At 48.4% G+C, this 85,576-nt stretch carries 71 protein-coding genes, 4 tRNA genes and 1 rRNA gene (1 of these 76 cut by a window edge); 57 read left to right on the top strand and 19 right to left on the bottom strand.

Annotated elements, in window-relative coordinates; translation table 11 throughout:
• Positions 1-341, top strand: a 23S ribosomal RNA gene (locus tag WMO65_RS01870); the annotation flags it as partial.
• Between the two features lie 245 nt (positions 342-586).
• Here the strand turns inward: WMO65_RS01870 and WMO65_RS01865 are convergent.
• The gene (locus WMO65_RS01865; protein WP_148393141.1) at positions 587-1,855 is read right to left on the bottom strand and encodes an MFS transporter; all 1,269 of its coding nucleotides are present in this window, start codon (positions 1,853-1,855) and stop codon (positions 587-589) included.
• 279 nt (positions 1,856-2,134) lie between these two features.
• On the opposite strand from WMO65_RS01865, the gene WMO65_RS01860 reads away from it, so the two are divergent.
• From WMO65_RS01860 to WMO65_RS01835, 6 genes are all read left to right on the top strand, one after another.
• Complete coding sequence (locus WMO65_RS01860; protein ID WP_148393140.1) at positions 2,135-3,535, top strand: ABC transporter substrate-binding protein; 1,401 nt, start codon at positions 2,135-2,137, stop codon at positions 3,533-3,535.
• Between the two features lie 44 nt (positions 3,536-3,579).
• Positions 3,580-4,503 (top strand): carbohydrate ABC transporter permease, encoded by a 924-nt coding sequence (locus WMO65_RS01855; protein WP_033143729.1) that lies wholly within the window; start codon positions 3,580-3,582, stop codon positions 4,501-4,503.
• Position 4,504: 1 nt separating this feature from the next.
• Positions 4,505-5,332, top strand: coding sequence for a carbohydrate ABC transporter permease (locus tag WMO65_RS01850; protein WP_033143728.1), 828 nt, complete (start codon positions 4,505-4,507; stop codon positions 5,330-5,332).
• A gap of 89 nt (positions 5,333-5,421) precedes the next feature.
• Complete coding sequence (locus tag WMO65_RS01845) at positions 5,422-7,026, top strand: extracellular solute-binding protein (protein ID WP_103732639.1); 1,605 nt, start codon at positions 5,422-5,424, stop codon at positions 7,024-7,026.
• A gap of 3 nt (positions 7,027-7,029) precedes the next feature.
• On the top strand, positions 7,030-8,895 hold the full coding sequence (locus WMO65_RS01840; RefSeq protein ID WP_148393139.1) for a sensor histidine kinase: 1,866 nt from the start codon (positions 7,030-7,032) through the stop codon (positions 8,893-8,895).
• Positions 8,867-10,285 carry a response regulator gene (locus tag WMO65_RS01835; protein ID WP_148393138.1) on the top strand — a complete coding sequence of 473 codons (1,419 nt, stop codon included), beginning with the start codon at positions 8,867-8,869 and terminating at the stop codon, positions 10,283-10,285. The genes WMO65_RS01840 and WMO65_RS01835 overlap by 29 nt, the downstream gene beginning before the upstream one ends.
• A 74-nt stretch (positions 10,286-10,359) precedes the next feature.
• Here the strand turns inward: WMO65_RS01835 and WMO65_RS01830 are convergent, their stop codons facing one another.
• Positions 10,360-11,064, bottom strand: coding sequence for a DUF6320 domain-containing protein (locus WMO65_RS01830; RefSeq protein ID WP_349063574.1), 705 nt, complete (start codon positions 11,062-11,064; stop codon positions 10,360-10,362).
• Between the two features lie 21 nt (positions 11,065-11,085).
• On the bottom strand, positions 11,086-12,384 hold the full coding sequence (locus WMO65_RS01825) for an alcohol acetyltransferase (protein ID WP_103732000.1): 1,299 nt from the start codon (positions 12,382-12,384) through the stop codon (positions 11,086-11,088).
• Between the two features lie 164 nt (positions 12,385-12,548).
• Between WMO65_RS01825 and WMO65_RS01820 the strand changes: the two genes are divergently transcribed.
• On the top strand, positions 12,549-13,445 hold the full coding sequence (locus WMO65_RS01820) for an alpha/beta hydrolase (RefSeq protein WP_148393136.1): 897 nt from the start codon (positions 12,549-12,551) through the stop codon (positions 13,443-13,445).
• Between the two features lie 5 nt (positions 13,446-13,450).
• Here the strand turns inward: WMO65_RS01820 and WMO65_RS01815 are convergent, their stop codons facing one another.
• The 5 genes from WMO65_RS01815 to WMO65_RS01795 all read right to left on the bottom strand — a co-directional run bounded on the left by WMO65_RS01815 (position 13,451) and on the right by WMO65_RS01795 (position 22,013).
• Positions 13,451-15,007, bottom strand: coding sequence for a PucR family transcriptional regulator (locus tag WMO65_RS01815; RefSeq protein ID WP_148393135.1), 1,557 nt, complete (start codon positions 15,005-15,007; stop codon positions 13,451-13,453).
• 148 nt (positions 15,008-15,155) lie between these two features.
• A complete protein-coding gene (locus WMO65_RS01810; protein WP_148393134.1) occupies positions 15,156-16,526 on the bottom strand; it encodes an MFS transporter in 1,371 nt (456 codons plus the stop codon).
• 32 nt (positions 16,527-16,558) lie between these two features.
• Positions 16,559-17,548, bottom strand: coding sequence for a uroporphyrinogen decarboxylase family protein (locus WMO65_RS01805; RefSeq protein WP_033143240.1), 990 nt, complete (start codon positions 17,546-17,548; stop codon positions 16,559-16,561).
• Between the two features lie 127 nt (positions 17,549-17,675).
• Positions 17,676-20,276 carry a PAS domain-containing hybrid sensor histidine kinase/response regulator gene (locus WMO65_RS01800; RefSeq protein ID WP_033143241.1) on the bottom strand — a complete coding sequence of 867 codons (2,601 nt, stop codon included), beginning with the start codon at positions 20,274-20,276 and terminating at the stop codon, positions 17,676-17,678.
• A 48-nt stretch (positions 20,277-20,324) separates the two neighbouring features.
• Positions 20,325-22,013 carry a methyl-accepting chemotaxis protein gene (locus WMO65_RS01795; protein WP_148393133.1) on the bottom strand — a complete coding sequence of 563 codons (1,689 nt, stop codon included), beginning with the start codon at positions 22,011-22,013 and terminating at the stop codon, positions 20,325-20,327.
• Positions 22,014-22,215: 202 nt separating this feature from the next.
• On the opposite strand from WMO65_RS01795, the gene WMO65_RS01790 reads away from it, so the two are divergent.
• Positions 22,216-23,649 carry a GntR family transcriptional regulator gene (locus tag WMO65_RS01790; RefSeq protein ID WP_148393132.1) on the top strand — a complete coding sequence of 478 codons (1,434 nt, stop codon included), beginning with the start codon at positions 22,216-22,218 and terminating at the stop codon, positions 23,647-23,649.
• 58 nt (positions 23,650-23,707) lie between these two features.
• Here the strand turns inward: WMO65_RS01790 and WMO65_RS01785 are convergent.
• The 4 genes from WMO65_RS01785 to WMO65_RS01770 all read right to left on the bottom strand — a co-directional run bounded on the left by WMO65_RS01785 (position 23,708) and on the right by WMO65_RS01770 (position 24,095).
• A tRNA-Cys gene (locus WMO65_RS01785) sits at positions 23,708-23,778 on the bottom strand.
• A gap of 77 nt (positions 23,779-23,855) precedes the next feature.
• Positions 23,856-23,927 (bottom strand) — tRNA-Glu (locus WMO65_RS01780).
• A gap of 21 nt (positions 23,928-23,948) precedes the next feature.
• Positions 23,949-24,019 (bottom strand) — tRNA-Cys (locus tag WMO65_RS01775).
• A 4-nt stretch (positions 24,020-24,023) separates the two neighbouring features.
• A tRNA-Glu gene (locus WMO65_RS01770) sits at positions 24,024-24,095 on the bottom strand.
• A gap of 197 nt (positions 24,096-24,292) precedes the next feature.
• On the opposite strand from WMO65_RS01770, the gene WMO65_RS01765 reads away from it, so the two are divergent.
• From WMO65_RS01765 to WMO65_RS01735, 7 genes are all read left to right on the top strand, one after another.
• Positions 24,293-24,688: a PH domain-containing protein gene (locus WMO65_RS01765; protein ID WP_033143244.1), complete on the top strand. Its 396-nt coding sequence runs from the start codon at positions 24,293-24,295 to the stop codon at positions 24,686-24,688.
• A 228-nt stretch (positions 24,689-24,916) separates the two neighbouring features.
• Positions 24,917-25,486 (top strand): RNA polymerase sigma factor, encoded by a 570-nt coding sequence (locus tag WMO65_RS01760; protein ID WP_148393131.1) that lies wholly within the window; start codon positions 24,917-24,919, stop codon positions 25,484-25,486.
• Positions 25,483-26,256 carry a hypothetical protein gene (locus WMO65_RS01755; RefSeq protein WP_148393130.1) on the top strand — a complete coding sequence of 258 codons (774 nt, stop codon included), beginning with the start codon at positions 25,483-25,485 and terminating at the stop codon, positions 26,254-26,256. Before WMO65_RS01760 ends, WMO65_RS01755 begins: the two co-directional genes overlap by 4 nt.
• Positions 26,243-27,097, top strand: coding sequence for an ABC transporter ATP-binding protein (locus WMO65_RS01750; RefSeq protein WP_148393129.1), 855 nt, complete (start codon positions 26,243-26,245; stop codon positions 27,095-27,097). The genes WMO65_RS01755 and WMO65_RS01750 overlap by 14 nt, the downstream gene beginning before the upstream one ends.
• 10 nt (positions 27,098-27,107) lie before the next feature.
• Complete coding sequence (locus WMO65_RS01745) at positions 27,108-28,232, top strand: hypothetical protein (RefSeq protein ID WP_148393128.1); 1,125 nt, start codon at positions 27,108-27,110, stop codon at positions 28,230-28,232.
• A gap of 11 nt (positions 28,233-28,243) precedes the next feature.
• Positions 28,244-29,407, top strand: a complete 1,164-nt coding sequence (locus tag WMO65_RS01740; protein WP_148393127.1) for a hypothetical protein — start codon at positions 28,244-28,246, stop codon at positions 29,405-29,407.
• 108 nt (positions 29,408-29,515) lie between these two features.
• Positions 29,516-30,661 (top strand): class I SAM-dependent methyltransferase, encoded by a 1,146-nt coding sequence (locus tag WMO65_RS01735; RefSeq protein WP_435380242.1) that lies wholly within the window; start codon positions 29,516-29,518, stop codon positions 30,659-30,661.
• A gap of 106 nt (positions 30,662-30,767) precedes the next feature.
• Here the strand turns inward: WMO65_RS01735 and WMO65_RS01730 are convergent, their stop codons facing one another.
• Positions 30,768-31,514, bottom strand: a complete 747-nt coding sequence (locus tag WMO65_RS01730) for a DUF6198 family protein (protein WP_054350819.1) — start codon at positions 31,512-31,514, stop codon at positions 30,768-30,770.
• 142 nt (positions 31,515-31,656) lie between these two features.
• On the opposite strand from WMO65_RS01730, the gene WMO65_RS01725 reads away from it, so the two are divergent.
• From WMO65_RS01725 to WMO65_RS01715, 3 genes are all read left to right on the top strand, one after another.
• Positions 31,657-35,292, top strand: coding sequence for a DUF11 domain-containing protein (locus WMO65_RS01725; protein ID WP_187370638.1), 3,636 nt, complete (start codon positions 31,657-31,659; stop codon positions 35,290-35,292).
• 179 nt (positions 35,293-35,471) lie between these two features.
• Entirely contained in the window at positions 35,472-36,179 is a 708-nt protein-coding gene (locus WMO65_RS01720) for an ABC transporter ATP-binding protein (protein WP_033143248.1), read from the top strand.
• On the top strand, positions 36,172-37,752 hold the full coding sequence (locus WMO65_RS01715; protein ID WP_148393124.1) for a hypothetical protein: 1,581 nt from the start codon (positions 36,172-36,174) through the stop codon (positions 37,750-37,752). The genes WMO65_RS01720 and WMO65_RS01715 overlap by 8 nt, the downstream gene beginning before the upstream one ends.
• Before the next feature lie 5 nt (positions 37,753-37,757).
• Here WMO65_RS01715 and WMO65_RS01710 read toward each other — a convergent pair whose 3' ends face one another.
• Positions 37,758-38,432 carry an alpha-helical endospore appendage domain-containing protein gene (locus WMO65_RS01710; RefSeq protein WP_243128831.1) on the bottom strand — a complete coding sequence of 225 codons (675 nt, stop codon included), beginning with the start codon at positions 38,430-38,432 and terminating at the stop codon, positions 37,758-37,760.
• Positions 38,433-38,755: 323 nt separating this feature from the next.
• Here WMO65_RS01710 and WMO65_RS01705 point away from each other — a divergent pair, with 323 nt between their 5' ends.
• From WMO65_RS01705 to WMO65_RS01670, 8 genes are all read left to right on the top strand, one after another.
• Positions 38,756-39,064, top strand: a complete 309-nt coding sequence (locus WMO65_RS01705) for an alpha-helical endospore appendage domain-containing protein (RefSeq protein WP_103731877.1) — start codon at positions 38,756-38,758, stop codon at positions 39,062-39,064.
• Complete coding sequence (locus WMO65_RS01700) at positions 39,064-41,151, top strand: alpha-helical endospore appendage domain-containing protein (RefSeq protein WP_148393123.1); 2,088 nt, start codon at positions 39,064-39,066, stop codon at positions 41,149-41,151. Before WMO65_RS01705 ends, WMO65_RS01700 begins: the two co-directional genes overlap by 1 nt.
• A gap of 185 nt (positions 41,152-41,336) precedes the next feature.
• Positions 41,337-42,515 (top strand): DUF6070 family protein, encoded by a 1,179-nt coding sequence (locus WMO65_RS01695; protein WP_103731876.1) that lies wholly within the window; start codon positions 41,337-41,339, stop codon positions 42,513-42,515.
• 132 nt (positions 42,516-42,647) lie between these two features.
• The gene (locus WMO65_RS01690) at positions 42,648-43,283 is read left to right on the top strand and encodes a GyrI-like domain-containing protein (protein WP_148393122.1); all 636 of its coding nucleotides are present in this window, start codon (positions 42,648-42,650) and stop codon (positions 43,281-43,283) included.
• A 68-nt stretch (positions 43,284-43,351) separates the two neighbouring features.
• Positions 43,352-43,831, top strand: coding sequence for an MGMT family protein (locus WMO65_RS01685; protein WP_033143254.1), 480 nt, complete (start codon positions 43,352-43,354; stop codon positions 43,829-43,831).
• Positions 43,832-44,139: 308 nt separating this feature from the next.
• The gene (locus WMO65_RS01680; RefSeq protein WP_148393121.1) at positions 44,140-44,676 is read left to right on the top strand and encodes a helix-turn-helix domain-containing protein; all 537 of its coding nucleotides are present in this window, start codon (positions 44,140-44,142) and stop codon (positions 44,674-44,676) included.
• A gap of 26 nt (positions 44,677-44,702) precedes the next feature.
• On the top strand, positions 44,703-45,422 hold the full coding sequence (locus WMO65_RS01675; RefSeq protein WP_033143256.1) for an ABC transporter ATP-binding protein: 720 nt from the start codon (positions 44,703-44,705) through the stop codon (positions 45,420-45,422).
• A complete protein-coding gene (locus tag WMO65_RS01670; protein WP_103732556.1) occupies positions 45,409-46,974 on the top strand; it encodes an ABC transporter permease in 1,566 nt (521 codons plus the stop codon). The genes WMO65_RS01675 and WMO65_RS01670 overlap by 14 nt, the downstream gene beginning before the upstream one ends.
• Before the next feature lie 3 nt (positions 46,975-46,977).
• Here WMO65_RS01670 and WMO65_RS01665 read toward each other — a convergent pair whose 3' ends face one another.
• Genes WMO65_RS01665 through WMO65_RS01655 form a run of 3 tightly spaced genes read right to left on the bottom strand, consistent with a single transcriptional unit; the run spans position 46,978 to position 49,397 of the window.
• Positions 46,978-47,709 carry an ABC transporter permease gene (locus WMO65_RS01665; protein WP_033143258.1) on the bottom strand — a complete coding sequence of 244 codons (732 nt, stop codon included), beginning with the start codon at positions 47,707-47,709 and terminating at the stop codon, positions 46,978-46,980.
• A 3-nt stretch (positions 47,710-47,712) separates the two neighbouring features.
• A complete protein-coding gene (locus tag WMO65_RS01660; protein WP_052099676.1) occupies positions 47,713-48,486 on the bottom strand; it encodes an ABC transporter permease in 774 nt (257 codons plus the stop codon).
• The gene (locus WMO65_RS01655) at positions 48,483-49,397 is read right to left on the bottom strand and encodes an ABC transporter ATP-binding protein (protein ID WP_033143259.1); all 915 of its coding nucleotides are present in this window, start codon (positions 49,395-49,397) and stop codon (positions 48,483-48,485) included. The genes WMO65_RS01660 and WMO65_RS01655 overlap by 4 nt, the downstream gene beginning before the upstream one ends.
• Positions 49,398-49,557: 160 nt before the next feature.
• On the opposite strand from WMO65_RS01655, the gene WMO65_RS01650 reads away from it, so the two are divergent.
• From WMO65_RS01650 to WMO65_RS01605, 10 genes are all read left to right on the top strand, one after another.
• Positions 49,558-50,277 carry a response regulator transcription factor gene (locus WMO65_RS01650; protein ID WP_148393119.1) on the top strand — a complete coding sequence of 240 codons (720 nt, stop codon included), beginning with the start codon at positions 49,558-49,560 and terminating at the stop codon, positions 50,275-50,277.
• Positions 50,274-51,653 (top strand): sensor histidine kinase, encoded by a 1,380-nt coding sequence (locus WMO65_RS01645; RefSeq protein WP_349063566.1) that lies wholly within the window; start codon positions 50,274-50,276, stop codon positions 51,651-51,653. Before WMO65_RS01650 ends, WMO65_RS01645 begins: the two co-directional genes overlap by 4 nt.
• A 1,133-nt stretch (positions 51,654-52,786) precedes the next feature.
• Positions 52,787-53,767: a LacI family DNA-binding transcriptional regulator gene (locus WMO65_RS01640; RefSeq protein ID WP_148393117.1), complete on the top strand. Its 981-nt coding sequence runs from the start codon at positions 52,787-52,789 to the stop codon at positions 53,765-53,767.
• A 324-nt stretch (positions 53,768-54,091) separates the two neighbouring features.
• Positions 54,092-55,981: a PTS sucrose transporter subunit IIABC gene (locus WMO65_RS01635; RefSeq protein ID WP_148393116.1), complete on the top strand. Its 1,890-nt coding sequence runs from the start codon at positions 54,092-54,094 to the stop codon at positions 55,979-55,981.
• 12 nt (positions 55,982-55,993) lie between these two features.
• Entirely contained in the window at positions 55,994-57,457 is a 1,464-nt protein-coding gene (locus WMO65_RS01630; RefSeq protein WP_148393115.1) for a glycoside hydrolase family 32 protein, read from the top strand.
• Between the two features lie 84 nt (positions 57,458-57,541).
• Positions 57,542-57,790, top strand: a complete 249-nt coding sequence (locus tag WMO65_RS01625) for an HPr family phosphocarrier protein (RefSeq protein WP_033142191.1) — start codon at positions 57,542-57,544, stop codon at positions 57,788-57,790.
• A gap of 40 nt (positions 57,791-57,830) precedes the next feature.
• Positions 57,831-59,444 carry a phosphoenolpyruvate--protein phosphotransferase gene (ptsP, locus tag WMO65_RS01620; protein ID WP_148393114.1) on the top strand — a complete coding sequence of 538 codons (1,614 nt, stop codon included), beginning with the start codon at positions 57,831-57,833 and terminating at the stop codon, positions 59,442-59,444.
• A 224-nt stretch (positions 59,445-59,668) separates the two neighbouring features.
• The gene (locus WMO65_RS01615) at positions 59,669-60,457 is read left to right on the top strand and encodes an ABC transporter ATP-binding protein (RefSeq protein ID WP_054350845.1); all 789 of its coding nucleotides are present in this window, start codon (positions 59,669-59,671) and stop codon (positions 60,455-60,457) included.
• A gap of 13 nt (positions 60,458-60,470) precedes the next feature.
• Positions 60,471-61,274 (top strand): ABC transporter permease, encoded by an 804-nt coding sequence (locus WMO65_RS01610; RefSeq protein WP_148393113.1) that lies wholly within the window; start codon positions 60,471-60,473, stop codon positions 61,272-61,274.
• Between the two features lie 4 nt (positions 61,275-61,278).
• Entirely contained in the window at positions 61,279-62,064 is a 786-nt protein-coding gene (locus WMO65_RS01605; RefSeq protein WP_148393112.1) for an ABC transporter permease, read from the top strand.
• A gap of 61 nt (positions 62,065-62,125) precedes the next feature.
• Here the strand turns inward: WMO65_RS01605 and WMO65_RS01600 are convergent, their stop codons facing one another.
• Positions 62,126-63,031, bottom strand: a complete 906-nt coding sequence (locus WMO65_RS01600) for a LysR family transcriptional regulator (protein ID WP_033142186.1) — start codon at positions 63,029-63,031, stop codon at positions 62,126-62,128.
• A gap of 430 nt (positions 63,032-63,461) precedes the next feature.
• Here WMO65_RS01600 and WMO65_RS01595 point away from each other — a divergent pair, with 430 nt between their 5' ends.
• From WMO65_RS01595 to WMO65_RS01560, 8 genes are all read left to right on the top strand, one after another.
• Entirely contained in the window at positions 63,462-65,030 is a 1,569-nt protein-coding gene (locus WMO65_RS01595; RefSeq protein WP_052099565.1) for a BCCT family transporter, read from the top strand.
• 29 nt (positions 65,031-65,059) lie between these two features.
• Positions 65,060-66,352, top strand: a complete 1,293-nt coding sequence (locus WMO65_RS01590; RefSeq protein WP_148393111.1) for an aconitase X — start codon at positions 65,060-65,062, stop codon at positions 66,350-66,352.
• On the top strand, positions 66,352-66,771 hold the full coding sequence (locus WMO65_RS01585) for an aconitase X swivel domain-containing protein (RefSeq protein ID WP_033142184.1): 420 nt from the start codon (positions 66,352-66,354) through the stop codon (positions 66,769-66,771). Before WMO65_RS01590 ends, WMO65_RS01585 begins: the two co-directional genes overlap by 1 nt.
• A gap of 96 nt (positions 66,772-66,867) precedes the next feature.
• Complete coding sequence (locus WMO65_RS01580; RefSeq protein WP_103732496.1) at positions 66,868-67,554, top strand: zinc metallopeptidase; 687 nt, start codon at positions 66,868-66,870, stop codon at positions 67,552-67,554.
• Between the two features lie 125 nt (positions 67,555-67,679).
• Positions 67,680-68,951 (top strand): PocR ligand-binding domain-containing protein, encoded by a 1,272-nt coding sequence (locus tag WMO65_RS01575; protein WP_054350849.1) that lies wholly within the window; start codon positions 67,680-67,682, stop codon positions 68,949-68,951.
• A gap of 10 nt (positions 68,952-68,961) precedes the next feature.
• Complete coding sequence (locus WMO65_RS01570; protein WP_148393110.1) at positions 68,962-69,609, top strand: cobalamin-dependent protein; 648 nt, start codon at positions 68,962-68,964, stop codon at positions 69,607-69,609.
• 122 nt (positions 69,610-69,731) lie between these two features.
• The gene (locus WMO65_RS01565; RefSeq protein WP_148393109.1) at positions 69,732-71,171 is read left to right on the top strand and encodes a trimethylamine methyltransferase family protein; all 1,440 of its coding nucleotides are present in this window, start codon (positions 69,732-69,734) and stop codon (positions 71,169-71,171) included.
• Between the two features lie 16 nt (positions 71,172-71,187).
• Entirely contained in the window at positions 71,188-72,090 is a 903-nt protein-coding gene (locus WMO65_RS01560) for a DMT family transporter (RefSeq protein ID WP_033142179.1), read from the top strand.
• 106 nt (positions 72,091-72,196) lie between these two features.
• Here the strand turns inward: WMO65_RS01560 and WMO65_RS01555 are convergent, their stop codons facing one another.
• Positions 72,197-72,970 carry an IclR family transcriptional regulator gene (locus tag WMO65_RS01555; protein WP_081960433.1) on the bottom strand — a complete coding sequence of 258 codons (774 nt, stop codon included), beginning with the start codon at positions 72,968-72,970 and terminating at the stop codon, positions 72,197-72,199.
• A 305-nt stretch (positions 72,971-73,275) separates the two neighbouring features.
• Here WMO65_RS01555 and WMO65_RS01550 point away from each other — a divergent pair, with 305 nt between their 5' ends.
• From WMO65_RS01550 to WMO65_RS01495, 12 genes are all read left to right on the top strand, one after another.
• Positions 73,276-74,712 (top strand): trimethylamine methyltransferase family protein, encoded by a 1,437-nt coding sequence (locus tag WMO65_RS01550; protein ID WP_033142178.1) that lies wholly within the window; start codon positions 73,276-73,278, stop codon positions 74,710-74,712.
• A 224-nt stretch (positions 74,713-74,936) separates the two neighbouring features.
• On the top strand, positions 74,937-75,140 hold the full coding sequence (locus WMO65_RS01545) for a 4Fe-4S binding protein (protein WP_033142177.1): 204 nt from the start codon (positions 74,937-74,939) through the stop codon (positions 75,138-75,140).
• Between the two features lie 15 nt (positions 75,141-75,155).
• The gene (gene vorB, locus WMO65_RS01540; protein ID WP_148393108.1) at positions 75,156-76,241 is read left to right on the top strand and encodes a 3-methyl-2-oxobutanoate dehydrogenase subunit VorB; all 1,086 of its coding nucleotides are present in this window, start codon (positions 75,156-75,158) and stop codon (positions 76,239-76,241) included.
• A gap of 1 nt (position 76,242) precedes the next feature.
• Positions 76,243-76,986, top strand: a complete 744-nt coding sequence (locus WMO65_RS01535) for a thiamine pyrophosphate-dependent enzyme (RefSeq protein ID WP_148393107.1) — start codon at positions 76,243-76,245, stop codon at positions 76,984-76,986.
• Positions 76,986-77,525 (top strand): 2-oxoacid:ferredoxin oxidoreductase subunit gamma family protein, encoded by a 540-nt coding sequence (locus WMO65_RS01530; protein WP_148393106.1) that lies wholly within the window; start codon positions 76,986-76,988, stop codon positions 77,523-77,525. The genes WMO65_RS01535 and WMO65_RS01530 overlap by 1 nt, the downstream gene beginning before the upstream one ends.
• 10 nt (positions 77,526-77,535) lie before the next feature.
• Positions 77,536-79,617, top strand: coding sequence for an acetate--CoA ligase family protein (locus tag WMO65_RS01525; protein ID WP_148393105.1), 2,082 nt, complete (start codon positions 77,536-77,538; stop codon positions 79,615-79,617).
• A 24-nt stretch (positions 79,618-79,641) separates the two neighbouring features.
• Positions 79,642-80,022: a RidA family protein gene (locus WMO65_RS01520; RefSeq protein WP_148393104.1), complete on the top strand. Its 381-nt coding sequence runs from the start codon at positions 79,642-79,644 to the stop codon at positions 80,020-80,022.
• A gap of 40 nt (positions 80,023-80,062) precedes the next feature.
• A complete protein-coding gene (locus WMO65_RS01515; RefSeq protein WP_148393103.1) occupies positions 80,063-81,310 on the top strand; it encodes a metal-dependent hydrolase family protein in 1,248 nt (415 codons plus the stop codon).
• 209 nt (positions 81,311-81,519) lie between these two features.
• A complete protein-coding gene (locus WMO65_RS01510) occupies positions 81,520-82,878 on the top strand; it encodes a GntP family permease (RefSeq protein ID WP_103731418.1) in 1,359 nt (452 codons plus the stop codon).
• Positions 82,879-82,907: 29 nt separating this feature from the next.
• Positions 82,908-83,963: a mannonate dehydratase gene (uxuA, locus tag WMO65_RS01505; RefSeq protein ID WP_033142169.1), complete on the top strand. Its 1,056-nt coding sequence runs from the start codon at positions 82,908-82,910 to the stop codon at positions 83,961-83,963.
• 112 nt (positions 83,964-84,075) lie between these two features.
• On the top strand, positions 84,076-85,209 hold the full coding sequence (locus WMO65_RS01500) for a sugar ABC transporter substrate-binding protein (RefSeq protein ID WP_148393102.1): 1,134 nt from the start codon (positions 84,076-84,078) through the stop codon (positions 85,207-85,209).
• Positions 85,169-85,576 carry the 5' end (the start) of a sensor histidine kinase gene (locus tag WMO65_RS01495; protein WP_187370637.1) on the top strand. 1,257 nt of this gene lie beyond the right edge of the window, so the window shows 408 of its 1,665 coding nt (coding positions 1-408); the start codon lies at positions 85,169-85,171; its stop codon lies off the right edge, out of view. Before WMO65_RS01500 ends, WMO65_RS01495 begins: the two co-directional genes overlap by 41 nt.

The following is an 85,576-nucleotide window of genomic DNA, read 5'->3' as shown; positions in this document are numbered from 1 at the left end:
CCATTAAAGCGGTACGCGAGCTGGGTTCAGAACGTCGTGAGACAGTTCGGTCCCTATCCGGCGTGGGCGTAGGATATTTGAGAGGAGCTGTCCTTAGTACGAGAGGACCGGGATGGACGGGCCGCTGGTGTACCTGTTGCAGTGCCAACTGCATGGCAGGGTAGCCAAGCCTGGAAGGGATAAACGCTGAAGGCATCTAAGCGTGAAGCCCCCCTCAAGATGAGATATCCCATTCTTTAAAGAAGTAAGACCCCTTGAAGACGACGAGGTAGATAGGGCAGAGGTGGAAGTGCAGCAATGTATGCAGCTGACTGCTACTAATCGGTCGAGGGCTTGACCTGAGCACGGAAGTGCGAACGGCGGAGTTGAAAAAAGGTTTTTGAGTTTTGTATATGCGGTTTTGAAGGTACATAAAAGATATGTACATGATATCCTATGAACATGATTTGATGTTTATAGGATTTTTTATTTTACAGAAATAATGAACAGAAATATATCCGGCAGCAAAGGGCAGAATACGAAAAAATCCACAGTACACCAGTATTACAAGTGTACTGTGGATTTTTTTGTCTGCTCATAAATCAGATCAATGTTTTTCCCGCTTCAGATCTTTGGAGAAGGACAGAAGCGCCAGCCCTAAAAGGAAAATACAGATATTGAAATAGAAGGGATAGGCCGGATTCAGGTCATAGAACCATCCGATCAGGCTGCCGAAGGGAACGGAAAGGGCAATCATCAGCATGTTATAGAGTGCATATATTCTGGAACGTTCCTTTTCATCTACGAACAGTGCCATAAGCGCGTCTTTCCTGGGAATGACAATAGCGTAAGCGGAGGATTCCAGGATTGTGTACAGCATAACCAGCAGGAGGTTTTTCTGCGGACAGAGAATCAGGAGTATATGGCTGGCTATGTAGATAAAAAATCCGATGATCATGGAGTTTCTGATCCTGAGCCGGTGAAACAGATTCTGCAGGAACACCACGAAGAGAATCATGATCATAGTCCTTATGAGCGGAAATACAGCCACCAGTTCTTCTGAAATATGCAGGCTCTCTGTTATGTAGAGTGAAAAAAAGTTAGTAGTCGCAATCAGAAGTATATTGGTTAAAGTCATAATGTAGACCACAAGGCGCATCCTGGATGAGCGCAGGATCTGCATGAAGATTTCCTTATATCCGGTCAGCATGGAAAAATAGGACATATTCTTAGTCTCTTCCATTCGTTGCCGGCCAATCTTGGTTTCACCTCCGAATTTGTAAAGAAGAACAAATTTGGCTGTCATGGATATTCCTGACAGGAAGAAGATTACGCGAAATACAGGTACCAGATCATATATTTTCAGCAGCCAGATGGAAAGTGGTGCGAAGAATACAGAGAGCATACCGCATATCTGTATCAGGGTAAATGCATTGGTAATATGCTCCGGGGGACAGTCCTCAATAAACAGGCAGTTCCAGGAAGTATTGGTGATCTGAAAGGAGGCGTTGATGGCAGCCGCAATCAGAAAATGCCAGAAATTCTGGGAGAAGGCCCATATAAAACAGGGGATACTCCAGGAGATGGTGTCAAAGATCACAGTTGCCCTGCGCCGCCCCATTTTGTCAGTCAGGGCGCCTCCGATAAATGCAAAGAAAACCTGCAGCAGAAAACCAAGTGAGAGGGTAGTCCCGATCTCCAGGCTGGAAAGCCCGATCTTCCGCATATAAAGTGCCTGATACGGGGAAAAGAGAGAATAAGGGATGAACCAAAGAGGCTCTGTGCAGATAGACCATTTAGGGTTCCCTTTCAGCTGGAGGAAGGTCTGTACCAGAACATGGTTTCGGATTCTGTTTCTTAAGGGGTAAGATTTCATAATGAGTAAGCGTTCCTTTTCATCGTAATATTATAGAGAATCTTTTTTCATTATAAGGAAAGGCAGCCTTTAAGTAAAGCAGATAATCTCTTAAAATTCAACAAAATTTCACCATGGAAACAGTCGTTATGCTCAGAAAATCAGGCGTTTCTAAAAAAATGACACCAGATTAAAATTTGGGCCATTATGTGAGGAAAAGGCCGGAGATATAATAAAGCCATCTCAAAAGGAAGCAGCACCATAAAGCGTGCAGAATAAGAAACAGGAGGAATGAAAAGTATGAGAATGAAAAGAGCAGCGGCATTTACACTGGCCGGTCTGATGGCGGTTTCCATGACGGCATGTGGTTCAGGAAACGGGGGAAGTGCAAAGGGCAGTACATCTGACAGCACAGAGGAGACGAAAAATGAGGCGGCGGCTACAGCGGGGAAAAAGGATGCCTCTGAAAAGCTGGTCGTGTGGACACTGGCGGATGACCTGAAACAGTTTGCTGAGCGCTACTGTGAAAAGAACCCGGATGTACAGATAGAAACAGTGACCATCGCACCTGCAGATTATCCCACAAAGATACAGACAGCCATGCGCGGAAAACAGACCACTCCGGATATCATTGTAGGGGAACCGCAGATGCTGGAGGATATGTACGAGGCGGGATATTTCGAGGATTTGGATCAGGAGCCTTACAATGCCCAGGACTATGCAGATAAGATCGTAGACTATGTGTGGGATGTGGGAAAAGACGCAGACGGCGTGCAGAGAGCAATCTCCTATCAGATCACTCCCTGCGGTGTTTTTTACAGAAGGGATATTGCAGAGAAAGTGTTTGGGACGGATGACCCGGAGGAAATCGGTAACCTGCTCCAGGATTATGACACGATTCTCTCAACAGGGGAGACACTCAGGGATGCCGGCTACAAAATATTTGCCTCTGACATGGAGATGACATATTTTTCCGGTGACAGCGCTTGGGTGGAGGACGGAAAGCTGAAGATAGATCAGGCCAGAATGGACTATCTTGACTCCTGCGTGAAGCTCTACCAGAACGATATGACAGCATACGTTGCCCAGTGGTCCACAACCTGGTATCAGGCTATGGGCGGTTCTGTGCCGGTGATCGACAAAGAAACAAACGTATGGGATGAGACCGAGATGGAGGAAGCTGCTGAGAACGGAAAGACAACAGAAATCTTTGCCTACGGCCTTCCCGCCTGGGGTGTGGTGACCATGCGAGACCATGTGGGCGACTTATCCGGAAAATGGGGCGTATGCGCAGGTCCTGCTTACGGATTCAGCGGCGGTACCTACATAGGCATCAGCGCTCTCAGTGAAAAGAAAGAGCTGGCCTGGGATTTCCTGAAATTCTGTACCTTGACGGAAGAGACACTGGACTGGTGGATCGAGGCTTCACAGGGAGACGTGGTATCTTATCTTCCATGTCTGGAAAAGCATAAAGAGGATGAAAATACGGTATACGGCGGTGAGAAATTATACCAGTTCTTCCTGGAACAGGCAGAGGGGATTGACTATTCTAAAGTCACCAAGTACGACAAGAAGATAAATGATGCATGGGCAGCGGCCATCGATTCCATCAAGACAGGAGAAAAGTCAAAAGAGGATGCAGTGGATGAATTTTACGATGTAGTAGCATCCACATATCCGGAGATTGAAATCCAGCGCTGAGTGTAACTGTGCAGACAGTTCTGTGTATAGAAAAGAGGGAAAAAATGGGAGAAAAGGCTGTGCCCGGAAAAAAGAAAAGAAACATTGAGTCAACCGGTTATTTCTTTGTTGCTCCGTTTGTGATTGCATTTATCATTTTCAGCGTCTATCCGGTGCTTCGGACATTTTATCTGAGCTTTACCGATTATAAGGGATTCGGGGATGCGGCGCTGACGGGAGGTGTGAATTATCTGCGTGTTCTTCAGGATAAATTTTTCTGGAGATCCCTGTGGAACACCGCGAAGATCTGGAGCGTAAATATTGTCCTGCAATTGGGACTGGCTTTGGCACTGACGATTGTGTTCAGTGATATCAAATATAAGATAAGAGGACTGGCAGTTTTCAGAGCCTTATATTACCTGCCGAATCTGATCGCGGCAACATCTGTTGCATTTCTCTTCAAAACACTGCTGGACTGGAGATACGGAACCCTGAACCAGATCCTTGTGGGTTCCGGCGCTGTGGGCAGCCCGGTCAACTGGCTTGGCTCCACGGCCACAGCCCCCTATGTGATCTCCGTCATCAGCGCGTGGATGTGGTTTGGCAACTCCTTTATCATGCTGATGGCAGGGGTACAGGGTATTTCCAAAGATTATTTTGAAGCAGCGGCCATCGACGGGGCAGGGAGGATGAAAACTTTTACGAGAATTACACTGCCGCTACTAAAGCCTATTATGTTGTATGTGGGAATCACATCACTGATCGGCGGACTGCAGATGTTTGACCTTCCGTTCCTTATCAGCGGCGGTACGGCGGGAAATCCAAGCGGCAGTACCCAGACAGTTGTTATGTATCTCTACAAATTCGGATTTGAGACAAATCAGGTGGGATATGCATCTGCTATTGCCTATGTATTGTTTATCATCATATTCCTGTTTTCCGCACTGCAGTTTAAAGTGATGTACGGCAGGAAAAAGGGAGGGAACTGATATGGCAGCAAAAGCGAAAAAGAGTATATTGTACATCATTCTGATCCTTCTGGCTGTTATATGCCTGATGCCTTTTGCGCTCATGATGGTAAATGCCACCAGAAGCGGTTCCGAGATCGTACATTCCTTTACACTGATCCCAAGCAATGCTCTGGCGCAGAACTGGGAGACCGTGTCCGGATACTTTGACCTGTTCAAGGGAATCTTAAACAGTCTTATAGTATCTGTTCCGGCCACACTGTTATCTTCTTATTTCTCTGCCATGGCAGCTTACGGGCTTGTGATGTATAAATTTAAGGGAAACAAATTCATCAGCGGCGTCATCATTATTTTCATGATGATACCGGGCCAGCTCAGTATGATAGGATTTTACGACCTGATCACAAAAATGCATATGATCGATACCTACTGGCCGCTCATCCTCCCTGCCATTGCCGCTCCCGGCACCGTGTTTTTCCTGAGGCAGTATTGTGAGGGCGCTCTGCAGCCTGCCCTTATTGAGGCGGCCAGAATGGATGGGGCGAAGGAAATCTATATTTTCCATAAAATTATCCTTCCCCTCATGTCACCCGGCATAGCTACTATGGCGATCGGTGCTTTCATCGGAAGCTGGAACAGTTACCTGATACCCCTTATCTTACTGAACACACCGGAAAAATTCACGCTTCCTGTCATGATCGCATCCCTGAATGCATCCACGGATATCACGGCAAACCAGGGAGCCATTTATCTGGCGGTTGCTATTTCCGTGATCCCGATTCTCATTGTGTTCGCATTCTGTTCCAAATACATTATCGGCAGTATATCAGCCGGAGGTGTCAAAGAGTAGGAACTGTGATATAATAAACAAAAGCTTGCTCATATTTGGAGGCTGCGGTTTCTGCCGCAGCCCCGGTCAAAAGAGAAGGAGCGGATAAAATGAGAAAGAAAAGGTATCTGCCCATGCTTGCGGCTTCCCTGGCCCTTGCAGGTCTTATGGGCGGCTGCGGGGATACCGGCCTTATGCCGGCCGGACGGGAAGAGGAGAAGACAGAGAGCAAAACGGCGGATCTGGACTGGTATATTAATTTTTCCTGGTTTACCACCACCTGGGGGAAAAGTGAGGTTTCCAAAGCTGTCACGGATCTTACAGGGGTCAATGTCCATTTTCTCTCCCCAAAAGGGGACGAGTCTGAAAAATTAAATGCCATGATCGCCGCTGATACCCTGCCGGATCTGGTCACTCTTGAATGGTCAGCAGCGCAGAACAGTGAAATGATAAAAAACGGACAGGTATATGCCCTGAATGAGCTTGCGGATCAATATGACCCGGGCTTTTATGACGTTCTGGATCAGGATGTACTGGATTGGTACAAACAGTCGGACGGAAATCTGTATGCCTATTACAACTCTTTCTATACCCCGCAGGATTATGAGGAGAACGAAGAGATTCCGTCCAATCAGGTATTTCTTGTGAGAAAGGATATCTACGAGGCATTGGGAGAACCGGATATGACAACGCCGGAGGGCTTTTCGGAAGCTGTAAAAAGAGCGGCGGAATTATTTCCGGAAGTAAACGGGGAACCTCTGATTCCCATCGGTGCGGATGAATTTACAGACAGGGGAAACGTTTCTTTTGGTCTGTATCTGCAGTCATTTCTGGCGGTACCTTATGAAAAAGACGGAATATATTATGACAGGAACACTGACCCGGATTATCTGGCATGGCTGAAGACGTTCCGGGAGCTTGCCGGTGAAGGGTATCTAAAGGACGAGATATTTGTGGACAAAAGGCTGCAGCTAAAAGAAAAATTTGAAAAGGGCCAGTATTTCTGTCTGCTTTACCAGTCTACAGATATTATTGACCAGCAGAGGAAGCTGGGAGAGACGAACCCGGACTGTGTGTATATTGCGGTGGAGGGACCGCGCAATCTGGCAGGGGATGATCCGCAGCTTCCGGTGGGCGGGATCTACGGATGGACAGCCACCTATATACCCAAAAACTGCAGTGATCCAAAGAAAGCACTGGAGTTATTAAAATACCTGATCAGCGAGGAAGGCCAGAAAATGACTTTCCTGGGTGTTGAGGGGAGTATGTACGATATGAAGGATGGCGTGCCTGTGGTGAGGCCGGAAGTAAAAGAACTGCTGTCCTCTGACAGGCAGGCCTATGACGAGCGCTACGGGGCAGACAATACCTACTGGATGATGCAGAATAATGTGATGCAGATGAAGTGGAAAAATGAGACAGATCCTGTGATCCGCCAGCTTCAGGAGTGGACCTATCCTTATACGATATATACATCCCAGTACAGTACAAATTTTAACGGGGACGCCGTGTTGGCTGCGCTGGAGGAAAAGCAGCAGAAAATATGGGGAGATACCCTGCCAAAACTGCTTCTTGCGGACAGTGATCAGGAATTTGACAGGATACTGCAGGACTATCTGGAGCTGAGAGCGGAAAACGGATATGACACCTATGCGGAGAACATGACGGAGGCTTACAGACAGAACAAGGAAAAACTGGGATTTTCAGAGGATTAGGCTATGGATAGAGTGGGGAATGTATTTGCGAATCTGAAACTGAATCAAAAGTTTACACTTGCCATCATGCTGATTGTTGTCATGCCCATGGTGGGCTTTTCCATTTTTCTGTATCAGAACATATCCAAGAATACCTTGCAGCAGTCTGCCTCGGAGCTGGGCAATCAGGTGAAAGAGGATTATGGAACCATGCAGAGTATTGTGGAGTTCTCCAATATGTCTGCTCAGTCCTTTTTGGGAAACCAGGCATTAAAGGATATGCTGCTGCGCTTAAAAGACCATGAGGAGATCAGAACAGAAGATTACATAGCATTCAACAGGGATGATATCGCCCTGCTGGAACGCCTGGTGAACAGCAACCCCTATCTGTATCAGGTGCGTGTCTATGCGGACAGCAATACATTTCCGGAGATGATACCCATCCTCTATCACGGGGACAGAGTCTATGATTTTCCCTGGGGAGAGGATTACGAACCCGGCAAATGGCAGATCGACTATGCAGACGATTCCGTCACACATCTGATGGCGCTGATCAATGACGCGGAGGATGATTACGGGAACAAAATAGGGACCATTGAGACAGCGGTTTCCATGGATGAATTTTTTCCTGACATGTACCGGGGCGGTGAGCGCGTCTGGTCTTGTTTTGTGTCTGCGGACGGACAGGTAGCTGCGGATGACAGGGCAGCTTCAGAGAGCCCCTGGAAAGAGGCGGCAGCTAGAATGGCTGCCCGGACAGAGCAGCCCCCAAAGGAGATGGAGATGAAGAACATTACCCTTGAGGGGGAACCCGTCATATGGGTGAGCCAGCCTGTAAAGGAGCTGTCAGGAACCTATATTCGGGTTGCCAGCATTAAAGACCAGATGAATCGGCTTGCAGCTTATAAAAACCAGCTTCTGCTTATTCTGCTGGTTATTTTTCTATGTCTGGCGCTGGTCGTGAACAGCGTTGTGAAGGTACTTCTGCGGAAATTCTATCACATGCTCCTGGTGGTCCGGAAGGTACAGGAGGGGGACCTGGCACAGCGTGTATCCAACCCCGGCAGTGATGAGATGGGGGAGATGAGCACCCAGTTCAATAAGATGCTGGACCACATCCAGATTCTGATGAAGGAGAACATAAACAGGGAGGTCCTGATCAAGAACACAGAGATCAAGGCACTTCAAAACCAGATCAATGCGCATTTTATCTACAATGTTCTGGAGGCTGTCAAAATGATGGCTGAGATCAACGAGGAATATGAGATCTCGGACTCTGTGACAGCACTGGGCGAACTGCTCCGGTACGGTATGAAATGGACATCCAGCGATGTGACGATCCGCCAGGAGGTGGAGTATATAAAGAACTATATACAGCTTATGAACCTCCGTTATGACTACACCATCGGACTTTCCATCAATATACCGGATCATATCTATGAGCAGCAAATACCGAAGATGTCCCTGCAGCCCATTGTGGAAAATGCCATCTGCCATGGAATTGAGGAGACGGAAGAGGACTCTGTTATCTATATCAAAGCAGTCTGTCATGAGAAGGACTATGATATAGAGATCACGGATTCCGGAAAGGGAATGGATGAGCAGCAGATCGCGCTGCTGAAACGTAAGGTGAGTGGGGAGATTGAAGTGAGCGGCGGCTCAGGAAACGGAATCGGGCTTAAAAATGTACAGGACAGAATCCATATCCGTTTCGGGGAAAGCTATGGCCTGCATTTTGCGTCCAGGGAGGGGTGCTATACAAAGGTGAGTGTGCGCCTGCCGTATTCAGCGGCTCACATTCCGGAGGACAGCGGTACGTTTGGCGGTACAGAGAAAGAAAAGGGGATTGAGGAAAAAAGAGATGAAGACGCTGTTGATTGTGGAAGATGAAAAAATGATCCGCCAGGGAATCGCTGTTATGTCAAAGCGCAGCAAGGTGGAGATTCAGGAGATCCTTGAGTGCAGAAACGGCCTGGAGGCAATGAAGCTTCTGGAGGAGCGGGACATAGATGTAATGTTCACAGATATCCGCATGCCGAAGATGGATGGGATCGACCTGGTAAAGGAGACGGAGAAATTAAGCCGCAGGCCAAAAATAGTGGTCATCAGCGGATATGATGATTTTAATTATGCGGTGGAAATGCTGAAGCACGGTGTCCAGGACTATATCCTGAAACCTGTGAAAAGAGATAAAATAGAGGAGCTGCTGCAGAAGCTGGACGCGCAGATCATGGAGGAAAAGAAATGTGCGGGATTTGACAGACAGGCGTTTTCCAGGCAGATGATGTACTATCTGGAAAATCCCCAGGTTTCAGAGGAGGACCTGGCAGCGCTTAAGTGGAAATTTGAGCAGTATATGGGGCAGGAGTCCTATTACGCGGTGGCAGCGGGCAGAACCGGCGGGGGAAGACCCACCGGTGCTCTGTGTATGGAAAACGAGGGGCAGTGTATATTCTTCTGCCCCGGCAGTGCTGTCTATGAGGAGGAGCCGGATATGTGCGTGGGGATAAGCGGCCCGCATATCTCCTTTGAGGAGGTTGCAGATGCTTACAGGGAAGCCATGGAGGCCAGAATACAGGCCTTTTTGTACGGCAGCTCCCGGCGCTGCCGGTGCGGGGAGGAGAGCAGGAAAATCCCCGGTGATTTTGTGGAACGTTTTGTTCAGCAGTTTCCGACAGAACATTTAGACCAGGCATTGATTTCCTTTCAGAATTATTTTTTTGAGGCAGAGCATGGGAAGATAGACGGGAGAGATATGACAGACACTGCCCGGAACCTGCAGAGAGCGCTGGAGGAGACCTATAAAAAGCTGCTCCCGGAAGAAGAACAGGATATTTTTCAAAGGGAACACCCCCTGGCATGGAGATGTGCAGAGGAATACCTGGAGGATTTTGTATCCTGGGTCAGACAGGCAGGGAGCTGCCTTGACCGGGTCTGTGACAGCAACCTGAACCACAGCAGAATCAGGGCAGCAGTGCGCTTTGTGGAGGAGAATTTCAGGAAGGATGTGAATATGGCTATGGTTTCCAATCACGTCTCCATGAACTATTCCCTGTTCTCCATTGCTTTCAAAGAATATACAGGCGTGAATTTTGTCAGCTATCTGAAAAAACTGAGGATTGAGGAGGCGAAACGTCTTCTGGAGACTACAGAGGAAAAGGTCCAGGATATCGGCCGGATGGCCGGATTTGAGAATGATAAGAATTTCCTGAAGTGTTTCAAGGCAGCCTGTGGGGTCTCACCTTCAGAATACAGGAAAAATACGGCAATGAGAAAGTAAAAGTCAAAAGTCCGGGGACATAAAAAGCCGCACGTTCGATCATAAGATCGTCTGTGCGGCTTTTTCTATTGCTCTTAGATATGCATCCTTTTTCTGACCTCATTTCTCAGGCCGCTTCTTCTCAGGATGGTGATCAGTGCCCCGTCAATTATAACAGAACAGGTTAGCACTACAGCAGACCAGGACAGGGCCAGGGGTTCCTGATAGTAGTGCTGGATCAGCAGCTCAATACAGATTGTCAGAACCGCGATCTCCGCCAGAACCACTGCAGCCAGGGACAATATGGAGCGGTGCCTGTACCTGAGGCAGAAAGCAAAGATGAGGAAGAGCACTGTGATAATACCGATTATGGGAACGGCAAGCTGCACGTACCATCCTCTGCCCGGATGCAGCCAGGCAATGATGCCGAAATACATGGCAATGCTCAGACCGTCCAGAAAAAGGCTCACATAAGGATTTAATTTCGCCGAAAAAAACAGGGGCAGGAAAAAAATCCACAGAACTACACAGATCCCGATCACATAGAGGGACCAGCTTCCGAACTGAAAGAAAAACAAATTTAACAGACCGCAGACCACCGCAGTGGTGGCCAGTATAACGGTCATGAGAATGGTGATATCACGCCGCGGCATCTGCTCGGCATGGCCTTCTAAGGAGGGGAAGGGTTTAGGCGCGGAAGTATCCGGCGGCTGTTTTGGATTGATGACTTTTGTATTGCACAGGGGACAGACTTTACAGGTCTTGTCAAGTTCCACCCCGCAGTTCACACAGTATGACATAAAGGATTCCTCCGAATTTATTTAATCCTCGGTTTCTCGGTTGCTCTCTATTTTGACCGAAATTCCGTCTGATACCAGTTTGCGGAAGAATATGCGTTCCACATCGGCTTCCACAATACTGCTGGCAAAACTTATGGTCAGGGTATTCTCGTAGCTGACTACCGCACAGTTGGTCCTGGCTGAAAACGGCTGGCCCATGAGAACATCAAAGCGCTCCACATAGGGTTTCATCTCCTCCGGGACCTGTACAATGCCAAGGTTGGTAAGCCCTGCCGTGGACTGCCGGTCCTGTACCCGGATGTAGAACTGTCTGACCACAAAATCCTTTAAAAAAAGAGGGACAATGCGGATGAAAGGGCTTTGCTGGGTGGCGGCATTGGTGGTGATGTCAGCATTTAAGAATTTGTTGTTGATATAATACCGCATATAGTGGTGTACCTGCACCAGGATTTCCTCAAAGGTGTATTCCCCCATTCTGGGATCAATGGAAGGATAGACCATGGTGATAAAATTCCGCAGCGTGATGGATGGAAAGAATTTGCGCAGGTTCACAGGCAGCGCAAGCTTCACGGGTTTTTCGCGGAATACGTGGTCAGCCTTTTGTTTTTCCAGAAGGGAGTAGAGAAGCACGGCATTTAAATATTCGGTTATGGATGCCTTATAGCTTCTGGCAACCTTAAGGATTTTATCCACGGGCATGATGCCGCTGATAATATTCAGGGTATAGAAGGGTTCCTTGGTTCCCCTGACCCGGTAGGCACTGCCCTGTGTGCGGGCCGGCTTTACCCTTGAGGAGGCATAGCGGATATAGGCGTCTTCCAGTTCCTCGGGGTCCGGCTCCTCATGGATATCCAGAACGCCGTCCCGGTTTGGTATCTCATGGCCCTGCAGGCGCAGATATACGGCTGTGATGGTCCGCAGCAGGTACAGGGCGCCGTTACCGTCGGAAAGGGAATGGAACATTTCCAGGGATATCTTGTTATGGTAATAGTATATCCGGATCAGATACCGGTTATTGGCCTTAAAGGACATAGGCATACAGGGATTCACAATGTCAGGCTGGACGAAGGGCCCGGGTCTGTCATTGGGCTCCAGATATCTCCAAAACAGCCCTTTTCTCAGTGCCACCTTGAAGGCAGGGAAACGGGGCAGTGCCAGGTCCACGGCTTTCTGCAGAAGGGGAGGGTCCACCTCCTCTTTCATGATAATGGTGATCCGATACACGCTGGAAAAGTTTTTTCGCTGCAGCGTGGGATATACATTTGCGGATAGATCTAATTTGTACCATGTAGCACGGTTTTTGTTTGTTTTTTTCTCCATAGGTTTATTATAAGGGGATGCGGGAAAATTATCAATAAAAACAGAAAAGAAACCGGAATGTTACTGTTCACGCAGTGAACAGTAACACCGGAATAGACGGATGGGAGGGACTGTGTTAGAATGAAACTATATTGCCAGGCCACTAAAAGCAGAAGGAGAATCCTATGGAAATAAATCTAAAGAGCAGCCAGAGCCTCATGAAAGCCATCAAAAAGATGCATACACTGGTAGAAAGCCCCGATGTGGAGAAGCAGAGGGCATCACAGGAAAATATAAGCGGCATTTTCTCAAAGAGCAAAGACATGAAATATGAAAATTTTGAGATAGAGGGAATTCCCGCCGAATGGGTCAGTGTGGACCGAAGGCATATGAAAAAATATGTGATCCTCTACTGCCACGGCGGCGGCTACAACACGGGGAGCTTCCGCTATGCCAGAAGTGTTACCAACAAGCTGGCCAGCACCACATCCATGGATGTACTCAGCTTTGATTACCGCCTTGCGCCGGAGTGTCCTTATCCGGCGGCTTTGGAGGACGCGGTCAAGGTCTGGGATCACCTCATGCATGTAGGTTATGGGGCCAGGGACGTGATCGTGGCAGGTGACTCCGCCGGGGGGAATCTGGCGCTTACTCTTGTGCAGAAATTAAAGGAACAGGGCCGTATTCTTCCAAGGGGCATCATCCTCTTCTCTCCCTGGACGGACCTTACAAAGAGCGGAAGATCCCATGAATTGAAAGCGGAGATCGACCCGATCCTTTCCGAGGAATATATCGATAAGGCAATCCGTGACTATGCGGACGGAGAGGATCTGAGAAATCCCTTTATCTCCCCGCTTTTTGCGGATTTCACGGGATTTCCGCCCACCTATATCCAGGTGGGTGAGAATGAGATCCTGCTCTCCGATTCCCTGAATCTGCAGAAACGGCTGAGAAAGTTTCATGTGCAGGTACAGCTTGATTATTACAGCGGCATGTGGCATGTGTTTCAGATGTCACCTTTTAAGGCTGCTTATGATGCCATGGACCAGATGGCAGAATTTATCTTTGACATCTGCAGATAGTGTGGTCAGATGTAGTCCAGGATATAGAAGCCCATCATCAGGTAAAGCCGGGTCATAAAATCATCCAGGTTTGCCCCTGTAAGCTGGGTGATGCGGTTCAGCCGGTGGGGTAGGGTGCTTCTGTTTATTTTGAGGAGCTGAGCGGTGAGTGTGCTGTTCCGCTCATTCATGAGATAAGTCTTCAGGGTCTCGTACAGCTCCGTGCCGTGCTCTTTGTCGTAGTGGAGAAGCTGGTGCAGGGTATCCGGGGCAATGCTCTCCTTTGTGAACTCGCCTGTGCCCTCCAGCAGCCAGTATTTCAGCACATAGTCCTGGAATTCATTATACCAGTGGGGGACACGCTCCATCTGGCTGTAGCTCAGGGCGATCTGGGACTGTTTTAAGTGGATGGGCAGTGTTGAGAAGCCGTGGAAGGGAAAGGATACGCCCATGCGCAGAAGCCCCTCCCTTATGATATAGGACATCTTCATGCGCAGGTCCTGAGGGGTGACCCGGCTTTTGCTGAGGTTGACCAGCAGATAAATATGGCCTTTATAGTAGCATGCATGGCATGCCTGGATGCGCTCCTCGATCTCATTGCAGATGCTGTACACGGACAGCTTCGTCACGTCTGTGCTCTCAAAGGAGATGATACCGCACAGGTACCGGTCTTCCTCCTCCCAACCCAGAATCTCCAGTTTGCGGCTGATATCAAGCCGGTCGGTCTCTGTGCCGCTTATAGTGTCTATGATTAGCTTTTCCAGCGGATGACGCTCGTCGTCCCCGGTATCGTTGCGCCGCAGAAGCGCCAGCTTAATGATCTCCGCAAAATAGGAAGCTATATAGAGCTGGCCGCGTGTCAGCGGTGTCTCCATCTCTGAGATGATAAATCTTCCCCTGTAACTCCCGTTCATCCACAGATTCACATAGATACAGCGGTCATTGTTGAAGTCGCTGTCCCAGAACTGTCCCCCAATGGTACTCAGTGTCTTTTTGTACGCCGGACTTGTCCGGAAGAAATTGATGGTGTTCAGATCCTGCATATACCGTTTGGTCTGTTCATTATAGGTAAAATTAAGTGCTCCCTCAAAATGGCGGGGACAGGCGAGAATATGGAAATACTCGTCGTGGATAAACACCGGATTGTGAAAATGCTCCAGCGCGGCAACGGTTATATCATACAGGCTTCCGTCCCGGTTCAAAATGTCGTTTAATTTTCGCTCAAGAAGGGCAAAGCACGCAAATATCTGCTGCAGAGTATTGAAGATTTCCGGCAGGGACATGGCATCGGGAAATATAAGGAGGCTGCAGGATGCGTGGAAGGTTCCTTTTTCGGGTTCCCCGGCCACGGCCAGAAAACCGTCAGGCAGCAAAAAAGGATGGGAGGACAGGGTTTTACAGTCAGCAAGATAAAGAAAGGCCCGGGACAGATCCTGCTGTCCGGTATAGAACTGTATGCCGGTCAGGCATGGTTCCTCGTTTGGCGGCAGCAGGGAAACCGGTATTTCACGTTCCTTCAGTTTTTCATATAAGATCTGCATGCTCAGCAGAAGGCCTGCGGACGCGTTGTAGTTTTCACTCATGGTATTCCCTCCAAATCTCAGATAACATGGCAAAATCCATCCGGATTCCGGCAAAGGCTGCGCAGCCCGCCGGAAAATGGACGGATTTTGAAAATCTTTACTTGATTCTTATTTTATCGTATGGGAGGGCATTTTACCAGTGCTGATTTCACGTATCCTGGTCTAATTTGTAGCCAAACGCCAGAATTACGGCGCCCAGCAGGATCACAACAGCCGGAATGATCATAAATCCCATGCTGATACCTCTCTGAAGCTGCAAAGAAGCCATGGAGGGGTCTGTCTCTGAACTGAACTGCGCGAGCGCCAGACAGGCAGAAATCAAAATGCCTCTTGACACAATACCGATTTTGATCGGTACCGTTAAAAGTCCCATGACCGTTCCGGTCACATCGTAGCCCAGTTTTTTTCCGCTGTAGGCCGCGCAGTTGGAGAAGAGCTCCGGGTCACAGGCATTGGTCAGTACAAGTATGAACATGACTGCACACATGGCGGCCATAACCACCCAGGTCTGACTGTAAGCAAAGAACGCGCCTGTGGCGATAACTGCCATCAGAAAGTAGGAACAGACCACGGTCTTCTTCGCGGTGAATCTGCCAACGATGAATTTTGATATGTAGGAAGCCACAACGCCAAGCAGGTTGGCGGCAAATACAAAGGTGGTCAGCAGCGCGGCATTCTGGCCCACATATGTAAAATAGTAGATAGCCAGCCCGTTCACCAGGAAGAGCACAATGTATTTTGTGATGCAGGACAGGAACAGCCACAGCAGGTGCGGATTACACCGGATGGCATCCAGCGCCCGGACTTTCTGGGCATTTGGTGCCGTTTGGGCAGAACGGGCCTGTCCGGCCATCCTCTGCAGTTCTTCCTCTTTGGTCATCTCATAGCCCTTGAACATGTTGAAATGGGCGTAAAATCCCGCTGCCATCAATGCGGAAAAAGCAAATGCAGTGGCAGCATAGGCATTCTTCTCCCCAAGCCACGCGGCAAAGACAGAGACAGCGGCAGGCCCGGCGTAGGAATATACCACAGAGGCCAGGGATGTCCACACCATCCTGGTAGAGGACAGGGTCATTCTCTCTTTTGGAGTCTTACCTGCAATGTTGATCATGGAAACATTGGCAATGAATGGAATGTTCCAGGCAATTCGGCTGGTGATCATAGCCACCGTGACGAAGATGGCGGCAGCCAGCCCGTTGCCTATTTTTATAAACTGCATGGCATACAGGAAGGGGACCATCCAGGGCGTCAGGATCAGCCAGGAGCGGTAGCGCCCCCATCTCTTGGGTTTTATCTTGTTCAGAAATGGACCATACAAGCAGGAGAGGATAGCATCCACCACTGCGGAGATGGTCGTCATCACAGTGATGACACCCAGGGAAAACTTTGCAATATTCGTAAAGAAGTAGGTTGCGTAAAACGTATCAATATTGGACATCAGCGTAAAGCCGAAATCGCCCACGCCGAAGAACCGTTTTAAGGGGGTACTCAGACCGTTTCGCTCTTTTTTATCCGGCATAAATCTGTCTCCTTTTCGGGGGTGTATTTATGTCAGAAGAGTTTAGCGCTGACTTTGGCGATCTCTTCCGTGATCGTGTCATATACGCCCGGGAAGATAGATTCCGGGCCGCCCATGGTATTGCAGGGGATAAAGAATTTTGTGCCGTTTTCTCTGCAGACACGTTCTACTTCCTGAGCAATGTGTTCTCTGCTCCAGTCTTCCCTGTCCACTTCGCCGCTGTCAATGCCGCCCATGAATGTGATCTGTCCGCCGTATTTTTCAATCAGCTCGGGGATATTGTTTGTACTCATAACGCCCTGCCAGATATCTATGCCCATCTCGATCATAGAAGGAACCAGATTGGCTGCATAGGAATCGGAGTGATGGATCACAACCTCAACACCGTGCTCCTTGTAATATCCGTAAACCTTCTTATAAGCCGGCTCATAGAATTCCTTGAACATCTGCGGGGAGATGAAGGAGCTGCTCCTGGAACCCCAGTCATCGTGATGGAAGAGGGCATTCGGTTTTAAGTATTTGCAGATCTCTTCCGCATATGCCAGCTCCCAGTCTGTGATGTAGTCGATCAGCTCATGCATATATTCCGGTTCTTCATAGAACTGGATCAGACAGTTCTGGATTTCCAGAAGATAATGGCACTGCTCAAAGATACCCGGTGCTACAAAGGGAGCTACAAAATATTCGTCACGGTCAATTTTCTCAGCCTCTGCGACAAAAGGAGCCCATTCTTCTGCGGAGAATTTTACGTTAGGTGCTTTCACATAATCTCTCCAGTGTGTGATGTCCTTGCAGACAATATGCTCCTCATCGTGAACCGGGAAAGGCCCCGGCATTCCTTCCGGGAAGGAAATGGTGACACCCCATGCGTTTTTAACATTGGGGCCGCCCTTTGTGGGCATGGCATTCCTTACGGAGTAAGGGGTACCGAAAAGAAGGGCAATGGCTTCGTACTGATTCACATATCTGTCAGGATGGCCTCCGCGGATGGTTTCTAATAAATTCTGTCTTTTTGATAACATAGTATAAACTCCTTTCTCTATTTTGTATGTCCGTTGGTTTATACTAATATTATAGGGGATGGGGCTTATGTGCACAATTAATCAAATATGGGAAATTATGAGGCAAATATTAGACATAATGGTGGTTTTACTTTATAAGAAGTTTCTCCTTTATTGTCTGATATAACTGATCAAAGTCAACTGGTTTTGCCAGATGACCGTTCATTCCGGCTTCATAAGATTTCACCACATCTTCGTGGAAGGCATTGGCTGTCATTGCTATGATGGGTATGGTTTTTGCCATGGGGTGACCTGATTTTCTTATAATTTCAGTGGCCTGATAACCATTCAATACAGGCATCTGTACATCCATTAGAATAATATCGAAGGCATCGGGAGCAGACAGGAAATTGTCTACAGCCTCCTGTCCGTTGCAGGCACAGGTGACATCCAGCTTCATTATGTTTAACAGTTCCACTGCGATCTCCCTGTTGAGCTCATTATCTTCTGCCAGCAGCACGCGGCGGCCTTCTGTTTCAGGATTTTTGAAATCATGTTTCTTATGGCAGGGAGCTTTGCCGGCGCCTGTGACAGACAGCAGTGTATTGTAGAGTGTGGAGGAGAAAATTGGTTTGGAAAGGAAGGCATTGGCACCGGCCTCACGTGCACTTTTCTCAATGGAGCTCCAGTCATAGGCTGTGATTATGATGATCGTGGTTTCCGGGCCTACATATTCCCTTACCCGGCGTGTTACTTCTATGCCGTCCATATCAGGCATTCTCCAGTCAATGAGACATACATCATAATCATCACCAATTTTATGGGCAGCGATCACCTTGTCCACACACTCTGTGCCGCTCAGTACCCAGCAGGATGATATACCCAGATTTTTCAGCGTCAGTGAGGTATGAAGACAGCTGTCCTGGTCATCGTCTGCAATGAGGACATGCAGAGATTGAATGGCCTGGGGAGAGTGGCTGACCCGGTTCGTTTCCGCGGGAGTATCAAAATCCAGTTCCACCCGAAAGGTGCTTCCTTTACCCGGTTCACTTTCTACGGCAATCGTGCCTCCCATTAATGTGATCAGATTTTTGGTGATAGACATGCCCAGGCCTGTACCTTTGTATGTCTGTCCTGCAGATACATTTTCCTGTTCAAATGGCAGAAACAGACGGTCCAGGAATTCTCTGTTCATGCCAATACCTGTATCACGCACAGTGAAACGGAGACGGACCCGGCCTTTCTTTTTCTGAAGCTGCCGGATCTCCAGGGTAATGGTCCCGCCTTCCGGTGTGAACTTAAGTGAATTGGAAAGGAGGTTGATCAGTATTTGATTTAACCGCAGAGAATCACCAATCAGATCCGTGTCAGAGAGATCTGCCAGAGGGATACTGAAATTCAGGTGTTTTTCCACAGCCTGGGGATATATGATGGAAGTAATGGATTCCACCACGCTTTCCAGATTAAAGGGTTCCTTTGTCAGGGTCATTTTACCCTCGTCGATCTTGGACATGTCCAGAATATCATTGATGAGGGTCATCAGATGTTTGGAAGCGTAGCCTATTTTTTCAAGGCAGCTCTCCACACGGCTGCGGTCTGTTATATAGGTGGCGGCAATGGTGGTCATGCCGATAATAGCGTTCATTGGAGTACGGATCTCATGGCTCATTCTGGAAAGAAAATTCTGTTTGGCAGCATTGGCATTCTGGGCATTTACCAGGGCATCGTTTAAGGTCTGCCTGATACGCATATCTTCAGAACGGTCGAAAACAGTTACAATGCAGCGGATGGTCTTGCCATGAACTGTCTCCGGGAATATCTGAAGGCGCATCCAGTGTATTTCTCCGTTAGGAAACTGCATCCTAAAGTCTATACTCCTTCCGTCTGCATGTTCCTTCAGATGTACAAATTCATCGAATGAGACCTTATCTTCCTCCAGGACCCGTTCACGAAGCGCATCCAGTTCTTTTGTAAATGCATCTTCTTTTATTCCCAGTACACGCTCACAATTTGTACTGATATACTCCAGTGAATCATTGTTCAGATTGTGAATCAGAAAGACTTCATCTACGTTTGCTGAAAGTATATTAAACAGATGTTCCCGGTAATGAATCTCCCTTACATTTTTCTTCTCACGCCAGAATGCAATTAAAAAATAGGAAGGAAGAAATACAGTGAGGAGAACTGATGAAACCGTTGCTTTGACAGCCATAATCCTTGAGTTTTTTTCCAGACTCTGTACCTTCTGGTCCGCAAAGGCAATGACTGCGGTAAGGGCGTCATTCACGGCATCGTATTTGGGATACAGAATTTTTTCCACATATTCTGAAATGGCGGCATTGTCTAATGTGATAACAATGGGCAGTGCTTCGTTCTGTGTCGTTTCCAGATCCTGCATAGCTTTCAGGAGATTTTCACTGTCTTCTTTCGGTCCAAGGTATTGTCTGGTGATCACCTGAATGGCATCATACTGCATAGTATAACGTTCCTGCAGCGTCTGCTGCAGATCATCCATATCCAGGTCATCCTGCGAAAACATGCTCATGATAAAGAAACGCATATCCAAAAGACGTGAACGTGTGGCTCTTGCTTCGTTGGAGACTGAGTAGGGATGTTCGTATATCTCAGACGCCATTTTCTGCATATGAAGGGTCGTAAATATGCTGGAACCAGATACAATGACAGCCAGTATACAAACTACAAGTATCCCTATCTCGGAAAGTGCAGGGCGTTTTTTTCCTGTTTTCATTGGTTCTTTCTCCTTTTGACATGAATGATACGGAAACGGAAAGGTCTTCTATTCTGCAGGGCTTCTTAATCTGAAATGAGCAACAAGCTGGCTCAGGAGTTGTGCCTGAGAGGAAAGTTCCTCACTGGCAGCAGCGCTTTCTTCAGCAGTAGCGGAATTTGACTGCACCACATCTGAAATCTGATTCATTTCCTGGGTGATCTGATGGACGGATTCTTCCTGTTTGACAGAAGCTTCTGTTATGTAATTGATAGATTCTGTTATACTCCCAACACCCCTTACGACTTCCTGCAGAGAATCCGCGGTAAGGTCAGCGCTCTTTATTCCCCGCTCGATGTTTTCCAGAGATTTTTTGATCAGCACTGCTGTATTTTTGGAAGCATCAGCGGAATTGTTTGCCAGATTACGAATCTCTTTGGCGACAACAGCAAACCCTTTTCCATGTTCGCCTGCCCGTGCGGCTTCGACTCCGGCGTTCAATGCAAGGATGTTTGTTTGAAAGGCAATGTCTTCAATGGTCTTGATGATCATCTCAATGGCTTTTGAACTTTCACCAATATCCGCCATGACAGAAAGCATATCCTGCATTTGCTGTTGGCTTGCCTCAGCGCTTTTCCTCACTGTTTTTATATTTTCATGGACAGCTTTTGCACTTTTAACATTATTTTCAACCTGATCATATATGTCATGGATCGCAGATACAAGAGTATCTATAGAGGCTGTTTGTTCGGCGGCTCCCTGTGCCTGTATCTGTGCCCCGGATGATACCTGCTCAGAACCGGCGGCAACCTGCTCTGCAGACTGATTGATCTGCAGTAAGGTCTCACTCAGACTGGTGTTGATCTTAAGCAAAGAGGAGAGTACCGAATCTAATTCCCCCACATAGCTGTCCCCTGCCCGGCTGCTGACGTCAAAATTCCCCTCTGCCATTTCATTCAGCAGATAGGTTTCGTCCCGGATCACCGCTGTCAGCGTCATCACCATGCTGCGCATATCTTCTGCAAGGCATCCCATCTCATCTTTGGAATAGTAATTGATCCTGGTGGATGAAAGCTTTCCTTGTGCAATGTTTCTGGCTGCCTGTTCCAGCTCGCGGATGCCGGAGGATATCCCTTTTGAAATGTAAATACCAAAAAGAACGCTGATCACTAAGCTTGCAGCCCCTAAAAATACCAGCATCTCAATGGCAAATCTCTGTTTTTCCTGTAAATCGTTTATCAGTTGCTTTCCTGTGGAATTACCGCTTTCTATCAGTTTGTCCAGCTCTTTCTGGGCTTCTTTGATCACAAGAATATTATTATTTTCCATGTAAGTGGCGGCTTCTTCCGTTTTGTTTTCTGCAGCCAGGGACAGAACGTGTTCCCGCATGGGCGTAAGTCTTGTGAGGCAATCTTCCAATCGTTCTATGATCTGGCTGTCCCCCTGAAAGTGTTCTTTGATAACAGGAAGCTCGTTCTGGATGAGGTTTGCGGAATCCAGAGAATTGGCAGTAGCTTCGCGGGTGATCTTGGTGTCTGAATTTGCTATAGAACGATAGGTAGCTTTCTGCATTCTCTCGAAATTAGCGTTGATCAGACTGGCACTGTCGTTAACAATAAACGGTCCATTGTAAAAAACTTTGACCTTAGAGTTCAGATTAACCAGATTTACAATGCTGACAGAAAATCCTATGACCATAAAAATTAAAATTACCGCATAGGAAATTAATAATTTTTTCCTTATTTTGATATTTTTCATCCCCCAACCTCCATTGTTTTATGTTTTTGTTTTTTTCCCCTGTAATGTGTGAATTTAACTCTGCTCACATACTTATTGTATTTTACCATACCCTTAATTTATAAGCAATTGATTTATTCAGTCTTATGCGGGAAAGCCAAAATCAGTAGCAGGTATACACAAAATGTGGTAGAATAAATTGATAAAATTAAGAGGTGAATGAATGAAAACCCAAAGTGAACTGAACTGTCTTGTTTATGATTTCTATGTAACCAGAATTCTCTTTGGTTATTATTCTTACGGGGATAGCCTTCCGCCTATGCAGAAGATCAGTGAGTATTTTCGGCTGGCTGTGCCAACTGTCAGGACTGCGCTGAAGCTTCTGGAGAAAGAAGGATATATTGAGATTTCCGCTCCGAAAGCGGCCAGAGTGATTTATAAGGCTTCCAGAAAGGACTATCTCAGGAATATCGCACGCTATCGGTCTGCCCGCAAGGAAGGACTCCTGGATATGCGGCAGGTGAACCGGCTGCTGCTTGCTCCATTGTTAAATGCGGGAATATCAGCAGGAGACGAGTCTTCCCTGAAGGACCGCTGGAAGAAAATGAAAGATAATGAATTTGACGGAATGTCCGTCTCCATAGGGTTATATACGTCTGCACTTGCCAATCTGGATAATAATATGGTCATGAATTTTTACTGGGAAATGAACCGCTATACTCGTATGCCATATATGTTAGGTAAACTTGAGGCATTGGAAGAGATTATTGAAAAGTTAGATACACTGCCAAAGGAGGAGATGGGAGCATTTCTCACAGAGGAATTAGAGTCTGTTTATGTGAATGTAGATAAGATATTGAATAAGAAGATTCAGAGCGAATATCCCAAACTCCTGGACGGCCAGTATCCGGGGATTCCCTTTGAATGGAATTTTTATTATAAGCGTTCCCAGATTCGCTATACACTTGGGGCTAAAATGATACAGGAAATATTGTATGGATATTATCCCATCGGAAGTTATCTGCCGTCTCTTCCGAAACTGGCAGAACATTATGGAGTATCGGTTGCCACTATCCGTCGTACAATTGACTTTGTGGCAGGTTACAATATAGTGAAAAGTTTCCAGGGAAAGGGCACACAGGTTTGTCTGGGAAAAGAGGATGTAACGGCATCACAGGAGGTGGTCCGGCTTGCACTGAAATATTTTCTGGACGGTATGCAGTTTGTGGCGCTGACGGTTCGTCCGGTCTGCCGGTATACATTAAATCGTATTTCCGCTGAGGAGTTAGATAAGCTGGGACAGTTTCTTTTGACGATCTGTGAAAGGAAAAAGGAGTATCTGCTTTTGGATATCTTTTTAACATTCATTGCGGAGCGCTGTCCATCCCCCGCTGTCGGACATTGTTATCTCAAGATATTGAAATGCCTGGTCATGGCGTATCCGTTTACACTGTTTCAAATGGAACAGGCAGAATTTGACAGGATCTATGGTGAGATGATCCGGCAGACCATTCATAATATAGAAGGAAGAGAGATTGATAAGATCACAGATGGATGGGGTGTTTTTTTTGAGGAGCAGGAGCGGTATTTCAGGGAGGCTGCCCGTAATCTAACATATGACAGATATAACTGGAAAGTAAAGCTGCCAATCCATTGATCCTCAGGTATATGACAAGAAAAAAAGTCCTGGAAAATGAATTTCCAGGACTTTTCAGAGGCGCCAACCAGATTTGAACTGGTGATAGAGGTGTTGCAGACCTTTGCCTTACCACTTGGCTATGGCGCCATATCTATATTATTCTGTTTGAAGAAGTGTTACACTATATTATATTACCACATTTTCAAAAATATGCAAGTAAAAAATGACTCCAAGGGGATTTGAACCCCTGTTACCGCCGTGAAAGGGCGGTGTCTTAACCGCTTGACCATGGAGCCGTTAAGATAAATAGATAAAAGAGGCGCCAACCAGATTTGAACTGGTGATAGAGGTGTTGCAGACCTTTGCCTTACCACTTGGCTATGGCGCCTAAGTGACTCCAAGGGGATTTGAACCCCTGTTACCGCCGTGAAAGGGCGGTGTCTTAACCGCTTGACCATGGAGCCGTGTTTTATCGGAGCGACCATGGACTATAATAGCATAAGGAAATACAAATTGCAAGCATTTTTTTCAAAAATTTACACTACTTACATTGTTTCCATGGGTTGTATGGTGTATACTGAAATTGACTGTAGTACACTGCATAGGAAAAGCACTTTTTATGGCACATGTTGACGGGAATGCATGAGAAAGGTGGTTTTATATGAAATTTAAGGGGAAAATAGCAGTATGGTTCTGGATGATACTTCTGGCGGGAAATGCTGCGATGGCTTACGGACTGCTGGTATCCAGCGATGTATCCGCTGAGATCGTGGCTGCCCTGGTCGTCTACAATGCCATATTCATTCCCATTGTTGTGAGGAATTATGTAGTGGTTGACGGAGACAGGATGGCAATTTACTTTGGGATCATGAAGGATTCCATGGAAATTTCAGAGATCAGGGAGATACGCAGGACCTGTAACCCCATTTCTGCCACAGCGGCGTCACTGGACAGGATTGAGATCAGGGGCAGAAGGCAGGAAATGATATGTGCGGTCCGGGACAGGGAGCGGCTGATCGAGGAGCTGGTAAAGTGCAATCCGCAGATAAAGGTGTGAAAAGTGATTGGCAGAAAAAGTTCTGAATCTGAAAATTCAGAGCTTTTTTTCTGTCTGCACCATAAAAATAATAAATTTGTATTTTTCTGCAAACCAGTGTAACTTTTGGATAATACATTCGATTAATAATCAGAAAGTAAACGATTCCGTAACTGTGTTGAGACTGCACGGTTACAGATTTTTGTGCACACTTCGTTTCTTTACTTTCAGAAACAGAGAGGAAACCATATGACCCGGGAAGAACTCAGCGGTATGACAGATGACCAGCTTATGGAAATGGTCAGGGAGAAAAATTTAAGACAGGCATATGATGTGCTGGTCCTCAGGCATTACCGGGAGGCTATGCGCTTCTGTATGAAAATGCTGAAAGATGAGCAGTCCGCCCTGGATATTGTGCAGGACAGTTTTGCTGACATCTATGTGCAGAGAGCACGCGTTACCGTGTCCTGCGCATTCAGAACGTATCTGTTTGCAGTGGTGAAGCACAAGGCACTGGATGAGATCAGAAAAAATGCCAGGCATAAGACAGAGGAGCTGGACGCGTCAAGGACAGAGGTGCCGGGGCAGTCACCGCCCTCACCGGAGGAACTTTATGTGAAAAAGGAAGAATACGCAGAACTTCTGCAGTGGATCGAAGAGCTGCCGGAGGATTACAGACAGGCGCTCATATTATTCTGTGTGGACGGAATGTCTTATGAGGAAATAGCGGCAGCCATGGGGAAAAACCTTGCCCAGGTCAGGATACTGCTGCACAGGGCGCGGAAAAAATTACAGAGACAGAGGAGGGAACAGGGATGATGCAGCCGGAAAATGAATTTTTAGAAACCATGTGGGAAAAAGCAGAGCGAAAAGAAGAGAATCTGAAACTGGCCGGGGAGCTGAGCCGGATGCCCGTGCAGGAGGGACTGGATTCCTTTTTATGGGATATGTTCTGTGGAATCGGCATCCGGCAGTTATATGCGCATATGACGGATATTCTGCTGCTGTCCTTCAGCCTTACGGTGCTCTTATTCTATATCGGGCTGAAGGTGGTTGGGGTTGGCTCTGTCACTGCTTCCGGCGCTGTTTTTGCCGCGGCTCCGGTTCTCTACGCAGCTATTTTTTACCTCTCACTGGTGAAAGAGAAGCAGAACCGGACTTACGAACAGCTTATGAGCTGCAAATACACTTTTTTCCATCTGATGACAGCGCGTATGTTTTTCAACAGCCTGATCGGGCTTGGGTTTAATCTGGGGTATGCAGTCATTCTGGCAGTCAGATTTCGCGCGGATATTCCCAGGCTTCTGGCAACGGCCTTTGCGTCCCTGATGATCTTCTCCCTTCTTCTTGTTCTGGGAATTGAGAGAGGAAAGAAAATAGCCTGGGGGGCAGCGTTGAGCAGTGTCTGGATCATCGGGAACCTTCTTCTCATGGAGATAACAGCAGGCTGGTATCCTGCGCTGCTGGAACAGATTCCGGTGGTCCTGTTGGCAGCGGCAGGCATGGCAGCCGCGTTCATTTATATCCGTCATCTGCCCCTGTTATGCGGGCAGACATTTAGAAAGGAGTATACAAATGCTGCAAATTAATCATGTGACAAAGAAATACCAGAATTTTACCGCATTAAAGGATATAGATCTGGAATTGGAGTATGGGATATACGGCCTCCTTGCGCCAAACGGAGCGGGAAAGACCACACTTATGAAACTGCTGGCAACACTCCTCTATCCCACAGAGGGCAGTATCCTGTGGGAGGGGAGGGAGATTCAGAAGCTGGATGAACGGTACAGGGAGAAACTGGGATTTCTCCCGCAGGATTTCGGCTACTACCGGGATTATACACCGGAGCGGTATCTGCGCTATATCGGTATTTTGAAAGGGCTTAAGAAGGAACAGCTTAAAAAGGAGGTTCCGCAGCTCATTGACCGGGTGGGGCTTTCAGAGGCAGCGAAAAAGAAGATGAAGAAGTTTTCCGGCGGCATGATACAGCGGGTGGGAATCGCCCAGGCTCTGCTTGGAAACCCGGAGATACTGATTCTGGATGAACCCACAGCAGGGCTGGACCCGAAGGAGAGGGTGCGGTTCAGGAAAATCCTGACTTCTCTTTCCAGGGATAAGATTGTGATCATCTCCACCCATATTGTCTCGGATGTGGAATTTATCGCAAACCATATTATCATGCTGAAGGATAAGCAGGTATACGCCAATGACAGTGTGGAAAATCTGTGCAGGTCACTGGAAGGGAAAATCTTCAGTACAGCAGTCAGAACAGAGGAGCTGCCGGAGTTTGAGCGGAAATATCAGGTGGTATCCCAAAGGCAGGAAGGGCCGAACTGTGAGCTGCGTTTTATCGCAGAGAAGAAAAAAGAGGGGTGGAACCTCTGTGCAGCCAGTCTGGAGGATGTATTTTTATACACCTATCAGGAATGAGGTGAAAAGGATGAGAGAAGAATGGAAGCACCAGATATGCAGCCCCCTGTTCTGGGGGATTCTCATAGGAAGTATTCTGGTGAACACGTGGATCCTGGCGAATTTCAGAGGACAGAGGGATCTTGTAAAGAGAAGTCGGGAAGTCTGGGAACAGGTGCAGCTTCCGGTCAGTGAGGAAACTGCCCGAATATATCTGGATATGCTGGAACCCACAGAAAAAAAAGAGACAGGGGTACCCACGTTTCGGCAGATGATGGAGGGAACGCTGTATATGCTGCGGGAATTGGACGGAGAGAGTCTGGCAGATGCATTTTCCTCTTCTTTGATGCTGGACGGCAGAGCTGAGGACTATGTTAGGGAGGAGTATGGAAAATTGGAGACAGTTCTGGAAAAGAACCGGGAGAACGGGACGGCTGCCGGCTTTTTTGTACCCTGCAGCCGGAGCTTTTTTGAACTGTTTTCCAGATGGATTCCCCTGTCTTGTACACTGGAGAGTATACTTGCGGGGATTCTGCTCATGATGCACAGTGTCAGTGAAACCTTTACGACTGGGACAGCGGCGGTGGTGTACGCCACAAAGGCGGGAAGGAGAATCCAGGACAGCAGGAGAAGGGCTGCCGCTGCTTTGGGGATACTGTTTACCGTATGCATCTGGAGTGTGACATTACTGGGGGCATGTGCCGTATTTCCTCTGGGGAGTCTTTGGAAAACGCTGGTAGGAAGTATGATGCTGCTGGATTCCTTTTTCCCCATGATAAGCAGAATCCCACTGACTGCGGCCGGGTACTTGGGAGCGGAATTTCTGATTTCCCTGTTTACGGCACTGCTGTTTTCCTATATGAGTTTCAGTCCGGTGACCAGGAATAAGAACAGTTTTGCGTCCTTTGTACAGTTGGGAATGGGGTGCGCAGTTGTCTACACCGTGACCTCGTTGTTTCCAAAAGACAGCAGGTTTTATTTTACCATGCAGTATAATCCCGTGGATCTGGCAGGAAAGGCAGGCCACTGGATGGTAAGCGGCGGGACCTTTTTTTCACCGCAGCATTATGAAGTGCTTGTGCTTCTTCTGTGGGGAGTTGTGGCGGGGGCGGCCGCGTACGCTGCCAGAAGAAAATTTTTAGCGGAGGATTTGTAGGAGGTGAAGTTATGTTATTGGAAGAGATCAAAAAGATGTGGAGTCTGAAAAAATGTCTGTGTCTGCTGGTATTTGGAATCCTGTATTTTCTTCTCTTTATCAGGCCGTATGTGTCTGTACATGAGGGCAGTTACCAGCAGGCCGCGGATATGGCGGTTTCCATGGCTGAAAAATACGGGGATTCTATATCAGAGGATGCATACAGGAAGATGAAGGCAGATGCACCGGCAAAAGGTGTCAGCAGGATAGATAAGATAATAGCAGAAAATGCCATGTTTCAGAGCTATGGCTTTCACACATTCCAGGAGTTCAACAACAAAGAGGAGAGTTTAACAGAGGCGGAGGACACTGCGCTTTGGATGGAGATTTACGATGTGTGCAGTGATAAGGAGGTAAGCGAAGAATTCACCCGGTCCATAGAACTGAATCTGTACGACATGTATCTGGAACGGTATCAGGCCGAGGCACAGAGCGGGGCGGATGCCACGTCATATTATGAGAATCTGAATGAGGAGCAGAGGCAGCGGGTCATAAGCAGGAACGAGAGAGAAGTCTTCGGTGTCCTGCCGCCTCTGGTGACTGCCGATAACTTTGAAGTGCTGCAGTTCTGGGCGGCCTTTGTGATCATCAGTGCAGCCTTCATGATCCTGCCGTATATGGTGCAGGAAAACAGGAACCGGATGCCCCTGCTGCAGTACAGCACCAGAAAGGGAAGAAAATACTATCTGTATAAACTGGGGGCCTGTCTCCTGTCTGTATTTCTCCTGATCGCAGCGGAGTTTTTGTTTTACATGCTGACAGCAAAGATAAACCGTGTGACGGATTTCTGGAATGCGCCGGCAGCTTCTTTTTCCAGCGGTTATATCGGATGGTTCCCCTGGTCTCTGGGCACCATGACGCTGATGAATGTACTGTTCTGCGCCATGACGGCAGTGGGGGCGGGGCTGGTGGTTTTCGCGGTCACAAGGTACTGCAGAAATTATATCACGGCAATTGCCTGGGCGCTTCCGCTGGTCGTTCTGGCAGGGTGTTACGGCTCGTTTCTTGCCCGTGATTTTATGGAGATCACAAGGTGGAAATATCTGGTGCCGACAGCGGCCTTGATCGTTCTGGGAAGCGGAATTCTGGCTGTGGGCCTGCAGTTTGCTGCGGAGAGAAGGCGAAATATCGATTAGAAGGGCCTTAAAATGTATGAATTGTATCAATTATGTTAAAAATGCTTTTATAGAGCAAGCGCGTGTACGCGGCAGCAAGGAGGAACAAAAGTGCTGGAAGAAAACATGATGATACAGTTCTTGAAAAAATTTGATGAATATCCGTTTCTGGTGAAGGCATCGGGAAAAGAGTACCTGATTGGGGAGGGGAATCCCCTGTTTACAGTCAACTGCCGTAAAATGATCCCCATGAAGGAGCTGGTCACCAGTACCTCCCTGGCATTGGGGGAGGCATACATGAATGATGACCTGGAAATAGAGGGAGATTTATATGAGGCGCTGGACCATTTTCTGGGGCGGATGGATAAGTTTTCCATGGACCGGAAGGCGCTGAAAAAGCTTATCTTCTCCTCCACGGCAAAAAAGAACCAGCAGAGAGAAGTCAGAAGCCATTATGATATCGGAAATGATTTTTATAAGCTCTGGCTGGATGAGACGATGAGCTATTCCTGCGGATATTTTCTTCACGAGGATGACACGCTGTACCAGGCCCAGGTCAATAAGGTGGATTATATTTTGCAGAAGCTGTATCTGAAAGAGGGGATGAGCCTGCTGGACATTGGATGCGGCTGGGGATTTCTTCTCATAGAGGCAGCGAAAAAGTACAAGATCAGAGGAACGGGAATCACGCTGAGCGAAGAACAGCACAGGGAATTCCGGAAACGCATCAAAAAAGAAGGGCTGGAGGACCTGCTCACAGTGGAGCTGATGGATTACAGGGAGCTTGAGAAAAGCGGGCTTAAGTTTGACCGTGTTGTGAGTGTGGGCATGGCGGAACATGTGGGGCGTGAGAATTACCAGATGTTCATTGACTGCATCAGCAGCGTTCTGCAGCCGGGAGGCCTGCTTTTACTGCATTTTATCAGTGAATTAAAAGAGCATCCCGGTGACCCCTGGATCAAGAAGTATATCTTTCCCGGCGGTGTTGTGCCGAGCCTCAGGGAAATGGTCTCCTGTCTGGCGGAGGACGGCTTTCATGTGATGGATGTGGAGAATCTGCGGAATCACTATAACCGCACACTTCTGTGCTGGGAGAAGAATTTTAAAGAACACGCAGATGAAGTGAGAGAAATGTTTGATGAGAAATTTGTCCGCATGTGGGAATTATATCTTGCATCCTGCGCGGCTACTTTTCACAATGGTGTGATAGATATCCATCAGATACTGGCATCAAAGGGAATCAATAATGAACTGCCGATGGTACGGTGGTACTGAGAAGAAGAGAAAAAGCCCTCCGGGCAGGATGCGCACTTCACGCAAGAGGAAAATGGCCGCAAATGGCCGCGCTTCGGCGCGAGAGTCCGGTAAGCCGGGCTCTTTCTTACATACATGTCTCTGCCATCCCTGCCAGTGACAGCATCTTTTCCTGAGTAAGGTGATTGAAAACAGCGATTACCCGCCCCACACCGATCACAGCGATCACGGTGCCGAGACCAATGCCTGTGAGATGTCCGGCAAACAGCAGGCTGACCGCAATGGTGAAGGAGATATTCAGAAGGTCAAAACAGTTTTTGGTAAATCCCACTTTCCAGCCGGTGCAGTCCGCGATCGCCTGGACAATACCGTCTCCCGGGTTGGGGATCACGCGCATGTTCAGGGACATAGCAGCCCCGGCTCCGGTCAGCGCTATGGCAAAGAGTAAAATAAGGATCCTTCCGGCAAAACTGCCCAAAAAGCTGCCTGCGTAAGCCGTCTCAAATTCAGGGATCCTGTCTGAGAAAAGATTGAGAAACCGGGTAAAGACAAGGCTCAGGGGAAGCTGCAGCACATCCATCAGAAGTACCAGCTTCAGATTCGTCCGGTTGGCATGAGCCAGGACCTGCCCTCCTCTGGCAGAGTATTTTTTATTGCGGACAATGTGGAGGCACATTTCCACCAGGACAAAAATACTGTAAAGGATAAATGTCATGTCTCCGAAGTTCAGATTCCAGATGGAGGAGATGCTGTAAGAGACGGATATGATGGGAGAGACACCAAGTCCGGATTTGGTGTTCAGGGAAATCCCCAGGGCCAGCAGCAAAAGTCCTGCCGCGTAATACAGCCCCCGGTAAAAAAATGGTTTTTTCATAATGCTTATGTACACTTCCTGTTTTCTTTTATTTACACGTTCTTATCTTACCACACAATAAAATAAAAATGAAGAACATTTCGTCCCACTTCCGAATATGTTATAGGAGGCAAAAACCGAAACATAAGCGGGAGGTATGAGGATGGCAGAAAAAAACAGCGGTGCAGAGGGGCGGACAGCACTCGGTGCGCCGTTTCCATGTGATTCTAAAATGATATTGTTTTCCGGGAGGCCCACAAGCTGGTATGAGGTAGAGATGGTGACCGGCAGGGCAAAGCTTCGGGGAACCCTGGTTCCTGAGAGAGAGATAAACGCCATTGGCTACAATGTGCTGGATTCTTATATTTACGGATATGACCAGAAAAGCGGCCAGTTTGTCCGGGTGGACAGCAGCGGCGCGGCGGAGGTCCTGACACCCAGGCCCCGGGGACTGCCTGCGGCTTTTTATGATGTGGGGACCCTGGATCTGAACGGGTATTATTATCTGTATGCGTCAGGGGAGCAGAGATTTTATACCGTGGATCTGAGGCCGGGTTCCCCCACGTATTTAAGACTGGTTGAACCGGCTGCCGGTTATGGGGAGCAGACGGAGAACTACGGCACAGCGCTCACACAGCCCCTTAAGATCGGAGACTGGGTGTGGCAGTCACAGGAAAATGTTCTGTATGGGGTAGCGGATGACGGAACCGTGTACCGGATTTTTACTGATGGTCAGGTGACAGCCCTTGATACTACAGGGCCTGATCCGGGCAGTACTTTCGGGGCAGCGGTCATGGACCGGAATGGGGTGCTCTATGCGGTGGCAGGCGGGGACGGAACCATTTACCGGTACCTGATCGAACAGGACAGGGCGCAGGCAGCCCGGTTTTCCGCAACCGTGCAGAATGCATACCAGGATGGTACCATGTGTCCGTATGCGGCTTTGGAGGTGGATTTTGGTGATGCGCCTGATATCGGAGGCACAGCGGGAAGCGGGAATTATAATACGCTGCTTGCCAGTGACGGGCCGCGCCACAGAATTGTTGACGGGCTGACTCTGGGACTTCTGGTAACCGGGGAGACAGAAGCACATCAGAATGCTGCAGCGGATGGGGATGATCTGGAGCGCCGGATACAGGATGATGCCCTGACGGTTCCTCTGGCTTCCCTGCATGTGACAGACAGCACATATCATGTACTTGCGGGGGTCAGAAACCTTACGGGCACCCCTGCGAATCTGTACGGGTGGATCGATTTTAACAACAACGGGCTGTTTGAGGAGGAGGAATCGGTACACCGGGTCGTGCCGGCCAGTTCCCAGACCCAGATGATCTCCCTGGATTTTACGGTTCCGCCTTCCGCCAGGCTTCGGCCGGGGCATACATTTTTAAGACTCCGCCTGACCACGGATGATCTGCCGGAGGGGACATTGCTGGGACAGGACACGAGAAGCGTAGGGCCTGCGTCTGACGGGGAGGTGGAGGACTATATCATAGAAATCCAGGCGCTGGCAGATCTATCTGTGGAGAAAACGGCTGAACCGGATTCTCTCAATGAGGGGGAACGGATCACCTACCGCATTGTGATCAGAAACCAGGGTCCTCATCCTGCTCTTGCAGTGCGTCTGACGGATGATATCCCGGAAGAGATTTTTGAGCCTGAATACAGCACAGACAACGGAGGAACATGGAATCCGTGGACGGGAAGCCTGGAGATTGGAGAGATGCAGGCCGGCGAGGAGCGGGTGGTTCTTATTCGCGGCATCTTCCGCAGCGGCACAGCCACTGAGGTGGAGAACACGGCCCGCATCACAACAGGCTCCCAGGATGACAATCCGGATAACAACACGTCCACAGTGGTAACTCCGGTTAACCGTTCGGCTGATCTGTCTGTCACTAAGAAAGCAATCCCTTCTCCGGCTGTTGCAGGGGAACAGGTGGAATTCCTGATAGAAGTCACAAATCATGGGCCGGATGACGCGCTGAATGCCAGGATGACGGATAATATTCCGGCGGTACTGGAAAGACCTGAGATATCTTATGACCAGGGCGCGTCCTGGCAGGTATTCAGCGGGCAGACCGATGTATTTCGTGTGCCTTCCGGCAGCAGTGTGACATTCCATATAAGAGGAATGCTTTCGGCGTCGGCCGCAGGCAGTTTTTCCAACAGAGCTGAGGTGCAGTCTGAGACACCAGACCCGGACCTTTCTAATAATACAGATACCATAGAAGTTCCCATTGACCGGTCCGCAGACCTGTCCGTGATAAAAAGGGCAGTCCAGGCCGCAGTATACGAAGGACAGAGAATCGAATTCATCATAGTGCTTGAAAACAAAGGGCCATCGGATGCGGAAAATGTCACACTGACGGATGCAGTGCCGGCGGAGATCGTGAACGCTGAATTTTCCCTGAATGGGGGAGGCGTGTGGAATATCTGGAGCGGCTCCTATACCTGGCCCGATTTCCCGGTGGGAAGCAGTGTGACGGTACAGCTTCGCGGTACGGCAGCCCACGGATTTACCGGAACAGTGACGAATACGGCGGTGGTGACTTCATCCGTACCGGACCCGAACCCGGATAATAATTCATCCGAGGATACAGTCACAGTGGAACCGGGCGCAGATCTGACAGTGAGCAAGACAGCAGATCCGGACAGCATCACAGCAGGACAGAGAGTTGTGTACACCATAACAACCGGCAACCTGGGACCCGGCAGGGCTGAAAATGTTATCATCCGGGATGCAGCGTCCCCGTATCTGATGGAGACAGAGTATTCCATAGACGACGGAAGGACCTGGCTTCCCTGGAGCGGTTCCTATGCCGTCACATCTCTGGAAGCAGGGGAAAGTGCGGAAATCTCCCTGAGAGGCAGGACAGAGCCGTCCTTTACGGGCACACTTCGCAACACAGTGTCTGTCAGTTCGGATACACCGGACCCGAACCCGGGCAATAACACAGATGAGACGGAAGTGGTGGTGGATGTGTCGGCAGACCTGTCTGTGAGAAAGACGGCAAAACCGAATCCCGCCAAACCCGGCGTACCGGTCACCTATGAAGTTACGGTAAAGAATCTGGGACCGTCGGATGCCGTGCAGGTGACTCTGGAGGATGCCATGCCGGCCGTTCTGGTGAACCTGGAGGTCTCCGCAGATGACGGGGAGAACTGGGAACCCTTCAGCGGCTCATGGACAACGGAATTTCTGGCTGCGGGTACTTTTGTAAGGCTGCTGCTCAGGGGATTTGTGCCCCATAATGCCACGGGACAGTTGGTAAATACCGTGGAGGTAAGCAGCAGTACCAGGGACCCCTATCCTGACAACAACAGGTTCGAGCTTGTGACCCCCATCGCGCCCATGCCGGAGTTATTTATCACCAAGACCGCGTATCCGGACTGCGCCATACCCTGTGAATATCTGATCTACACCATCCTGGTGGAGAACAGCGGTTCCGCAGACGCGGAAGAGGTAGTGCTCACGGATTACATTCCGCGGGAACTTTGTAATCTGCAGTTTTCCGCAGACGGAGGCAGGACCTGGTCAGAGTGGAATGGGTCAGAAGCGATCGGAACGATCAGGAAGGGAGAAACTGTGACCATACTCATTGCGGGGATGGTCCATGGCAGAGCCTGCGGGGTTATCACCAACACCGCATCCGTATTCCGCGCAGGTTCGGAGGAATACTATCCGGATGACAGCGTTACCATAACCACGCCGGTAAAACAGTGCTGTTGCTGTGAACCGGGAAGGCCGATCCCTCTGGAAAAGAGCAGGGTGTACCGGGATTTCTTCCATAACATGTGATAAAAGACACATCCCCCGGGCTGTCCGGCATATCCCTGTGCGGGAAATACCGGGCAGCCCGGCATAATGTAACAAAATGTTCACGTGACAGAATGGGAAGTTCTGGTATAATAGACATATCACTTTATAATTGTCTATTATTTCAAGGCATAAGGGCAGAGCAGGAGAGGAGAAACAGCATGAATTTTGTCATAGAACATCTTTCAAAAGCCTTTGAGAAAAAGCAGGTACTAAAGGATATTACATTTACTTTTGACAGTGGAAAGATCTACGGACTTCTGGGAAGAAACGGGGCAGGCAAGACCACACTTTTTAACTGTCTGAACCGGGACCTGAAGACAGACGGAGGGGATTTCTTCCTGCAGGAGAACGGGGAGAGATCGGAGTTAGCGGCGGAGGATATCGGTTATGTCCTGTCAACGCCCACTGTCCCGGAATTTCTCACAGGAAGGGAATTTCTGAAATTTTTTATTGATATCAATGAAAAGAGTATTGCGGATATAAAAGCTTTGGATGAGTATTTTTCCATTATGAACATTGATGAGGAGGACAGGGATAGGCTTCTCAAAGACTATTCCCATGGTATGAAAAATAAGATGCAGATGCTGATCAATATCATCGCACAGCCAAAGCTTCTGCTTCTGGATGAGCCGCTCACATCCCTGGATGTGGTGGTGGCTGAGGAGATGAAGCAGCTTCTGCGCTCATTGAAAAAGGACAGGATCATTATTTTTTCCACACATATTATGGAGCTGGCTCTTGACCTGTGTGATGAGATCGTGATCCTCAACCATGGAGAGCTGGAAGTGGTAGATCCGTCTAATCTGGATAATGGCGGATTTAAGGACAAGATCATACGGGCACTGAAGGAGGAAGAGAATGATTAGGACGTTTCGTATTTCTTTTTCGCTGAAAAATACATACCGTGTGAACACGATCCTCTATTCCCTGAAGCAGATTCCCCTTATCAGGAAGATTCTGCCCCAGAGCCTCTACAGGAGCCAGGGGCTGAAGATATTTGCCAATATACTGTCCGGCCTGTGGGAAATCGCGGGAACTTTTCTGGGGAAGGTTTTATATCTTCTGATCATGGTATTCGGGTTGGGGATGCTCTATGAGAACACAGGGGACGGAAGACTGTTTGTACATATTTTGTTCTTTCTGAGTCTGGTCGGGTCTTATATGAATACCTATATGTTCAATCCCAGTAATGATAAGTATTATGCCATGATCTTAATGCGTATGGATGCCAGGTCCTATACACTGACGAACTATGCCTATGCGGTGGGAAAGTGCATCCTGGGATTTCTGCCTTTTACCATTTGGTTTGGGGTGGAGAGAAATATTCCGCTGTGGTGCTGCCTGCTTTTTCCGTTTTTTATCGCGTCAGTGAAGATGCTGATAGCCTGGAACTATCTGGTTGATTTTAAAAGGACAGGGGAGAGCAGGGATGAGAATCTTCCCGGTAAGCTGGGATGGATACTGACAGCAGTCCTGCTTGCGGCGGCTTATGGGCTTCCTTATCTGGGAGTGCTTCTGCCCATGTGGCTTATGGCAGCGTTCATGGTGCTTTCCGTGGCGGCGGCCTGCGGGGCAGCAGTTTATATGGGGCGGTTCGATGAGTACAGAACCCTGTATCAGCAGCTTCTGGCAAAATTCAGAAACGGTATGGATTATAAAGCAACAGTAAAGGCCGCGGTTGAGGAGCAGAACCGTAAGCTTATCAGCCAGGACACCGGAATTACCAGCAGCAGAAAGGGATTTGAGTATTTTAATGAGCTTTTCGTGCGCAGGCATCAGAAAATCCTCTGGAAATCGGTGAAGAGGCAGGCGGTTATCTGTCTGTTTCTGTTTGTGGGGATTCTGTTCCTGTTTCAGGTAAACGAGGATATCAGGAAACAGATCAACAGGATGCTTATGGTGTTTCTGCCGTACTTTGTGTTTATTATGTATATGATAAACCGGGGGACAAGTTTTACGCAGGCGCTGTTTATGAATTGTGACCACAGTATGCTCACATACTCTTTTTATAAGAAGCCGGAATTTATTCTGAAGCTGTTCCGCATCCGGCTCAGAGAGATCGTGAAGGTGAATCTGCTGCCCGCGTCGGTGATCGGTGTGGGGCTGCCGGTGCTGCTGTACTTCTCCGGGGGGACGGATAATCCTGTGAATTATTTGCTGCTGTTTGTGTCAGTGATGGCTATGAGTGCGTTCTTTTCCGTGCATTACCTGACCTGTTATTATCTGCTGCAGCCTTATAATGCGGGGACAGAGGTGGTCGGGGGGACTTACAAAATTGTCACCTGGGCGACCTACATTGTCTGCTTTATGTTCATGAACTTAAGGATGAGTACGCTGGTATTCGGAACGGTCGTTACCTGCTTTTGTCTGATTTACTGTGTGGTGGCCTGTATTGTGGTTTACCGGGTAGCCGGGAGGACATTTCGGATTAGGAATTAGGGTGTTTATGACTCCGGTTCGCTGTTGTCTGTGGGACAATCAAAGCGGCAGCACTCCAGCGCTTCCAGCTTGGCATAGAGTACCTGTTCCAGGAAAGTGACTTTGGTGACAGTCTGTTGGACGGATTGATTGACTTTCAGAAGGTCACAGATGTTGTCGGCCAGTTCGATGGCTTTCTGTAGTTTTTCACCTTCTGCATTCAGGATGTGGGCCAAAGCATTTTCCGTCTTGGCGATTGACTTCAGGATGGCACAGGCAGCGTCGGAACAGGAATTGCAGTTGCAGTCACAGTCGGAATCACAGTCACAGTTACAATCATAGTCGGGTCTGCAGGAGCATTTGGAGCTGCAGTTGCAGTCAGGGTTGCAGCAGCATTTGGAACTGCAGCACTTGGGGCAGCAATCGCAGTCACAGTCGGTTTTGCAATTGCTGCCTGATTTGCAGCAACCCTTAGAATCACAGTCACAGTCGGGCTTGCAGCATACTTTAGAATCACAATTGCAGTCAGATATGCAGCAGCCCTTAGAATTACAGTCCCGATCGGTTTTGCACCTGCAATTCATTTCAGAAATATTCATTTCACTTATATTCATTTTACAGATATCTGCAGCGGATATATCCGTGCCATATATTTCCTCAGCCAAACTGGCTATAGTTAGAGGTTCTATTTTTTGATTCATATATTTCTCCCTGATTAAAAAAAGCCAGAGCGTATTAGAAAATCATTCTCCGCAGACAGTGATAAACTGCGGGCAGGATTAAAGTTTCAAATTCACTCTAAAGTCCGTTTCCATGCAGATGCACATCGGAAAACAGCAGGACAGTTACCGGACAGCACCGGAATGGCAGCATATTTGTATTTAATATATGCGGGTTTTCGGATGACGGTACAGGATGTATTATTGTCCAATATCCTGTCCTATTAACTGGAGGCAAGTACCTGCATATATATAAATAATGAGCAGATATTTGCTCAGAATATGAATATTTAGGGGGATATTTTATGGGTATGCCCATTATTATGCCGGGGGACACTACGCTGGACCAGGCCGTAACAGATTTGATAATATCAGTTGCGATGCAGGAAACTTCACTTTCCCACATTCTGAACGCGGAGGGGGAAAAGATGGAGGCAATTATTTCCATGGAGGGAACATCTCCGGAGGACCTGATGAGGATGAACCAGTCTGCGGAACTCATAACAGGCGCGGTCACAAGGCTGGAGCTGATACTTCAGAGTAAATTAGAGCTGTTTGTCCGTTGTCCTTCTGTGACGAGCAGCAGTATGAATGGAACAGGAGGGGAAAGCTGATGGCAGTAGTAGCAGGCAGAGTGATATTTGACCGGGACAGAAGTGCAACTGTCAACAGCGTAGATTCCGGAATTGCCAATATTCCGGTTGTTTTGCAGAATGTAGACACCAATGAAAGGCTTACCGTTCTCACGGATGCAAATGGAAGTTATTCTTTTATCAATGTACCCCCGGGAAATTACAGGGTGGTAGAATCCTACGGAACACAGGGAGGCGTTCCATCACCGGGGAATTTTGCCGATGCGGAGACAGGAAGCATACCGCAGGGTGTGAACCCGCCCATCAGTACGGTGACGAATCCGCCTGTCGGTTCAACCAATCTTGACTCAGTGACGCCGGATACTCTGTTTGTGACAGTGGACATGGCAGATGTGATGAATCAGAACTTTCTGAACGGCCCGGTGATCTATACGCCTATTGGGGCACTTGTAGATCTGTGTGCGGTGGTATCAGGGGAAAATCTCATTGAAGCCGCGGATAACGGCACTTTCGGCAGTTTCCCGGCGGGGACGCCTGCCAATACAGGAGTACCGGTTGAGCCATATCCTGATGTGACGCCGGATTTCACTTATGTGCTGCCGAATCCGGATGTTTTTGCGCCTATGGGCGGGGAATATACAGTAGAAAATATTATGAATGATGCCAGAAGTGAGCAGATTGGCGCATGGTGGCGGATCGCAGACCATACGGAAGGCAATGAAACAGGACGAATGATGGTGGTAAACGGATACAACCCCGGCGCTGTATTTTTCCGTGCCGCGGTGGATGTTGAGGAAAACACCAGCTATCTGTTTACTGCATGGATACTGAATCTGTTCAGGGTTACAGGTTATCCCAATCCGGAATTGGGCGTGCGGGTTCTGGACAGAAACGGTAATATTTTATACAGCGCAACGCTGGGCCTGCTGATTCCGCCAAATGTAAATGCACCGGAATGGAAGCAGTTCGGTACAGTCCTCAACTCCGGGAACAATACCAGTCTCACAGTGGAATTTTTGAGTGAAGGCCCCGAGGTGATCGGGAATGATTATGCCATTGATGATGTAGCATTCCAGGAAATAGAGGTACGCCAATTTGTTCCGGTGAAGACTGCCAGTACCTCGGCTGCAGGTATCGGAGAAATTTTTGATTATACCGTCACATTGACAAATACCTGTGAGAATCCGCTTACAGATGTATTCTTCCGTGATTTGGTACCCCAGGGACTGACATTCGTTCCGGGCAGTGTGACCATCAATGGGACCACATTTCCGCAGGCAGACCCGGCGGAGGGATTTTCACTGCCCGATATTGCCGGCGGCCAGACCACAGCGGTCAGATTTTCTGTAGTGGCCAATGCGGTACCGGAAGAGAATCCCACGATCAACCGGGCAACTATTAATTACTCTTATACGCCTGTGGAGGGCGGAATCCCTGCTGCTTTCCAGGTGGAATCCAATGAGGTCCCGGTATTGATATCGGGGGCGCTGGCGGATCTGTCTGTGGTAAAGACAGCCAGTGAAAGCACTGCGGGACAGGGGGCACAACTAACCTATACCATTACTGTGTCAAATGCAGGCCCGTCTCCGGCTGAAGATGTTCTTTTAACAGATGCAGTACCCCCATCCCTTACAGATGCGGAATATTCCGTAAATGGTGGTACTGTTTTCAATCCGTGGAGCGGAAGATTGAGTCTTGGCACCCTTGAAGCGGGTGAAAACCGGATTATCCTCATCCGGGGAATCGTAAGCCCTCAGGCAGCGGGAACTATTGTAAACACCGCTGTTGTGACCTCTTCCACACCGGACCCCAATCCGGACAATAACTCATCCACCGTAACGATAAGCATTCTGACACCCAGATGCCGGGCCCTTGTAGATTTGGTAGAATCCGTTGCGCTGCAGGAAGCCGCCCTTGCCCGCATTCTAAATGCAGAGGGACAGAAAATGCAGGCGTTTATCAATTTGGAAGACGTGACCAATGAGGAATTATTCAAGCTCAATAGCTCTGTGACAAGTATGATCGGGACGGTTTCCAGACTGGAGATCGTACTTCAGGCAAAATTACAGAATGTGTCCTGTCAGCTTAATGACTGCCTGGATGCATAAACGATGTTGGCTTTGATGTAAAGACCGGGGCAGAAAGTGTTTTTTTCTGCCCCCTGATGTTTTCTATTGACTTTGAGGCCATATAAGTGTAAGCTTTAGACAAGTATACAGAAAATCGTGCCGGAATAGGCATGATTTTTCTTTGAATTTTAATCTTACAAATGTAATAATAAGGAGGATAGTATATGAGAAACAGAACAACCGAAGGGCGCCGGATGTTTTTCATTCTTATTTTATGCGTAAGTTTGGCGGGGTGCGGGAAGCTTTTGGTGGATGACAATGTCAGGGGGCAGAAGAATGAGAAGGCTGAATTTCTCCCTGAAAACGTACTGGAAGAGTATAGGGAAATATACACAGAGGCAGAAAACGCAGATGAATGGATGGAGATAGGGACAAGAGAGAAGATGGCAGCGTGTATAGGAAGCGCAGGATTTGCAGTCGTGGATATGGAGAATCAGATCAATATGGAGAATCCGGAAATTATGGAAGAATTTTGTGAGAAGGCAGAGAATGGGGAAAAGGTGTCTGCTTTTTTGATCCAGATCCGGAAAAGCGGAGAACTGCTGCGTATAGATTTTGCCGCGGAGGAGAAAAAGCTTGAAGTGAGAAAGACAGCACTCGACTGGCAGGGGGAGAAGCCGGAGATAAAAGAAGCGGATTCTTATGAGGCGGCATTTTGGGCGTATACACAGAAGGGATATCTGCTCTATGAGAAAGATCTTCCGGAGGGGTATGACGGTCCCCTGGGACACGATGCGGTACGGATAAAGCCGCTGGATGAAAAATGCAGGGCATACGGTCTGAAATATCTGATGCCCATAGGATATAAGGGAAATAATATGTTCCTGACAGAATGGAGTGAGGAGGACTATGGGGAGCTGGATTTTTTTGATTTGTATGAGCCGCTGTATCAGTTGAAATATGGAGAGCTGTTGAATGTCTCACTGGATACCCGCAGGGTACCGGCGGAGTCATTGGAAAATGTGATTGTGTCTTATTTCAGGATACCGGCGGATGTGCTCAGGGAGAGGGAACCGTTTGACCGTGAGACAGAGGAATATTTATGGCATAAGAGGGGATGGTATGAGTATTCTTTCAGCGATATGCCATATCCTGAGGTGACAGCGTATCGGGAAAATGAGGACGGGACGCTGACGCTTGTGACGGACGCGGTATGGGCGGAAGAGAACCTGGACCGGGCCTATTCCCATGAAGTCACTGTGCGGCTGCTGGAAGACGGGCAGTGGCAGTATGTATCCAATCATATTCTTCCGTCAGAGGAGAATAGGATTCCCGCATATACGGCCAGGTTTACGGAGGAGGAATGGGAGAAGTATTATGGGGATGTGCAGAAGGGGCAGTAAAATGCAGCAGTCTTTTTGAACATGACAGATAGATGTCGCGTTTGCGTGCTATACTTGTAATATAGATGCAGGAAACAGAAAAAGGCAGCCGGACAATCGGCGGAACGCAGAAGCAGTCCAGGAGGAAAAGTCATGAAATATGATTGGAGAAAACAGGAAAAGAAATTATACAGCCCGGGGGAAATGCCGGAGGAAGTTTGTGTTCCGGCACAGAGATTCCTTATGATAAGCGGAAAAGGAAATCCGAACCATGAGGACTTTTCAAATCGTGTGGGAGCTCTTTATTCTCTGGCTTACAGTATAAAAATGCGGTATAAGGCGGAGCATAAAGGCATGGAAAACAGGGATGCAGATATGGAAGAATTTGCCGTATACCCGCTTGAGGGAGTCTGGGATATGGAGGAAGAGACGGGAGCGGACGCACATGTGCTGGAGGACAAGGAGCATTTGCGCTACACGATCATGATACGGCAGCCGGACTGCATTACAGAGGAGATGTATGAGGCGGCTCTTGCGGCGGTGAAAAAGAAGAAACCAAATCCGCTGCTGGATGAGATCACCTGGGAAATCTGTGAGGAGGGCAGGTGCGTACAGATCCTTCACACGGGTTTGTTTGATGATGAGCCGGAGTCTTTCCGAAAGATGGACCTTTTTCTGGAGGAAATGCATTTAAAAAGGCGCAGTAAGACACACAGGGAAATCTATTTGAAAGATATGAGCCGTACAGCGCCGGAAAAAATGAAAACAATTCTGCGGTATACGGTATAAATCAAAACCGTCTCATTGCATATTTATCCGGAAGCGGGTATCCTTAGAGCATAAAGGAGGTGTTTTATATGGCGAATGAAGACAAGAAGGATTTCAATGCCATGCTTCACAAAGACACAGATATGCCGAAGGTACAGATCGTGACGGATGAAAAAACCATACAGAAGTACGGAGGCAGCAGAATGTATTTTGCACCGCCGGTTCATTACGATGAAGTTATGAAACGGATACCGGAGGGAAGGCTGACCACAGTGGGGGAGATCCGCAGTTACTTTGCGAGGAGCAATGGTGCTGATTTTACAGACCCTATCACAGCCGGCATCTTCGTATCCATAGCGGCCTGGGCCAGCCATCAGAGAACAGAGGATATCACGCCTTACTGGCGGACGCTGAAGGCAGGCGGTGAACTGAATCCCAAGTATCCGGGAGGCGTGGAGGCACAGAAAATAAAACTGGAAGCGGAAGGGCATGTCATTGCCCGGAAGGGGAGAACGAACATAAAATATTATGTGAGAGACTTTGAAATGTCATTGTTTCCCCTGACATAGAAGAATCGAAGTTACTATTCACGGCCACTGTTCCGCGAGGTGTTTTCAGGCCAAAGGCATGAAAAGCCCGAGGCAGCCAGCGCGATATGGGGCAGAATGCTCCATATCTGTGCATCGCGAAGCGTGTTACTGTTCACAGAACTGCGCTTTTTGCAGGGCTGTGAATAAGTAACGAATCGAAAGACGCACCCTCTGCGGTGCGTTTTTTGTGTTGACAAATCTCCGGAAGTGTATTATTATCAAAAATGAGAATATTATATAAATTGAAAACGTTAAGCCGCAGTATAGAATAACAGGAGGTGTGGCAAATGGAAGGAACAGACCTGGCGAAGATCGTCATGAATCCGGTGAGAATACGGATCGCCCAGTACCTCATTCTTCATGAGCAGGGGACGACAGCGCAGATTGGGGAGGAACTGAGTGATGTGCCGAAGGCCAGCCTGTACAGGCATATGAAAATGTTGGAGGACGCGGGCCTGATACAGGTAGTGCAGGAAAATAAAAAACGGGGAACCGTGGAGAAGGTCTATAAGCTCAATCAGGAGAATCCCATGGGCGGCAGAGAGCCGGGGAAAGAGGAGATAGCGCAGCTCATACACAGCTCTCTTCTGAGTATTATGGGAGAATTTCAGCGGTATCTGAAGCGGGAGGATGCGGACCCGCAGAAGGATATGATATCACTGACATCCGCGGTTTTTCTCCTGTCAGACGAAGAATTTCAGGAGTTTTTCGGGAAACTGGGTGAGCTGTACAGCAGCGTCATGAATAACCAGCCGGATGGAAAAAGGAAGCCGAGAAAGCTCACCCTGATTTCATCCCCGGTAACAGAGGAAAAGAAAAAGTAAGAAGGCTCAGGCCGGGAGGAAAGAAAATGTTAGAGATCAGAAATTTTACAAAAACCTACAAAGGCGGAAAACGTGCAGTCAGCGGTCTGAATCTGCATGTGGAAGCCGGAGATATCTATGGATTTATCGGCCATAACGGAGCCGGCAAGAGTACCACTATAAAAGCAGTCGTAGGGGTTCTGGAGTTTGAGGAAGGGCAGATCCTCATTGACGGCAGGGATATCAGAAAGTCTCCGGTGGAGTGTAAGCAGATATTGGCATATATTCCGGATAATCCGGATCTGTACGAACACCTGACAGGCATCCAGTATCTGAATTTCATCGGTGATATCTACGGGGTCCCTGCAGCAGAGAGGAAGGAACTAATCCAGAAATACGGTGATATGCTGGAGATCACCAGCAGCCTAGGGGATTTGATCTCTTCCTATTCCCATGGTATGAAACAGAAGACTGCCATCATCTCCGCTCTGATCCACAAACCAAAGCTTATGGTACTGGATGAGCCTTTCGTAGGTCTTGACCCCAAGGCAACCCATACATTAAAGGAAGTCATGCATGAGATGTGTGAGAACGGCAGTGCCATCTTTTTCTCCACCCATGTCCTGGATGTGGCGGAAAAACTCTGTAATAAGATCGCTATCATCAAAAACGGAAATCTGATGGTTGCAGGCAGCACTGCCGAGCTGACCCAGGATGAATCTCTGGAAAGCCTGTTCCTGGAGGTGATCGACCATGACAAAGAGTAAATGCTGGCTACTTTTTAAGACGCAGATGAGAAATGAGTTCGGAAGGAGCCTGAAGTCCAGAGGAAGAAAAATGACTTCCTTTGCCATTGGGATTGTCCTGCTCATGCTTGTCTTCTATGCCTATATGCTTTCCTACGGGTTGGGAAGCATGGGAATGGCTGAGGTGATCCCAAGCTACGGCCTTGCCATTACCGGGCTGATCACTCTGTTTTTTACGGCACTCAAGACAAACGGCGTACTGTTTGCCTATAAAGAATATGATATGGTGATGTCCCTGCCGGTTAAGACCAGCACGGTGATCGCCAGCCGGTTTATGACCATGTATGTCCTGAATCTGATGCTGACAGCCGTTATTCTGATTCCCATGGGGATTGGGTATGCGGTTTGGGCAGCACCGGGGATAATATTTTATCCGGAGTGGATACTGGGAATCCTGGCGGCTCCGCTGATCCCCACCACACTTGCGGCTCTTTTGGGAACGCTCATCATACTTTTTTCATCCAGGTTTAAGTATGCAAATGCCGTGGTCACGGTGGTTTCCGTGATCGGAACACTGGCAGTGCTGGTGCTGTCTGTGGGAATGGGACAGTTTGCAGAGACTATTGATATGCCTGAAATACATTCCATCAGTGAAATGATACTTACGCAGGTGCACAGGATTTACCCACCGGCAGCCCTGTTTTTCCAGGGCATAGCCAGGGGAAATGCGGCAGCCATGGCAGCTTTTCTGGCGGGGTCCCTGTTATGGTTTTATCTCTTTGTAAAGCTCATATCCCCGGTTTACAAAAAGCTGAACACCTCACTGGTGACATACCATACCCGTTCCAATTATAAACTAACGGAGCTGAAGGCATCATCTCAGATCCACGCCCTCTATAAAAAAGAGCTGAAACGCTTCTTTTCCTCCACGATCTACTGCCTGAATATGGGGATGGGGTGCCTGATGACTCTTGTTTTGGCCATTGCCCTGATCTTTGTAAGGTTTGACCAGCTTGACCAGATGACGGGAATTCCCAACATGGCAGAAATGGCAGCCAGGATTCTGCCCTTTGCCATCAGTGCCCTGATATCCATGAGCTGTACTACCTGTGTTTCTCTTTCACTGGAAGGGAAAAATCTATGGATACTGAAATCCATGCCCATTGAGGATATCACCATATGCAAGAGCAAGATCCTGATGAACCTTACACTGCAGATTCCGGCAGCGCTTCTGGCAGCACTGATCATCAATATCCGCTTCCCCATGGCATTATCCATGAGGATTCTGATGTTTGTCACCCCTGTGGTGTGCGCGCTTTTTAATTCCCTTTGGGGAATGTTCATCAATCTGAAGATGCCGGATTATAACTGGACATCCGAGACCGCACTGGTGAAGCAGAGCCTGCCGGCCATGGCGGGAACGCTGGGCGGCCTTGTGGGAGGCATGATCCCTATTCTGGCTGTTCTGGCACTGCATCAGATAGACGCAGGCCTGCTTACCGGTGTTATGACTGCGGTGATCCTGCTGGGAGCCTGGGGGCTCTGGGGACAGATCAGGAAAGCAAAGATTTAACGGTCATGCTTTTACATCTCTCTTTTTCAGCAGCAGAATGCTGATGCCGGAAAAGGCCAGGAAAAAGAGAAGGACGCTCAGGAAGAAGGAGAGGGAATGACCTGCCAGTGTATCTTCATTTTTATTGGAGTTCATTCCCATGAGCATCAGGGCATACGGCCAGTACAGGCCAAGCCCCTTGTTGCTGATCACAAGTCCTGCTACGCCTCCTGCCAAGGCGATCCCGATGGGGACCGAGAAGCTTCGGATACACATGGAAAGCAGCAGCTGCAGAGCGCCGATCGCCATAGCCGCCAGAGTTCCGCGCAGGATCCAGACGAGGATCTGGGAGGGAACCCACCCGGGAAGCCCGATAAGTTTTCCGCAGAGAAGAAAGAGCACAGCCAGCCATATCTGGGTGATGAGTGTCACCTTAAAGATGACTGCCAGCTTGGAAAAGAAGATATTAGGAATGGAGACCGGCGCGGTCATAAGTACATTCCAGTTGTGATTCAGGTGTTCCAGACGCCAGAGATAGGAACAGTACAGGGCGATCAGGGGCGCATAGAAGAAACAGGCATAAAACAGGGAAAGCTGGGACCACAGGGAATACCATTTACCGGTGAGGATGCCCAGGTTCTGCTGATAATTGAAGGTTCCCATAATAGCCGGAATGATGGGAATCAGAATACAGGCTGCCCATATAACAGAATGGCGCAGCTTTTTATTTTCCGCTTTGACGCACAATCGTAACATATCTTACACCTCCTTTTTTACAAAGACAGTCCGGCAGACCACAAAGAATAACAGGCCGAACAATAAAAACAGCACAAAGGTTTCCGTCGGAAAGGGATTTCTGTAAAAAGACATCACACGGGTCTGGCTGTCGTAATCCATGCCGTAGGGGGAAAAGGCCGAGAAATACCCCCAGAGGATAAACCGCGCCGCTCTGGGCGGAAAAAACATGGAGAACAGCCCCAGAAACGATCCGATAAGCCCCACAAGCAGGGGTAAAATCTGGTTGGACGACATCAGGGACAGAAAATGCTGCAGCGTCAGAAGTACAAGGCTCACCAGTGTGGTGGTTCCCACATGCAGAAATACCAGGGGCAGAGGCAGTTTCTGTGTAAAATGGCAGAACATGCCTATGAGGGGAACCAGGATTCCTTCGCCTATGGTGAAGATCAGCAGATATTTCAGTTCGTGGATGAATTTCCAGTCGTAAAAGCTGCTTCGCTTCTGAAGGGTGCAGAGCAGTTTCAGTGTATTTCCCTTGATCTCCATATCACACAGCCGGCTGGCAATAACGGCTGTCATAACCGGTACCAGCACTACATTCAGCAGCGGAAACTGATACAGGGTATAGGAATACCCCCTAGCCAGGTCTTCTGCGGATAAAGAGCGTTTCCCTATAAAGGCCCATAGAAACAGAATGACAAGAAAACCCAGGGGGACAATCCAGATTCTGCGGCGGCGCTGTTTTTGCTGTTCAGCAGTAAAGGAACTGCTGATACCACTTTTTATTTTACTCATAGACTGATGCTCCTTCCCGTAAGATTGAGGAAAATATCCTCCAGGCTTTTCTGCTGCTCCTCCAGACGAAGAATCCCCAGTTTGTTTTCAGACAGAATAGTTCCGGCGTGAAGAATATCCTCGTCTCTGTCAGATAAGAGATACAGATTCTCTTTTTCAATCTCCACCGGAAGTCCGGAATGCTTCAGGGACAGGAAGGACTGCCGGTCATCTGTGGTGCGCAGCTTCATGCGGGCCTTGCTGTGTTCGTGGAGGCTGGCCAGTTTATCCTGAAAGACCAGGGAGCCTTTGCTGATGATACCCACATAGGTTGCCATCTGGTCAATTTCCGAGAGGAGATGGCTGGATACAAGGACGGTCATGCCGTAACGTGACGGGAGGGTACAGATCAGCTCACGCATCTCCTGGATGCCGGCCGGGTCAAGGCCGTTCGTGGGTTCATCCAGAAGCAGGATGCGGGGATGGCCCAGCAGGGCGGCTGCCAGTCCCAGACGCTGTTTCATGCCCAGGGAATACTGACCCACTTTTTTGTTCTGCTGTTTTTCCATGCGCACTGTCTGCAGAACCTCGTCGATGGCACTTTCCGGGACCTGTTTCAGAGTGCAGATGACCTGCAGATTTTCTCTGCCGCTCAGATGTCCGTAATAGGAAGGGGATTCTATGAGGGAGCCTGTATCCTTCAGGATTGAGAGGCGGTTCCTGCTGTTCACCGTTTTTCCAAGGACTGTGACCGTGCCGGATGTGGGCTTTGCCAGGCCCAGGATCATTTTCATGGTGGTGGATTTGCCGGCGCCGTTTGGGCCGAGGAATCCGTAGATACTGCCCCCGGGGACTTTTAAGTCCAGGTCTTTTACCACCTGTTTTTTACCATATTGTTTTGTAAGGGATGATGTTTCAATGACAATTCCCATATTTCTGCCTCCTTTTTATCTTTTCTGATTTCTGCATTCATGTTACAGCAGGGAACTTAATCAGGACTGAAGGCTGCCTTATTTTTACCTTAAATTTTCCGGTCTCTGTGGATATCAGGCGGGAAATGTTTTATCATAAAGGCAGAAGGAGGGAAGACGGATGAATTTGTATGACTGTAAAATTTTATTGATAGATGACAACGCAGAGCTGGTATCCATGATCAGCGGAATCCTGACAAAGAGCGGGTTTGAGAGCATATATACAGCAGGAAGCTGCAGCAGCGGGCTGGAGGTTTTCTTAAAGGAGGAGCCGCAGCTTGTGATCCTGGATATCATGCTTCCGGACGGGGACGGATTTACCCTGTTCCGCAGACTCAGGGAGCAGTCCCAGGTGCCCATTCTGTTTCTCTCCGCCAGGGATGAGGACAATGACCGCCTGTTCGGGCTGGGCCTGGGGGCGGATGATTATATTACCAAACCCTTTCTGCCTCAGGAACTGCTATTGAGGATACATGCCATCTTAAAGCGTGTCTATTTCTCTTCGGTACAGCTTCCGAAAGAGGAAAAGGTTCTGATTCTGGGAAAACGTGAGATTTCTTTTGAAAATGCCCAGGTGACGGCAGAAGGAATAAGCGTTTCCCTCACGGCAAAGGAACTGCTTCTGCTGAAAAAGCTGAATCAGAATCGGGGGAAGATCGTAACATTTGACGCGATCTGCCAGGCTGTATGGGAGGATTCCTATTACGGATATGAAAATACGCTGATGGTGCATATCCGCCATCTGCGGGAGAAGATAGAGGAAGACCCGTCCCATCCTGTCTGGATCCAGACAGCCAGGGGCCTTGGTTACAGGCTGAAAAAGGAGGAGGGGCAGAGATGAAAAGTCTATGGAAGATCAGCCGCAGGTATATCCTGACGGCTGTATTTATTACCGTGTTTGTCATTTTTGTCAATCTGGCAGTATTTATATATATGGCATATACCAGTATAACAGAGGGGGAGAACCAAAACAGCGGAATGACCGTACGGCAGAATATGGAGAAGATAAGCAGCCGGATCCACAGGCAGGGGGAGGGTTACGGGCTGTCACAGGAGGGGTATGACATATTAAAAGAGACATCGTTTCAGTGGGCAATGCTTCTTGACCGGGACGGGAAAGCTGTGTGGGAGTATGCACTTCCGAAAGAAATACCAAGGCAGTTCGGCATACTGGATGTGGCCTCATTCAGCCGCTGGTATCTGGAAGATTATCCGGTCTATGTCTGGCGGCATGGGGACGGGCTTCTGGTATTTGGCTGCAGCAAGGGCAGCATTGTGAGGCTGAGCACAATCTGGGACGGCACGCTGATGAGAAATGCAAAATGGAATGCAGGGATATTCTGTATTTTGAATCTGCTGCTGCTCCTTTGCCTGGCACTGGCATTCGGGTACCGTTTTTACAAAGCCTTAAAACCTGTTGCGGGAGGGATTGAGGCGCTTTACAAGAAAGAGAAGGTGGAGATTCCGGAAAAAGGGATGATTGATGAGCTGGCGGCGAAACTGAATCAGGCGTCAGAGATACTCTGTCTGCAGAACAGCAAGCTGGAGCAGAGGGACAATGCCAGAACGGATTGGATCGCAGGGGTTTCCCATGATATCAGGACACCGCTTGCACTGATCGTGGGTTATGCGGATGAACTGGAGAAGGAAGAAGGGCTGTCGGATGCGCAGCGGGAGAAAGCGGCTGTGATACAGCAGCAGAGCCTTGTGATACGGCAGCTCATATCAGACCTGAACCTGACCTCCAAGCTGGAGTACCATGCCCAGCCGCTGTCCGTTGCAGAATATGCACCGGCAGAGCTATTGCGGGAATGTGCGGCGGATTATTATAATCAGGGACTGGATGATAAATACGAGATAGAACTGCAAATCGGGCCAAAGGAGGAGCGCCTGCGTCTGACCGGAGACAGGGGGCTTCTCATGCGCGCCTTTCGGAATCTGGTGGGAAACAGCATCCGGCATAACCCGGGGGGATGTACCGTCTATGTGAAAATGAAAATTGCGGGGGACAGGGCCGGTATTTTATTTTCAGACAGCGGCCCCGGGATTCCGGAATCCATCCTCCGGGCGCTGAAACATCCGGATTCACCGGAAAGTTCCCGTGTGCATATTATGGGACTGCGCATTGTGAGACAGATCGTGGAGGCCCATAACGGCAGGGTGGAATTTGTGAAAAAGGAATGGGAAGAGGGGTATGCCGTGCGGATTTATCTGTAAGGTGCATCCTATGCTTCTTCTTTATCCTCTTTATCCCCGTTCTTCCGGCTGTCCGGGTAATTGTTCCCGTTGTTGTTGCCGCAGCTGACGCCCTTTTTTATGGGAGCTAACAGGAAACCTTTGATAATGCCCAGATAAAAGAAACAGAGAAGGATGAGGAGCTTCTCCGCAAGTGACCAGTCCCTTTTGAAAAATTCCTTGATTTTTTCTAACGTGGCATCTCCTTTGCTGAGTTTTTTGTTGTGACTGGGTTTTTCTATTCATTAATATAGCTTTGGGGACTGGAAGTACAGGACCTTGGACTTGAATTTTCCCTGTTTTACAGATGATTTGAATGAACATGTTTGATTTCGTGTGTAAAATTAAGGAGTTCTGTGTGATATTTACTTGCATTACAGATAAAATGAAAGAACATGCTGGGTTTGGTATGTAAAATTAAGGGGTTGGAGTGTGGTATTTACTTGCATTACAGATAAATTAAAAGAACATGTTGGGTTTCGTATGTAAAATCAAGGAGTTAGAGTGTGGTATTTACTTGCATTACAGGTAAATTAAAAGAACATGTTGGGTTTCGTATGTAAATTTAAGGAGTTGGAGTGTGGTATTTACTTGCATTACAGGTAAATTAAAAGAACATGTTGGGTTTCGTAGGTAAAATTAAGGAGTTGGAGTGTGGTATTTACTTGCATTACAGATAAATTAAAAGAACATGTTGGGTTTCATATGTAAAATCAAGGAGTTAGAGTGTGGTATTTACTTGCATTACAGATAAAATGAAAGAACATGCTGGGTTTGGTATGTAAAATTAAGGGGTTGGAGTGTGGTATTTACTTGCATTACAGATAATTTAAAAAAAACGCTGAATTTCGTATGTAATCTTATGAATTTTACCGATTGCTGCTACTTTTTTTACAGATAAATAATGGAAAAAATTTAAATTTATACGTACATCCCCCAATATAACGTGCAGGCATCCTTGCTTTGCAGCTCATCTGAAACGCTGGTGCATTCCGGATGATGTGTGAACACTAACTCCAAATGGTCTTCAAAATACTAAACGGTCATCAAAACTTGATTTATAAATTTCGGCAGGTTATAATCATGATAAAATAAGCCTTTCAGGAGGATGAGCGTTGAATATCAATGAGATTGCAAAGTTGTCGGGGGTTTCCAGGGCCACGGTTTCCCGTTATCTCAATGACGGCTATGTAAGTGAAGAGAAAAAAGAAAAGATCAGGAAGGTGATTGAGGAGACAGGATATCAGCCCTCCAGCCAGGCACAGATGCTCCGCACGAAGAAGACCAGGCTTGTGGGCGTCATCCTTCCGAAAATCAATTCCGACACGGTGAGCCGCATGGTGGCAGGTATCAGTGACGTGCTGGCGAAGAACGGATATCAGCTTCTTCTGGCAAATACCAACAACAGTGTGGAGGAGGAACTGAAATACCTGAACCTGTTTAAAGATAACCAGGTGGACGGCATTGTATTTATTGCCACTATATTTACCACCAGGCATAAGAAGCTTCTGAAGGAGTGCAGGGTTCCGGTTGTGATCCTGGGACAGCATTTGGACGGCTATTCCTGTGTCTATCATGATGATTTCCATGCGTCCAGGGAAGTGACACAGTTACTGCTGGAAAAGGGCAGGACCGTGGGCTTTATCGGTGTGACCACAAAGGATGAGGCTGCGGGTCTCGGCAGGAAGAAGGGCTTTGAGGCAGCTATGAAAAAAGCGGGGAATACCTGCAGGCCGGAGCAGATGGCTGAGGCAAAGTTCAGTATTGAATCCGGGTATGAGAAGATGAAAGAACTTCTGGAAGCTGTGCCTCAGGTAGATTCCGTCTTCTGTGCCACAGATAATATTGCCATCGGAGCTATGTCCTATTTAAAAGAAATTGGGAAATCGATTCCACAGGATATCCAGCTTGTCGGAATAGGTGACACACCGCTTGGCAAGCTTGTGACGCCCAGCCTGACAACCGTGCATTTTTATTATAAGACAAGCGGGATGGAGGCTGCGTCCATGCTGGTGGACATACTTGAGACAGACAGAACGGTGAACAAAGAGCTGAAGATGGGCTTTGAGGTGATCAGGAAGAACTCCACTCGTTAATGGGAGAAGCAGAAAAAGACAGCGAAAAACAGTAAATGGAACAAAGTGACCGGGATATCCCATATATGGGGTATTCCGGTTTTTTTCAATTTATTGGACGGGGAAAGCAGTCCTACAGGCGGGAGGAGGTTCTTTGGTAAAAATGCATGATTTTTGCCTTTCAGTTTTGTGAGGATTATCAATTTACAAAGACGGATATCTCGGATATAATGAAAACAAGATATGAGAACGATTCCATATAATAAAAGCGTGAATACAAAAGGATAAATAAAAGAATACTAGATATGTATATGGGAACGATAACATGAAAAGGAGAGAAAAGGCATGGATTACAGAAGCATTGCACAGCAGATCTATGACAACATCGGCGGCAGGCAGAATATTGTATCCGCTGCACACTGCGCCACCAGGCTTCGTCTGGTTATCGGCGACAATGAAAAATGCAGCAAAGAGGCTCTGGAGAATGTGGAGGGAGTAAAGGGGGTTTTTGAGGCCTCCGGGCAGCTCCAGATCATTCTGGGAACGGGAACAGTGAACAAGGTCTATGATGAGTTCATTGCCATTGCCGGGATTTCCGCTGCCAGTAAAGAGGAAGTGAAGCAGGCGGCGGCTTCTAAACAGAATGTTTTCCAGCGGCTGATCAAAACCCTGGGGGATGTCTTTGTTCCCATTATTCCGGCCATTGTGGCCAGCGGTCTTTTGATGGGGCTTCTGGAAGGGCTTGGCAAAGTATTCCCGGCTATGACACAGTCGGGGACTTACACGATCATTCATCTGTTCAGCAATGCGGCCTTTGTATTTCTTCCAATCCTGATAGCGATCAGTGCGGCGAAGGTCTTCGGAGGCAACATTTTCCTTGGAGCTGTCATCGGTATGATCATGATCCATACCGATTTGATGAATGCCTGGTCTGTGGCCTCCGCGGAGACAATTCCGACAGCAGATGCCTGGTTTGGCCTGTATCAGATCAACCTGGTAGGATATCAGGGGCATGTGATTCCTGTGGTGATCGCCGTATGGTTTATGTCCATGCTGGAGAAGAAGCTGCATAAGATTGTCCCTGAGATCATTGACCTTTTCGTGACGCCCCTGGTGACTGTTCTGGCCACAGGATATCTGACGCTTACCGTGTTTGGTCCTGTCTTTTCCTGGATTGAGAACGGAGTTCTGGACGGTGTGCAGTTCCTGATCACGCTGCCTCTGGGCATTGGTTCCGCTCTGGCCGGCGCTGTATACGCGCCCACAGTAGTTGCAGGTGTGCACCACATGTATAACGCTCTGGAGGCCGGACTTTTAAGTTCAAAAGGGCTGAATATCTGGATGCCTATTGCCACAGCGGCCAATGTGGCACAGGGGGCCGCGGCTCTTGCCATGGCTCTCAAGACAAAGAACCAGAAGCTGAAAGCACTGGCACTTCCCTCCTCCCTCTCCGCTTTTTTGGGAATTACGGAGCCGGTCATCTTTGGTGTCAATCTGCGTTATATGAAGTGTTTTATCGCCGGATGCGTGGGCGGAGCTGTGGGCGGCCTGATGGCCGGACTTACCGGCGTGGGCGCCTCCGCATACGGAATCACAGGGCTGTTCGGCTATCTGATTACCACGGATTATACAGTACAGTATACTATGGTGGTTGCGGCTTCGGTGATAACAGCATTTGTGATTTCCTGGGTTTTATACAGAGAAGAACAGATACCCGCGGCAGAGAGTATAGAGCAGAAATCTGAGACAGAAAACAGCAGCGCACAGGCAGAATTTAGATGCGAAAAAAATACGGTTTACAGCCCGCTCAAAGGAAATGCAATTCCTCTGACAGAGGTAAAAGACTCCACATTTGCCGGTGAGATTCTGGGAAAAGGAATGGCTGTGATCCCGTCTGAGGGAACGGTATACGCACCTTTTGACGGTACTGTGGAGACTGTCTTTGATACAAAACACGCCGTGGGACTTACCAGCACAGATGGGGTAGAAATCCTGATTCATGTAGGAATCAACACTGTGGAGCTGGGCGGAAAATATTACGAAACTCATGTCAGTGAGGGCGATAGTGTACATGCCGGTCAGCCCCTTGTTACTTTCTCCATAGAGGATATTAAGAATGCTGGATATGATATCACCACACCGGTTATTGTCACCAACACAGATGATTACCAGGAGGTTGTCATGGAGGCAGCCGGAGAGATTCAGGTACTTGACAGGGCAGTCACAGTAAAGTAGAGGCGGTAAGATATGAATGTGATGAGAGATACGCTGCTGCGGGAGATACGCCGCATGGAGACGGAATATCAGAACCGGCCGGGCCCGGATAAGTGGAGGCTTCGCTTCCACATCATGCCCCCGGCAGGGTGGCTCAATGACCCGAACGGACTTTGTTTTTACAGGGGAAAATACCATTTCTTTTTCCAATACTCCCCTTTTGACCCGGAAGGCGGGCTGAAAGTGTGGGGAGAATATACCGGCACAGATCTGGTGCACTGGCAGTATGAGGGGACACCGCTTCTGCCGGACAGCCCCTGGGACTGCCATGGAGTATACTCCGGCTGCGCATTTACGGAGGACGGGCTGCTGGACATCTTTTACACGGGAAATGTAAAGCTGGATGGGGATTATGACTATGTGAACAGCGGCAGAGAGGCCAATACGATATATACATGCAGTGAGGATGGCATTCATTTCCGGGAAAAGGAATGTCTGCTGGAAATGAAAGACTACCCGACAGGATATACCAACCATATCCGTGACCCGAAAGTATGGAAAGCAGGGGATACCTGTTATATGGTACTGGGTGGCAGGAAAAAGGACAACCGGGGAGCCGTGCTCTTATATGCATCCAAAGATAAAAAACACTGGGAATTTGTAAGAGAAGTGACTACCAGGGAGCCTTTTGGTTACATGTGGGAGTGTCCGGATGCCTTCTGTCTGGATGGGCAGTGGCTGCTCTCTGTATCGCCCCAGGGGCTGAAAAGAGAAGAGTTTTGCCGGCAGAATATTTACCAGTCCGGATACTTTATACTACCTGAAAAATGGATGGAAGAAGGGGAGCCGAAAGAGTTCCGGGAATGGGATATGGGATTTGATTTTTATGCCCCACAGACATTCACGGATGAAAAGGGAAGACGGATCCTTGTAGGCTGGGCTGGCCTGCCTGATATCAAAGAAGAATACAACAATCCAACGGTGGAACAGGGGTGGCAGCACGCCTTTACTATGCCGAGGGAGCTTAAATGGAAGAATGGAAAAGTGTATCAGTATCCTGTGAAAGAGGCAGAAATGCTGCGGGAAAAAGAGCTTTTTTCAGGCAGCAGACAGGACCGGGATCCGGAAAAAACACAGGGGATTCTGGTTGAGGATTCCTGCTTTGACTGGGAAATCAAGGAGACAGATTCCAGGTCTTTTATCATAATAATAGAAGAGGAATGTGTACTCAAATATGAGGACGGCGTCTTTTTCCTGTCTTTTGAAGGGGCCATGGGAGCCGGAAGAAAGGTACGAAAAGCGCTTGTACCAAAGCTTTACAGTATCCGTATCCTGGCGGATACCTCACTTATGGAAATCTACCTGAACGAGGGAGAATATGTATTCACCTCCAGATATTATACAGAGAGTGACGTAAGGCAGCTTTCGGTCCGGGGCCTGCAAAATGCGGGAAATATCTGGACGATGAAGAAGCAGACATGCTTAACGGGCTTATGATAAATGAAACAATAGGTGCATGTGCCATTTCACAATAATTATGGCTGACATGCAGCATCAAACCAAAGAAAAGGAGAAAAAAATATGGGATCTTTTCATTATGTAATCAAGGACGAAATCGGAATTCACGCAAGACCTGCAGGAATGCTGGCTAAGATGGCAAAAGGTTTTGACAGCGCTGTCACGATCACGAAAGGTGAGAAGACTGTGGATGCCTCAAAGCTCATGGCAGTTATGGGACTGGGAGTGAAAAAAGGCGATGAGATCGTCATTTCCACAGACAATACAGAGGATTTGGAAATACTCAAAAAGTTCTTTGAGGAGAACCTGTAAATAAAGGCGCAAAGCATAGGGAAAAGAAAGGAAAGCTATCATGGAGCAGTATACCGGAAAATCAATTTATAAAAGTGTTGCGATCGGTCCAGTTTATTTCTATTCCAGAGGTGAACAGCAGGTAAAACGCTGCAAAGCGGAGGACAGCCAGGCACAGCTTGAACGCTATGAAACAGCCAGAGACCGTGCGGTGGAGGAACTGCAGCAGCTTTACCAAAAGGCGCTGAAGGAAGTCGGGGAAGTCAATGCGGCGATTTTTGAGGTACATGCCATGATGCTGGAGGATGAGGATTACAATGATTCTGTAAAGAACATCATCTTTTCCCAGCAGGTCAACGCTGAGTATGCTGTGGCTGTGACCGGCGATAACTTTGCCCAGATGTTTGCTGAGATGGATGACGAATATTTCAAGGCAAGGGCAGCGGATGTAAAGGACATTTCCGAGCGTGTGGTGGGTATCCTGTCAAATAAAAGGGCAGGAAGCAGCATAGGCCGGGAGCCGGTCATTGTGATCGCAAAAGACCTGGCGCCCAGTGAGACCGTACAGATGGACAAATCCAGGCTGCTGGGCTTTGTGACGGAACTGGGGTCTTCCAATTCCCACACGGCGATCCTTGCCAGGACTATGAATCTTCCCGCACTCATCGGCGTTCCGGTTAAGGAGGAGTGGAGCGGAAAACTGGCCATAGTGGATGGGTACCAGGGGATTCTCTACATTGATCCGGATGAGGAGACACTGGAAAAAATGCGGAAAAAACAGCAGGAGGACAGGGAGAGATCCAGACTTCTGCAGCAGTTAAAAGGCAGGCTGACCGTAACCCCGGACGGCAGAAAGATCAATCTCTACGCCAACATCGGCAGTGTATCGGATGTGGCGGCGGTACTGGAAAATGACGCTGAGGGTATCGGGCTTTTCCGAAGTGAATTCCTTTACCTGGAAAAGGATACATACCCCACTGAGGAGGAGCAGTTCCAGAGCTATAAGCTGGCAGCGGAAATGATGGCCGGAAAGAAAGTGATCATCAGGACGCTGGATATCGGTGCGGATAAGCAGGTAGAGTATTTCCATCTCGGGCAGGAGGAAAACCCTGCTATGGGTTACCGGGCCATCCGTATCTGTCTGGAGGAGCCGGAGGTGTTCAAGACCCAGCTTTGGGCTATTTTCCGGGCCAGTGCTTACGGAGAGATCGCGGTCATGTATCCCATGATCACCTCTGTGGAGGAAGTGCGCAGGATCAAGGCAATAGTAGAAGAAGTAAAAGAGGAGCTGGATGCCAGAAATATCCCATACAAAAATGTGGAACAGGGAATCATGATCGAGACGCCCGCAGCAGCTGTCATCAGCGATATGCTGGCAAAAGAGGTGGACTTTTTCAGCATTGGGACGAATGATCTGAGTCAGTACACCATGGCGATCGACAGACAGAACCCAAGGCTTGACGCCTTTTATGACCCCCATCATCCGGCACTTCTGCGGCTGATACGCATGGTCATTGACAATGGACATGCTCATGGATGCTGGGTCGGAATCTGTGGGGAACTGGGAGCAGACCTGTCCCTGACAAAAGAGTTTCTGCAGATGGGGATTGATGAACTTTCCGTAGCTCCCGGCATGGTGCTGCAGGTCCGTGAGGCAGTCAGAAAAGCAGAATGACAGGCCCATAATACAGCAGGGGAGCTAAGAAAATATATGAGAATGTGGAGGCGCATATGGTCCGGGACTGTATGCGCCTTTAATTTATTGCAGGGCATCTTGACACCTGTTTGCCCGAGTGCTACACTAAAGTTCCTTTCCCGGCAAAGGGAAGGCTCTGCCACGGGTTTCCCCGGCAAAATCCAGGGATATCGTGGCTTGCCAAAACCAGGAGGAAAAACAAAATGATCGAAGTGCAGCACCTGTGCAAGACGTTCCGTGTGGCGAGACGCGGAGCCGGTTTTGGGCAGGCAGTGAAGACTCTGTTCCATCGGGAATACGAGGAAGTGAAAGCGCTGGATGACGTCTCCTTTTCCATCAGCGAGGGAGAAATGGTTGGGTATATTGGACCAAACGGCGCGGGAAAGTCATCCACCATCAAAATCCTCAGCGGAATCCTCACACCGGACAGCGGTGTGTGCAGCATCAACGGGAGGATTCCATGGAAGAACCGGACTGCCCATGTAAAGGATATCGGGGTTGTCTTCGGGCAGCGGACGCAGCTTTGGTGGGACGTGCCGGTTATTGATTCTTATGAGCTTCTGAAAGATATTTACAGTATATCCGAAGATACATATCAGGCCAATCTGGAGGAGCTTACATCTCTGCTGAATTTGTCGGAACTATTGAAAACACCGGCCAGACAGTTGTCACTTGGCCAGAGAATGCGCTGTGAGATCGCGGCGTCTCTGCTTCACAGCCCTAAAATCCTGTTTCTGGATGAGCCAACTATTGGTTTGGACGCAGTTTCAAAACTGGCAGTACGGGATTTCATCGTCAAATGCAATGAAAAATACCGAACAACCGTGATACTGACCACCCACGACATGCAGGACATTGAGGCGCTGACAGACAGGATCATTCTCATCGGAAAGGGAAAAATCCTGTTGGATGGTACGCTGGATGACATACCGGGGGCGGATAGGGGGCTGGACCAGGCAGTGGCGGATCTGTACCGCCGTTTCCGGATATAAGGAGGCGGTGTGTATGAGAAAATATCTGTCCTTTTTCAGAATCCGTTTCTCCATGGGCCTTCAGTACCGGGCAGCGGCGGCAGCGGGGATCGTGACGCAGTTTGTGTGGGGTGGGATGGAGGTGCTGGTGTTTCGGGCCTTTTACCGGGCAGACCCGGGAGCATTTCCCATGACACTGCAGGCGACCTGTTCCTACATATGGCTTCAGCAGGCTTTTTTGGCCCTGTTCATGGCCTGGCTTATGGAGAATGAGATTTTTGACTGCATTAAAAACGGAAATGTGTCCTACGAAATGTGCCGTCCCATGGATATCTATACCATGTGGTTTACAAGGAGTGCTGCCAACCGGATATCCAAGGCTGTTCTGCGGTGTATGCCAATCCTTTTGGCTGCGGGATTCCTGCCTGCCCCTTATGGAATGACACTGCCGGTCTCCCCAAAAGCAGCGGTTCTGTTTTTGACGGGAATGCTTCTGGGCTTTTTGGTGGTTGTAGCTTTTTGTATGTTAGTCTATGTGGTCACATTTTTTACGATTTCACCGGACGGAGTACGGATGGTGGCTGTCTCCGCAGTAGAGCTGCTGGCGGGGAGCATCATTCCCCTTCCGTTTTTTCCTGACTCTGTGAGAACGGTTCTGGAGCTTCTGCCTTTTGCCTCCATGCAGAATGTGCCGCTGCGCATTTACAGCGGCGATCTGGCAGGCGAAGCCGCGGTTTCGGCGCTGGCGCTGCAGGTGTTCTGGCTGGCAGTTCTGGTCCTCTTAGGCAAACTTCTGATGCGCAGGGCAGAGAAGAAGATCACAGTGCAGGGAGGATGAGAGGATGGGATATCTACGGTTATATAAGAAGTATATGCAGATTCAGATACAGAGTATGATGCAGTATAAAGCGTCCTTCTGCCTGACGGCCGTAGGGCAGTTTCTGGTGTCCTTTAATGTGTTTCTGGGCGTGTATTTTATGTTTCAGAGGTTTCATGAGGTGGAGGGATTTACATACAGCCAGGTGCTTCTGTGCTTTGCTGTCACACTGATGGAATTTTCCCTGGCGGAGGCATTTGCCAGAGGGTTTGATACGTTTTCTTCCATTATCAGCAATGGGGAATTTGACAGGATCATGGTGCGTCCGAGGAATGAAATATTTCAGGTGCTGGCAAGTAAGATCGAGCTTACCAGAATCGGAAGAATGCTGCAGGCTGTGGTGATGTTTACCTATGGAATTGCCAAAAGCCATGTGGAATGGACCTGGGATAAAGTGCTGACTGTGGTGTTTATGCTGCTTGGCGGAACTGCTGTCTTTACAGGGATATTTCTGATATATGCTGCAATCTGCTTTTTTACCATTGAAGGGCTGGAATTCATGAATGTGCTTACGGACGGGGCGCGTGAGTATGGGAAATATCCGGTTGCCATTTATGGGAAAAGGGTGCTGCAGTTCTGTACTTTTGTTGTGCCCTATGCACTGATTCAGTATTATCCGATCTGCTATATCCTTGACAAGGACAGCAGGGGATTTTACATGTTTCTGCCGCTTTTGGGAGGCGTATTTTTGCTGCCGTGCTTCGGGCTGTGGAAACTGGGGGTGAGGCATTATAAATCGGTTGGAAGCTGAGAATAAAACGAACCCCTCCCGGCAGCATGGGATGCTGTGCCAGGAGGGGCAGTGATGCAGCTTAAATATCTCCGACGATATCCTGCAGCGCCTCTAAAAAGCGAAGCGCCAGCTTGCTGATCATCATATGTTCATTGCGTATCTGTCCCACAGTAAGTTTTTCCTGGCCGTATATGGGAATATAGACCCAGCTCTCATCATGCAGGGTGCCGGGATAAGGGCCTGCTGTGATACAGTAGGCGTCACTGTTAAGCATCAGACTGGTGGCGCTGGACCGGTCTGACACGATCAGATGTTTTTTGATGTGAAAGGGCTCCAGTATAATTTCCGACATGGAATAAGTATTACTGTGGCTCTGATTATAGGAAAGAAAAGGATACGGAGCCAGATCCGGCAGGGTAAGGCCCGTCCTCTTTCCCAGGGGATGATCTCTCCGCATACAGGCATAAGGCAATGTTTCAAATATGGGTTCAAAGATCAGATGCGCCTCTTTGAGGACACGTCTTATGACCGTGCTGTTTAACGGGCTCAGATACAAAAGCCCCACCTCACTTTTCAATGAATGTACATTATCAATGATGTCCTGAGTCTGTGTCTCAATGTACATAAATTCATATAATTCGTCTTTTACGGAATCAACTACCTTTGAAAACGCCTCAGAGGCAAAGGGATAGTGCTGGGAACTGACCGTAAAATAGTGTTTGTTCACACTTCCGATCTCGTATCTCTTTTCCAATGTATCCATCTGCTGAAGTACCTGTCTGGCATAAGCCAGAAACTCAGTGCCTTCGTCTGTAAACAATACACCCCGGGGTGTGCGGACAAATAATGATTTTTGAATTTCTTTCTCCAATTCGGCAATGGCCTTTGAGAGGCTGGGCTGGGCAATATATAATTCCCGGGCGGCTTTGCTCAGCGAGCCGCATTCGGCTATAGAAGCCACATATCTTAATTGTTGTAGTGTCATAGAAACCTTCCTTCAGCATATCGCTGATAATATCACGAAAAATACACACTCTAAACACAAGATGACTGTAAACTTGATGGATTGGAAATTAGTTTGAATCATTCTATCATAGAGTACCTATAGTTTCAAGTTATGGCTGGTAAATCCTTTTAACTATTTGAATTTTTGCTAGTTTCATTTTATCATAAGTTTAATCAGAAAAACATAAAACTATTTCAAAAAACAAAAAAATATTTCATAGAATTACAAAAGTGAAACAAAGTTCTTATGAAAGAAGGGTGTCCGGAAACTTTTCTATTATGAGAATGGAAAAGTTTATGTTTTTTTGCACCGGTTGTGTAAACAGAATCACAATGTTATATCAGCGCTGATATAGTATAACGGCAAGGGCTCACCGTGAAGGTGTTTGACAAAAGTAGGGAGGTAAAAGATGAAGAATGTAGAAACAAAAAAACACAAAAAGGGTTCGATCAACAGTCTGGCGTTCTGGCCCGCTTTTGCAGGCTTAATACTATTACTGCTTATAGGAATCTTTTTTAAAGAACAGTTAGCTTCTGTTCTGAATACCATGCTGTACAGTATGGCGGATAAAATAGGGTGGGTCATTAACCTGTTCGCCCTGGTATGTTTTTTGATCGTCATGTATATCATGATAAGTAAATTTGGCGATATCAAGATCGGAGGAAAAGACGCGAAGCCGGAATTTACCAAATTTCACTGGATCGCCATGACTATCTGCGGAAGCATTGGCACAGGGCTGTTGTTCTGGGCCATGGGAGAACCGCTTTATAACTTTTTTGAGCCGCCGGCATATGCCGGCTGCCAGCCTGGAACTCGTGATGCTGCGATCTTCTCGATCTCTCAGGTTATGTGGCAGTGGTCTTTTGTTGAATTTGCGCTGTATGGAGCCTGTTCTGTGGCCTTTACGGTTGCTGTTTACAACCGCCGTAAAAAACTTCAGTTCAACTCCGTATTAGACCCGGTTTTCGGCCGCCGTCAATGGCTGGAGACACTGATTCACGGAGTCATGATATTTGCCATGGTCGGAGGATGCGCTAACTCCATGGGTGTTGGTCTGATGCAGATCGGTGCCGGACTGGAATCTGCATTTGGAATCAGCCAGTCAAATTTTGTGTATTTTTTAGTAGCTGCCTTTATCGGTGTGATGTTTGTCATTATGAGTGTTTCCGGTATTCATAAAGGACTGAAATATGTATCTACAATCACATTTTTCATTTTCTGCGCCCTGCTGGTTTATGTATTTATCTGTGGTGATACTGCATTTATCGGCAAACTTACCACAGAGTCCTTTGGTAAGATACTGGATAACTGGGGGTCTAAGACGTTAGTCAACAATACCCTTTCAGATGATACCTGGTATGCCAACTGGATCGTCCAGTATTGGTCTTCCTTTATTTTGTACTGCCCGGTATTTGGTATGTTTTTCTGCAGGATGGCAAAAGGACGTACCCTTCGGGAGTTCCTGGTAGTCAATGTTATTATCCCTGCGATCTTCTGTATCACCTGGATAGGTATCTTCGGCGGACAGACCATCAGTCTGCAGACCAGCGGTACCATGGATGTATGGGGGATGGTGCAGGATTACGGAATGCAGGCAACGGTATTCCAGATCATCAAGTCACTGCCGATTGGAAATATCGTGCAGATTGTATTTATCATAGCGATCATTGGATCCTTCACAACAATGGCAGACCCAATTGCTTCCGTGCTTGCCACCATGTCTGTACATAATCTGACCGTGGATGATGAAGCACCGAAAAAATTCAAGATCATCATGGGTCTGCTGATCACAGCTACCGCCTATACAACTGTTGCAACAGATGGTGTCAATGCGGTAAAAGCCATGTATGTTATCCTGGGGGCGCCGATTATGCTGATTGTGGGAATCTGTATTTTTTCCTTCTTTAAGCAGGCAAAAGAGATCCAAAAATATCCCAATGACATGCTGCCGGAATCAGAAAAAAGTGATGAAGAATAAAAATAGTATGAGAAAAGAGAGGTATTCCTATGAAATTAACACCATATGAACAGGACATGCTGGATGGAAAATTCGGCCGTTTTAAACAAATCGCATTGGAAAATGTTTTAAAATATGCCCGTGTCGTGGGCGCGGAAGAACTGGTTGAGATTACAAAATCCACACTGTATTTCGGGGCACATTCCTATCTGGAGACCTGCGATGCAGATACATATGATGAGATATTTGCCAAAATGTATCTCTGTACAGATGAAAAAGTGGAATTAGGCGAATTTGAGAAGACCTGTTACTGTCAGACCTGTGTTGCGCCCTGCGATCAATATGATTATAAAGTGACACATCTTCCGAAAGAATTGTTTGACAGAAATACAGAATATTTAAGACGTACACTGAAGGCAGGCTGCTGCATCGCCGGTTCCTGCACGCCGTATCTGAACGGCTGGGTGCCGTTATTCGGAGAACATGTGGTGACATCTGAATCCAGCAATATCACCATGAGCAATTCTGCATTCGGCGCAAGATGCAACGCAGACGGAGAAGAGGCGATCACATGGATATCCATCTGCGGCCGTGCTCCTAAATGGGGATTTTATCTTCAGGAAAACCGTTACGCGGATACGGTATACCACATTGAGTGTAAATCAGAGACAAGATTTGACTGGGATATCATTGGCTACACAGTAGGGCGTATGCTGCCCTCCGCCGGAGTTCCTGTTTTGACCGGAGATTTCCACAGACCTACCCTGACCATGTTGAAACAGTGCTTTACCGCAATGGCTACTACGAGCGCATGTGAAATGTGCCATATTGTCGGTGTGACTCCCGAGGCGCGTTCCCTGGAAGATGCCAGAGGAAACAAACCGCTCAGAGGTGAATTTACCATCACACAGGAGGATTATGAGGAATCCCGCCGCCAGATCTGCAGTGCGGGAGAAGGCAAGATCAACTTTGTACTGATGGGATGCCCGCACTACAGCCTGGAGGATATCCAGCAGGTAGCAAATTATATAGAAGGGAAAAAGGTAGCGGAAGGTGTAGAACTCCATGTCTGGACAGATATGTCTACGCTTGCCATGGCAAAAGCAAGCGGTTTTGTAAAAACGATTGAGGAGGCAGGCGGAAATGTATTGTCAAGCAGCTGTGCTATGGTCATGGATCCTGCAGCTTTTGCGCATGTCACTGCCATGGTGACGGATTCCGGTAAACAGGGACATTATATGCACTCCTGCTTTGGAGCAGGCAAGCATGTCCCGATCTATTATGGCGATATCTATCAATGTATTGACGCCGCTGCAGCAGGCTATTGGAAAGGAGAAGCATAATGGAAAATACGATGATCAAAGGACGCGGAGCCTATGAAGGAGTCATGGAAGGAGAAGCGCTTGTTCTTCCTGACAGTGTACAGGGATGGGCCGGTTTAGATGAAAAAACGGGTATCATCATAGAGGAAGCAAACAGCAAATTCGGCGCGTATATCGGGGGAAAGATCCTGATCCTTCCCTGTGCTAAGGGAAGCAACGGGTGGGCCAGCCATTTTTATTCTGCCTCTGTGGCAGGCCACAAGCCCATCGCATGGGTCATTGAAAAACTGGATTCCCGCTGTGCTGCCTGTATTGTGGAACTGGGAATACCCGCAGTTGTGGAGACTGAAACAGAGGCCTGCAAGATCATTCATGACGGAGACTACATTCGCGTGGACGGCAACAAGGGAACCGTAGAAATATTAAAACGGGCAGAATAAAATTTTTAACTTTCTGAATATTTAAAGAAAGACATCCATAACCTTATGATGAATGAAATAATGAATAAAGTATTTCATGCATTGGAGGGATTATGGATGTTTTTTTATTATGATGCCACATATCTTCTGGTCTTAGCAGGTGTAATACTCTGTGTCATAGCATCTGCAAATGTGAACCAGACCTACAAAAAGTACAGTACCGTGGGAAATGCCCGGCACATGACAGCGGAACAGGCAGCCAGGACCATACTGGACCGTGCGGGAATCAGCCAGGTGAAGATTGAGAGGGTCGGCGGAAATCTCACAGACCATTATGACCCCAGAAGCAAAGTACTGCGGCTGTCTGAAACCGTCTACGGCTCAGAGTCCGTGGCAGCCATCGGCGTGGCGGCCCACGAGTGCGGCCATGCGATCCAGGATGATGTGGGGTATGTACCGATCAAGATCAGAGGCGCGATCGTTCCGGTCGTAAGTCTTGGTTCTGCCCTCTGCTGGCCGCTGTTCCTCATCGGCCTTCTCATGGGAGCACCGGGTCTTGTAAACGCGGGTATTATTTTATTTTCTCTGGTGGTGGCCTTTCAGCTTGTTACCCTGCCTGTGGAATTCAACGCGTCCGGCAGAGCACTCAGGATTCTGGACGGTGCCGGAATCCTGGAGGGAAATGAACTGCAGGGGGCCGGGAAAGTTCTGCGCGCAGCAGCACTGACCTATGTGGCCTCGGCACTCTCATCTATCCTGCAGCTTTTACGTCTGGTACTGCTTTCCGGCAGACGGAGAAATTAGGCCGCTGCTGTTTACAGCCGTTGTCCCGCAGGGGGAGTTATGCACATACGCATAAAAATACCGAGTTTACTTTTTCTCCCTCCGGCAGTAGAATAAAGACAAGAGGAATAGTCCGGAGGAAGCATATGGCAGAGGGATACGAACATTCAGAGGAAAAAGATTACCTGGAAGAGATGCTTGACAATTTCGCAAAGGCAACAGAGCTGGGAATCATAGCAGTGAACACTTACGGGGAGGTCTTCCTTGCCAGTAAAGACTACTACGAGTGCGCATACTGCCGTCAGGTGCAGGACACGGAGGTGGGAAGAGCACGCTGCAGGCGTACCTATAAAAAGGCCTGCAGGCAGGCATTCCTGTGGAAAGAACCGTATTTTTTTGCCTGTCATGCCGGCCTTGTCATGTGGGCAGTCCCCATCTATGCGGATGGAACAGAAGTGGGAGCTGTCATGTGCGGACAAGTCCTTCTGTGGGAGCCGGATCATGTGTTCTGTCAGGACGCGGAAAAGTTCTGTCTGAGCGAAAAGGACCGCAGAGAGATGGAGCAGAAGGTAAAAAAGCTGCGCGTGATCTCCGCAGACCAGTGCCAGTCCTCTGCCAACCTTCTCCAGGTCATGATGCAGTATCTCTCAAAGACGCAGAACGCCATTTTCATGGACCAGAAGAATCTCATGAGCTGGCGTGATGCCATGACTACCAGGATCGAAGAGAGAAAGAAGACACTGAAAAATGAAAAATTCGACTGGTCTGTTTATCTGAAAAGGGAAAAACGGTATCTCCAGTACGTCCGCATGGCGGACAAAGAAAAGATACAGAACATGCTGGAAATGTTGTTCACGGATATCGAGATCCTGTGTTCCTACGACAAGGCTCTTGTGAAGTCAGCCCTGCACGATTTCATGGCTGTGACCGCCAGAGCCATCGTGGAGGCAGGGGCGGACAGCGAAGTCGTCATGAATGGTGTAAAACATTACAGGCAGGACATGAAGCATGTGGAAAACATTGAGGAAATGATGGAGATCACCTACCGGATGCTGAACCGGTGGTTTGACAGTATTTACCTTCTGGGGACAGATGACCATATCAGTGTCATGAAAAATGTCAGGGATTACATAGAAGAGAATTACAATAGGAAGATTACCCTGGATGACATCTGCAGCCACGTATTTTTGAGCAGGTCTTATCTCTGTACCTTATTCCGTCAGAAGACCGGAGGAACCATCAGCGATTATATCCTGAGGGTCAGGATCGAAAAGTCCATAGAGCTGATGGGGAACAGGGAACTGAGCCTGAAGGAGATCATGGAACAGTGCGGGTTTGAAAGCCAGAGCTACTATACAAAGACATTCCGAAGGCTGATAGGAGTCAATCCGGGACAGTACAGGAACAAATTCTTATAGGAGATGCAGAATGGATATATATGAAGAAATCAGGCGGAACCTTCTGGGCGGGAAGGCGGATGAGGTGGTAAATCTGATCAGAAAAGCCATTGCTGTCTGCTATCCTCCGGAGTCAGTGCTCAAAGAGGGACTGATTCTGGGCGTGGATACACTGGCGTACAAGTTCCGCAACAGTGAGGTCTGCGTGCCGGAGGCGCTGCGTGTGGCCCGTGCCTTAAATGCCGGCCTCAGATGTCTGACTCCCTATCTGGATCAGGGGGGCGCCAGGCAGTGCACTGCGGTCATCGGTACCGTGGAGGGGGATGTCCATGACATCGGAAAGAATCTGGTCAAGATATACCTCTCCACTCTGAATATAGATATGGTGGATCTGGGGGTGGATGTCAGCAAAGAGGAGTTTGTGGAGGCAGCAGTGGAACATGACGCCAGGCTTGTCATGGCGTCTGCACTTCTGCCCACAACGGTCTGTGAATTGAAGGGTGTCATAGAGGAGCTTACGAAGGCAGGCATAAGGGACAAGGTCATTGTCTTCGTGGGAGGCCTTTCCGTCAGCAAAGAGTATGCGGAAGAGATAGGAGCGGATTATTATACCAGGGATGCCATTGAACTGCGGGACTTCCTGAACAAGAATCTGTCCAAACTCCTGAAAGAAATATAGAGCAATAAATAGCAAAATACAGCAAAAGTAACAGACCCTGTTCTGTGGTATTCTTGATGTATCAAAAGAAGATACGTATCGGGAATGCAACAGAACAGGGTTTTTTATGGAGGAGGTAAAACATGAGACCATCAATCAAGTATTTAAGCGACGCGGAAGTAGTACGGGTACATGAAAAAGCATTGGAGATGCTGGAAGATCTGGGAATGAAATTTGAGGGGGCAGAGGCAAGAGAATACTTTGCAAAAGCAGGGGCAGAAGTGTCCGGACAAATCGTGAAAATACCGCGCAGCATCATCGAGGAAGGATTAAAGACGGTTCCAAAGCGAGAGGAATTCGTTTTATATGGAAGGACACCGGATAAAGATGTGCATGTGAAAGACAGGGTGCCGTCACTGGCTGCCATGACCATGGCTACCCATGTGCTGGACCCGGAGACAGGACTGCGCAGGAAAGCTACAGACAGAGACCTTGCCCTGATCATAAGGATCATGGAAAAACTGGACACCGTGACCATCGCCAGTGCACTGGTCACACCCCAGGATGTGCCCATGGCGGCATCCGACTGGTATACCTGGGCGACTTCCATTAAAAATACCACAAAACACATCACCGGCGGAGCTGTAGGAAAAGAGGGTGTGCGGGATGCCATCAAGATGGCCAGTCTGGCAGTGGGAAGCGAAGAAGAATTCCTGAAACGTCCTTTCATCTCCTTCTGGGTCCTGACCATGCCGCCGCTCCGAGTGGATGAAAATACATCCAATGTATTGATGGAGGCAGCCGTGCATAAGGTACCGTCAGTGATCAGCTCCGGCGGAATCCTGGGCATGACATCCCCCATGTCCGTGGAGAGTGCACTGGTGCATACCCATGCGGAGACATTAGCCTGCATCGCACTGTCCCAGCTTGTCAATCCGGGGGCGCCTGTGATCTATTCCAGCTATGTGCGCAGCATGGATATGAAGACCATGTGCATCAATATGTCCTCACCGGAGAGCATTATCATGAAGGTAGGCATGTCACAGATGGGAGATTATGTTGGGCTGCCGACCAAGATGCCGGCCAATCTGCGGGACGGTAAGGTGCTGGATGCACAGGCCGGATTTGAGACCGGTATGGGCGGACTCGCCGGAGCACTGAGCTGTGATTTCATCGTTTCCATGCAGCTTGACATGGACCTTATGGTGGACTTTGCGGATATGATCTATTCCGATGAGTGCATGCAGATTCTGCAGAGGATGGCCCGTCCGCTCAGCTTTGACGATGAGACACTGGCCTATGACAATATGGAGGAAGTGGGCCCCGGCAACACATTCCTGGAGACTGACCACACCTTTGAACATTTCAAGGATGAAATATGGATGCCGAGATATATGGAGAGAGGCACCTGGGAGAACTGGGAGGCGAACGGAAGCCGTGATATCCGTGATATCTGTGCGGAAAAAGTGAAGGATATGCTGGAAGAGCTGCGTGACTATGAGATCCTGCCAAAAGATGTGAGGGATGCCATAGACGCTGTCGCTGCCGGTTCCTCGGAGAAGGCGAAGAACATCAAGCGTTAGAGGGGAGAGGATGCTTATGGATAAGACAAAAGGCAAGACCATAGGGCTGCTGGCCATGGTGGTAGTCGTCACGATTTACGGTGTGTCTTATATTTCCAGGGCTGTAATCAGTGAATACCTTCCTACGGTAGTGATTCTGGTCATTCAGATGGCAGTCATGACGATTTTGTTTACCGGATTTAATCTCGTGACCGGAAAGAATATGAAAGTGAAGAAAAAGGATTGGGGCATTATCATCCTGTCCGGCCTGGTCGGTACGACATTCTTCCATGGGTTCACTATTTTAAGTGTTACATCCATAGGGGCTACGGTTTCCTCCCTGCTTTTTGGATTTGCCGCTGTCTTTGCGCTGATCATGGAAATCGTTCTGTTTCACAGGAAGAAGACAAAGCTGGGAATCCTGGGTATATTGATCTCTCTTGTCGGTGTGTATATTCTGATGGGTGTGAAGATCGGGGATCTGATGGCAACCAATTTCAAAGGGTATGCACTGTGCCTTTTGAGCATTATTTCCTGGGTGGTCTATTGTTTCCTGACTGACAAGATATCAGATGGTTATGAGAAGACCGTATTGCTGAATTACCAGGCGCTCGTGGGGGCTGTCACTACGCTGCCGTTTTTATTCTTCTATCATGTGGAGCCGTCTGTCCTTGCAAAGCCGCAGGTGTTCATGAACCTGATTGTGCTGGGGGTATTTAATTCTACGATTGCTTATTTTTTGAATATATTTGCGATCAAAAGGATCGGTGTGCTGCTGTCAAATCTGATGATGGATTTTCTGCCGGTAGTGACCATCGTGATTTCACTGGTACTATACAGTACAATACCTACTGCGAACCAGATCATCGGTGGAATCATCATTCTGGTCTCTGTGTTTATGCTGGATAAAGACCAGAGGAATCTGGACGCGCAGGCGTAAAAAGAGAAGGCGGCAGGTTTCCCTGCGGTGTAAAACAAAAAAGGATCCTTATCCCATACATCCGGATAAGGATCCTTTTTTTGCTGCCTGCTGATGAAATAATATGCTACCGCATGACATATCCAAGAGTCGCGGACAGCCTTCTTACAGCAGCGATAAGCGTTTCACTTATTGCATGTTCCTCCTCCTCGGTGAGCGTGGTGCCGCTGATACTGATCGCACCCAACGGCGTATTGGTATAATTCATTACAAGAGCGCCCACACAGAAGATGTTATATTCATTTTCTTCCCTATCCAGCGCATAATGCCGCTGTTTCACTTCACTGATATCCTGAAGTAAAGCGTGGACATCCGTAATGGTGTGTTCTGTGAGACGCTTTACATTAAATTTTTCCCATTTCTCAATAATCTCATGGTTTGAATATGTGGACAAAATCGCCTTGCCGGCACTTGTGCAGTACAGAGGAGAACGCCGTCCAACGTTTGTATAGACGGAGAAGGAAGGTGCAGTCTGTCCAATGCTCTGCACACATAAAAGCTGATTGTTATCCTCAACAGAGAATTGTGCAACCCGCCCTGTCTCTCGGCTCAAATCGGCAAGTGTGGAGTTGATCAGTGAAATCTGATCCAGATTCTGTACGGCGTTGATACCCACTTCATATGCCTTTAATGTGAGACTGTATTCATTGTTCGGTCTCTTCTCAATATAACCATTTTCCACCAGCGTATATACTAAACGTGACAGGGAAGCCTTGCTGATGTTCATCTTTTCATGTAATTCAGCTAATGTCATATTGCCTGAACGGGATATTGTTTCGAGAATTTGGAAAGCACGGTCTATAGCCTGAATCGTTTCCATTTTCTGTATTGCCTTGCTCAAAGTATATCCTCCTTATCCTGATTTCTGAAATTAATAATTTATTTCATTATACATTTATATGAATGAGTGTGCAAGAGAGATTTTGAACATTAACTTAATATAATGATTTATTGCGCAGAAAACAGAATATTAATTTATAAAAATGAAATAAATTATGAGTAGTACAATGTGCATAAAAGCAGATAAAAAACATTATGCATAATTTTATAATATTATATTTGTAAAATGAATTATAATATAGTAAAATGAAATAAATAATAAAAATAGAAACTTAAAATAAAATTATGAAATAAAGGAGAAGGAAAATGGAAGAAATGAGAAGAGTATCGCTGTCCATGTTCAGCGATAAGGATCTGCAGAGAGTTCACGATTACTCTATGAAGCTTCTGGCAGAGAACGGTGTCAATATCACCAGTGACAGAGCACTTGAACTTTTTAAGAAACATGGTTTCCGTGTAGACGGCACACAGGTTTACATGACAGAGTCGCAGGTCAGGGATGCGCTGGAGAAAGCTCCTTCGCAGTTTGTGATGCATGGACTTGATTCCAAGAAGAGCATTAACCTGGGCGGAGGCGATTATGGCGTACCGGGTCCCATCGGACCGGTGAATGTAACCGATCTGGACAATGGCATCCGCCGCGGTACGCTTCAGGACGTGATAAATCTGGTCAAGATCTACCAGGGCAGCAAAGTCATGACCATGAACTCCAATAATGGTGTAGAGGCCAACGATGTGGACCCGGTCAACCGCCATCTTGAGATCATGCGTGCTCTTTTGAACCATACGGATAAACCCTTCTATACCAAGCTGTTTTCTTATGAAGAAATGCATCAGGCTATTGATATGGTAGAGATCGCTGCAGGTGAGAAGTTAGAGCCGGGTGGAAAAGTATATCTGGCACCGGGGTCTGCGCCTTCTATGAGTCCGATGTCCTACAGCCGTGAGGTGGCTGACAATATCATTGCGCTGGCTGAGCGCGGACAGGCTGTTACCATGGGAACTGCCACAAGTACAGGGGTGACCGGTCCTATCCGTATCTTTGGCACGATCACCATGCAGAATGCGGAGATCCTGGCAGGCATTGTTCTGACACAGCTTGTGAATCCAGGCAATCCTGTAGGCTACGGAGTGGGTGCCTGCCCCGGCAATATGAAGGGTGCGACTTACTGCTGCGGTTCTCCGGGACGTGTGATGCTTCAGATCGGTTCCATGGAAATGGGCAAAAGGTTCTATAACCTGCCGTCCAGAACGATACCCTACAGCACAGATGCCCTGAACTGTGATATCCAGTGCGGTATTGAATCTTATGAAGGTACCATGGCGAATATCCTTTCGGGTGCAGATTACCAGTTATCTGAGATTGGAACCCTTGACAGCCTTATGACTACTTCCTATGAAAAAACCATTATCGATGAGGAGATTACCAGCCGTCTGCTCTATATCAGAAACGGTATCGACGTATCGGAGGAGGCTGCTTCCTTAGAGTCCATCATGGAAGAGGGCAGCGGCGGACAGTTCATTACCAGTGACGATACCCTTGATTATATGTATAGCGCATGGTACCCGGATTATACGGACTGGGACAGTAATTATAAGAAGAGGCCAATGGAGGATTATACCTATGTACTCCGCCGTGCCAATGAGGAATGGAAGCGCCGTCTGGAAGAGGCACCGGAAACTTTACTTGATAAGAGTACAGCCGAAGAAATCGATGCATATGTAGCAAAGCACAGCAGATAACAGGGCATGACATTTTAAGAGAGCTGTGCGTGTTCTTTCGGCCAGAGCAATTTTCAAATACGCTCTGCTATGCAGCAGGAGATACAGATTACATGAAACTGAGATATGGGCAGGGGTCCTGAACTGAAGGATATATGGTACAGGAACCTGTCCATATTATGCAAATGGAGTCGGAAATCAAATATTAAAAAAATAAATGAAATATACCGAAAGGAGATTGAATCATGGCAAAAGCAAAAGCAACCGCGGACACCAGCTTATGCAAGGGCTGCCGCCTGTGTGTAGGGGTATGTCCGGTGAAAGCCATTGAGCCTCTCACTGAGATCAACAAAAAAGGATACGAGATCATCAGAATCGATGAAGAAACCTGTATCGGATGCGGACAGTGCTATAAGATCTGTCCCGATTATGTATTTACCATTGAGTAGAAGGAGGCAGAGAAGATGAGTAAAGGATTTCAATTAATGAAAGGCAATGAGGCGATCGCTGAGGCTGCTCTCCGTGCAGGATGCCGCTTCTATGCAGGTTACCCCATCACGCCCCAGAGTGAGATACTGGAATACATGTCAGCCAACATGGCGGACCGCGGGGGCGTCTTCATCCAGGGGGAAAGCGAGATCGCAAGTATGAGTATGCTGTGGGGAGCTGCAGCATGCGGTGAGCGTGTAATGACAAGCTCTTCCGGTCCGGGGTATGATCTGAAGCAGGAAGGGATCTCCTATCTTTCCTCCTACAATCTTCCGACGGTCATCATAGATGTCATGCGCTACGGTGTAGGCGACGGTGAGATCACAGAGGGTCAGGATTCCTACTGGCTGGCGACCAGGGGCGGCGGCCATGGAGATTCCAGGCAACTTGTCCTCACACCGGCTTCCGTGCAGGAATGCGCAGAGCTTACATACGAAGCTTTTGACCTGGCTGAAAAATACCGCACTGTGGTGATCATCTTAAGCGATGGCGGAATCAGCCAGATGATAGAAAAGGTAGTCCTTCCCGAACCGAAGGAACACGACAGAAGTAAATTTGACTGGGCAATCAAGGGTGAGAAGAAAAAAGATGAACCGAAAGTAAAGGTTACCAATCTGGACCGTTCCATGGATTACAGTGCATACGATGCGATGGTACGGAAAAAATTCTCCGATATGTATCACAATGAGCAGCGCTGGGAGAATTTCATGACAGAGGATGCCGAGCTTATCCTTGTTGCCTATGGAATCTCTTCGAGAATATGCAAGTCAGCAGTGAGAAGAGCCAGAGAAGCAGGCATGAAACTGGGCCTCATCCGTCCCATCACGGCATGGCCTTATCCGAAAAAAGCCTTTGAAAATCTCCCGGAGGGATTAAAAGGGCTGGTAACTGTTGAGATGAGCCTCTCCTCCCAGATGGGACTGGATATCCGTCTGGCCACAGAGTATAAGGTTCCCCTCTACGGTTATCTGACATCAAAATATGTTCCCACAACTCAGGGAATCGTAGACTTCTGCAAAGGGGTACTGGCAGGAGATGTTAAGGAACTGGAGGTATATTGATATGGCAGCTAAAATGACAAAACCGGAAATAATCAACCAGCAGGTGGGATGGTGCCCCGGCTGCGGCCATGGTATCATACAGCGCCTGATCGCAGAGTGCTGCGAGGAACTGGGGCTTTGTGAAAAGACCATCCAGGTCGTGGATATTGCCTGTGCTTACTGGTCTATTGACACTCTGAACTGTGACGGCATCGCAGGTCCTCACGGGCGCTGCGCGGCAGTGGCCACAGCAATCAAAAAGGTTTATCCGGATTCCAATGTCTACGTCCATGCAGGGGATGGGTGCTCTTATGTGATCGGCCTTTCCGAGACCTGCTACGCGGCCCAGAGGAATGTTCCAATAACTATGATCGTGGTAAATAACGGAATATTCGGCATGACCGGCGGTCAGATGTGCCCGGCGACCACTCTGGTGGGAGACAAGACAGTCAGCAGTAAAAAAGGAAGAGATGACAAGGTGGCAGGAGAGCCGTTCGATATGCTGAACATCCTTCAGAATTATAAAATCGCATATGCGGCTAGAGGTTCCCTGTGTGATCCTAAACACATTGATCAGACGAAGAAGATGTTAAAGAAAGGCTTTGAGAACCAGAGGGACAAGAAAGGATTTTCCATTATAGAGATCCTTTCCCCATGTCCGACTAACTGGAAATTATCGCCGGCAGATGCCATGAAGAAGATGAAAGAGGAAAATGAAAAGGTATTCCCGGTGAAAGTATATGTAGATAATGGGGGTGACGAATAATGGCTGATATTATGTTTGCAGGTATCGGTGGTCAGGGCGTATTGACAGCCGCAAAGATCCTGATCGAGATCGCGGCAGAGCACGGCAAAAATGTGAGCTGGACCAGCGAGTATTCTGCGGAGATGCGCGGAGGCATTGCCCTCTGCCGTGTGGTGGTATCCGATGAGGAGATAGGAAGTCCTTACCCGGATTACCTGGATGTGCTGTGCTGCATGAATGAGGACGCGTATGACAAATATGTGTCTGATATGCGGGAAGGAGGCTGCGTGATCATCAACCGCTCCGTATTCGGAGAAAAGCAGTTCCCGAAAAATGTGAAGGTATACGGTGTGGATGCTATGGAAATTGCCTTAGAACTGGAGAACCAGAGAGGCCTGAACCTGGTAGTCCTGGGGGCTATGATCAGGGCTACCGGCATGATGGATGTAAATGAGTTTGCAGATACACTGGAAGCTTATTTCAATAAAAAAGGCAAAGCAAGTGACAAAAACGTGCAGTGCTTTATGATGGGATATGAAAAAGCGGAGAAGATGCAGTGAGGGCTGATATATGGATTTGAGAAAATTATTGAAACCAAGGACAGTTGCCATCGTAGGTGCCAGTGAAAAAGCGGGATTCGGCGGTGATACCACCCGCAATTACCTCAAATTCTCCGGGAATCTGGATCATCTGTATCTGGTGAATCCGGGAAGAGAGGAGATCTTCGGCCACAAGGCATACCACTCCCTGTCAGAGATAGAGGGAGATGTAGACCTGGTCATTCTGTGTACCCCCCAGAAGACCATACTTTCCTTATTACGGGAAGCGGCAGGGAAGAACTGCGGAGGAGCCGTGGTCTTTGCCAGCGGATACAGTGAGACGGGAGCGGAGGGGAAAGAGCTTCAAAGAGAGCTGGTCCGGGAAGCCGACCGCCTGGGAATCGCGGTCATGGGGCCGAACTGTGCGGGGTTTGCCAATTTCATTGACGGTATCTTTGCGTTTGCCTTTCTGGTGGAGGAACGGGACCGTTCCGGCAATATCGGTATGATTTCCCAGAGCGGACAGATCGTGCTTGGAGGGCTGGACAGTCCGAATATGGGATTCTCCCATGTGATCTCCTCCGGCAACTCCTGTAATGTGAAGGTGGAAGATTATCTGGACTTTCTGGTGGAGGATGAGGATACAAAAGTCGTGGCTGCATACATAGAGGGCGTGTCAAAACCGGAGAAGCTGGTGGAGACATTCCGCAAAGCGGCAATAAAGAAAAAACCGGTTGTAGTATTGAAGACAGGCCGTTCCGGCAAAGCGCAGGAGCTGGCAAAATCCCACACAGGCTCCCTTTCCGGGGCAGATAAAGTCTTGAGAGCTGTATTTAAGCGGTACGGTGTCATAGAGGCCAGGGATCTGGAAGAATTATGCGGTCTGGCTGCTGCATTTTCCTGGCTGGAAGAGCTTCCTAAGGGGGAGAGATGCGTATTCATGAATGTTTCCGGCGGCGAGGCCGGGGTCATGGCAGACCTGACAGACGAGTTCGGAATCCGCCTGGCGGAATATCATCCGGAGACGAAAGCATATCTTCAGACTCTTGTTCCGGATTATGGTTCCGTAAATAATCCTTTTGATATGACAGCAGGAATCGGATACAACACCCCGGTCATGGTTCGGGCCATGGAGGCCATCTCAAAAGACGATCATGTGGATGCCATCTGTATTGCCTATACCATCACGCCGGAGATCTGGGATGATACCATCTCCCATATGGTGGAGGCGGTATCCATTGCCAGAGAGAATCCGGATATGAAACCGGTATTCTGGATTCCGTTCATTGAGCACACAAGGCATCAGGCGAGTGCGGATATTCTGCAAAAAGCAGGCGTGCCTCTGCTCCCATCAGGGCGCTACGGATGCCGAATCTTAAAGCAGGTGCTGGATTTTGCCAATTTTGAATACCAGGATACAGAAGCGGCGGTTCCCGAAAGAACACATGGGCCTTCCCAAGGACTCAGCGAGTATGAGAGCCTGAATTACCTGAAAGCACACGGCGTTGCGATTCCGCCCCAGGCCGTGGCTGCCACAGCAGATGAGGCGGTAAAGGCAGCCGGGAATCTGGGATATCCCCTGTCCGTGAAGATACATTCTGCTGATATTCAGCATAAGTCTGATGTGGGCGGTGTGAAATTAAATATCAGGGATGAGGCAGAGCTTCGCCTGGCATTTGAGACGGTGATGGATAACTGCAGGAAAAACGCGCCGGATGCGAAGCTGGAAGGTGTACTGCTAAAACCCATGCTCAAAGCAGGAGTGGAGATGATCATCGGTGTGAACAACGATAAGGATTTTGGCCCTATGATCATGGTCGGAATGGGCGGTGTGTTCGTGGAGCTGTTCAAGGACGTGCAGCTTGCACCGGCGCCGCTTACCAGGGAGCAGACGAAAAAGATGCTGGAGAGCCTGAACTCTTATCCCCTGCTGAATGGCTACCGCGGTAATCCGGTATGTGATAAGGAAGCGCTGGCGGATATGCTGGTGAGCATCAGCGAGATGGCAGCTAAGGGAAAGGACAGCATAAAAGAACTGGATATAAACCCGGTGTTTGTGACGGAAGAGGGCGTAGCCATTGCAGACGCACTGCTTGTACAGTATATGGATTGATAAAAAATAAGCGGAGGAAAGAATATGGAACTGAAAGAATTAGTGAGCACGGAAGCATCCCCGGTACTGGGGCCTTACTGTCACGGAAGAAAATACGGCAATATGATCATTACCTCAGGCCAGATCCCTCTTACAAAAGACGGGGAATATGTATATGAGATCAAAGCGGCCACAACGCTGGTGCTGAACAACCTGCTCAGCATTGTAGAAGCGGGCGGAGGATGCAGGGAAAGTGTGGCCCGTGTTGACGTGTACATCAACAGTCTGGACGATTTTGCTGCCATCAATGAGGCCTATGCGGAGTTTTTCGGCAGCCACAGACCCACCAGAGTGTGCGTACAGGTGGAGGCGCTCCCGGAAAATGTCCCTCTGGAAGCATCCATGATTGCTTTTGCTGAGGAATAGATTGGTATACATATTCCAGAGAACATAAAGGAGATTGATAATGAATAGAATCGCATTAAAGGGCGGCCTGCTCATCGACGGCACAGGGGCCGCGGCAGTAAAGGACAGCCTGGTGCTGGTGGACAACGGTAAGATCACATATGCCGGCCCGGGAAAAGCGGTACCTAAGGGATATCATATAACAGATATTTCCGGTAAGACAGTGATGCCGGGATTGATCGATGCACATCTGCATTTTTCCGGCAATCTCACAGACAATGACAGTGACTGGGTGCTGGAGGACAATATCCAGAAAGCGGTGGTGGCTGTACAGCAGTCACATGAGTGCCTGGAAACAGGTCTGACGACCGTGGGGGAAATCTCAAGATTCGGCATCCATATCCGGAATATGATAGAGGCGGGTGTCATGAAGGGGCCGAGAGTAGTGGCCTCAGGCCTTGGGTTCTGCGCCACATGCAGCCACGGGGATTCTCATAAGGTATCTATAGAGATGAACAGAGAATCTCATCCGTGGGCAGAGTGTGTGGACGGGCCTTGGGATCTTCGCAAAGCCGTGCGTCGGCGTCTCAGGGAAAACCCGGATGCTATAAAAATCTGGGCTACGGGAGGCGGTATCTGGCGCTGGGAGACGGCTATGGACCAGCATTATACCATGGAGGAAGTGCAGGCAGTTGTGGATGAGTGTAATATGCGTCACATTCCTGTCTGGTCCCATTGTTTTGGAAGCGCGTACAATTCTGCTAAGGCAGGAGTTCATTTGATTATACATGGACAGTCACTGGATGACGAGACACTGGATATTATGGCGGAAAAAAATATTGCTTTTTGTCCAACCATCAATTTTATGCCGGCATGGTTTGATACGTTCCCTCCAAAATACAATCCAAAGCTCCACGACAAATATCCGGGAAATTCAGTGAAAGAGAAAGAATTAAACCGTATTTATGATAATTTGAGAAAAGCCAGCGCCAAGGGTATTATTCTCACAATCGGTTCGGATTCTTTTAACTCTCAGATGACGCCTTATGGAGAGACGACTGTCGGGGAATTGTACGCATTCGTAGAGAAAGCGGGAATCAGCGAGATGGATGCCATTGTGGCCGCTACCATCAACGGTGCAAGAGCCCTTCGTGTGGGAGATATTACAGGCTCTCTGGAGGAGGGCAAAAGCGCTGACCTGCTGGTTATAGACGGCAATCCCCTGGAAGATATCAGGACCATAGCGGCAGAGCATATGGATGTGATCATGAAAGAAGGAGATTTTGTAAAAAACCGCCTGGAAAAGTAAATATAGAATAGAAGCAGACCGGCAGGGAATGTATCATTCCGCTGCCGGTTTTTTGTCACTGCATTTCCCTGAAAAGAACATAATTTTACCATATAAAATACAAATTCTCCCCCATATTTTCCAAAGCCGTTTTTTGTTACAATAAATCCATCAAGAAAAGAGGTAACAAACCGCGGAAACTGTTACAAGATGATGGAGGATAAGAAAAAATGGAGAATTTTGTTGCATCACCGGAGCGGCTGATCATCGGCGCCCTTCTGGGATTTGCCGTGCTGCTGTTCATGATCATTAAGCTGAAGGTACAGCCGTTCCTGTCAATTATGCTGTCTGCCCTGATTATCGGCCTGGCAGTAGGTATGCCTTTTACCATGATTACAGATACTTTATCTGAGGGTGTGGGAACCACGCTTCAGACCATAGCCGTATTGATCGGACTGGGTTCCATGTTCGGAGCGATCCTGCAGGTGTCCGGCGGTGTGGAGGTGATCGCCCAGACACTGCTTGATAAGTTCGGAGAGAAAAAGGCTGCCTGGGCGTTAGGCGTCACGGGCCTTATTGTGGGAATGCCGGTATTTTTTGAGTCAGGCCTTCTGATCCTCATTCCCATTGCGTTTGGAATTGCGAAAAAAACCAACCGTTCCATTTTCCACTATGCCATTCCCCTGCTGGCCGGACTTGCCATAGGGCATGCCTTTATCCCGCCCACACCGGGTCCTGTGCTGGTGGCAGAGATGCTGAATGTAGAATTGAGCTATGTGATCATCCTGGGCATCATCATCGGGATTCCGGCCATGATCCTGGCCGGCCCTGTGTTCGGAAAATTCGCAGGGGACCGATATAACTTTCCGGTGCCGTCCTCCTTTGAGCAGAATGAGAAGAAGATGGTGGAGGGAAAACTTCCGTCCTTCGGCACCGTGGTGGCCATTATACTGCTTCCGCTGTTTCTGATCATTCTGAATACCCTGTCATCCGTGATTCCGTTTATGAAGCCGCTGAATCCGGTACTGACCTTTTTGGGAACCCCTGTGATCGCCCTTCTGCTGTCCACGATCACGGCCATGGTGCTGCTGGGAATGCGCCACGGCTACACCAGGGAGGAGCTGACAAAGATCATGACAGAATCCCTGTCATCCGCCGGAAATATCATTCTGCTGATTGCAGGCGGCGGTATGTTGCGCTTCATTCTCCAGAATTCCGGTATCGGTGAAGCCTTCGGAAATTTCGTGGGAGGCCTTCCCCTGCCGCTGGTACTTGTGGCATTTTTGATCGCTGCTGTGGTGAGAATCTCCGTTGGTTCTGCCACGGTATCCATGACAATGGCTGCCGGGATCATGGCATCCATGCCGGCCATTGCGGATCTGTCACAGATTCAGCTCGCCACTATCACCATTGCCGTGGCAGCAGGCGCTACTGCCTTCAGCCATGTAAATGACTCCGGGTTCTGGCTCTCCAAATCCCTCTTTGAGGTGGATGAGAAGACAAATCTGAAGACCTGGACCGTGATGGAAACGATCATAGGCATCGTCGGTGTCATAGGCGCCACGATCATCTGGTTTATTGTACAGTAAGATTAAAAAAATAAGAGAGGTAAAAAATTATGAAGTTATCATTTCGTTGGTATGGAAAAGAGGACAAGGTCACATTGGAAAATATCCGTCAGATTCCGGGTATGCACTCCATTGTGACTGCAGTCTATGATGTCCCTGTGGGAGAGGTCTGGAGCCGGGAGAGTATAGCGGAGCTTAAAAAGCAGACAGAGGAGGCTGGCCTTCACTTTGAAGTCATTGAGAGCGTTCCCGTACATGAGGATATCAAGCTGGGCAAGCCGGCAAGAGACCGCTATATTGCCAACTACTGTGAAAATATCAAAAGACTTGCAGAGGCAGGCATCAAATGTATCTGCTATAACTTTATGCCCGTCTTTGACTGGACCAGGACACAGCTTGACCATGTGCTGCCGGACGGCTCTACCTCCCTTGTATACTACCAGGAGCAGGTAGACCAGGTGAATCCTCTTGCCAGTGACAGCGACCTGACACTTCCGGGCTGGGATGCCAGCTACACCAGGGAAGAACTGAAACAGGTGGTGGCTGAGTACAACAGCATGTCCGAGGAGGATCTGTGGGATAATCTGAAATACTTCCTGGAGGCAGTAATCCCCACAGCCGCATCCTGCGGTGTGAATATGGCGATCCATGAGGATGATCCCTGTTGGAGCATTTTCGGCCTTCCGAGGATCATTACCTGTGAGGAGAATCTGGACAGGTTCCTGAAATTAGTGGACGACCCGCATAACGGCATCACTCTCTGCACCGGTTCCCTGGGCTGCAGCGCAGAAAATGATGTGGTCAAAATGGCCGGAAAATACGCCGCCATGGGAAGAATTCACTTTGTCCATGCCAGAAATGTGGCTGTCCTGGAGGACAACAGAGGATTTGAGGAGAGGGCACATCTGTCAGCGTGCGGAAGCCTGGACATGTTTGCCATCCTGAAGGCCCTTCATGACAATGGATTTGACGGCTACATCCGTCCGGACCACGGCCGCATGATCTGGGGAGAGACAGGAAGAGCGGGATACGGCCTGTACGATAGAGCACTGGGAGCCACATACTTAAACGGAATCTGGGAAGCCCTGGATAAAATAAACAGATAGAGAATACAGACCGGCATATGGGGAACAGAACGATTTCTCATGGGCCGGTCTGTTTTCCTGTTCCCAAAACCTGTGGTATGATAAAATAGAAAATGAAAACGGAGGGAGCAATATGAGAAAAATACGATTTCTGTCTGCTGTCCTCCTGCTGGCATTGGCCCTTACAACAAGCGGATGCGGCAGCAGGGATACAGAACGGGAAGAACCTTCAGAGACAAACACCATGCAGACAGATGACCGGAAAGTGGCATTTGTACAGAAAAGCATGAACACATATTTTCATCGTCTGTTAGACGCCTCTCTCAGAAATGATACCCAGGAAGCGGGATGGGAATTCCGGGAGGCAGTGGCGGATTACGACCAGACACGGCAGAATCAGCAGATGCTGAACTTCTGCGCCGGTACCCCGGATGTGATCGTGGCGGCGTCTATCGACAAGGACGGCATCAACTCTGCTATTGAGCAGATAAATGAAAAAGGCGTTCCCGTTGTTCTGGTAGATACCGAATCTACAGGCGGACAGGTCAGTCTTACCATAAATTTTGACAACTATAAAGCCGGAAAAATGGCGGCACAGGAGATCGTCAGGCTTCTCACAGAGAAATACGGGGAGCCAAAAGGCATTGTCTGCCATGGCTACGGCAGTGAGGAGAGCAGCGCCTGGAAAGCCAGAAAACAGGGATTCGAGGAGAAAATCGGAAAATACGAAGAAATCCGGTGTATCTCCGCTGATCTGAAAGGCGACCCGGAGGAGGCCAGGTCATGGCTTACTGGTGTTCTGGCGGATGGCACGCAGATAGACGCAGTCCACTGTTCCAGTGACCATCCGGCAAGAGGTCTTGTGCAGGCTCTTAAGGAGGCGGGAATGTGGAAAAAGACAGGGGAGGCGGGACATATTATCTTTGTCACCATTGACGGGGACCCATTTGCCGGAAAACAGATCCGCGGAGGGTATTACGACGGCAGTGTAGTGCAGGATGCCCTGGCGTACGGGGATGTGCTGGTGCAGATGCTGGATGGTTACATTTTTTCCGGAAAAGAGGTGCCTGTGGGGGAATATACCCTGGCGGATACCTGGTTCGGTACCTATGAAGTGCAGGAGGATGAGCGTGGAAGACACGCGGTCATACCTCCGTATTATATGGAACGGGACAACGTGGAAGACGGGCGGCACTGGTATAAAAAAGCAGAGGAGCAGTGGGGCTATGCATACAATGATTCGCCGGATACGGAAACTGAAAATTGAAAAACGCCTGAGGACCTTCTTCTTCCTGGCATCCATTGTACCTGTCCTGATCCTGGGAATCTGCAGTGCTGTACGTTCCTATGAGGAAATGAAGGGTATGGCTGTGGAATATTCTGCCGCCATGGCAGACATTTCTTCCGGAAACATGGAGCAGCATTTCTCAAAATACATCAGCCAGATAGAGGCCGTGGAGGAGAACGAGACGCTTCTGCGGCAGCTCTCAGTCTACAGCAGCGCGGACTGGGATGAGAAAAAGAAGACGGAGAACGAAATGCGCCTTCTGATAAACAGCATTTTCGGGCAGAACCAGGAGGTAGATACTGTGGAGATCAGCAGTGCCGACGGGGCGAAGTTTTATTATCCATCG

The organism is Blautia caccae (assembly GCF_040095955.1).
Lineage (GTDB): Bacteria > Bacillota > Clostridia > Lachnospirales > Lachnospiraceae > Blautia > Blautia celeris.
This window is presented reverse-complemented; position numbering and strand designations above follow the sequence as displayed.

Coding starts and splice junctions, on each gene's coding strand:
- WMO65_RS01520 (WP_148393104.1), top strand. CDS start 79,642: ATGGAACTGAAAGAATTAGTGAGCACGGAAGCATCCCCGGTACTGGGG.
- WMO65_RS01700 (WP_148393123.1), top strand. CDS start 39,064: ATGGCAGTAGTAGCAGGCAGAGTGATATTTGACCGGGACAGAAGTGCA.
- WMO65_RS01720 (WP_033143248.1), top strand. CDS start 35,472: ATGAATTTTGTCATAGAACATCTTTCAAAAGCCTTTGAGAAAAAGCAG.
- WMO65_RS01725 (WP_187370638.1), top strand. CDS start 31,657: ATGGCAGAAAAAAACAGCGGTGCAGAGGGGCGGACAGCACTCGGTGCG.
- WMO65_RS01610 (WP_148393113.1), top strand. CDS start 60,471: ATGAGAAAATATCTGTCCTTTTTCAGAATCCGTTTCTCCATGGGCCTT.
- WMO65_RS01800 (WP_033143241.1), bottom strand. CDS start 20,276: ATGAAAACAGGAAAAAAACGCCCTGCACTTTCCGAGATAGGGATACTT.
- uxuA (WP_033142169.1), top strand. CDS start 82,908: ATGAAGTTATCATTTCGTTGGTATGGAAAAGAGGACAAGGTCACATTG.
- WMO65_RS01730 (WP_054350819.1), bottom strand. CDS start 31,514: ATGAAAAAACCATTTTTTTACCGGGGGCTGTATTACGCGGCAGGACTT.
- WMO65_RS01675 (WP_033143256.1), top strand. CDS start 44,703: ATGTTAGAGATCAGAAATTTTACAAAAACCTACAAAGGCGGAAAACGT.
- WMO65_RS01575 (WP_054350849.1), top strand. CDS start 67,680: ATGGCAGAGGGATACGAACATTCAGAGGAAAAAGATTACCTGGAAGAG.
- WMO65_RS01580 (WP_103732496.1), top strand. CDS start 66,868: ATGTTTTTTTATTATGATGCCACATATCTTCTGGTCTTAGCAGGTGTA.
- WMO65_RS01615 (WP_054350845.1), top strand. CDS start 59,669: ATGATCGAAGTGCAGCACCTGTGCAAGACGTTCCGTGTGGCGAGACGC.
- WMO65_RS01530 (WP_148393106.1), top strand. CDS start 76,986: ATGGCTGATATTATGTTTGCAGGTATCGGTGGTCAGGGCGTATTGACA.
- WMO65_RS01835 (WP_148393138.1), top strand. CDS start 8,867: ATGAAGACGCTGTTGATTGTGGAAGATGAAAAAATGATCCGCCAGGGA.
- WMO65_RS01500 (WP_148393102.1), top strand. CDS start 84,076: ATGAGAAAAATACGATTTCTGTCTGCTGTCCTCCTGCTGGCATTGGCC.
- WMO65_RS01535 (WP_148393107.1), top strand. CDS start 76,243: ATGGCAGCTAAAATGACAAAACCGGAAATAATCAACCAGCAGGTGGGA.
- WMO65_RS01585 (WP_033142184.1), top strand. CDS start 66,352: ATGGAAAATACGATGATCAAAGGACGCGGAGCCTATGAAGGAGTCATG.
- WMO65_RS01760 (WP_148393131.1), top strand. CDS start 24,917: ATGACCCGGGAAGAACTCAGCGGTATGACAGATGACCAGCTTATGGAA.
- WMO65_RS01740 (WP_148393127.1), top strand. CDS start 28,244: ATGTTATTGGAAGAGATCAAAAAGATGTGGAGTCTGAAAAAATGTCTG.
- WMO65_RS01590 (WP_148393111.1), top strand. CDS start 65,060: ATGAAATTAACACCATATGAACAGGACATGCTGGATGGAAAATTCGGC.
- WMO65_RS01865 (WP_148393141.1), bottom strand. CDS start 1,855: ATGAAATCTTACCCCTTAAGAAACAGAATCCGAAACCATGTTCTGGTA.
- WMO65_RS01690 (WP_148393122.1), top strand. CDS start 42,648: ATGAAATATGATTGGAGAAAACAGGAAAAGAAATTATACAGCCCGGGG.
- vorB (WP_148393108.1), top strand. CDS start 75,156: ATGAGTAAAGGATTTCAATTAATGAAAGGCAATGAGGCGATCGCTGAG.
- WMO65_RS01565 (WP_148393109.1), top strand. CDS start 69,732: ATGAGACCATCAATCAAGTATTTAAGCGACGCGGAAGTAGTACGGGTA.
- WMO65_RS01605 (WP_148393112.1), top strand. CDS start 61,279: ATGGGATATCTACGGTTATATAAGAAGTATATGCAGATTCAGATACAG.
- WMO65_RS01715 (WP_148393124.1), top strand. CDS start 36,172: ATGATTAGGACGTTTCGTATTTCTTTTTCGCTGAAAAATACATACCGT.
- WMO65_RS01850 (WP_033143728.1), top strand. CDS start 4,505: ATGGCAGCAAAAGCGAAAAAGAGTATATTGTACATCATTCTGATCCTT.
- WMO65_RS01680 (WP_148393121.1), top strand. CDS start 44,140: ATGGAAGGAACAGACCTGGCGAAGATCGTCATGAATCCGGTGAGAATA.
- WMO65_RS01645 (WP_349063566.1), top strand. CDS start 50,274: ATGAAAAGTCTATGGAAGATCAGCCGCAGGTATATCCTGACGGCTGTA.
- WMO65_RS01810 (WP_148393134.1), bottom strand. CDS start 16,526: ATGCCGGATAAAAAAGAGCGAAACGGTCTGAGTACCCCCTTAAAACGG.
- WMO65_RS01545 (WP_033142177.1), top strand. CDS start 74,937: ATGGCAAAAGCAAAAGCAACCGCGGACACCAGCTTATGCAAGGGCTGC.
- WMO65_RS01710 (WP_243128831.1), bottom strand. CDS start 38,432: ATGAATCAAAAAATAGAACCTCTAACTATAGCCAGTTTGGCTGAGGAA.
- WMO65_RS01825 (WP_103732000.1), bottom strand. CDS start 12,384: ATGGAGAAAAAAACAAACAAAAACCGTGCTACATGGTACAAATTAGAT.
- WMO65_RS01655 (WP_033143259.1), bottom strand. CDS start 49,397: ATGGGAATTGTCATTGAAACATCATCCCTTACAAAACAATATGGTAAA.
- WMO65_RS01840 (WP_148393139.1), top strand. CDS start 7,030: ATGGATAGAGTGGGGAATGTATTTGCGAATCTGAAACTGAATCAAAAG.
- WMO65_RS01860 (WP_148393140.1), top strand. CDS start 2,135: ATGAGAATGAAAAGAGCAGCGGCATTTACACTGGCCGGTCTGATGGCG.
- WMO65_RS01820 (WP_148393136.1), top strand. CDS start 12,549: ATGGAAATAAATCTAAAGAGCAGCCAGAGCCTCATGAAAGCCATCAAA.
- WMO65_RS01745 (WP_148393128.1), top strand. CDS start 27,108: ATGAGAGAAGAATGGAAGCACCAGATATGCAGCCCCCTGTTCTGGGGG.
- WMO65_RS01665 (WP_033143258.1), bottom strand. CDS start 47,709: ATGTTACGATTGTGCGTCAAAGCGGAAAATAAAAAGCTGCGCCATTCT.
- WMO65_RS01815 (WP_148393135.1), bottom strand. CDS start 15,007: ATGAGTGAAAACTACAACGCGTCCGCAGGCCTTCTGCTGAGCATGCAG.
- WMO65_RS01830 (WP_349063574.1), bottom strand. CDS start 11,064: ATGTCATACTGTGTGAACTGCGGGGTGGAACTTGACAAGACCTGTAAA.
- WMO65_RS01635 (WP_148393116.1), top strand. CDS start 54,092: ATGGATTACAGAAGCATTGCACAGCAGATCTATGACAACATCGGCGGC.
- WMO65_RS01630 (WP_148393115.1), top strand. CDS start 55,994: ATGAATGTGATGAGAGATACGCTGCTGCGGGAGATACGCCGCATGGAG.
- WMO65_RS01670 (WP_103732556.1), top strand. CDS start 45,409: ATGACAAAGAGTAAATGCTGGCTACTTTTTAAGACGCAGATGAGAAAT.
- WMO65_RS01705 (WP_103731877.1), top strand. CDS start 38,756: ATGGGTATGCCCATTATTATGCCGGGGGACACTACGCTGGACCAGGCC.
- ptsP (WP_148393114.1), top strand. CDS start 57,831: ATGGAGCAGTATACCGGAAAATCAATTTATAAAAGTGTTGCGATCGGT.
- WMO65_RS01750 (WP_148393129.1), top strand. CDS start 26,243: ATGCTGCAAATTAATCATGTGACAAAGAAATACCAGAATTTTACCGCA.
- WMO65_RS01595 (WP_052099565.1), top strand. CDS start 63,462: ATGAAGAATGTAGAAACAAAAAAACACAAAAAGGGTTCGATCAACAGT.
- WMO65_RS01805 (WP_033143240.1), bottom strand. CDS start 17,548: ATGTTATCAAAAAGACAGAATTTATTAGAAACCATCCGCGGAGGCCAT.
- WMO65_RS01625 (WP_033142191.1), top strand. CDS start 57,542: ATGGGATCTTTTCATTATGTAATCAAGGACGAAATCGGAATTCACGCA.
- WMO65_RS01550 (WP_033142178.1), top strand. CDS start 73,276: ATGGAAGAAATGAGAAGAGTATCGCTGTCCATGTTCAGCGATAAGGAT.
- WMO65_RS01795 (WP_148393133.1), bottom strand. CDS start 22,013: ATGAAAAATATCAAAATAAGGAAAAAATTATTAATTTCCTATGCGGTA.
- WMO65_RS01515 (WP_148393103.1), top strand. CDS start 80,063: ATGAATAGAATCGCATTAAAGGGCGGCCTGCTCATCGACGGCACAGGG.
- WMO65_RS01765 (WP_033143244.1), top strand. CDS start 24,293: ATGAAATTTAAGGGGAAAATAGCAGTATGGTTCTGGATGATACTTCTG.
- WMO65_RS01855 (WP_033143729.1), top strand. CDS start 3,580: ATGGGAGAAAAGGCTGTGCCCGGAAAAAAGAAAAGAAACATTGAGTCA.
- WMO65_RS01695 (WP_103731876.1), top strand. CDS start 41,337: ATGAGAAACAGAACAACCGAAGGGCGCCGGATGTTTTTCATTCTTATT.
- WMO65_RS01660 (WP_052099676.1), bottom strand. CDS start 48,486: ATGAGTAAAATAAAAAGTGGTATCAGCAGTTCCTTTACTGCTGAACAG.
- WMO65_RS01685 (WP_033143254.1), top strand. CDS start 43,352: ATGGCGAATGAAGACAAGAAGGATTTCAATGCCATGCTTCACAAAGAC.
- WMO65_RS01735 (WP_435380242.1), top strand. CDS start 29,516: ATGATACAGTTCTTGAAAAAATTTGATGAATATCCGTTTCTGGTGAAG.
- WMO65_RS01560 (WP_033142179.1), top strand. CDS start 71,188: ATGGATAAGACAAAAGGCAAGACCATAGGGCTGCTGGCCATGGTGGTA.
- WMO65_RS01570 (WP_148393110.1), top strand. CDS start 68,962: ATGGATATATATGAAGAAATCAGGCGGAACCTTCTGGGCGGGAAGGCG.
- WMO65_RS01525 (WP_148393105.1), top strand. CDS start 77,536: ATGGATTTGAGAAAATTATTGAAACCAAGGACAGTTGCCATCGTAGGT.
- WMO65_RS01845 (WP_103732639.1), top strand. CDS start 5,422: ATGAGAAAGAAAAGGTATCTGCCCATGCTTGCGGCTTCCCTGGCCCTT.
- WMO65_RS01790 (WP_148393132.1), top strand. CDS start 22,216: ATGAAAACCCAAAGTGAACTGAACTGTCTTGTTTATGATTTCTATGTA.
- WMO65_RS01755 (WP_148393130.1), top strand. CDS start 25,483: ATGATGCAGCCGGAAAATGAATTTTTAGAAACCATGTGGGAAAAAGCA.
- WMO65_RS01510 (WP_103731418.1), top strand. CDS start 81,520: ATGGAGAATTTTGTTGCATCACCGGAGCGGCTGATCATCGGCGCCCTT.
- WMO65_RS01600 (WP_033142186.1), bottom strand. CDS start 63,031: ATGACACTACAACAATTAAGATATGTGGCTTCTATAGCCGAATGCGGC.
- WMO65_RS01650 (WP_148393119.1), top strand. CDS start 49,558: ATGAATTTGTATGACTGTAAAATTTTATTGATAGATGACAACGCAGAG.